118 protein-coding genes (2 of these 118 running past the window's edge) are annotated in these 109,146 nt (G+C 66.2%); 53 read left to right on the top strand and 65 right to left on the bottom strand.

Going from position 1 to position 109,146, the window contains the following annotated elements; genetic code table 11:
* From AC07M1_RS11590 to AC07M1_RS11555, 8 genes are all read left to right on the top strand, one after another.
* Positions 1-1,070: the 3' portion of a saccharopine dehydrogenase family protein gene (locus tag AC07M1_RS11590; protein WP_495162690.1), read on the top strand. 136 nt of this gene lie to the left of the window's left edge; only the last 1,070 of its 1,206 coding nucleotides appear in the window; its start codon lies off the left edge, out of view; its stop codon occupies positions 1,068-1,070.
* A 37-nt stretch (positions 1,071-1,107) separates the two neighbouring features.
* Complete coding sequence (locus AC07M1_RS11585; protein WP_495162856.1) at positions 1,108-2,289, top strand: carboxynorspermidine decarboxylase; 1,182 nt, start codon at positions 1,108-1,110, stop codon at positions 2,287-2,289.
* Positions 2,290-2,317: 28 nt separating this feature from the next.
* Positions 2,318-4,189 carry an ABC-F family ATP-binding cassette domain-containing protein gene (locus AC07M1_RS11580; protein WP_495162689.1) on the top strand — a complete coding sequence of 624 codons (1,872 nt, stop codon included), beginning with the start codon at positions 2,318-2,320 and terminating at the stop codon, positions 4,187-4,189.
* Complete coding sequence (locus AC07M1_RS11575; RefSeq protein WP_495162688.1) at positions 4,186-5,082, top strand: histone deacetylase family protein; 897 nt, start codon at positions 4,186-4,188, stop codon at positions 5,080-5,082. Before AC07M1_RS11580 ends, AC07M1_RS11575 begins: the two co-directional genes overlap by 4 nt.
* A gap of 102 nt (positions 5,083-5,184) precedes the next feature.
* Positions 5,185-7,062, top strand: a complete 1,878-nt coding sequence (locus tag AC07M1_RS11570) for a 2-oxoacid:acceptor oxidoreductase subunit alpha (protein WP_495162687.1) — start codon at positions 5,185-5,187, stop codon at positions 7,060-7,062.
* A complete protein-coding gene (locus AC07M1_RS11565; RefSeq protein ID WP_495162686.1) occupies positions 7,059-8,090 on the top strand; it encodes a 2-oxoacid:ferredoxin oxidoreductase subunit beta in 1,032 nt (343 codons plus the stop codon). The genes AC07M1_RS11570 and AC07M1_RS11565 overlap by 4 nt, the downstream gene beginning before the upstream one ends.
* A gap of 72 nt (positions 8,091-8,162) precedes the next feature.
* Positions 8,163-9,416 (top strand): class I SAM-dependent methyltransferase, encoded by a 1,254-nt coding sequence (locus AC07M1_RS11560; RefSeq protein ID WP_495162685.1) that lies wholly within the window; start codon positions 8,163-8,165, stop codon positions 9,414-9,416.
* A gap of 12 nt (positions 9,417-9,428) precedes the next feature.
* A complete protein-coding gene (locus tag AC07M1_RS11555; protein WP_495162684.1) occupies positions 9,429-10,589 on the top strand; it encodes a serine hydrolase domain-containing protein in 1,161 nt (386 codons plus the stop codon).
* Positions 10,590-10,592: 3 nt separating this feature from the next.
* Here the strand turns inward: AC07M1_RS11555 and AC07M1_RS11550 are convergent, their stop codons facing one another.
* Positions 10,593-12,893 carry a coiled-coil domain-containing protein gene (locus tag AC07M1_RS11550; RefSeq protein WP_495162683.1) on the bottom strand — a complete coding sequence of 767 codons (2,301 nt, stop codon included), beginning with the start codon at positions 12,891-12,893 and terminating at the stop codon, positions 10,593-10,595.
* A gap of 81 nt (positions 12,894-12,974) precedes the next feature.
* Between AC07M1_RS11550 and AC07M1_RS11545 the strand changes: the two genes are divergently transcribed.
* Positions 12,975-13,268: an Hpt domain-containing protein gene (locus AC07M1_RS11545; RefSeq protein WP_495162682.1), complete on the top strand. Its 294-nt coding sequence runs from the start codon at positions 12,975-12,977 to the stop codon at positions 13,266-13,268.
* A gap of 133 nt (positions 13,269-13,401) precedes the next feature.
* Here the strand turns inward: AC07M1_RS11545 and AC07M1_RS11540 are convergent, their stop codons facing one another.
* The 5 genes from AC07M1_RS11540 to AC07M1_RS11520 all read right to left on the bottom strand — a co-directional run bounded on the left by AC07M1_RS11540 (position 13,402) and on the right by AC07M1_RS11520 (position 17,111).
* Entirely contained in the window at positions 13,402-13,914 is a 513-nt protein-coding gene (locus tag AC07M1_RS11540; RefSeq protein WP_495162681.1) for a hypothetical protein, read from the bottom strand.
* Between the two features lie 74 nt (positions 13,915-13,988).
* Positions 13,989-14,450: a nuclear transport factor 2 family protein gene (locus AC07M1_RS11535; protein ID WP_495162680.1), complete on the bottom strand. Its 462-nt coding sequence runs from the start codon at positions 14,448-14,450 to the stop codon at positions 13,989-13,991.
* 37 nt (positions 14,451-14,487) lie between these two features.
* Positions 14,488-15,150, bottom strand: a complete 663-nt coding sequence (locus tag AC07M1_RS11530) for an immunity protein Imm33 domain-containing protein (protein ID WP_495162679.1) — start codon at positions 15,148-15,150, stop codon at positions 14,488-14,490.
* A 31-nt stretch (positions 15,151-15,181) separates the two neighbouring features.
* Positions 15,182-16,360: a vWA domain-containing protein gene (locus tag AC07M1_RS11525; RefSeq protein WP_495162855.1), complete on the bottom strand. Its 1,179-nt coding sequence runs from the start codon at positions 16,358-16,360 to the stop codon at positions 15,182-15,184.
* Between the two features lie 172 nt (positions 16,361-16,532).
* A complete protein-coding gene (locus AC07M1_RS11520) occupies positions 16,533-17,111 on the bottom strand; it encodes a CHAP domain-containing protein (RefSeq protein ID WP_495162678.1) in 579 nt (192 codons plus the stop codon).
* A 121-nt stretch (positions 17,112-17,232) separates the two neighbouring features.
* On the opposite strand from AC07M1_RS11520, the gene guaA reads away from it, so the two are divergent.
* The 3 genes from guaA (at position 17,233) to AC07M1_RS11505 (ending at position 19,653) form a co-directional block, all read left to right on the top strand.
* Positions 17,233-18,789, top strand: coding sequence for a glutamine-hydrolyzing GMP synthase (gene guaA / locus AC07M1_RS11515; protein ID WP_495162677.1), 1,557 nt, complete (start codon positions 17,233-17,235; stop codon positions 18,787-18,789).
* 5 nt (positions 18,790-18,794) lie between these two features.
* Positions 18,795-19,142, top strand: coding sequence for an ArsC family reductase (locus AC07M1_RS11510; protein WP_495162676.1), 348 nt, complete (start codon positions 18,795-18,797; stop codon positions 19,140-19,142).
* A 73-nt stretch (positions 19,143-19,215) separates the two neighbouring features.
* Positions 19,216-19,653: a hypothetical protein gene (locus tag AC07M1_RS11505; protein ID WP_495162675.1), complete on the top strand. Its 438-nt coding sequence runs from the start codon at positions 19,216-19,218 to the stop codon at positions 19,651-19,653.
* Positions 19,654-19,710: 57 nt separating this feature from the next.
* Here the strand turns inward: AC07M1_RS11505 and AC07M1_RS11500 are convergent, their stop codons facing one another.
* Together AC07M1_RS11500 and AC07M1_RS11495 are read right to left on the bottom strand one after the other, a co-directional pair.
* Positions 19,711-19,926: a helix-turn-helix transcriptional regulator gene (locus AC07M1_RS11500; RefSeq protein WP_495162674.1), complete on the bottom strand. Its 216-nt coding sequence runs from the start codon at positions 19,924-19,926 to the stop codon at positions 19,711-19,713.
* 7 nt (positions 19,927-19,933) lie between these two features.
* Positions 19,934-20,362 (bottom strand): hypothetical protein, encoded by a 429-nt coding sequence (locus AC07M1_RS11495; protein ID WP_495162673.1) that lies wholly within the window; start codon positions 20,360-20,362, stop codon positions 19,934-19,936.
* Between the two features lie 163 nt (positions 20,363-20,525).
* On the opposite strand from AC07M1_RS11495, the gene panB reads away from it, so the two are divergent.
* The 6 genes from panB (at position 20,526) to AC07M1_RS11465 (ending at position 25,566) form a co-directional block, all read left to right on the top strand.
* On the top strand, positions 20,526-21,386 hold the full coding sequence (gene panB, locus AC07M1_RS11490; RefSeq protein WP_495162672.1) for a 3-methyl-2-oxobutanoate hydroxymethyltransferase: 861 nt from the start codon (positions 20,526-20,528) through the stop codon (positions 21,384-21,386).
* Between the two features lie 70 nt (positions 21,387-21,456).
* Positions 21,457-22,161 (top strand): tetratricopeptide repeat protein, encoded by a 705-nt coding sequence (locus AC07M1_RS11485; RefSeq protein WP_495162671.1) that lies wholly within the window; start codon positions 21,457-21,459, stop codon positions 22,159-22,161.
* Entirely contained in the window at positions 22,158-23,480 is a 1,323-nt protein-coding gene (locus AC07M1_RS11480; protein ID WP_495162670.1) for an outer membrane protein assembly factor BamB family protein, read from the top strand. The genes AC07M1_RS11485 and AC07M1_RS11480 overlap by 4 nt, the downstream gene beginning before the upstream one ends.
* 26 nt (positions 23,481-23,506) lie before the next feature.
* A complete protein-coding gene (der, locus tag AC07M1_RS11475) occupies positions 23,507-24,862 on the top strand; it encodes a ribosome biogenesis GTPase Der (RefSeq protein WP_495162669.1) in 1,356 nt (451 codons plus the stop codon).
* Positions 24,849-25,067, top strand: coding sequence for a sulfurtransferase TusA family protein (locus tag AC07M1_RS11470; protein WP_495162668.1), 219 nt, complete (start codon positions 24,849-24,851; stop codon positions 25,065-25,067). The genes der and AC07M1_RS11470 overlap by 14 nt, the downstream gene beginning before the upstream one ends.
* 79 nt (positions 25,068-25,146) lie before the next feature.
* Positions 25,147-25,566 carry an Hpt domain-containing protein gene (locus tag AC07M1_RS11465; protein WP_495162667.1) on the top strand — a complete coding sequence of 140 codons (420 nt, stop codon included), beginning with the start codon at positions 25,147-25,149 and terminating at the stop codon, positions 25,564-25,566.
* Between the two features lie 67 nt (positions 25,567-25,633).
* Here AC07M1_RS11465 and bfr read toward each other — a convergent pair whose 3' ends face one another.
* From bfr to AC07M1_RS11440, 5 genes are all read right to left on the bottom strand, one after another.
* Complete coding sequence (gene bfr / locus AC07M1_RS11460) at positions 25,634-26,116, bottom strand: bacterioferritin (protein ID WP_495162666.1); 483 nt, start codon at positions 26,114-26,116, stop codon at positions 25,634-25,636.
* A gap of 106 nt (positions 26,117-26,222) precedes the next feature.
* Entirely contained in the window at positions 26,223-26,393 is a 171-nt protein-coding gene (locus AC07M1_RS11455; RefSeq protein WP_075152142.1) for a (2Fe-2S)-binding protein, read from the bottom strand.
* Between the two features lie 55 nt (positions 26,394-26,448).
* Positions 26,449-27,726, bottom strand: coding sequence for a DUF418 domain-containing protein (locus AC07M1_RS11450; RefSeq protein ID WP_495162665.1), 1,278 nt, complete (start codon positions 27,724-27,726; stop codon positions 26,449-26,451).
* 48 nt (positions 27,727-27,774) lie between these two features.
* Complete coding sequence (locus tag AC07M1_RS11445; RefSeq protein ID WP_495162664.1) at positions 27,775-28,212, bottom strand: hypothetical protein; 438 nt, start codon at positions 28,210-28,212, stop codon at positions 27,775-27,777.
* 25 nt (positions 28,213-28,237) lie between these two features.
* Entirely contained in the window at positions 28,238-28,645 is a 408-nt protein-coding gene (locus AC07M1_RS11440) for a DUF3052 family protein (protein ID WP_495162663.1), read from the bottom strand.
* Between the two features lie 191 nt (positions 28,646-28,836).
* On the opposite strand from AC07M1_RS11440, the gene AC07M1_RS11435 reads away from it, so the two are divergent.
* Positions 28,837-30,369 carry a GGDEF domain-containing protein gene (locus AC07M1_RS11435; RefSeq protein ID WP_495162662.1) on the top strand — a complete coding sequence of 511 codons (1,533 nt, stop codon included), beginning with the start codon at positions 28,837-28,839 and terminating at the stop codon, positions 30,367-30,369.
* 4 nt (positions 30,370-30,373) lie between these two features.
* Here AC07M1_RS11435 and purL read toward each other — a convergent pair whose 3' ends face one another.
* The gene (purL, locus tag AC07M1_RS11430; RefSeq protein ID WP_495162661.1) at positions 30,374-32,587 is read right to left on the bottom strand and encodes a phosphoribosylformylglycinamidine synthase subunit PurL; all 2,214 of its coding nucleotides are present in this window, start codon (positions 32,585-32,587) and stop codon (positions 30,374-30,376) included.
* A gap of 82 nt (positions 32,588-32,669) precedes the next feature.
* Between purL and AC07M1_RS11425 the strand changes: the two genes are divergently transcribed.
* A complete protein-coding gene (locus tag AC07M1_RS11425) occupies positions 32,670-33,425 on the top strand; it encodes an energy transducer TonB (protein ID WP_495162660.1) in 756 nt (251 codons plus the stop codon).
* Between the two features lie 43 nt (positions 33,426-33,468).
* On the top strand, positions 33,469-33,843 hold the full coding sequence (locus tag AC07M1_RS11420) for a PAS domain-containing protein (protein ID WP_495162659.1): 375 nt from the start codon (positions 33,469-33,471) through the stop codon (positions 33,841-33,843).
* Here AC07M1_RS11420 and arsC read toward each other — a convergent pair.
* Positions 33,840-34,175, bottom strand: coding sequence for an arsenate reductase (glutaredoxin) (arsC, locus tag AC07M1_RS11415; RefSeq protein ID WP_495162658.1), 336 nt, complete (start codon positions 34,173-34,175; stop codon positions 33,840-33,842). The two genes, AC07M1_RS11420 and arsC, sit on opposite strands and share 4 nt — an antisense overlap.
* 73 nt (positions 34,176-34,248) lie before the next feature.
* Here arsC and AC07M1_RS11410 point away from each other — a divergent pair, with 73 nt between their 5' ends.
* The 3 genes from AC07M1_RS11410 to AC07M1_RS11400 all read left to right on the top strand — a co-directional run bounded on the left by AC07M1_RS11410 (position 34,249) and on the right by AC07M1_RS11400 (position 36,473).
* Complete coding sequence (locus AC07M1_RS11410; RefSeq protein WP_495162657.1) at positions 34,249-35,148, top strand: cyclase family protein; 900 nt, start codon at positions 34,249-34,251, stop codon at positions 35,146-35,148.
* 126 nt (positions 35,149-35,274) lie between these two features.
* Positions 35,275-36,132: a hypothetical protein gene (locus AC07M1_RS11405; protein ID WP_495162656.1), complete on the top strand. Its 858-nt coding sequence runs from the start codon at positions 35,275-35,277 to the stop codon at positions 36,130-36,132.
* Positions 36,132-36,473 carry a hypothetical protein gene (locus tag AC07M1_RS11400; protein ID WP_495162655.1) on the top strand — a complete coding sequence of 114 codons (342 nt, stop codon included), beginning with the start codon at positions 36,132-36,134 and terminating at the stop codon, positions 36,471-36,473. Before AC07M1_RS11405 ends, AC07M1_RS11400 begins: the two co-directional genes overlap by 1 nt.
* 3 nt (positions 36,474-36,476) lie before the next feature.
* Here the strand turns inward: AC07M1_RS11400 and accC are convergent, their stop codons facing one another.
* From accC to aroQ, 3 genes are all read right to left on the bottom strand, one after another.
* Entirely contained in the window at positions 36,477-37,841 is a 1,365-nt protein-coding gene (gene accC, locus AC07M1_RS11395) for an acetyl-CoA carboxylase biotin carboxylase subunit (RefSeq protein WP_495162654.1), read from the bottom strand.
* Positions 37,842-37,847: 6 nt separating this feature from the next.
* Positions 37,848-38,324, bottom strand: a complete 477-nt coding sequence (gene accB / locus AC07M1_RS11390; protein WP_495162653.1) for an acetyl-CoA carboxylase biotin carboxyl carrier protein — start codon at positions 38,322-38,324, stop codon at positions 37,848-37,850.
* A 101-nt stretch (positions 38,325-38,425) separates the two neighbouring features.
* On the bottom strand, positions 38,426-38,860 hold the full coding sequence (gene aroQ / locus AC07M1_RS11385) for a type II 3-dehydroquinate dehydratase (protein ID WP_495162652.1): 435 nt from the start codon (positions 38,858-38,860) through the stop codon (positions 38,426-38,428).
* Positions 38,861-38,930: 70 nt separating this feature from the next.
* Here aroQ and thiS point away from each other — a divergent pair, with 70 nt between their 5' ends.
* Entirely contained in the window at positions 38,931-39,941 is a 1,011-nt protein-coding gene (gene thiS / locus AC07M1_RS11380; RefSeq protein WP_495162651.1) for a sulfur carrier protein ThiS, read from the top strand.
* Here thiS and AC07M1_RS11375 read toward each other — a convergent pair.
* Positions 39,938-40,534, bottom strand: a complete 597-nt coding sequence (locus tag AC07M1_RS11375) for a class I SAM-dependent DNA methyltransferase (protein WP_495162650.1) — start codon at positions 40,532-40,534, stop codon at positions 39,938-39,940. The two genes, thiS and AC07M1_RS11375, sit on opposite strands and share 4 nt — an antisense overlap.
* A gap of 92 nt (positions 40,535-40,626) precedes the next feature.
* Between AC07M1_RS11375 and AC07M1_RS11370 the strand changes: the two genes are divergently transcribed.
* Complete coding sequence (locus AC07M1_RS11370) at positions 40,627-40,797, top strand: CsbD family protein (protein ID WP_495162649.1); 171 nt, start codon at positions 40,627-40,629, stop codon at positions 40,795-40,797.
* A 165-nt stretch (positions 40,798-40,962) separates the two neighbouring features.
* A complete protein-coding gene (locus tag AC07M1_RS11365) occupies positions 40,963-41,286 on the top strand; it encodes a helix-turn-helix domain-containing protein (RefSeq protein WP_495162648.1) in 324 nt (107 codons plus the stop codon).
* A gap of 6 nt (positions 41,287-41,292) precedes the next feature.
* Here the strand turns inward: AC07M1_RS11365 and AC07M1_RS11360 are convergent, their stop codons facing one another.
* A complete protein-coding gene (locus AC07M1_RS11360; protein ID WP_495162647.1) occupies positions 41,293-42,951 on the bottom strand; it encodes a thiamine pyrophosphate-binding protein in 1,659 nt (552 codons plus the stop codon).
* A gap of 99 nt (positions 42,952-43,050) precedes the next feature.
* Between AC07M1_RS11360 and AC07M1_RS11355 the strand changes: the two genes are divergently transcribed.
* A complete protein-coding gene (locus AC07M1_RS11355; protein WP_495162646.1) occupies positions 43,051-43,320 on the top strand; it encodes a GFA family protein in 270 nt (89 codons plus the stop codon).
* Complete coding sequence (locus AC07M1_RS11350; RefSeq protein ID WP_495162645.1) at positions 43,218-43,445, top strand: GFA family protein; 228 nt, start codon at positions 43,218-43,220, stop codon at positions 43,443-43,445. The genes AC07M1_RS11355 and AC07M1_RS11350 overlap by 103 nt, the downstream gene beginning before the upstream one ends.
* On the opposite strand, the gene AC07M1_RS11345 is transcribed toward AC07M1_RS11350, so the two are convergent.
* The 15 genes from AC07M1_RS11345 to serS form a co-directional block, all read right to left on the bottom strand.
* The gene (locus tag AC07M1_RS11345) at positions 43,442-44,830 is read right to left on the bottom strand and encodes a leucyl aminopeptidase family protein (protein ID WP_495162644.1); all 1,389 of its coding nucleotides are present in this window, start codon (positions 44,828-44,830) and stop codon (positions 43,442-43,444) included. The two genes, AC07M1_RS11350 and AC07M1_RS11345, sit on opposite strands and share 4 nt — an antisense overlap.
* A gap of 39 nt (positions 44,831-44,869) precedes the next feature.
* Entirely contained in the window at positions 44,870-45,769 is a 900-nt protein-coding gene (locus AC07M1_RS11340; protein WP_495162643.1) for a hypothetical protein, read from the bottom strand.
* Positions 45,769-47,097 carry a 30S ribosomal protein S12 methylthiotransferase RimO gene (rimO, locus tag AC07M1_RS11335; RefSeq protein WP_495162642.1) on the bottom strand — a complete coding sequence of 443 codons (1,329 nt, stop codon included), beginning with the start codon at positions 47,095-47,097 and terminating at the stop codon, positions 45,769-45,771. Before rimO ends, AC07M1_RS11340 begins: the two co-directional genes overlap by 1 nt.
* A gap of 90 nt (positions 47,098-47,187) precedes the next feature.
* Complete coding sequence (locus tag AC07M1_RS11330) at positions 47,188-47,409, bottom strand: hypothetical protein (protein WP_495162641.1); 222 nt, start codon at positions 47,407-47,409, stop codon at positions 47,188-47,190.
* On the bottom strand, positions 47,406-47,999 hold the full coding sequence (locus tag AC07M1_RS11325) for a cation efflux transmembrane domain-containing protein (RefSeq protein WP_495162640.1): 594 nt from the start codon (positions 47,997-47,999) through the stop codon (positions 47,406-47,408). The genes AC07M1_RS11330 and AC07M1_RS11325 overlap by 4 nt, the downstream gene beginning before the upstream one ends.
* A gap of 60 nt (positions 48,000-48,059) precedes the next feature.
* Entirely contained in the window at positions 48,060-51,287 is a 3,228-nt protein-coding gene (locus tag AC07M1_RS11320; RefSeq protein WP_495162639.1) for an efflux RND transporter permease subunit, read from the bottom strand.
* A 3-nt stretch (positions 51,288-51,290) separates the two neighbouring features.
* The gene (locus AC07M1_RS11315) at positions 51,291-52,463 is read right to left on the bottom strand and encodes an efflux RND transporter periplasmic adaptor subunit (RefSeq protein WP_495162638.1); all 1,173 of its coding nucleotides are present in this window, start codon (positions 52,461-52,463) and stop codon (positions 51,291-51,293) included.
* A complete protein-coding gene (locus tag AC07M1_RS11310) occupies positions 52,460-53,737 on the bottom strand; it encodes a TolC family protein (RefSeq protein ID WP_495162637.1) in 1,278 nt (425 codons plus the stop codon). Before AC07M1_RS11310 ends, AC07M1_RS11315 begins: the two co-directional genes overlap by 4 nt.
* Before the next feature lie 60 nt (positions 53,738-53,797).
* Positions 53,798-54,139, bottom strand: a complete 342-nt coding sequence (locus AC07M1_RS11305) for a hypothetical protein (RefSeq protein ID WP_495162636.1) — start codon at positions 54,137-54,139, stop codon at positions 53,798-53,800.
* A gap of 245 nt (positions 54,140-54,384) precedes the next feature.
* Positions 54,385-55,959 carry a putative bifunctional diguanylate cyclase/phosphodiesterase gene (locus AC07M1_RS11300; RefSeq protein WP_495162635.1) on the bottom strand — a complete coding sequence of 525 codons (1,575 nt, stop codon included), beginning with the start codon at positions 55,957-55,959 and terminating at the stop codon, positions 54,385-54,387.
* Positions 55,960-55,986: 27 nt separating this feature from the next.
* Positions 55,987-56,349 carry a hypothetical protein gene (locus tag AC07M1_RS11295; protein ID WP_495162634.1) on the bottom strand — a complete coding sequence of 121 codons (363 nt, stop codon included), beginning with the start codon at positions 56,347-56,349 and terminating at the stop codon, positions 55,987-55,989.
* A 53-nt stretch (positions 56,350-56,402) separates the two neighbouring features.
* On the bottom strand, positions 56,403-57,425 hold the full coding sequence (locus tag AC07M1_RS11290; protein ID WP_495162633.1) for a potassium channel family protein: 1,023 nt from the start codon (positions 57,423-57,425) through the stop codon (positions 56,403-56,405).
* Positions 57,426-57,468: 43 nt separating this feature from the next.
* On the bottom strand, positions 57,469-58,539 hold the full coding sequence (locus tag AC07M1_RS11285) for a peptidoglycan DD-metalloendopeptidase family protein (RefSeq protein WP_495162632.1): 1,071 nt from the start codon (positions 58,537-58,539) through the stop codon (positions 57,469-57,471).
* A 16-nt stretch (positions 58,540-58,555) separates the two neighbouring features.
* Positions 58,556-59,320 carry a 5'/3'-nucleotidase SurE gene (gene surE / locus AC07M1_RS11280; RefSeq protein ID WP_495162631.1) on the bottom strand — a complete coding sequence of 255 codons (765 nt, stop codon included), beginning with the start codon at positions 59,318-59,320 and terminating at the stop codon, positions 58,556-58,558.
* Positions 59,317-60,591 carry a serine--tRNA ligase gene (gene serS / locus AC07M1_RS11275; RefSeq protein WP_495162630.1) on the bottom strand — a complete coding sequence of 425 codons (1,275 nt, stop codon included), beginning with the start codon at positions 60,589-60,591 and terminating at the stop codon, positions 59,317-59,319. Before serS ends, surE begins: the two co-directional genes overlap by 4 nt.
* A gap of 88 nt (positions 60,592-60,679) precedes the next feature.
* On the opposite strand from serS, the gene AC07M1_RS11270 reads away from it, so the two are divergent.
* A complete protein-coding gene (locus AC07M1_RS11270) occupies positions 60,680-61,123 on the top strand; it encodes a host attachment family protein (protein WP_495162629.1) in 444 nt (147 codons plus the stop codon).
* Position 61,124: 1 nt separating this feature from the next.
* Here AC07M1_RS11270 and AC07M1_RS11265 read toward each other — a convergent pair whose 3' ends face one another.
* Both AC07M1_RS11265 and AC07M1_RS11260 read right to left on the bottom strand, forming a co-directional pair.
* Complete coding sequence (locus AC07M1_RS11265; RefSeq protein ID WP_495162628.1) at positions 61,125-61,727, bottom strand: hypothetical protein; 603 nt, start codon at positions 61,725-61,727, stop codon at positions 61,125-61,127.
* A 329-nt stretch (positions 61,728-62,056) separates the two neighbouring features.
* Positions 62,057-62,989 carry a PEP-CTERM sorting domain-containing protein gene (locus tag AC07M1_RS11260; protein WP_495162627.1) on the bottom strand — a complete coding sequence of 311 codons (933 nt, stop codon included), beginning with the start codon at positions 62,987-62,989 and terminating at the stop codon, positions 62,057-62,059.
* A 410-nt stretch (positions 62,990-63,399) separates the two neighbouring features.
* Between AC07M1_RS11260 and dksA the strand changes: the two genes are divergently transcribed.
* Positions 63,400-63,864, top strand: coding sequence for an RNA polymerase-binding protein DksA (gene dksA, locus AC07M1_RS11255; protein ID WP_495162626.1), 465 nt, complete (start codon positions 63,400-63,402; stop codon positions 63,862-63,864).
* 94 nt (positions 63,865-63,958) lie between these two features.
* Complete coding sequence (locus tag AC07M1_RS11250) at positions 63,959-64,360, top strand: PilZ domain-containing protein (protein ID WP_495162625.1); 402 nt, start codon at positions 63,959-63,961, stop codon at positions 64,358-64,360.
* 82 nt (positions 64,361-64,442) lie between these two features.
* Here the strand turns inward: AC07M1_RS11250 and AC07M1_RS11245 are convergent, their stop codons facing one another.
* Positions 64,443-64,598, bottom strand: coding sequence for a YdcH family protein (locus AC07M1_RS11245; RefSeq protein WP_495162624.1), 156 nt, complete (start codon positions 64,596-64,598; stop codon positions 64,443-64,445).
* Between the two features lie 152 nt (positions 64,599-64,750).
* Here AC07M1_RS11245 and AC07M1_RS11240 point away from each other — a divergent pair, with 152 nt between their 5' ends.
* On the top strand, positions 64,751-64,948 hold the full coding sequence (locus AC07M1_RS11240; protein WP_495162623.1) for a YdcH family protein: 198 nt from the start codon (positions 64,751-64,753) through the stop codon (positions 64,946-64,948).
* A 91-nt stretch (positions 64,949-65,039) separates the two neighbouring features.
* Positions 65,040-65,504: a DUF1465 family protein gene (locus AC07M1_RS11235; protein ID WP_495162622.1), complete on the top strand. Its 465-nt coding sequence runs from the start codon at positions 65,040-65,042 to the stop codon at positions 65,502-65,504.
* 3 nt (positions 65,505-65,507) lie between these two features.
* Here AC07M1_RS11235 and AC07M1_RS11230 read toward each other — a convergent pair whose 3' ends face one another.
* Positions 65,508-66,491 (bottom strand): NAD(P)H-dependent flavin oxidoreductase, encoded by a 984-nt coding sequence (locus AC07M1_RS11230; protein ID WP_495162621.1) that lies wholly within the window; start codon positions 66,489-66,491, stop codon positions 65,508-65,510.
* 83 nt (positions 66,492-66,574) lie between these two features.
* A complete protein-coding gene (locus tag AC07M1_RS11225) occupies positions 66,575-67,099 on the bottom strand; it encodes a gamma carbonic anhydrase family protein (protein WP_495162620.1) in 525 nt (174 codons plus the stop codon).
* A gap of 111 nt (positions 67,100-67,210) precedes the next feature.
* On the opposite strand from AC07M1_RS11225, the gene AC07M1_RS11220 reads away from it, so the two are divergent.
* Entirely contained in the window at positions 67,211-67,480 is a 270-nt protein-coding gene (locus AC07M1_RS11220) for a GlsB/YeaQ/YmgE family stress response membrane protein (RefSeq protein ID WP_495162854.1), read from the top strand.
* Positions 67,481-67,537: 57 nt separating this feature from the next.
* Here the strand turns inward: AC07M1_RS11220 and AC07M1_RS11215 are convergent, their stop codons facing one another.
* The gene (locus tag AC07M1_RS11215) at positions 67,538-67,762 is read right to left on the bottom strand and encodes a hypothetical protein (protein WP_495162619.1); all 225 of its coding nucleotides are present in this window, start codon (positions 67,760-67,762) and stop codon (positions 67,538-67,540) included.
* 204 nt (positions 67,763-67,966) lie between these two features.
* Here AC07M1_RS11215 and AC07M1_RS11210 point away from each other — a divergent pair, with 204 nt between their 5' ends.
* The 4 genes from AC07M1_RS11210 (at position 67,967) to AC07M1_RS11195 (ending at position 70,756) form a co-directional block, all read left to right on the top strand.
* On the top strand, positions 67,967-68,674 hold the full coding sequence (locus tag AC07M1_RS11210) for a CoA transferase subunit A (RefSeq protein ID WP_495162618.1): 708 nt from the start codon (positions 67,967-67,969) through the stop codon (positions 68,672-68,674).
* Positions 68,671-69,642 (top strand): HAD family acid phosphatase, encoded by a 972-nt coding sequence (locus AC07M1_RS11205; RefSeq protein WP_495162617.1) that lies wholly within the window; start codon positions 68,671-68,673, stop codon positions 69,640-69,642. The genes AC07M1_RS11210 and AC07M1_RS11205 overlap by 4 nt, the downstream gene beginning before the upstream one ends.
* A 71-nt stretch (positions 69,643-69,713) precedes the next feature.
* Complete coding sequence (locus tag AC07M1_RS11200; RefSeq protein WP_495162616.1) at positions 69,714-70,106, top strand: hypothetical protein; 393 nt, start codon at positions 69,714-69,716, stop codon at positions 70,104-70,106.
* Entirely contained in the window at positions 70,106-70,756 is a 651-nt protein-coding gene (locus AC07M1_RS11195) for a CoA transferase subunit B (RefSeq protein WP_495162615.1), read from the top strand. The genes AC07M1_RS11200 and AC07M1_RS11195 overlap by 1 nt, the downstream gene beginning before the upstream one ends.
* Before the next feature lie 12 nt (positions 70,757-70,768).
* Here the strand turns inward: AC07M1_RS11195 and AC07M1_RS11190 are convergent, their stop codons facing one another.
* Complete coding sequence (locus tag AC07M1_RS11190) at positions 70,769-71,656, bottom strand: LysR substrate-binding domain-containing protein (RefSeq protein WP_495162614.1); 888 nt, start codon at positions 71,654-71,656, stop codon at positions 70,769-70,771.
* 144 nt (positions 71,657-71,800) lie between these two features.
* Between AC07M1_RS11190 and AC07M1_RS11185 the strand changes: the two genes are divergently transcribed.
* Genes AC07M1_RS11185 through AC07M1_RS11175 form a run of 3 tightly spaced genes read left to right on the top strand, consistent with a single transcriptional unit; the run spans position 71,801 to position 73,979 of the window.
* Positions 71,801-72,871: a hypothetical protein gene (locus AC07M1_RS11185; RefSeq protein ID WP_495162613.1), complete on the top strand. Its 1,071-nt coding sequence runs from the start codon at positions 71,801-71,803 to the stop codon at positions 72,869-72,871.
* An 11-nt stretch (positions 72,872-72,882) separates the two neighbouring features.
* Positions 72,883-73,446 (top strand): DUF1579 domain-containing protein, encoded by a 564-nt coding sequence (locus AC07M1_RS11180; RefSeq protein WP_495162612.1) that lies wholly within the window; start codon positions 72,883-72,885, stop codon positions 73,444-73,446.
* Between the two features lie 11 nt (positions 73,447-73,457).
* Positions 73,458-73,979: a GFA family protein gene (locus tag AC07M1_RS11175; protein WP_495162611.1), complete on the top strand. Its 522-nt coding sequence runs from the start codon at positions 73,458-73,460 to the stop codon at positions 73,977-73,979.
* Positions 73,980-73,982: 3 nt separating this feature from the next.
* Here AC07M1_RS11175 and AC07M1_RS11170 read toward each other — a convergent pair whose 3' ends face one another.
* Positions 73,983-75,347: a class II 3-deoxy-7-phosphoheptulonate synthase gene (locus AC07M1_RS11170; protein WP_495162853.1), complete on the bottom strand. Its 1,365-nt coding sequence runs from the start codon at positions 75,345-75,347 to the stop codon at positions 73,983-73,985.
* Between the two features lie 396 nt (positions 75,348-75,743).
* Between AC07M1_RS11170 and AC07M1_RS11165 the strand changes: the two genes are divergently transcribed.
* Positions 75,744-76,145, top strand: a complete 402-nt coding sequence (locus AC07M1_RS11165; protein ID WP_495162852.1) for a hypothetical protein — start codon at positions 75,744-75,746, stop codon at positions 76,143-76,145.
* A gap of 3 nt (positions 76,146-76,148) precedes the next feature.
* Here AC07M1_RS11165 and trpE read toward each other — a convergent pair whose 3' ends face one another.
* Both trpE and AC07M1_RS11155 read right to left on the bottom strand, forming a co-directional pair.
* Positions 76,149-77,651, bottom strand: coding sequence for an anthranilate synthase component I (gene trpE / locus AC07M1_RS11160; protein WP_495162851.1), 1,503 nt, complete (start codon positions 77,649-77,651; stop codon positions 76,149-76,151).
* A 17-nt stretch (positions 77,652-77,668) separates the two neighbouring features.
* A complete protein-coding gene (locus tag AC07M1_RS11155) occupies positions 77,669-79,642 on the bottom strand; it encodes a peptidylprolyl isomerase (protein ID WP_495162610.1) in 1,974 nt (657 codons plus the stop codon).
* A gap of 135 nt (positions 79,643-79,777) precedes the next feature.
* Here AC07M1_RS11155 and tpiA point away from each other — a divergent pair, with 135 nt between their 5' ends.
* Complete coding sequence (tpiA, locus tag AC07M1_RS11150; RefSeq protein WP_495162609.1) at positions 79,778-80,524, top strand: triose-phosphate isomerase; 747 nt, start codon at positions 79,778-79,780, stop codon at positions 80,522-80,524.
* Positions 80,525-80,859: 335 nt separating this feature from the next.
* On the opposite strand, the gene AC07M1_RS11145 is transcribed toward tpiA, so the two are convergent.
* Complete coding sequence (locus tag AC07M1_RS11145; RefSeq protein ID WP_495162608.1) at positions 80,860-81,249, bottom strand: SpoIIAA family protein; 390 nt, start codon at positions 81,247-81,249, stop codon at positions 80,860-80,862.
* 115 nt (positions 81,250-81,364) lie between these two features.
* Here AC07M1_RS11145 and AC07M1_RS11140 point away from each other — a divergent pair, with 115 nt between their 5' ends.
* Complete coding sequence (locus AC07M1_RS11140) at positions 81,365-82,807, top strand: toll/interleukin-1 receptor domain-containing protein (protein WP_495162607.1); 1,443 nt, start codon at positions 81,365-81,367, stop codon at positions 82,805-82,807.
* A 2-nt stretch (positions 82,808-82,809) separates the two neighbouring features.
* Here the strand turns inward: AC07M1_RS11140 and AC07M1_RS11135 are convergent, their stop codons facing one another.
* Positions 82,810-85,146 (bottom strand): ATP-dependent helicase, encoded by a 2,337-nt coding sequence (locus AC07M1_RS11135; RefSeq protein WP_495162606.1) that lies wholly within the window; start codon positions 85,144-85,146, stop codon positions 82,810-82,812.
* Positions 85,147-85,247: 101 nt separating this feature from the next.
* Here AC07M1_RS11135 and AC07M1_RS11130 point away from each other — a divergent pair, with 101 nt between their 5' ends.
* From AC07M1_RS11130 to AC07M1_RS11120, 3 genes are read left to right on the top strand one after another with little or no spacing between them, the layout of a single operon-like run.
* On the top strand, positions 85,248-86,387 hold the full coding sequence (locus tag AC07M1_RS11130) for an aspartyl protease family protein (protein WP_495162605.1): 1,140 nt from the start codon (positions 85,248-85,250) through the stop codon (positions 86,385-86,387).
* 32 nt (positions 86,388-86,419) lie between these two features.
* A complete protein-coding gene (locus AC07M1_RS11125; protein WP_495162604.1) occupies positions 86,420-86,632 on the top strand; it encodes a hypothetical protein in 213 nt (70 codons plus the stop codon).
* 36 nt (positions 86,633-86,668) lie between these two features.
* Complete coding sequence (locus AC07M1_RS11120) at positions 86,669-87,931, top strand: MFS transporter (protein ID WP_495162603.1); 1,263 nt, start codon at positions 86,669-86,671, stop codon at positions 87,929-87,931.
* Here AC07M1_RS11120 and rsmD read toward each other — a convergent pair.
* Positions 87,928-88,464: a 16S rRNA (guanine(966)-N(2))-methyltransferase RsmD gene (gene rsmD / locus AC07M1_RS11115; protein ID WP_495162602.1), complete on the bottom strand. Its 537-nt coding sequence runs from the start codon at positions 88,462-88,464 to the stop codon at positions 87,928-87,930. The genes AC07M1_RS11120 and rsmD overlap by 4 nt on opposite strands.
* On the bottom strand, positions 88,461-89,843 hold the full coding sequence (locus AC07M1_RS11110; RefSeq protein WP_495162601.1) for a pseudouridine synthase: 1,383 nt from the start codon (positions 89,841-89,843) through the stop codon (positions 88,461-88,463). The genes rsmD and AC07M1_RS11110 overlap by 4 nt, the downstream gene beginning before the upstream one ends.
* A gap of 103 nt (positions 89,844-89,946) precedes the next feature.
* Here AC07M1_RS11110 and AC07M1_RS11105 point away from each other — a divergent pair, with 103 nt between their 5' ends.
* Positions 89,947-90,378 (top strand): response regulator, encoded by a 432-nt coding sequence (locus AC07M1_RS11105; protein WP_495162600.1) that lies wholly within the window; start codon positions 89,947-89,949, stop codon positions 90,376-90,378.
* Positions 90,379-90,853: 475 nt separating this feature from the next.
* Positions 90,854-92,236, top strand: coding sequence for an AmpG family muropeptide MFS transporter (locus AC07M1_RS11100; protein WP_495162850.1), 1,383 nt, complete (start codon positions 90,854-90,856; stop codon positions 92,234-92,236).
* A gap of 4 nt (positions 92,237-92,240) precedes the next feature.
* Here the strand turns inward: AC07M1_RS11100 and AC07M1_RS11095 are convergent, their stop codons facing one another.
* The 16 genes from AC07M1_RS11095 to purM form a co-directional block, all read right to left on the bottom strand.
* The gene (locus AC07M1_RS11095) at positions 92,241-92,669 is read right to left on the bottom strand and encodes a DUF6628 family protein (protein WP_495162599.1); all 429 of its coding nucleotides are present in this window, start codon (positions 92,667-92,669) and stop codon (positions 92,241-92,243) included.
* 71 nt (positions 92,670-92,740) lie between these two features.
* Positions 92,741-94,072, bottom strand: a complete 1,332-nt coding sequence (locus AC07M1_RS11090) for a bifunctional folylpolyglutamate synthase/dihydrofolate synthase (RefSeq protein ID WP_495162598.1) — start codon at positions 94,070-94,072, stop codon at positions 92,741-92,743.
* A 6-nt stretch (positions 94,073-94,078) separates the two neighbouring features.
* Positions 94,079-94,444: a DUF7079 family protein gene (locus AC07M1_RS11085; protein ID WP_495162597.1), complete on the bottom strand. Its 366-nt coding sequence runs from the start codon at positions 94,442-94,444 to the stop codon at positions 94,079-94,081.
* Entirely contained in the window at positions 94,444-95,304 is an 861-nt protein-coding gene (gene accD, locus AC07M1_RS11080; protein WP_495162596.1) for an acetyl-CoA carboxylase, carboxyltransferase subunit beta, read from the bottom strand. Before accD ends, AC07M1_RS11085 begins: the two co-directional genes overlap by 1 nt.
* Positions 95,301-96,101, bottom strand: a complete 801-nt coding sequence (gene trpA / locus AC07M1_RS11075) for a tryptophan synthase subunit alpha (protein WP_495162595.1) — start codon at positions 96,099-96,101, stop codon at positions 95,301-95,303. The genes accD and trpA overlap by 4 nt, the downstream gene beginning before the upstream one ends.
* 127 nt (positions 96,102-96,228) lie before the next feature.
* The gene (gene trpB / locus AC07M1_RS11070) at positions 96,229-97,473 is read right to left on the bottom strand and encodes a tryptophan synthase subunit beta (RefSeq protein WP_495162594.1); all 1,245 of its coding nucleotides are present in this window, start codon (positions 97,471-97,473) and stop codon (positions 96,229-96,231) included.
* Positions 97,474-97,529: 56 nt separating this feature from the next.
* On the bottom strand, positions 97,530-98,168 hold the full coding sequence (locus AC07M1_RS11065; protein WP_495162593.1) for a phosphoribosylanthranilate isomerase: 639 nt from the start codon (positions 98,166-98,168) through the stop codon (positions 97,530-97,532).
* An 82-nt stretch (positions 98,169-98,250) separates the two neighbouring features.
* On the bottom strand, positions 98,251-99,810 hold the full coding sequence (locus AC07M1_RS11060) for a leucyl aminopeptidase family protein (RefSeq protein ID WP_495162592.1): 1,560 nt from the start codon (positions 99,808-99,810) through the stop codon (positions 98,251-98,253).
* A gap of 67 nt (positions 99,811-99,877) precedes the next feature.
* On the bottom strand, positions 99,878-100,384 hold the full coding sequence (locus tag AC07M1_RS11055; protein ID WP_495162591.1) for a GNAT family N-acetyltransferase: 507 nt from the start codon (positions 100,382-100,384) through the stop codon (positions 99,878-99,880).
* 9 nt (positions 100,385-100,393) lie between these two features.
* Entirely contained in the window at positions 100,394-101,068 is a 675-nt protein-coding gene (pyrF, locus tag AC07M1_RS11050) for an orotidine-5'-phosphate decarboxylase (protein ID WP_495162590.1), read from the bottom strand.
* Positions 101,065-101,415: a lipopolysaccharide assembly protein LapA domain-containing protein gene (locus AC07M1_RS11045; RefSeq protein ID WP_495162589.1), complete on the bottom strand. Its 351-nt coding sequence runs from the start codon at positions 101,413-101,415 to the stop codon at positions 101,065-101,067. Before AC07M1_RS11045 ends, pyrF begins: the two co-directional genes overlap by 4 nt.
* 63 nt (positions 101,416-101,478) lie before the next feature.
* Positions 101,479-103,779 (bottom strand): patatin-like protein, encoded by a 2,301-nt coding sequence (locus tag AC07M1_RS11040; protein WP_495162588.1) that lies wholly within the window; start codon positions 103,777-103,779, stop codon positions 101,479-101,481.
* A gap of 16 nt (positions 103,780-103,795) precedes the next feature.
* Positions 103,796-104,491: an endonuclease/exonuclease/phosphatase family protein gene (locus AC07M1_RS11035; protein WP_495162587.1), complete on the bottom strand. Its 696-nt coding sequence runs from the start codon at positions 104,489-104,491 to the stop codon at positions 103,796-103,798.
* Positions 104,492-104,690: 199 nt separating this feature from the next.
* Positions 104,691-105,077, bottom strand: a complete 387-nt coding sequence (locus AC07M1_RS11030; RefSeq protein WP_495162586.1) for an MmcQ/YjbR family DNA-binding protein — start codon at positions 105,075-105,077, stop codon at positions 104,691-104,693.
* Complete coding sequence (gene purN / locus AC07M1_RS11025) at positions 105,062-105,583, bottom strand: phosphoribosylglycinamide formyltransferase (protein WP_495162849.1); 522 nt, start codon at positions 105,581-105,583, stop codon at positions 105,062-105,064. The genes AC07M1_RS11030 and purN overlap by 16 nt, the downstream gene beginning before the upstream one ends.
* A gap of 173 nt (positions 105,584-105,756) precedes the next feature.
* Positions 105,757-106,851 carry a phosphoribosylformylglycinamidine cyclo-ligase gene (gene purM, locus AC07M1_RS11020; RefSeq protein ID WP_495162585.1) on the bottom strand — a complete coding sequence of 365 codons (1,095 nt, stop codon included), beginning with the start codon at positions 106,849-106,851 and terminating at the stop codon, positions 105,757-105,759.
* A 74-nt stretch (positions 106,852-106,925) separates the two neighbouring features.
* Here purM and AC07M1_RS11015 point away from each other — a divergent pair, with 74 nt between their 5' ends.
* The 3 genes in view from AC07M1_RS11015 to AC07M1_RS11005 are tightly spaced (at most 10 nt apart) and all read left to right on the top strand, a layout consistent with a single transcriptional unit that may run on beyond the window.
* Entirely contained in the window at positions 106,926-108,167 is a 1,242-nt protein-coding gene (locus tag AC07M1_RS11015) for a heavy-metal-associated domain-containing protein (protein ID WP_495162584.1), read from the top strand.
* Complete coding sequence (locus AC07M1_RS11010) at positions 108,164-108,784, top strand: P-loop NTPase family protein (protein ID WP_495162583.1); 621 nt, start codon at positions 108,164-108,166, stop codon at positions 108,782-108,784. Before AC07M1_RS11015 ends, AC07M1_RS11010 begins: the two co-directional genes overlap by 4 nt.
* A 10-nt stretch (positions 108,785-108,794) precedes the next feature.
* Positions 108,795-109,146, top strand: partial view of an RNA degradosome polyphosphate kinase gene (locus AC07M1_RS11005; protein ID WP_495162582.1) — the start only. It continues 1,814 nt past the right edge of the window; 352 of the gene's 2,166 nt are visible here — the first part of the coding sequence; the start codon lies at positions 108,795-108,797; its stop codon lies off the right edge, out of view.

Below are 109,146 nucleotides of genomic sequence, written 5' to 3'. Positions count from 1 at the left end.
CGGTGAAGGCGCGCTTCGGCGTCACCATCGACACGGCCGAGGTCGACGCGGACGATGTCGCGGCCACGAGCAAGCTGATCGAGGCGGTGAAGCCCAATCTGCTGGTCAACCTGGCGCTGCCCTATCAGGACCTCAACCTGATGGACGCGTGCCTCAACACCGGCACTGACTATCTCGACACCGCCAATTACGAGCCGCGCGACGAGGCGCGGTTCCACTATGGCTGGCAGTGGGACTATCAGGACCGCTTCAAGGATGCGGGCCTGATGGCACTGCTCGGCTCGGGCTTTGATCCGGGCGTCACCAGCGTGTTCGCGATGTACATCAAGAAGCATTTGCTCGACACGATCCGCACGCTCGACATCCTCGACTGCAACGGCGGCGATCACGGCCAGCATTTCGCGACCAACTTCAACCCAGAGATCAACATCCGCGAGATCACCGCGCCCGCGCGGCACTGGGAGAATGGCGACTGGGTCGAAACCCCGGCGCTGTCGTCGCGTCAGGTGTTCGAATTCGATCAGGTCGGCGCCAAGAACATGTACCTCATGTACCATGAGGAGCTGGAGAGCCTGGTCAAGTTCCTGCCCGAGATCGAGCGCGCGCGTTTCTGGATGACCTTCGGCGAACAGTATCTGACGCATCTGCGCGTTCTCCAGAATGTCGGCCTGACCTCGATCGAGCCGATCATGTACGAAGGCCGCGAGATCGTTCCGCTTCAGTTCCTCAAGGCCGTGTTGCCCGAGCCGTCGACGCTCGGCACGACAACCAAGGGCAAGACCAACATCGGCGACATCGCGACCGGCACCAAGGACGGCGAAGAGAAGACCTTCTACGTCTACAATATCTGCGATCATGAGGACGCGTTCGAGGAGACCGGCAACCAGGCGGTGAGCTACACCACCGGCGTTCCGGCGATGATCGGCGCGGCGCTGATGCTCAACGGCACCTGGAAGGGCGAGGGCGTGTTCAACATCGAGCAGTTCGATCCCGACCCCTTCATGGACATGCTGAACAAGCATGGCTTGCCGTGGCAGGTCCACGAGCTGCCTGAGCCGCTGAAGTTCTGATCGAATGAGCACGGACACGCGCGCAGCCCCGCCGGTCATGTCGACCAAGGCCGGCGATCCGGGTGCTTTCGCCCGGTTCGACCTGTCGCGCGTGCCGTCGCCCTGCTTCGTCGTCGACGCAGCGGCGGTCGAGTGCAACCTCGCGACCATCGCCGACGTCCGCGACCGCGCGGGCGTGAAGATCCTGCTCGCGCTCAAGGCCTTCTCGATGTGGTCGCTCGGCGATCTCGTCGGCAAGTATCTCGATGGCGTCGCGACGTCGGGCCTTCACGAAGCCAGGCTCGCCGCCGACCATTATCATGGCGAGATCGCGACCTATTGCTCGGGCTACAAGGCCGCGGACATGGCGGATGTGTGCCGGATCTCCGACCACGTCATCTTCAACACCCCCAGCCAGCACGCAGCGATGAAGGACGAACTCGCTGCCGCGCGCGCCCGTGGCGAAACCTTCGACGTCGGCCTGCGCCTTAACCCGATGCATTCTGAGGGTGAGGTCCAGAAATACGACCCCGCCCAGCCGCACAGCCGCCTTGGCTTCCCCGCCGACCAGCTCCGCCCCGAGCATTTCGAGGGTATCGACGGCATCCACGTCCATTCGCTGTGCGAACAGGATTTCCCGCCGCTGCGCCGCACCTGGGAAGCGCTGCGCCCGCGTCTCGCGCCCTATCTCGGCCAGCTCAAATGGCTCAATTTCGGCGGCGGCCACCACATCACCCGCGCCGACTATCAGCGCGATGACCTCGTCGCCTTCCTCAAGGAAGTTCGCGCCGAAACCGGGCTCGAGGTGATCCTCGAGCCGGGTGAGGCGATTGCGCTCGATACCGGCATCCTTGTCGGCGAGTTCGTCGATATCTTCGACAACGGTATGCCGATCGGCGTCGTGGACATCTCCGCCACCTGCCACATGCCCGACGTGATCGAGGCGCCCTACCGTCCGGCGATGCTGGGCGAGGCCAAGGGCGACGATACCGACGTGCTGGTGCGCCTCGGCGGCCCGTCGTGCCTCGCCGGCGACATCCTCGGCGACTTCCGCTTCCCGCAGCGTCCGATCCCCGGCCAGCGCTTCGCCTTCCTCGATCAGGCGCATTACTCGATGGTCAAGACCACGACCTTCAACGGCGTGCCCTTGCCCACCATCGCGCTGTGGGACAGCCGCAGCGACAATCTGCGCATCGTGAAGAGCTTCGGCTACGAAGACTTCGAGAGCCGGTTGTCCTGAGACGGGCAGCGGTGCTAGGCGCGCCGCCATGCTGAACCTTTCCGCCATCACCGTCCGTCTCGGCGGCCGTGTTATCATCGACCGCGCCAGTGCCGCGCTGCCGCCCCGGGGGCGTATTGGCCTTGTTGGGCGCAACGGCGCAGGCAAGTCGACTTTGGTCAAGGTGATCGCCGGCCAGATCGATCCGGACGAGGGCAGCGCCGACATGCCGCGCGGCGCGCGCATCGGCTATGTCGCGCAGGAGGCCCCCGCCGGAAAGACCACGCCGTTCGAGGCCGTGCTCGCCGCCGATACCGAGCGCGCCGCGCTGATGGCCGAGGCGGAAGGTCTCGAAGACCCCGATCGACTCGGCGAGATCCACGAGCGGCTCGGCGCGATCGACGCCTATTCGGCGCCCTCGCGTGCATCGCGCATTCTGGTCGGCCTCGGTTTCGACGAAGACGCGCAGCATCGCCCGCTCGACAGCTTCTCGGGCGGCTGGCGCATGCGCGTCGCGCTCGCGGCACTGCTGTTCAGCCAGCCCGACCTGCTGCTGCTCGACGAGCCCTCGAACCACCTGGATCTCGAAGCCGTGCTGTGGCTGGAGGATTTCCTCCAGAGCTATCCCGCGACGATCGTCATCGTCAGCCACGAGCGCGATTTCCTCAACAACGTCGTGGACCACATCCTCCACCTCGAACGCGGCAAGCTCACCCTCTATCCCGGCGGCTATGACAGCTTCGAACGCCAGCGCGCCGAGCGTCAGGCGCAGCAGGCCGCCGCGCGCGAGAAGCAGCTCGCCGAGCGTGCCAAGCTGCAGGACTATGTCGCCCGCAACTCGGCCCGCGCTTCGACCGCCAAGCAGGCGCAGTCGCGCGCCAAGGCGCTCGCGCGGATGCAGCCGATCGCGGCGGTGATGGACGATCCCACGCTGGCGTTCGGCTTCCCCGATCCCGATCCGCTGCGTCCGCCGCTGATCACGCTCGATCACGCCAGCGTCGGCTATGACGGCAAGCCGATCCTGCAGCGGCTGAACCTGCGCATCGATCCGGACGACCGCATTGCGCTGCTCGGGCGCAACGGCAACGGCAAGACCACGCTCGCCCGCCTGCTCGCCGCGCAGCTCACCCCGATCGACGGCGACAAGGCTGCCTCGGCCAAGATGCGCGTCGGCTATTTCACCCAGTATCAGGTGGAGGAGCTGCACAGCGACGACACGCCGTTCGATCACATGCAGCGGCTGATGGAGGGCGAGAAGCCGTCCTTCGTCCGTGCCCAGCTCGGCCGGTTCGGCTTTGCCGGCGACAAGGCGATGACCAAGGTCGGCAAGCTTTCGGGCGGCGAGCGCGCGCGGCTGGCGCTAGCGCTGATCACCCGCGACGCGCCGCACATGCTCATCCTCGACGAGCCGACCAACCACCTCGACGTCGATTCGCGCGAAGCCCTGATCCAGGCGCTGACCGCCTATACCGGCGCGGTGGTGATCGTCAGCCACGACCGCCACATGATCGAGATGACCGCCGACCGCCTCGTGCTGGTCGATCAGGGCACCGCAAAGCCGTTCGACGGCAATCTCGACGACTATATTGCCTTCGTCCTCGCCAAGGAGCCCAAGGGCGCTTCGACTGCGGAGGCCAAGGCCAACCGCAAGGACGCCCGGCGCGAAGCCGCCGAGGCGCGCGAGAAGGGCAACGCCCTGCGCAAGTCGGCCAAGGCGGCCGAAGCCGAAATGGCGAGGCTCAACGAGAAGCTCAGCGCGATCGACCGCGCCATGTTCGATCCCGCCACGGCCGCGCCCGACCTCGCCAAGCTGACCATGACCGAGCTGATGAAACAGCGCGGCACCGTGGCCAAGGCGATCGAGGCGGCCGAAGCGGCCTGGGTGGAAGCGAGCGAAGCGCTGGAGGCATTGGCGGCGTGAGCGGGCGACCGATCCCGGTCGTCCACCACCCGCTCTACGTCGCTTCGGCGCCAGCGCGCAGCCAGTATCAATGGAACAAGAACGGATTGGTTCGTGACCTGCTGCACGACAGTGGCGCGGAGCTGGAATGGCACGAACCCGAGCCGATGCCGCGTGTGTGGATCGAGGCGGTGCACGACCCCGACTATGTCGCCGAGGTGATCGAAACGCGTGTGCCGCGCGAGAAGGAGCGGCGGATCGGCTTTCCGGTGACGAAGGCGGTGGCGTTGCGTTCGGTCGCGGTGCCGGGCGGTACTTATCTGGCGGCGAAGTTGGCGCAACGGCACGGTTTTGCGGCGAATACCGCGGGCGGGAGCCACCACGCGCTGCACGATACGGGCGCGGGTTATTGCGTGTTCAACGACCTTGCCATCGCCGCCAACCGACTGGCGGAAGAGGGCGAGCGTGTATTGATCGTCGATTGCGACGTGCACCAGGGTGACGGCACCGCGGCGCTGACGGCGGGGCGGAGCGATGTCGCAACCTATTCGATCCATGCTGAGAAGAACTTCCCGGTCCGGAAGGCGCGCTCGACGCTGGACGTCGGGCTGCCCGATGGGGTGGATGAGCTCGCTTACATGGACGCGCTGACGGCTAGCCTGCCGGTGCTGGTTCAGGAGTTCGCGCCGACGCTGATTCTCTACCAGGCGGGGGTCGATCCGTGGGAGGGGGACCGGCTCGGGCGGCTAAAACTCAGCCGTGAAGGTCTGGTGGTGCGTGATAAGTGGATCGCCTCGCTGGCGAGGGCGAGGGGTTTGCCACTCGCGAGTGCGTTGGGCGGTGGTTACGGCGTGGATGCGATGGAAGTCTCCGCACGGCACGTCGCGTCGATCCTTGCGCTGGGCGGGGCCTGAACGGACGAAAAGAAGCGGTTGCAACCGCCTCCCATCATTCTACCTTCTGTGACGACCACCCCGAAGCGTAGAGGGTGGATAGACATTGCAGGAAGAGACTGAATGGCCACAGCCGTCCATCAGGTCACGCCCGAAGAGGCTTCCGCCAATCCGCCCCCCGAAGCGGTCGTCGTCCGTTTCGCCGGAGACTCGGGCGACGGCATGCAGCTTACCGGTGGCCAGTTCACGCTTTCGACCGCGCTGGCGGGCAACGATCTCGCCACCTTCCCCGACTTCCCCGCCGAGATCCGCGCCCCCCAGGGCACGTTGTTCGGGGTCTCCGCGTTCCAGATCAACTTCGGCTCGGCCGCGATCGAGACCGCGGGCGATGCTCCTGACGTCCTCGTTGCGATGAACCCGGCGGCGCTCAAAACCAATGTAGGCGACCTGAAACCTGGCGGCCTGATCATCGCCGATGAGGGCGAGTTCAACAAACGTAACCTCGAAAAGGCGAAATACGCCGACAACCCGCTTGAGGATGGCAGCCTCGCCAAATGGCAGCTGCTCAAGCTCAACATCTCGCAGCTCACCCTCGAAGCCGTGAAGCCGTTCGGCCTCGGCAACAAGGAGGCGCTGCGCTGCAAGAATATGTGGACGCTGGGGCTCGCGCTCTGGATGTTCGACCGTGAGCGCGGCCCGCTGATCGACTGGCTCAAGACCAAATTCGCCAAGGCGCCCGAACTGGCCGAGGCGAACATCGCCGCGCTCAATGCCGGCCACGCCTATGGCGAGACCGCTGAGCTGGGTGCGCAGGGCATCGGGCAGCTGCACCTTCCCGCCGCGCCCGTCGAGCCGGGCCTGTACCGCACCGTCACCGGCGCGGATTCGATCAGCCTCGGTCTCGTCGCGGGTGCGCAGCTCGCCGGGCTCAAGCTGTTCTATGGCGGCTATCCGATCACCCCCGCCTCGGCGATCCTCCACCATCTCGCGCGGCTCAAGGAATTCGGCGTCACCACCTTCCAGGCGGAGGATGAGATCGCTGCCGTCGCTTCGGCGCTCGGTGCCGCCTATGCGGGAAGTCTTGGCGTCACCTGCTCCTCGGGACCCGGCATCGCGCTCAAGACCGAAGCCATCGGCCTCGCGATCATGACCGAGTTGCCGCTGGTGATTGTCAACGCCCAGCGCGGCGGCCCTTCGACCGGCCTGCCGACCAAGACCGAGCAGTCGGATCTTTATCAGGCCGTCTATGGCCGCAACGGCGACGCGCCGGTCCCGGTGATCGCGACCCGCTCGGCCGCTGATTGCTTCGACTGCGCGATCCAGGCGGTGCGCATCGCCACCCAATATATGACGCCCGTCATGCTGCTCACCGACGGCTACCTCCAGAACGCGGCCGAGCCGTGGAAGGTGCCGGACATGAGCGACTACAAGCCCTTCCCGGTCGAGTTCCACACCGAGCTTCCGGCGGAGGGCGAGAAGTTCCTGCCCTATGCCCGCGACGACAAGCTCAAGCGTCCCTGGGTCAAGCCGGGCACGCCGGGCCTGCTCCACCGCATCGGCGGAATCGAGAAGGCGCTTGGTACAGGCAATATCGATTATGCCCCCGATACCCATCAGGCGATGACCAACATCCGCAGGGACAAGGTCAACGGCATCGCGGTGCCCGATCAGGAGCTTGAGCAGGGCGAGGCGGGCGGCAAGCTCATCGTGGTCGGCTGGGGCTCGACCTATGGCCCGATCACCCAGGCGGTGCGCCGCGCTCGCCGCAAGGGGCTCGACGTCAGCCATATCCACATCCGCCACATCTGGCCGATGCCGAAGAATCTCGGTGATTTGCTAAAGGGGTACGAGCGTATTCTCGTGCCGGAAATGAATACCGGCCAGCTCAAGACGGTGCTGCGCGACCAGTTCCTGGTCGACGCCCGCCCGCTCAACAAGGTCAGCGGTCAACCCTTCCGCATCCATGAGATAGAAGCCGCGATCGAGGAGGCTCTGGCGTGAACGAGATCACCACCATCAAGCCCTCGACGCCCAAGGATTGGGAGACCGATCAGGAGGTCCGCTGGTGCCCGGGCTGCGGCGACTATGCGATCCTCAAGGCGGTGCAGCGCACGATGCCAGAGATCGGCGCGACGCCGGAGAACACCGTGTTCATCAGCGGCATCGGCTGCTCGTCGCGCTTCCCCTATTATATGGAGACCTATGGCTTCCATACCATCCATGGCCGCGCGCCGGCGGTGGCGACGGGGGTCAAGCTCGCCAATCCCGATCTCGACGTGTGGATCATCACCGGCGACGGCGACGGCCTGTCGATCGGCGGCAACCACACGATGCACCTGCTGCGCCGCAACCTGAACTGCCAGGTGTTGCTGTTCAACAACGAGATCTACGGCCTGACCAAGGGTCAGTACTCGCCCACTAGCCGCGAAGGGACGCGCTCGCCCTCCACCCCGTTCGGCTCGGTCGATCACCCCGCCAAGCCCTGTGCCTATGCCCTGGGCAGCGGCGCGCGCTTCATCGCCCGCGGCATCGACGTCCACAAGAAGTTGCCAGAGGTGCTCAAGGCCGCCCACGCCCATCAGGGCGCGGCGTTCGTCGAGATCTTCCAGAACTGCATCGTCTATAATGACGACGTCTTCGCGCCCTTCACCGAAAAGGCCAACGCCGGCCACCAGCTCTGGCTCGAGCATGGTCAGCCGATGGTCTTCTCCGGTGGATCGAAGGGAATTTCTCTTGATACAGAACGGCTTACACTGAAAACCGTGGATATTGTGGAAGGTGACTGGGAGGCCGCCGGGGTGATCGTCCACAACGTCACCAACCGCGCTATCGCCCACATGCTGGTCGAGATGCCGTTCGGACCGTTCCCGATGGCGCTTGGTGTCCTCTACGACGATCCCGCCCCGACTTTCGAAAGCGCGGTGGTCGCCCAGAACCAGGAGGCGAGCGAGGGCAAGGTGCCTGATCTCCAGAAGCTGGTCAGCAAGGGCCAGACCTGGATGGTCGATAAGGAACCGCATCCGATGTAACGAACGCGAATATCGTTTCGCTTACGTCACTTGCCCCTTGCCCGACTCAACCACGCGTGCATTGTGCCCGACATGCAAGCACCGGCTAAGAATCGAGGCCGCCGGGATGGCTGGGGGAGCGGCGCGCAGGCGGGCGGTGTACTCATCGCCCTTGCGACACCGCTGCTGCATAAGTTGCTCGACCGGATCGATGCCGGTCTCGCTTACGGCGCGATCGAATTGACCTTGCCTGGCGGCAAGTGGCGGCGGCTCGGCGGGCGTGCGCCGGGTCCGGAGGCGCTGGTCGATATCCGTAACTGGCGGGCCTTGTGGCGGCTGGCCACTGGCGGCTCGATCGGCTGGTATGAGGCGTGGCAGGCGCGCGAATGGACCAGCCCCGATCCGGTGCCGTTGTTCGACTTGTTCATGCGCAACCGTTCGACGCTGGGCGATGCGGGGCGGGCGCAGGGTGTTACGCGGCTGGCGAAACGCGCGTGGCACTGGATGCGGCGCAACGACCGCGACGGCGCGCGTCGCAACATCGCCTATCACTATGATCTGGGGAATGATTTCTACGCGCCCTGGCTCGATGCCGGCATGACCTATTCCAGCGCGCTGTTCGCTGAGCCTGGGATCCCGCTGGAGGTCGCGCAGGCAGCGAAGCTTGCGGGGGTCCTTGAGCGCACGGCGACGAAGCCGGGTGACGCAATCCTTGAGATCGGCTGTGGCTGGGGTTCATTCGCGGAGGCGGCGGCGCGGGGCGGACGCAAGGTCCATGGTCTTACCCTCTCGATCGAGCAGAAGGCCTATGTCGATACGCGCATGGACGCGGCCGGGCTGAGCGGCGTCGAAGTCTCGCTGACTGACTATCGCGATGTGGTCGGCCAGTATGATGCGGTGGCGAGCATCGAGATGGTGGAAGCGGTGGGTGAAGCCTATTGGCCCGCCTATCTCCAGGTCATCGCCAACGCGCTGAAACCCGGTGGCCGTGCCGCGATCCAGTATATCGCGATCGATGACGCGATCTTTGAAGCCTATGCCCGCAACGTCGACTTCATCCAGACCTATGTCTTCCCAGGTGGGCTGCTGCTGTCGGAGAGCCGTTTTCGCGCGATCGCGGCACAAAACGGGCTAAGCTGGCATGATCGGCACGAATTCGGACTCGATTATGCCGAAACACTCAAACGCTGGCGCGAGCGGTTCGATGATGCGGTGGCATCGGGGCGCATACCGGCCGAATTCGACCCGCGTTTCGTCGATTTGTGGCGCTACTATCTCATGTATTGTGAAGGCGGTTTTCGCGGTGGCGGCATCTGGGTCGCACAGGTGACGCTGATCAAGGACTGAGGGGAGAGGGATATGCGGACGGCCTGGATCGCGCTTTCGGCGGCGGCGCTGTGGGGCTGTGCGCCCTCGGCCCAGACTGCGGCTCCCGCGCCCGCCGCCAAGGACGAGGCCAGGCTGCGTCAGGTTGGTGCGGCGGTCTTGTTCTGGTCGCCCGAAGAGCGGCTCAAGAACTTCCCGGCGATGGAAAGGATCTTCCCCGGCCATGTCGTGAAAGCGGGTGGCAAGGTGAAGCCGTTGCCCGACGGCGCGCCGCTCCCGATCGCCGAAGCCGATGTCGATGCCTTCATGGCGGCACAGAATGTCGCTGGGCTGCTTGTCCTTCAGGACGGCAAGATCCGGCTCGAACGTTATGCGCTCGGCTATTCGCGCGAGGGGCGCTGGACGAGCTTCTCGGTTGCGAAGTCGGTTACGTCGACACTCGTCGGTGCAGCGATCAAGGACGGCTATATCAAGTCGCTCGATGAGCCCGTGACCAAGTATATCCCCGACCTTGCCGGGGGCGGCTATGACGGCGTGACGATCCGTCAGATCCTTACGATGACCTCGGGTGTTCGCTGGAACGAGGATTATACCGATCCCAACAGTGATGTGGCCCGGATGTTTGCAGAGGCGGTGCCACCGGGACAGGATCCGACCGTCGCCTATATGCGCAAGCTCCCGCGCGCGGATCCGCCCGGCAGCAAGTTCGTCTACAAGACGGGCGAGACCAATTTGATCGGTGTGCTGGTGCGGCGCGCGACCAAGAAGAAGCTCTCGGACTATCTCAGCGAGAAAATCTGGCGCCATTACGGCATGGAGCGCGACGCGTTCTGGATGATCGACCAGAGCGGCGCGGAGGTGAGTGGTTGCTGCCTTTCGGTCTCGCTGCGCGACTATGCGCGGATCGGACAGATGTCGCTGGAGGGCGGGAAGGGGATCGTGCCCGATGGCTGGTTCGCGGATGCAACCAAGAGCCATGCGACGCATCCCGGCGGCGGCTATGGCTATCAATGGTGGACGATCCCGGGCGGCTATTACGCTGCGCAGGGCATTTTCGGGCAGGTCATCCTGGTCGATCCGGCCAGCAAGCTGGTGATGGTCACCAGTGCCGCCTGGCCCAAGGCGAGCGACCGGGCGCTGTACATGCAGCGGCTGGCGTTCGGGATGAAGGTGCTGGAGGCCGCGAAGAAGTAGCGGTCAGGTCCGCAGCCGCTCGATCGCCTGCGCCAGCGCGACATAAAGCTTGCCCATGTCCGAGGAGAGCAGGGTGACGCCCAGCGGCGAACCGTCGCGCAGTGCGAGTACCTGACGCAGCATCGCTTCGAAATCGTGGATGTAGCGGTTCACCTGCTCACGGAAATGCGGGTCGCCGTCGTACAGGCCCGCAATCTCCCGCGCGTCGCCGCTGTCGAGCAGGCGGACAGCGCGGCGGGTGAAGACGCCGCGATCGCCCTTCAGATAGGCCGACCAGGCACTGTCCGAGACCTCATGTGCGAACGCCTTGGTGATATCGATCGCGGCGGAGTTGAGCGCTTCGACCAGCAGCGAGACGCGGCGGGCGAAATTGTCGCGATCGGCTTCCTCGCGTTCGGCGCGAGCTTCCTCGATCCGGCGTTCGACCGCGGCGGAGGTTTCGCCGATGCTCATCATCTGTTGCGTCAGGCGCTCCGACGCGCGGCTAGCGGTGGTGACGGCATGCTCGGACACCTGGCCAAGCTCGACCAGCTGCTGGCGAACACCGGCGTCGATCGCGCGACGCATCGCGGTGCTGCCGGCTTCCTCGAGCCGCCGTTCGGCCTCGGGCACCAGGCCGGAAAGCGTGGCCCGGGCCTGTTCCGCGGCGACGTTGGCGGTTTCGCGGATCCGCAGCAGTGCTTCCACCAGCTGCGGCGCGGCATCGTCGGCGAAGCGGCGCGCGTTGGCGATCGCGCGATCGACGATCTCTTCGAGCTGGTCGGTCTTCTCATGCCCCGAATCGAGTGTTTCGATGAGCGCCGCCTGGGTTTTGACGAGCGTTTCGCGCTGACGGGAGACGACATCGGCGATGGCCTCGATCGCGTCGTGAGTGCTCTCGGCGGCGGTGACGAGCGCAAGCAGTTCGGGCTTGGCGCCGGCGATGACGGTGCGGGTAGTGCCGATCCGGTCCTCGAGCCGGGCAAGCGCCTCGGGCATGGTCTCGTCGATCTCGCGCGCCGAGGAGTCGAGCGCGGTGAGCAGGTCCTCCGCGGTGGCGATGACGCGGCGGGCGGTCTCGTCGCCGACCTTGAGCGTCTCGGTCATCGCCGCGGTCGAGCTATCGAGCACACTGATCGAGGCCGAAAGTGCCTGGGTGCGGTCCATGCCCGCCGAATGGAGCGCGGCGATGGCGCCGTCGGCCTGGGCGATGCCGCCGGTGACCGAAGCAAGCAGGATGTCGATCCGGGTCTGCTCTTCGCCGAGTTTCTCGGCGATCCGGCCGATCGTTTCCTCGACCTCGCCGATGCGGGTGCCGACGGTTTCGATGCTCTCGCGGCCTGCGGCGTCGAGTGAGGCCTGGTTGGCTGCGAGCATCGCCAGCATCGCTTCGCCCTGCGCGGCGATGCCCTTGCGCGCTTCATCCACGGCGGCGGCGGTGCGGTCGAGCATCGCGTCGACGGTGCCCGACATCTGGTCGGCGACGCCCTCGAGCCGAGCGCCGGCGGTCTCGCTGGTGGCTTCCATCTTGGCGATATGCGCGGCGAGCCGTTGGGCGGCGCCACCGGCGACGGTGTCGGCCTCACGCCCGCGCTCGGCGAGCGCGGAGAGCTGGGCGTCGAGCGCGGAGGCGTGCTCGCTGGCCCTGAGCCCGGCGGTATCGAGCGTCGCGGCCATGTCGACCATCCCGCCATGCGCACGCGGGAGCGAGGCGAGGACGATGTTGACGCTCTTTTCGGCGTTGGCGGCGCTGTCGATCAGCGTGCGGGCGCTGGCGTCGATCTGTTTCGCTTCGGCCGCCATGCCGTTGGAGACGGCCTGAAGCCGTTCGGCGGCATCGTCGCCCATCGCCATCAATGCGGTGGTCTGCGCGGCGAGCGCGGCACGGTTCGCTTCGATCTTCCGCGCCAGCGTTGCGACGACACGTTCGAGGCTCGCGGCCTCTTCGCGCATCGCGCGGGCGGTGTTGCCGAAGCGGCGGGCCTCCGCGCGGCTCGACCGGCGGGCGAGCAGCCAGAAGATTCCGATCAGGATCGGCGGGACGCACAATGCGGCGATGAGCTGGACCAGCTGAACCGGAGGCATCGGCGCGGCAAAGGCGGGCTGAAGCAGCCAGCCCATCGCTCCAAACCAGGCAAGGGTCAGTCCAGCGGCGAGCAGAGGCACCAGCCATTCGCCGGGCGCCCGATAGACGTTCTCGGGCTCGTCATCCTCGGCCGGGTCGTAGGCGGGATGCGCCGCGCTTGCTGGCGTTGGCTCTTCGACGAGCGTGAGCGCGTCGTCCTCATGCGCCGCGAAGCCGGCCATCCTGGTTCCCCCGTTCATCGTCCCAATCTAGCACGGATCACCCAAATCGGAATAGCGCCGGGAAACCAGTCATTAAGCACGCCCTTCTAAACCAACGGCATGGCTTATGATCCCGGTGCAATCGATGCGACGCTGGCGGCGGCTGTGGGCGACGAACCCGGCCTGATCGCCGAGCTGCGTGAAGCGTTTCTCGACAGTGCGAAGCGGGCGCTCAAGTCGCTCGCGACGGCGAACGACCCCGAGGCGTGGCGCAGCGCCGCGTTGCGGCTCAAGGGACTGGCCGCGAGCTTCGGCGCGGTGCGGCTGATGGCGCTGGCACAGGAGGCAGCGGATTCGCAGGCGGGCGATTCCGGAATTCTCCGCAAGCTGCAGCGCGCCGTGGAGCGGCTGTAGCAGCGACGGAAAGTCTCAAAGGTCATGCTCCTACGCGCGCGCGAATCCGTAGAGGCTTCAGATAGAGTCAGTTGACGATCTCAAAGAGCGGTTCGCAGCCAAGCAGCCGAAATCCAACATTTCAAGCTTCGGGTCAGTTCTTGAACGGGTCGCTCGGGTTGGTCTTTGCCTTGGCTTCCGCGCATTTGCGCAGCGCCCACACATGTCCGCCGCTGCCGTAGGAAATATCGATGTCGGCGACATTCACGTCCGCCCGGTTGATCTTGAGGCGCGATGCGTTTTCGGCATGGGTCAGGAAGTCGCGGCCATTGAGTGCGTCGGTGAGAATGCTGGGCGATTTGTCGACCACGCCGGCGAACGGAACACCGGGATAGTCGACCGTCCTGCCATCCTTGAGCGTGAGAATGACGTTGAGCTTGTAGATCTCACCGTCCTTTAGGCTTCGAAAGCTTGGATCGCCGATCGCGAGGCGCAACTCGTTGCGTCGTTCGTCGAACCCCATGCCGATGACGACATCGCGTTCGAAGGCCTTCAGAATCATGCATCCATTGTCGGTCGGGACCAGCTTCCAGCCATTATAGTGCGTCGCAAAGCCGGGGACCTGCTGGGCTGCCAAGCCGAGCGCGAGTGCCGTCAACGGTGCCATATCTTCCCCCCGAAAGCTGGTGCGAGCGAGCTTGCCAGCGATCCGGGCGGGTGTCGAGCGGACCGCGCGGCCTGCTAGTCGGCGGTTCGCGTCACCTGAATGTGGACGGCGCGCCATTCGCCGCCGACGCGGCGGAAGGTGTCGGAGAAGCGGAAGCTGCTAGAGAAGCGCTTGCCGCCCGATCTGCCGCTGAGTGTCGTCGCGGCGCTGACCATGAACGCGTCAGGGCCGAGGCGGATGATAACGCGATCGACGAGCGTGACGGGATCGTAGCTGTCGCCGGAGGCCGTCCAACCGTCGATGAACACCTTCTTGTTCGCTCGTTCGCCGTTGGACTGGATGAAGACCAGCCCGTCATCGACCATGCGCTCGAGTGTGGCGCGATCCTGAGTCAGCTGCGCGCGATCGAACGCGTCCGCGATGGCGGTCAGGTCGGCGTTGCGTGGGCCGGTCACGATGGTTTCCGCAGCGGGAGCGGCGGATGCCGCCAGAGAAGCGGCAAGGGTGAACAGGATGGCGGAGCGGCAGGTGTTCATGGTCGCTCCTGCTGGTGTGTTCGATCCGGTTGGCAGATCAGAACTCCGGTTCCGGATCATGTGGCGCAAATTCACCGGTTTCAACGTCGCGGGCATACGCCGCACCAGTTGGCGCGTCGATCAGATGGAGCCATGAATCGTCGCGGTTCAGCACTGCGCCGAGCGCCACGAACTGCGGTGGTCGATCATGCCTCTCATCGTCGGCGATGGCTTCGGGGGTTCCACGGATACGCCAGCCACTGTCAGGATCCGTGTCGCCGTCACGCCTTGGCATGGGCGTTTCGCGATAGAGGTGGTCCACGTGACTGCGCTGCTCCAGAACGCAGCTGTCAACGAAGCACCAATCCCAATATTCGCGCTGGCGCGGCGGGGGCGGCCCCTGTTTGCCGGGCGCGAACTCGAAATCGATCGCGTGGGAAAGCGGCAAGCAGACTTCCGTTCCACGCTTGATGCGGGGCATATCGACCGGCTCGTTGTCGAGTATGCCCGAGATATGCCCATCGTCGATCCGCTGAATGAGCACCCACATTCGCTCCGCATTGTATTGGGTGGCGCCATCGGTCTGGAAGAAGATGAATCTCGCAATGTCGCCGGGTTCGAGCGCGGCTAACGAGACAGGGTGCGGCAGCCAGAAGGTATAGCGGTTCTGCGCGGCAAGGACGCGTGGGTCGTCGATTTCGACGCCAGGCGGCAGTGTCATTTTCGGCATTTCTCGTCCGTGGATGGGTGTCTCACGTCTTCCGGCTCAGTTCGCGCATCGCGTCATCCAGCCCGGCGAGGGTCAGCGGGTACATGCGATCGCTCATCAGCTCACGCAGGATGCGGACCGACTGGGAATAGCCCCATTGCTCTTCCGGGATCGGGTTGAGCCAGATTGTGGCGGGGTAGGTGTTGGTGACGCGCTGCATCCAGGTGGCGCCGGCTTCCTCGTTGAAATGCTCGACCGAACCACCGGGGTGGCTGATCTCGTATGGGCTCATCGAGGCGTCGCCGACGAAGATCACCTTATAATCGTGGCCATATTTGTGGAGCACCTCCCAAGTTGGCGTGCGTTCGGTGAAGCGGCGGCGATTATCCTTCCACACGCCTTCGTACAGGCAGTTATGGAAGTAGAAGAATTCGAGATTCTTGAACTCCGCCGTGGCGGCGCTGAACAGCTCCTCGCAAAGCTTGACCCACGGGTCCATCGATCCGCCCACGTCGAGAAACAGCAGCAGCTTCACCGCATTGTGCCGCTCGGGGCGCATATGGATGTCGAGCCAGCCCTGGCGGGCGGTGCCGTCGATCGTCGCGTCGATATCGAGCTCGTCCGCGGCCCCTTCGCGTGCGAACCGGCGCAGGCGGCGCATCGCGATCTTGATGTTGCGGGTACCGAGTTCGCGGGTGGAATCGAGGTTCTTGAACTCGCGCTGGTCCCAGACCTTGAGCGCGCGCTTGTGGACGCTCTCGCCGCCGATACGGACGCCTTCGGGATTATAGCCGGAATTGCCGTATGGAGAGGTGCCGCCGGTGCCGATCCACTTGTTGCCGCCTTGGTGCCGGCCCTGCTGCTCCTCAAGCCGCTTCTTGAGCGTCTCCATGATCTCGTCCCAATCGCCGAGCGACTTGATCGCGGCCATTTCCTCGGGCGTCAGATATTTTTCCGCGACGGCCTTGAGCCAGTCCTCGGGGATGTCGGCGGTGGTGTTGCCGAAGGTCGTGGAGATGCCGCGGAACACCTTGGCGAAGACCTGATCGAACCGGTCGAGCAGCCCCTCGTCCTTCACGAAGGTCGCGCGGGCGAGATAGTAGAAGGCCTCGGGCGTGCGGTCGATCACGTCGCGGTCGAGCGCTTCGAGAAGAATCAGATGCTCCTTCATGCTGGCGGGAATGCCCGCGGCGCGGAGCTGGTCGACGAAGGAGAAGAACATTGCACCACTCTGACGCGGGTCGCTGCCCGCGTCCAGCATCGCATCCCCGTCAACCGTCACCCCGGCCCTGTGCCGGGGTCCACCGGGCGTCAGGCGTTACCGCCAACCGTTCAAGGTCGTTGCTCGCGGCACCGTGGATCCCGGTACAAGGCCGGGATGACGAAAATGGGCACTAACGCGCGTAGGCGTCGATCAGGGAGCCGACATAGTCGGGGCGGTCGCCGGTAAGTTCAGGGGCGGGGCGGGCGTGGGCGACCTTCGCGCCGCTCGCCGGGCGACCATAGATGAAGCCGTGGACGGGGTAGATGGTGCTGCCGAGGCCGCGGGTGTCGCGGTACCAGACCTTGACCTCGCTCCAGTCGCCCGCCGGCGAGACGTCGAACAGGGTCACGTCCTGCTCGACCTGTCCGCGCTTGCCGTCGAAGCGCGACCAGTTGGCGTGGGTGACCATGATGACGCGCGGCTCGATGATGCGGCTGACCACCGAGACATGGCCGAGACGCAGGGCGTTCGACTTGGCGAAGGCGACGACGGAGCCGACCTCCGGCACGTCACCGCGCTGGTACTTGCCCTGCGCCTGGCCCCACCAGGTCCAGGCGTCGCCCCAGATCTGGATGCCAGAGGCCTGGCGCGCGAAGGGCACGCATTCGCCGACATAATCGAGGATCGATGCCGATGCTGGCGCCGCGAGGAGGGAAGCGGCGCCAAGCATCGACAAGACGATCCGGCGGGGGGTCCGGTTCGACTTCATCCGCCGGGAGATACGCTTGGCCGCGCTTCGGAAGGGTGTGCAATTATGGTTAACGCGCCGTCGGCCATAAGCTGAGCGCCGACGCCTTTACACTCCGGCCGCACCTGCCTATCGCCCCGCCATGACACAGCCGGGCGAATCCATCCTCATCGTCGATTTCGGCAGCCAGGTGACCCAGCTCATCGCGCGCCGCGTGCGCGAAGCGGGCGTCTACAGCGAAATCGCTCCTTTCAACGCCGCCGCCGAGGCCTTTGAGCGGATGAAGCCGGGCGGGGTAATCCTGTCGGGTTCGCCGGCATCGGTGCTCGACGAGGGATCGCCGCGGGTTCCCGACGCGATCTTCGAGAGCGGGCTGCCGGTGCTGGGCATCTGTTACGGCCAGCAGGTGATGATGCAGCAGCTGGGCGGTAACGTGCAGCTGGGCGACAGCGGCGAGTTCGGCCGCGCCTTCATCGATATCGCGGATAGCTGCGTGCTGTTCGACGGGTTGTGGGCCGAGGGCGAAACACATCAGGTCTGGATGAGCCATGGCGACAAGGTGACCAGCCTTGCCCCAGGCTTCCGCCCGGTCGCGGCGAGCTCGGGCGCACCGTTCGCGGTGATCGCCGACGACACCCGCCGCTATTATGCGATGCAGTTCCACCCCGAGGTGGTGCACACGCCGGATGGCGGCAAGCTGCTCGCCAATTTCGTGCGGCATGTCTGCGGGCTCAAGGGCGACTGGACGATGGCGGAGTTCCGCCAGGCCAAGATCGAGGAAATCCGCAAGCAGGTCGGCAAGGGCAAGGTGATCTGCGGGCTTTCGGGCGGCGTCGACAGCGCGGTCGCAGCCGTGCTGATCCATGAAGCGATCGGCGAGCAGTTGACCTGCGTGTTCGTCGACCATGGCCTGATGCGCAGCGGCGAGGCCGATCAGGTCGTGTCGCTGTTCCGCGGCCACTACAATATCCCGCTGGTCCATGTGAACGCGGAGACGCTGTTCCTCAACGGTCTGGCCGGGGTCACCGATCCCGAGGCCAAGCGCAAGTTCATCGGCAAGACCTTCATCGACGTGTTCGAGGAAGAGGCGAAGAAGATCGGCGGGGCGGAGTTCCTGGCGCAGGGCACGCTTTATCCCGACGTGATCGAGAGCGTCAGCTTCACCGGCGGGCCTTCGGTGACGATCAAGAGCCACCACAATGTCGGCGGCCTGCCCGAGCGCATGAACATGAAGCTGGTCGAACCGCTGCGTGAGCTGTTCAAGGATGAGGTCCGCGCGCTGGGCCGTGAGCTGGGGTTGCCCGACGTGTTCGTCGGCCGCCATCCGTTCCCGGGACCCGGCCTCGCGATCCGCATCCCGGGCGAGGTGACCAAGGAACGCTGCGACATCCTGCGCAAGGCGGACGCGGTGTATCTGGAAGAGATCCGCAACGCCGGCCTTTACGACGCGATCTGGCAGGCGTTCGCGGTGCTGCTGCCGGTCAAGACCGTGGGCGTGATGGGCGACGGACGGACCTATGAAAGCGTCTGCGGTTTGCGTGCCGTGACCAGCACCGACGGCATGACCGCCGACGTCTATCCGTTCGACGCGAGCTTCCTGACACGGGTTGCGACGCGCATCGTCAACGAGGTGAAGGGCGTCAACCGCGTGGTGTACGACTATACGTCGAAGCCGCCCGGCACCATCGAGTGGGAGTGAGTGCGATGACCATCGCTTTCTATGGCATTCCCAATTGCGATACGGTGAAGAAGGCGCGGGTATGGCTCGATGCAAACGGGATCGCCTACACCTTCCACGACTATAAGAAGGAAGGCGCCGATCCCGCGCGGTTGGCCAAATGGGCCGAGACGACGGGCTGGGAGAAGCTGCTCAACCGTGCCGGCACGACCTTCCGCAAGCTCGACGAGACGGACAAGGCCGATATCGACCAGGCCAAGGCGCTGCGGCTGATGGCGGCGAACCCGTCGATCATCAAGCGGCCGGTGGTCGAATATCGCGGCGGCGTACTAGTCGGGTTTAAGCCCGAGGAATGGGCTGCGGCGCTGCTTTGACGGCGGTGATTGGCAAAATCACCATTTAGGGTAGGCTGCGCACCATCGAACGACCCAAGGGGGAAGAGTTCCGATGGCAAGCCGGTTCGCACAAAAGCCACCCGCCTGGTTCTATATTGTCGGCGTCCTATTGCTTCTTTGGGGCATCGCCGGCTGCTGGGCCTGTTATCAGCACATCACCAAGGGCGCGGCGATGATTCCCGACGCGACCGATTGGGATCGCGCCTATTTCGCGGCATTGCCCGGCTGGTTCGCCATCGACTTCGCGGCGGCGGTCGGGGCGTGCCTGCTGGGATCCGTCGCGCTGCTGCTGCGCTCCAAATGGGCGTTGACGCTCTACTGGCTGTCGCTGATCGCGGTGGTCATCCAGTTCGGCTATGTCTTCACCGCGACCGACATGATCGCGGTGAAGGGGGTTTCCTCGACCTTCTTCCCCGCCTTCATTTTCGCATTGGGGGTGTTCCATATCTGGTTCGCGACCTTCGCGAGGAAGCGTGGCTGGTTGAGCTGAGCTGGATATCCGGGACGCGGATCGTGCCGTCGCCCCGGCTTTGGATGCGGGCCGAGGTTAATCCCCCTGCCACTGGAACACCTCCTCCAGCGGTTTCTTGAAGATGAGCGCGATGCGGAACGCGGTCTCGAGCGTGGGCGAGTATTTGCCTTGTTCGATCGCCGCGATCGTCTGGCGCGTTACTCCGACGCGATCGCCCAGTTCGGCTTGCGTCATCTCGCCCGTGAGGAAGCGGAGCGTGCGGATCTGATTGGTGATTGGGGGATTGGCCACGACGTGCTCACGCTTGACGGCGATAGAGGGCGAGCTGCCAGATCGAATGGACGATCGCCGCGATTACCAGTGCGGCAAGCAGCGCGTTGCCGACCAGCATCGCCGCGGCCATCCCGCCCGGTTGTCCTAGCGCCGCAGGGCCGGCAACGGTCAGGAACGGCGTGGCGAGCATGACGGTGCACACGGCGACGCAGAGCACGATGTAGCCGGCGATGGCGGCGCGCCCTTCGATTTCCCGCTCGCGCGGATCCGCGGGGAGCTCGGCTTCCGATGGCCGGTGGATCGCGATGGCGATGATCGCCGCGACTTGGAGCACAACGAGCACGATCACCGCGCCAATGAATCCGCTCAGCGCATCAGCCGGTGCGGAATGTCCTGCGGCGAGCGACATGGCGAAACGCGCGAAATAGACTCCCCACACAACCAGTCCAATCACGAGCGAAGTCCATTGCACTTTTTCCCGATACGACATGATGCCTCCGTTATGTCAGAAATATACGACTCAATGTAAGAAATATCGAACATCGAGTCAATCAGTTCTGACATGTGAACAACCCGTTTTGCTGGTGCGACCCCAAGTGATCGGCTATCGCCGCGCCATGTCCACGACCTTTACGCTCGACACCTCGACCAGCCGCGCCACGCCGACTCCGGCGCCGATGAAGCGGCTGACCGTTCCCGCGATTCAGGGGCGCAAGGGCAAGGAACCGGTGGTGATGCTCACCGCTTACACCGCGCGGATGGCGCAGTTGCTGGATCCGCATTGCGACGTGCTGCTGGTCGGCGACAGCCTGGGGCAGGTGATCTACGGGCTTCCGTCGACGCTTGCGGTGACGCTGGACATGATGTGCGCGCATGGCGCAGCGGTAGTGCGCGGCAGCTATCACGCGGTGGTCGTGATCGACATGCCCTTTGGCAGCTACGAGGCGAGCCCCGAACAGGCCTTTGCCTCAGCTTCGCGTGTCCTGGCCGAGACCGGCGCGGCCGCAGTGAAGCTGGAGGGCGGCGAGGCGATGGCGGAGACTGTCGCGTTCTTGACCGCGCGCGGCATCCCCGTGATGGGGCATATCGGCCTGACGCCACAGGCGGTGAATGCGCTGGGCGGCTATGGCGCACGCGGGCGCGGCAACGCCGAATATGCCAAGATCATCGGCGATGCGAAGGCGATTGCCGAGGCGGGCGCCTTCTCGATCGTTGCCGAAGGCGTGGTCGAGACGCTGGCGAACGAGATCGTCGCGGCGGTTTCCTGCCCGATCATCGGGATCGGGGCGTCGAATCAGTGCGACGGGCAGGTGCTGGTAACCGAGGACATGCTGGGCATGTTCGAGCGCACGCCACGCTTCGTGAAGAAGTTCGACGATCTGGCTGGCCGCATTTCCGCCGCGGTTGAAACCTATGCCGCAGCAGTGCGTGACCGGAGTTTCCCCGGCGACGAACAAGTGTACAAGCCCAAGGATTGAGCCGCTTTCGTTTCCCGGTGAGCGCGGCTAAGGTCCGCGCCCGAAATCCCTTACCCCGATGGAGTGACCCTTGGCGCTGAGCCCGCAAAGCAACGAAGCCTTTCTGCGCGAGGTCGATGAAGAGCTGCGCAAAGATCAGGCGTTGCACGTCTGGCAGAATTACGGCCGCTGGATCATCGGTCTAGTCGTGGCTGGACTGGTCGCGTTCGGCGGCTGGCTCTATTGGCAGAGCCATAGCGACGGACGCCGGGGCGAAGAGGGCGAGAAGCTCAAGGAAGCGGTCAAGGCGCTGAACGAGAACAAGGGTCAGCAAGCCGAAGCGCCGCTCAAGGAACTGGCCGCGTCGAGTTCGTCCGGGTTCAGTGCGGCTGCGCGTTTCGCTCAGGCCGATGCGCTGCTCGCCAAGAATGACTTGAAGGGCGGCGCCGCGCTGCTGGCGACGATCGCCGCGGACACCGCCGTGTCGCCGGAGTTCCGCGATCTGGCGTTGATCCGTCAGACCGCGGCAGAATATGATTCGCTGAAGCCCGACCAGGTGGTCGCGCGGCTCGGCGCCATCGCGGTGAAGGACAGCCCATGGTTCGGCAGCGCGGGCGAGATGGTCGCGATCGCGCAGCTGCGAATGGGTAAGCGCGCCGAAGCGGGCAAGCTCTTCGCCGATATTTCCAAGACGGATGGTGTGCCGGAGGCGATCCGCACGCGCGCGCTGCAGATGGCAGGTGTGCTCGGCATCGATGCCGTTCCGAACGATGGTGAGGACAAGAAGGCGAAATGATGAAGTCGGTTCGGGTTCCCGTCGCGATGGCGGCGCTGGTGGCGCTCAGCGCCTGCGGTATCTTCAAGGGTGGCGACAAGAAGACGCCGGTGTTGGGGCAGCGCGTGCCGATCCTGGCGGCGGAGACGAGCATCGTCGCCGATCCCACCATTGCCGAGGTTCAGGTGGTCGTCCCCGCGGCGGCGCCGAATGACGCCTGGTCACAGCCGGGCGGCAATGCGTCCAAGGTGATGGGGCATTTGGCACTCGGCGAAGCGCCTGCGCGCATCTGGTCGGCGAAGATTGCGGGCACGAGCGGCCGTACCCGGCTTGCCGCCGCACCGGTGGTGGCGAACGGCACGCTGTTCGTGATGGATACCGAGGGGACCGTTCACGCATTCGACGCGGCTACTGGTGCGCGGCGCTGGCAGGTCTCGACGATCAAGGGTGAGGAGAATCGCAGCGCGGCCTTTGGCGGCGGGGTGAGCTTCGACGGCGGGCGCGTCTATGCGGCCAACGGCCTGGGCGATGTGGTGGCACTCGACGCCGCTGCGGGAACCGAAGTGTGGCGCAAGAAGCCGGGCGGCCCGCTGCGTGGTGCACCGAGCGTCGCCGACGGCAACCTGTACGTTGTGACGCAGGACAATCAGCTTTTCGCGCTGTCCGCGACGGACGGAAACACCGCCTGGACCCAGTCGGGCACGCTCGAATCGCAGGGCGTGTTCGGCGCCGCGGCACCCGCCATCGCGCAGGGCACCGTGGTCGCGGGCTTCTCCTCGGGCGAGCTTAACGCCTATCGCTATGAAAATGGCCGCACCTTGTGGAGCGATACGCTGTCGCGCTCGACCATCTCGACATCGGTGTCGAGCCTTGCCGATATCGACGCGGAACCGGTGATCGACCAGGGCCGCGTCTATGCGGTCGGGCAGGGCGGGCGCATGGCAGCGGTTGAACTCGCCAGCGGCCAGCGCCTGTGGGAACAGAATATCGCCGGAATCTCGACCCCGTGGATCGCGGGCGAGTGGTTGTTTGTCGTCACCGACGACGCGCGCCTGGTCGCGATCGCGCGTGGCACCGGCAAGGTCCGCTGGATCTCGCAGCTTCCTGGCTTCCGCAACGTGGAAAAGAAGAAGAACGCGATCACCTGGGTTGGTCCCGTGCTGGCCGGCAACCGCTTGTGGCTGGCCAACTCGCGCGGTGAGCTGGTCTCGGTGTCACCCACCGATGGCAGCATCGGTGCGACGATCGAGGGCAAGGAGGCCGTGAGCCTGAGTCCGGTGGTTGCGGGTGGCGTGCTCTACACCCTGAGCGACAAGGGTGTGATCACCGCCTATCGCTGAGCGCCGCGTTGGGATAGGAGGCGGGGATGTCCCGTCCCACCGTTGCGATCATCGGCCGACCAAATGTCGGCAAATCCACTCTGTTCAACCGCCTCGTCGGGAAACGTCTTGCGCTGGTCGATGACCAGCCGGGCGTGACCCGCGACCGGCGTGAGGGCGACGCCGAACTGCTGGGCGTGCCGTTCCGGATCATGGACACCGCCGGGTTCGAGGATGAAGATCCCGCGAGCCTGCCCGGCCGTATGCGTGTGCAGACCGAGGCGGCGGTGCGGGAGGCCGATGTCGCGCTGTTCATGATCGATGCGCGCGCGGGCATCACGCCGCTGGACGAGGAAGTCGCTCGCTGGCTGCGCAGCTCTGGTACACCCATTGTCCTGCTCGCCAACAAGGCGGAGGGCCGCGCCGCGGAGCCCGGTATCCATGAGGCGATGGCGCTCGGCCTAGGCGACCCGGTGCCCTTTTCCGCCGAGCATGGCGAGGGCATCGCCGATCTGTTCGAGGCGTTGCTGCCGTTCATCGATCGCGAGGAAGAGGCTGAGGACGATTCGGAAGGGGAAGGCCCCCTCAAGCTTGCGGTCGTTGGCCGACCCAACGCCGGCAAGTCGACGCTGATCAATCGCATGATCGGGCAGGATCGCCTGATCACGGGGCCGGAAGCGGGCATCACCCGCGATTCGATCGCGATCGATTACGAATGGGAGGATTTCGAGGGCAATAAGCGCCCGATCCGCCTGATCGACACCGCGGGCATGCGCAAGCGGGCCAAGGTGCAGGAAAAGCTCGAGTCGATGTCGGTCGTCGACGCGCTGCGTGCGATCGACTTTGCGGAAGTGGTGGTGCTGCTGCTCGATGCGACCCGCGGGTTGGAGGTGCAGGACCTCAAGATCGCCGACAAGGTGCTGCAAGAGGGCCGTGCCCTCGTGATCGCGCTCAACAAATGGGACGTCGCCGAAAACGCCTCGAGTCTGTTCAACGGCGTCAAGGGCGCGCTGGACGAGGGGTTGGCACAGGTGAAGGGTGTGCCGCTGCTCACTGTTTCGGCGGCGACAGGCAAGGGGCTCGACACGCTGATCAAGGTCGCGTTCGAGACGCGCGAGGCGTGGTCGCGGCGGATCACCACCGGGCAGCTCAATCGCTGGTTCGAGCGTGCGATCGAAGCCAATCCGCCGCCCGCGCCGGGCGGTAAGCGGATCAAGCCGCGCTACGTCACCCAGGCGAAGACGCGTCCGCCCAGCTTTATCCTGTTCGGAACGCGGGTGGATCTGCTGCCCAAGAGCTATGAGCGCTATCTGGTGAACAGCATGCGCAAGGAATTTGATTTCGGCGCGGTGCCGGTGCGGCTGACGATGCGCCCGTCGAAGAATCCCTATGATCGTGAGTGACGTGAAGCGGATCGACGCGCGCGGGCTGCGCTGCCCATGGCCGGCGCTGCGCCTGGCGCGCGCGCTGAGGAGCGGCGGCGGCCCGGTCGAGATCCTCGCTGACGATCCGGCGGCCGAGCGGGAGATCCGCGCGCTAGCGGCAGCGCGTGGCGCCGGAATTCAGGTGTTCGAGATCGATGGAGCCGCTGCGTTTCGCGTGGGTTGAATGACGCCGCGTAACCGGTCGTTTACTGATTTGGCCTTATTCATCATACAGATGTAACCGCCTGTCGCGGGAGGATGAATTGGCGCCGCATGATCCTAATGGGCTGGTCGATTGGACTGCGTTCTCGCAGGCCCGCGCCGAGCTGGGCGCCAATTTCGTGCGTATCCTGGGATATTTTCACGAGGATGGCGTCAAATCGGTCGCGCGGATCGAGGAGGCGATGCGATCGAACAACGCTGCGGCGCTGGTACTTCCCGCTCACACGCTGAAGGGCGAATCGCAACAGTTCGGTGCCGAGCCGCTCGCCGATTGTGCGGCGGCGATCGAGACGATCGCACGGCATTGCGTGGAAAACCGCTACGAGCCGAGCGAAGCGTTGCAGCATGTGGTCGAATTGCGTCCCTTGTTCGAGGCGACGCTGTCGCTGCTGGAGCGTGAGGCGAACCCGTTGATGGAGCGGCGTCCCGCCGCCGCATTCGGGCGTCGTCCGGGGTTATAGACGGGTTGCAGGGTCCCCTGCACTGACGGGACGGCACAAAGGCCGTCCCGTACTTGTTTCCCGGACGTTACTCGGCCGATTCAGGCTTCGAGTTGAGCTGGATGTAGTTCTGGATGCCCATGCGTTCGATCATCTCGAACTGGGTTTCCAGCGTATCCACATGCTCTTCCTCGCTGTCGAGGATGCGCTGGAACAGGTCGCGGCTGACATAGTCCCGGACCTTCTCGCTGTGCTCGATGGCGTCCTTGAGCACGGCGACCGCCTCATATTCCAGGTCGAGATCGGCCTTGAGCGCCTCTTCGACCGTCTCGCCGATGCGCAGCCGGCCGAGCAGCTGGAAATTGGGCAGACCGTCAAGGAACAGGATGCGTTCCGCCACCATGTCGGCGTGCTTCATCTCGTCGATCGATTCGTGCCGTTCGAACTCGGCGAGCTTCTTGACGCCCCAGTGATCGAACATCCGGTAATGGAGCCAATACTGGTTGATCGCGGTGAGCTCGTTCTTGAGCACCTCGTTGAGATAGTCGATGACCTTGGGGTCGCCCTTCATGGCTTCGTGCCTTCCGTTCAAAATCCGGGCACGAATATAGCGCCGAAACGGCGTCTCAGACAGTCAAAAAATGGCGGATTTCTGCGGTTTTCTCGAGTTGCGAACGCTACGCAGCCGCACGCTCCGCGTCGATAATCGCTCGCGCAAACGGGACGCACTGGCCGCATTTCGCCTGACGGCCGAGCGCGCGATAGGCCTGGCAGGCGCTCATCGCGCCGTCACGGGCCGCTTCCCGTACATCCTTCTCGCGAATTGCATTGCAGACGCAGACGACCATCGAAACCCTCACTTGGTTCGCAACAGTTAGGGCGACTGCGAGTGATTCGCAATGGTTATTGCGTTGCGTTCGCAACTGCTCGTCTCAGCGCGCCGCCGGCCATGGGTTGCCAGCTCCCGCGCGCCAGGCTGCGCCAGAGCCATTCGAGCGGGCCATAGGCGAATCGCTCGAGCCACGGTTTCGACCAGAGCAGCATCAGCGCCCAGACGGTGAGGACGACAAGATAGACCTCGGCCCGCGACAGCGCGCCATACCAACCGAGGCCGTAGCCGTAGAAGACCAGGGTGCAGACCAGGCTGGTCGCGAGATAGTTGGTGAACGCCATACGTCCCGCCGCCGCGATCCGGGTCGTGAGTGCACCGCCGGGCCGCATGAGCAAGATGATCAGGCTCGCCCAGCCAAGGATCATCAGCGGGCGGACGGGGATGGTGAGGACGATGACGCCCAGCATCACCGAAGAGATGGAATAGTCGGCGTCGATCATGAGCAGTGCCAAAGCGGCATATGCCGGGATGCCGACACCGAACCCGATCATCACCCACCTCAGGTAGCGGCTACGTTCCCATGCGCCGGTGAGCATTCCCGATCGGAAAGCCGCCATGCCGAACAGCATATAGGCCAACGTCTCGAACCCGAAGATGAACAGGGTACCGAACGGGGTCCAGATATGGGTCTTGAGCCGTTCGGTCGCGATGTCCAGCCAGCCGCCCTGATGGATGCCGATCTCCAGTGCCAGGGCGGCCTCGGGCGGAACACCGAAGTTGAGCGTGAAGTTGGCAAGCATCTCCCGCGCGTCACGTGCCGTCTGCGCATCCGGGCTCGAGATGTTGGCGCGCGCGGCTTCAATCCCCATCAGCATCATCAGCGCGATGAGCAACTGCACGACGAGCAGGCAAACCCCGATGCCGATCAGCCGCTTCACCGACACATTGCGGAAGAAGAAGGCGACCATGCCGATCAGGGCGTAGTGGCTAAGGATATCGCCCCACCAGATCAGCCAGCAATGGAGTAGTCCAAAGACAAGCAGCCACACCATGCGGGCATAATGGGTTCTGGCGCCGCTTTCCCCCTTTGCGACCGCGCCGTCGATCACCAGCAGCGTCGATGCGCCGAACAGGAAGGAGAAGAGCCCGCGCATCTTGCCGTCGAACAGGATGAAATTGCCCAGCCAGACGACCAGGTCGAGTCCCTCCGACCCGCCATAGGCGCGCGGGTTCATATAGGCGGCTGGGGGCATGGAGAAGGCGATGATGTTGAGGAGCAAGATGCCCATCACCGCGACGCCGCGCACCGTGTCGAGCGTAAGGATGCGGTTGCCAGCCGTGGTCGCCATGTTGCCCCCTGGATCTAATTGCTTGCTACGGTGCGGGCTGGCGCAATGCTAACGCCGGGCAACCAGCGCAATGGGGATTCCGACGAGCAGAATGTGAAACAGCAGCTGGCTGGCGATCGCGACGGCGCTTGGCGTGGTGCCGAACCGCAGCGGTACGACGATCAGATTCATCGCGACATAGGTGATCAGGCCATAGGCGACGCCCCAGTAGATGGGCTGCGCCTTGAGCTTTGGGAAGCGATCGGCGGCCAGGACGAAGATCGTGGCCATGATCGCCATGAGCGTGAAATGCACGGCGAGGCCGAGGGCTGCGCCCGAAGCCCCCCATTGCTTCGCGTCGGGGAAGGGGCCGGAAGCGACGTAGCGCAGCATCGCGTCCACCTGTCGCCCAAACGCCAGCGTCATGCCGATCGCCGCGAGAATGTCGAGCGTGCCGGCCACGAGCGTGGCGGCGCCAATCCGCTTTGCAATACTCCAGTTCTGCATCATCCCCCCTTGACCCGCCCGCCGCTCAGCGCAGCTCCTTGCGGATCATCAGTTTCAATCCCGACCAGGTTTCGTCGACCGCGCAGACCTTCACATCGACCAGACCGAGCGGCAGGGCGATCTCACGGATCACATCCTCGGTAACGTCGGTCTCTACCTTCGCGGCCTTTTTGGGCCAGGAGACCCAGACGAAGCCACTGGGAGCGATCAACTGGCGCAACGCGACCAACTCGCAGTCGAGCCGGGCGCGCTCGGTGACGAAGACGTGCGCGACATCGATGCCGGCGCCGGGCGCCGCGAGCAGTTCCAGCCCAAGCGAGTCGAGCGCGATTTCCGCGCGGACGCTGGCCGGCATGTCGGCAATGAAGGCGCGCATGCCGGGCTTGAACCCCAGCTTATCGGCGAGCGGTGTCGAGGAATAGCCGGCGGTCACTTGCTGTCGTTCCTCCCGTGATCCGTTCAGAAAGTCACAAACGTCTCGCCCCTAACGCGCGCGAGGCCGGAATTGTGCCCATCCGGCCGGCTTCAAGCGGAAGGTGGCACAAATCGACGCGGTAGGAAAACACCAACCTGCCGCCAGCGCCGCTATGCAACTATTAACCGTGCGCACATAGTGTGGGCAGGATGAGTGCGAGTGCGCCAGATTCGGTCGCCGAGCACGGCACGATGGTTGCCGCACGCACCGGCGCGGTCGCGGCCCGGCTGGCGGTGGCCCTGCCATTTGTCTTCATTCCCGCGCATATCTTCGTGGCGTTGATGACGACGGACCCGCTCGCGCTCGGCACGCTTGGGTGCGAGACGCTGGCGGCGCTGATCGCGGCGCTGGCATGCGGATGGCGCGCGCAACGCAGCAACGGCCGCGAGCGGCTGGCCTGGACACAGTTGGCCGCCGCGATGCTCTTCTGGAGCCTGGGGGTCGGATGGCAGCTGCTGGGCGCGCTGACGGGCTCGGATGCCGTGGGCACGGGTGCGATCTCGATGCTGTTGTTCGTTCTCTATGGTGTGCCTTTGGTCTTCATGCTGGCGAGTCCCGATGGGGATCCATGGCCGGCGCGGCTGGTGGACGGGGCACTGGCGCTGCTGTTGGGCGCGCTGTTCGGGGCCTATATCTTCAGCTTCGTCCATATTTCGGGCGTCAGCGACGAGGCGGGCGCACGCGCGCTGGCGATAATGTTCGACATCCAGAACGTCTTCATCGCGGTGTTCGCGCTCTTCCGGTACCGCGCGAGCGCGGTTGAGGTGGAGCGCAGGCTGTTCGGGGTGCTTGCGGCCTTCTCCGGGGTCTATCTGCTTGCCGCCGCGAGCTATAATCACCTTGTCGACGAAAGCTCGAGCACGCTTGTCAGCGTTGGGGTGGGGTTGCCGTTCATCCTGCTGAGCGTTCTTGCATTGAGCAGGCTGGACGTGGCGCCAGCTCAAACCGGCAACCCGATGCTTGTCCGGGTGGCGAGGACAGGAAGCCCGCTGATCCTGCCGTTGAGCCTGCTGATCGTGTCGGCGGCCCTGGTGCCTGAAGCGCCCGCATTGGCGATCGCAGGCTGCGTCGCGGCGACGCTGGGCTACGGTCTGCGGGCGGTGCTGACCCAGTTGCGCGGGATGAGCGAACGCGACCAACTGGCGCAGTTGTCACAGATCGACGCGCTGACCGGGCTGCCCAATCGTCGTCAGTTCGACGAAGCGCTGCGCCGCGAACTGGTGCGCGCGGGGCGAGGGGGGCAGGGCCTGGCCCTGCTGATGATCGACATCGATCACTTCAAGCTGCTCAACGATACGCTGGGCCATCAGACCGGGGACGAGCGGTTGCGCGACGTCGCGGAGGCGCTTCAGTCGTGCGCGACGCGGGCGACCGATGTGGTGGCGCGATATGGCGGCGAGGAGTTCGCGGCGATCCTGCCGGGCGCCAGTCCGGCCGAGGCGCTCGACGTGGCGGAAGCGATGCGTGCCAGCGTCGAGGCGCTGGCGCTGACCTCCCCGGCGCCGGACGGCCGCGTGACGGTGAGCATCGGCGCGGCGCGCATGACCGAGATCGACAGCGAGTCCGGCCAGCGTCTGATAGAACGCGCCGACGCCGCGCTCTATGACTCGAAGCGCGCGGGCCGGAACCGCGTGACGGCGGCCTGGCCGATCGACGAAGCCGCGCGTCAGGTCATTCGCTAGACGTTCAGGTCGCCGCCGGACCCATCAGGTTCGGGAAGAAGGCCTCATGGGCGGTGCGCAGATCGTCGAGCGACACGCACCAGTCGCCCTCGTCCAGCTCGAAGATCAGCCGGTCCTTGATCGTGCGGCCGAGCGGGTCGGCGGGGACATCGGCTTCGGCGGCCGCGCTCAGGAACTCGGTCAGAGCTTCGTCCGGAACCGTGACGAGATAGAGGCCCTGATCTTCGCCGAAGAAGCTGCCGGCGACGCCGAACGGCTGCGCCTGATCGATCATCGCGCCGATGCCCGACGCCAGCGCCATTTCGGCGAGCGTCACGGCGAGGCCGCCGTCGGAGACGTCATGGACGGCGTTGACGACGCCGCGGCCGATCATCGCGCGGACGAAGTCACCGGTGCGCTTCTCGGCCTTCAGGTCGACGGGCGGGGGCGGGCCTTCCTCGCGGCCATGGATTTCGCGCAGCCAGATCGACTGGCCGAGGTGGCCGCCGCGCTCGCCGACCGCGATGATCGCGTCGCCGGTCGCCTTGAAGCCGATGGTCATCGACTTCGACCAGTCGGCGAGGATGCCGACACCGCCGATCGCGGGGGTGGGCAGGATCGCCGAGCCGCCCCCGGTGGCCTTGGACTCGTTGTAGAGGCTGACGTTGCCCGACACGATCGGGAAGTCGAGCGCACGGCAGGCATCGCCCATGCCCTCAAGACAGCCGACGATCTGGCCCATGATCTCAGGGCGCTGCGGATTGGCGAAGTTGAGGCAGTTGGTGATCGCGAGCGGGGTCGCGCCAACCGAGGTCAGGTTGCGCCAAGCCTCGGCCACCGCCTGCTTGCCGCCCTCGACCGGGTCGGCGAAGCAGTAACGCGGGGTGCAATCGGTGGTGATCGCGAGGCCCTTTTGGGTATCGTGGACGCGGACGACCGCGGCATCGCCGCCGGGGCGCTGGACGGTGTCGGCGCCGACCATGTGGTCATACTGCTCCCAGATCCAGCGGCGCGACGCGATGTCGGGCGACCCCATCAGCTTGACCAGATCGGCGACGATGTCGGTGCTTTCCGGTTCGTCCGAAAGCTCGGCGGGCTTGGGCGTGGGTACGTGCGGACGGTCGTAGAGCGGCGCTTCGTCCGCGAGCGGGGCGAGCGGGATGTCGGCGACGGTATCGCCCTTCCACTTGAGCACCATGCGGCCGGTGTCGGTGACATGGCCAATGACCGCGAAGTCCAGCTCCCATTTGCGGAAGATCGCTTCGGCGAAGGCTTCACGGCCGGGCTTGAGCACCATGAGCATGCGCTCCTGGCTCTCCGACAGCATCATTTCGTACGGCGTCATGCCGGTTTCGCGCTGCGGCACGTCGTCCATGATCAACTCGATGCCGACGCCGCCCTTGGACGCCATCTCGACCGAAGAGGAGGTGAGGCCGGCCGCGCCCATATCCTGGATCGCGACGATCGCATCGGAGGCCATCAGTTCGAGGCACGCCTCGATCAGCAGCTTTTCGGTGAAGGGGTCGCCGACCTGGACGGTCGGGCGCTTGGCATCGGCATCCTCGCCGAAGTCCGCGCTGGCCATGGTCGCGCCATGGATGCCGTCGCGACCGGTCTTCGAACCGACATAGACGATCGGATTGCCGACGCCCGATGCGGCCGAGTAGAAGATCTTGTCGGTCTGGGCGACGCCCACGGTCATCGCGTTGACCAGGATGTTGCCGTCATAGGCCTTGTGGAAATTGACCTCGCCGCCGACGGTCGGGACGCCGACGCAATTGCCATAGCCGCCGATGCCATGGACCACGCCGGAGATGAGATGCTTCATCTTGGGGTGATCGGGTCGGCCGAAGCGCAGCGCGTTCATGTTCGCGACCGGACGCGCGCCCATGGTGAACACATCGCGCAGGATGCCGCCGACGCCGGTCGCCGCGCCCTGATAGGGTTCGATGTAAGACGGGTGATTGTGGCTCTCCATCTTGAAGATGGCGGCCTGGCCGTCGCCGATGTCGATGACGCCCGCATTCTCGCCGGGGCCGCAGATCACCCAGGGCGCCTCGGTCGGGAGCTTCTTCAAGTGGATGCGGCTCGACTTGTAGCTGCAATGCTCGGACCACATCACCGAGAAGATGCCCAGCTCGGTGAGGTTGGGCTCGCGGCCCATCGCGTGCAGGACGCGCTCATATTCCTCGGGGGACAGGCCGTGTTCGGCGACGATCTCGGGCGTGATCTGAGTCATGGCCGCGCGCATAGCGGGGGCGAAGCGGTTCGTCACCCCCACGGAAAGCGACGGTTCAGGCGATTTGTGCGTTTAGGCGTGCATGACGGCGATCATGCTCTCGAGTCCGCGCGAACGGGCGGGCGGCGCGGTGGCTGCGTTGGCGGTGACATGTGCGCTGGGCGCGATCCTCGCGCTGGGGCTGGCCGTGCGCGAACGCCTGAGCGGAGACGAAACCGGAGTCGCTTTGTTCGACATCCTGCCCGAGCCGGAACCCAAGGCGAAGGTGGAACGGATGCCCGAGCGCAATACGCGGCCCTCGGGAGAGGCTGCCCCGCCCAATCTGCGCTCGCGCGCGACCGAGGTGGTGGCGCCCAAGCCGGTGGTTCCCATCGTCGTGCAGCCGCTCGTGATCGCCGCGGAAAAGCCAGCCGACGCGGCGGAGGCGACGAGCGGCGCCGCGGAGGTAGCCGGACCCGGAACGGGAGCAGGCGGGCAGGGCAATGGCTTTGGCGGGGGCGGCAGCGGGGATGGCGACGGAGCGGGCGATCCCGACGCGACGCCGCCGCGGCAGATTCGCGGCCGCATTCGCGACTCGGACTATCCCGAGGATCTGGCGGATGCCGGGATCGGGGGCCGGGTGACCGTGCTGTTCCTGGTCCAGACCGACGGGCGGGTGCCGGAATGCGATGTGGTGGGATCGAGCGGTATCCCAAGGCTGGATGCGCTGACCTGTCGGCTGATCCGCGAGCGGTTCCGCTTCAAGCCGTCGCGCGACGGGAGAGGGCGCCCGGTTCCGGCACTGGTGCGCGAGAGCCACGAATGGGTGTTCGAGCGGTTGCCGCCCGAACCTGAATGAGCCGCTAACTGGACTTTAGTCCCTTGGGTGCTAACGCGGCCCTATGCACGGGGTACGCGATACACAGGCGCAGGTGATGCCGATTCAGGCCGCCTGGCAGTGCGACCTGCGCGATGATTCGCTGACCTGGAGCGACGGGGTGTACGACCTGTTCGGGCTACCGCGTGCCGGTGCGCTCGATCGGGATGCGATCGTCGCGATGTACCTTCCCGAATCGCAGGCGGAACTGGCGCGGCTGCGCAACTCGGCGATCGCGGCGTGCGGAAGCTTCACCTTCGAAGCGCGAATCCGGCGGGCGGATGGCGAACTGCGCTGGATGCGTGTGACCGCCGATGTCGTCGCCGAGAATGGCGTCGCCCGCTATCTTTATGGCACCAAGATCGACGTGACCGACGAAATGACCGGCGAGCCGGGCTAGAGGATCTCGCGGATCGCTTCGGGCGGACGGCCGAGGCGAACGCCCTTTTCGGTTTCCACCAGCGGACGTTCGATCAGGATCGGGTCGGCGGCCATCGCGTCGAGGATCGCATCGTCCGACGCATCCTTGAGCGGCTTCGCGCCGTCCTCCGCCTTGCGCAGCCCGTCGCGGGGCGAAATACCCGCCTTCGCATAGAGCCGTGCGAGTTCGTCGCGCGACGGCGGGGTCTTGAGATACTCCACCACCGTCACCTCGGCACCCGCATCGTTGAGCAGCGCGAGCGCTTCCCGCGACTTGGAGCAGCGCGGATTGTGATAGATGGTCGCCTTCATCATGCATTCCCCAACTGGATCGCGTGCCTACATAGGGCGGAATGGCACGGGTGCCAGCGGTGAAGGAATGGCGATGACGGAAAAGCGGGTGTGCTTCGATTTCGAGGTGAGCTTCACCAATGGCGGCGGGGTGCAGGGGCAGGATTTTCGCCTGGATATCGAGGGCGACGAGATCGATGACGCCGAGCTTGCCCGCTATGTGATCGCCGACCTGCGGCTGCTGATGGTGGGCGAGGTGCGCATCCTCAACAAGCGGATCATCGAGGAACGGCATAAGCGCGGGGAAATCGCGGAAGCGCCGGTTGCGCCGGGTGCACGGCTGATCGACCTTAGCCATGTGATCGAGGCGGGGATGATCACCTATAAGGGGCTGCCCGCGCCACTGATCTGCGACCATCTGTCGCGAGAAGCTTCGCGCGGGTTCTATGCCGAGGGGACCGAGTTCCAGATCGACCGGATCGAGCTGGTGGGCAACACCGGCACCTATCTCGACACGCCCTATCACCGCTATGCCGACGGCCATGACCTCGCCGATCTGCCGCTGGCGCGCGTGGCGGATTGCGAGGGTGTTGTGGTCCGCGTCGAGGGCGCGGCGGATCGTGCGATCGATTGGGCCGTGTTCGCCGCGACCGACGTGCGCGACAAGGCCGTGCTGGTGCATACCGGCTGGGACCGACACTGGCGTACCGACCAGTATTTCGAGGGGCATCCGCATCTGACCGAGGCGGCAGCGGTGTATCTGCGCGACCAGGGTGCGCGGCTGGTCGGGGTCGATTCGTTCAATATCGACAATGTGTCCGAGAATACCCGGCCGGTGCATAGCGTCTTGCTGGGTGCTGGCATCCCGATCGTCGAGCATATGACGCGGCTGGGTGAACTGCCTGCGAGCGGTTTCCGTTTCTCGGCTGTGCCGCCGAAGGTGCGGCATATGGGGACGTTCCCGGTGCGTCCCTGGGCGATCCTGCCGGATTGATACGGCGGCGCGGCTTGTCACTATTTCAAGTGACGCCGATCGTTACGCAGCCGTATATGAGGGCGCGCGTGTTGCGAGTTTCCGCTTCTGGTTCGAAGGGCCCGCCGTCGGCGGGAGGGGGAAGGCATGAGCACGCGTTCGGCGATATTGGCGTCGGCCATCGGTCTGTTTTTGGCGGGGTGCGTACCCTCAGCCCCGGTACTGAGCGGCAATATCGGCGCGATCCGTACGGGGGCGGCTCAGACCCGAACCGAATCGGCCAGCGCCTTTGCAACGATCAACACCACCGGGCGAGACAGCGCGATCGAGGGGCTGCTCGATGAAAGCGCGGCGCCGAGCGACGATGCGCTGGCGCCGCTGATCACGCGCGACACGGCGACGCGGTGGAATACGGCATTCGATCAGATCGACGCCTATCTGGCGGCGCTTCAGGACCTGAGCGACACCAAGCGTTCGGATGAAGCCTATACGCGGCTCGCTGGAGTCGGCGGCGCGCTGCAGAATGGCGCGCTGCACGTGCGGCTCCCCCGGGATTCGGCGAGCGCGTTCACGGCCTTTGGCGCGGCGGTTCAGGCCGGAGCGGAGCGCAAGACCCAGTCGATCATGCGTGATGTTGATCCGGCCTTTCAGGCACTGGTGCGGGGAATGGGCGACCTGGTCGCTGGACCGGGCAAGGGAACGCTGTCGGGCATCGTCGAGACGCAGTGGCGGGAGCGGTTGGATGGAATAGCGGCGGACGAGTATGGCAGTGTGAAGCAAGGGACGCGCGACCAGCGGCGCGCGGTGATCCAGGATTACAGCAAGGCGCTGGATGCGCGCGACGCGCAACTCTATGCGCTGGCCAGCCTGCGCGACAGCCTGTTCGCGCTGGCCGAAGCGCACAGCGCGGCGGCGAAGAGCAAGGACGGCGCGGCGCTCTACTGGATCGAGCAGATTGACCAGCGGCTCGCGAAGGCGCGCGCCAGCGTGCAGGAGGCACGATAATGCCAGACAGCAGCATCGACCAGATCGTCGCGGAGCTGGAGGGCATTCGCGACGCGCTTCAGGCGCGACGGCTCGACGCGAACAGCGCGGATGAGCGCCAGCGGCTCGCCGCCGAATACCGCAAGATCAACAGCCGTATCATCAAGCTTCAGGCTGCCGCGTTCGCCACCGCGACCGATGCGCTGGGCAGCCAGCTCGCATCGATCCGCAACGCGGGAATCGAGATCAAGAAGGCAGCCAAGCGGATCGATGCGATGAACGACGTGCTGCACGGCGTTGCCGGGGTGCTGGGCGTAGTCGATTCGATCCTGAGGATCGCGGGGCGAGCAACGCTCGCCTGATCCTCAGCCCTTCTCTTCCTCGCGCGCCAGCCACTCTTCCAGCCACTTGATCGTATAGTCGCCCTGCTGGAATTGCGGGTTGTCGAGCAACGCCTGGTGCAGCGGGATCGTGGTCTTCATCCCGTCGCCCTCGATCACGAACTCTTCGAGCGCGCGGCGCAGGCGGCGCAAGGCGCCCTGGCGAGTGGTGCCATAGACGATCAGCTTGGCGATCATGCTGTCGTAATAGGGTGGCACCTTGTAGCCGGTGTAGAGGCCGCTATCGACGCGAACGTTCATGCCGCCTGGCGCGTGATAGGCCTTCACCAGTCCCGGCGAAGGCGCGAAGGTGCGCGGGTCTTCCGCGTTGATGCGGCATTCGATCGCGTGGCCGCGGAACTGGACGTCCTGCTGGCGCAGGGTCAGCGGATGCCCCTCGGCGACGCGGATCTGTTCGCGGACGAGGTCCAGGCCGGTGATCGCCTCGGTCACCGGATGTTCGACCTGAAGCCGCGTGTTCATCTCGATGAAGTAGAACTCGCCATTTTCCCACAGGAACTCGATCGTGCCCGCGCCGCGATAGCCCATGTCGGCCATCGCCTTGGCGCAGATGCCGCCGATGCGGTCGCGTTCCTCAGCCGAGAGGACCGGGGAGGGGGCTTCCTCAAGCACCTTCTGGTGACGGCGCTGGAGCGAGCAATCGCGCTCGCCCAGATGGATGGCATTGCCATTGCCGTCGCCGAACACCTGGATCTCGATGTGGCGCGGATTGCCGAGATACTTCTCGAGATAGACGGTGGCGTCGCCGAATGCGGCCTTCGCCTCGCTGCCCGCCTGCTGCATCAGCGTTTCGAACTGGTCGGGGTCGTTGCAGACCTTCATGCCGCGACCGCCGCCGCCCGATGCGGCCTTGATGATCACCGGATAGCCGATCTCGGCCGCCAGCTTCTTGGCTTCCTCGACGTCGCTGATCGCGCCGTCCGAACCGGGGACGAGCGGCAGGCCGAGCGCGCCGGCGGTACGCTTGGCTTCGACCTTGTCGCCCATCGTGCGGATGTGTTCGGGCTTCGGCCCAACGAAGATCAGGTTATGCAGTTCGACGATCTCGGCGAACTTGGCGTTTTCCGAGAGGAAGCCATAGCCCGGATGGATCGCGTCGGCGCCCGAGATTTCGGCGGCCGAGATGATGTTGGGGATGTTGAGATACGAATCCGCCGCGGCCGGAGGGCCGATGCAGACGGCCTGATCGGCGAGGCGGACATGCATCGCGTCGGCATCCGCGGTCGAATGGACCGCGACCGTCTTGATCCCCATTTCATGGCATGCGCGATGGATGCGCAACGCTATTTCGCCGCGATTGGCGATCAGGAGCTTTTTGATTTCTGGCAAGGCGCGTTACTCGACCACGACGAGCGGCTGATCGAATTCGACCGGCTGGCCGTTCTCGATCAGGATCGCCTTGACGGTGCCGCCATGCGGCGCGGCGATCGGGTTCATCACCTTCATCGCCTCGACGATCACCAGCGTGTCGCCGGCCTTGACCTGGCTGCCCACCGCGACGAACGGCTTGGCGCCGGGTTCGCCGGAGAGGTAAACGGTGCCGACCATCGGCGACTTGACCGCATTCTCATGCGCCGGGGTTATCGACGCGGGATCCGACGGCATCGATGCGGGCGCGGCGGCAACCGGCGCGGCGATCGGGGCGGGCGCGGCATAGGCGACCGGCGCGGCGCTGACCTTACGCGCGACGCGAACCTTGCGGTCGCCGTCCTCGACCTCGATCTCGGTCAGGTTGGTTTCGTCGAGCACGGCGGCGAGCTGGCGCACCAGTTCGATATCCACGTGCATGTTCTTTTTGTTCTCTTCGCTCATGCGACCTCGAAATTCAGAGCGCGCCCGCTAGTTGATGCAGGCCCCGCTTGCAAACGCGCCTCTTAGTCAAGATGGACCCGCTTGCAAACGGGTCCTGGCTGTCAAAGACGCGCGGCGGCTTCCAGCGCCAGCACGTAGGACAGCGCACCGAAGCCGGCGATGGTCCCTTTTGCCGCCATTCCGACATAGCTGTGGCGGCGATATTCCTCACGCGCGTGCGGGTTGGAGATATGGACTTCGATCACCGGCGTGCGGATCGATCGGATGCAGTCGTACAGCGCCAGCGAGGTGTGGGTATAGGCGCCGGAGTTGAGCAGGATCGCCTTCGCGTCGCGCGCCTGCGCCTCGTGCATCCAGTCGATCAGATGGCCTTCGTGATTCGACTGGCGCATATCGATCGACAGGCCGAGTTCGCGACCGCGATCCTCGAGCATCCCGGCGATGTCGTCGAGCGTGTCCGAACCGTAGATTTCCGGCTCGCGCATGCCGAGCAGGTTCAGGTTCGGCCCGTTGAGTACGTAGATCGTATCCGTCATGCCGACTCCCGCATTTGAGCTTTTGCGCCAGTCGCTATATCGCGCCCCAGCGAAAGGACCAGTATCCAGTATGCAGACTCACAGCGACGGCACGATCACCATCACGGTCAACGGCGAGCATCGCCGCGTTGCGGGCGGCATCACGCTCGCGCAGCTTGCATCGGAGCTGGGCCTCGCGCCAGAAAAGGTGGCGGTCGAGCGCAACCTGGAGGTGGTGCCGCGATCGACGCTGGCGCAGGTCCTGGTCGAGGATGGCGACGAGCTGGAGATCGTCCATTTCGTTGGTGGTGGCGATCATGCCGCAGCCGTGAGTGACGACACCTGGACCGTCGCCGGCAAGACCTTCCACTCACGGCTGATCGTCGGGACCGGCAAGTACAAGGATTATGAGCAGAACGCGGCGGCGGTCGAGGCGTCGGGCGCGGAGATCGTGACCGTTGCGGTGCGCCGGGTGAATGTCAGCGATCCCAATGCGCCGATGCTGATGGACTATATCGATCCCAAGAAGATCACCTACCTTCCCAATACCGCCGGCTGCTTCGACGCCGACAGCGCGATCCGCACGCTGCGGCTGGCGCGCGAGGCGGGTGGCTGGGAGCTGGTCAAGCTCGAGGTGCTGGGCGAGGCCAAGACGCTCTATCCCGACATGCTCGAGACACTACGCGCGACCGAGATTCTCGCCAATGAAGGCTTCAAGCCGATGGTCTATTGCGCCGATGATCCCATCGCGGCGAAGCGGCTGGAGGATGCCGGCGCGGTGGCGATCATGCCGCTGGGCGCGCCGATCGGATCGGGGTTGGGCATCCAGAACCAGGTGATGATCCGCCTGATCGTCGAAGGCGCCAAGGTGCCGGTGCTGGTCGATGCGGGCGTGGGCACGGCGAGCGACGCGGCGGTGGCGATGGAGCTGGGTTGCGACGGCGTATTGATGAACACCGCGATCGCCGAGGCCAAGGAGCCGATCATGATGGCGCGCGCGATGCGGCTTGCGGTCGAGGGCGGGCGGCTGGCCTATCTTTCGGGGCGTATGGCCAAGCGCCGCTATGCCGATCCGTCGAGCCCGCTGGCGGGCCTGATCTAGACTCGTCCCACCAGCCACACGGTCATGCCGCCGCAATCGGGATCCTCGATGCGGTGGGCGATCACGGCAAGGCCGCAGCTGGCGAACAGGGCGCGATATTCGGCGGGGGCGAGGCTGGCGTGGAACAGCTCCTCGCCCTCCAGCTCACCGATCGCGATGCCGCGCGCGGGGCCGGTGTTGAGCAGCGCGACCCCACCGCGCTTGAGCCAGACGGCGATGCGCGGGATGAGCTTCTCCTGCCATTCGACGTCGAGGTGGAACAGGCTGCTCCAGGCGATGATGCCGTCATAGATGCTCGATTCGGCGCCGAACTTGCGCATGTCCGCTTCGATCCAGCGATGGCGCGGGAAGCGGGTGTGGGCGAGGTGGACCATCGTCGGCGCGATATCGACCCCGGTCAGGTGAAAGCCGCGGTCGATGAGGTAGCGCGCGAGCGGCTCGCCGCCGCCGCAACCCAGATCGAGCAGGTCGCCGTCCTTGGGCAGGTGCCGGATCAGGCGGTCGAGCCAGATGCGTTCGGGAAAGCTTCTGCGGCGCGCGGCATCGAACGCGTGGGCGTGGCGCTGGTACAGCTCCGCGATACGGTCAGGCACGCCGCAGATCCGCCACGCTCTGGCGCCTTTCAGGAACCGTTCCATCCCCCATCGATTGGATAGTCCGAACCCACCAATCACAGGAGGCCATCATGGGCGAACTCGTCGACAAGATCAAAGGCAACGTCAACGAAGCGATCGGCAAGGCCAAGCAGCACAGCAAGGACCCCGAAACGCGCGCGGACGGTGAGAAGCAGGAGCTGAAAGGCAAGGCTCAGCAGTTCGCCGGCAAGGTCAAGGGCGCGCTCGGCGACGATATCTGAACTTGCAACAAATCCGCATAAAAGACGGATTAGGGGCCGTTTCCTGCGGGAAGCGGCCCTTTTTCATGGATGGGCCGATTCGACTCGTTAACTTTCGTTGTGCATTATCCTGCTTTCGGGCCGGGCTTTTCCCGGCGCAAGTCAGCCATCCGGGGGGCTCGACTCGTGATCAACGCCGTTGCCGAACATCCAGTACTTCCTTTCGCTCATGGCGAGTGGCGCGTCGAACCGCGCGGCAGCCTGGGCTATGTGCTCGCACAGGCGCGCCGTGAGCGCGAGATGACGATCGAGCAGGTCGCCGCGCAGACGCGCGTGCCGATCCGCTATCTCCACGCGATCGAGGACGAGCAGTTCGAGATGATCCCCGGACGCATCTACGCCAAGGGGTTCGTCAAGGCGTTCGCGCGCTCGGTCGGGCTGTGCGAGCGTTGGGCGGGCGAGGCGGTCACCGCCGCGATGGCCGAAAAGCGGGCGCTGGTCGCGGCCTGACCTCCCTTACCCCCGGATCGCGGTGATCGTGGTGCCGGGGGTGATGAACTCCACATCGGTCTTGAGGTGCAGCAGGCGGACGCCGCTCTGCGCCAGTGCGCGATCCAGCGCCGGCGCGAACTCGTCGGTCTTGACCACGGTTTCGGCCCAGCAGCCATAGGCGCGGGCGAGCGCGGCGAAATCGGGATTGTGCAGCGTGGTGCCGGACAGGCGCGCGGGGAACTCGCGCTCCTGATGCATGCGGATCGTGCCATAGGCGCCGTTGTCGATGATCAGCACCAGCATGTTCGCGTCGTGCTGGATCGCGGTGGCGAGTTCCTGGCCGTTCATCATGAAGTCGCCGTCGCCGGCGAGCGCGACGGCGAGCCGGTCGGGGTGGCGGAGCGCGGCGGCGACCGCGGCGGGGGTACCATAACCCATCGCGCCGGAGGTGGGAGCGAGCTGGGTCGGCTGGGCGCCGTAATGCCAATAGCGGTGCCACCAGCCCGAGAAATTGCCCGCGCCGTTGCAGATGATCGCGTCGTCCGGTCCCAGCCGCTCGCGCATCGCGGCGACGCATTGGCCGAGGTCGAGGGTGACGCCCTCGCGTGGCTTGGGCGTGGACCAGTCGAGCCAGTCGGCATGGGCTTCGGCACCATCCGGAAAGGGCGTGTCCAATGGCTTCAGGCTGGAGAGCATGTCGGCGAAGATTCCGACGTCGCAGCATACCGCCATGTCGGCGTGATAGACGCGGTTGAGCTCTTCCGGGTCCGGGTGGACATGGATCAGCGTTTGGCCGGGGTGGTCGGGCGTGACGAGCGTATAGCCGTCGGTGGTCGCTTCACCGAGCCGCGCGCCGACGACCAGAAGCACATCGGCATCGCGGATGCGCTGGGTTAGCTTGGGGTTGGGGCCATAGCCGAGATTGCCGGCCCAGGCTGGGGAGGTGTTCGCGATCGCGTCCTGACGGCGGAAGGCGCCCGCGACCGGGATGCCCCAGCGCTCGGCGAAGGCCGCGAAGTGGAGGCCGGTCGAAACGTCCCAGCCCGCGCCGCCGACGATTGCCATCGGGCGTTTCGCGGTGCGGATACGCTCGACGATCTGGTGCGCCGCTTCCTCATTGACGTCGGGCATCAGCGGGTAGGGGGTTGAGACCGGCCGATCCAGCGCCTCGACCTCATCGAGCAGCATGTCCTCGGGCAGCGCGATCACCACCGGACCGGGGCGTCCGCTGATCGCGACGTTCCAGGCGCGGGCCACATACTCGGGGATGCGGCGGGCATCCTCGATCCGGGTCGCCCATTTGGCGAGCGGGGCGAACATCGCGGGGAAATCGACTTCCTGAAAGCCCTCGCGGTCGCGCATCGAGCGATCGACGTCGCCGATGAACAACAGCATCGGCTGCGAATCCTGCATCGCGACATGGACGCCGATGCTGGCGTTGGTCGCGCCCGGGCCGCGCGTGACGAAGCAGACGCCGGGCTTGCCGGTCATCGTGCCGTCGGCGCAGGCCATGAACGCGGCGCCCCCCTCTTGCCGGCAGGTGACGAGATCGATTTCGGGCACGTCGTGCAGCGCGTCGAGCACTGCAAGGAAGCTTTCGCCGGGAACGTGGAAAATACGATCGCAGCCCTGGGCCACGAGATTGTCGACCAGGATGCGGCCACCGTTGCGAAGCGTCGTCATGCCGCCTTTCTGGCGCCCCGTGGCGGGGAAGTCGAGCCGGGTAATGGCGTAGAATCGCGATATTGCTTAGGGTTGGGCAGGACGACGGGAGAGTAGGCGATGCGGGTGGCGAGTTGCGGGTGCGGTGCGGTGACGGCGGCCTGTTCGGGCGAACCGGTGCGGATTTCGGTCTGTCACTGCCTGGCGTGCCAACGGCGCAGCGGCAGCACGTTCGCCGCGCAGGCCCGTTTCGCCGCCGAGAATGTCGTCACCTCGGGCGAGACCGCATGTGGCAGCGGACGGGCGATGAGGGTGGGGTCGGCAGCTTCCACTTCTGCACCCACTGCGGATCGACGGTCTGGTACACATTCGATGGCCAGCCGGATGTGATCGCGGTCGCGCTCGGCGCGTTCGCCGATCCGCACGCCTTCGCTCCGCCCGTCCACTCGGTCTATGAAGAGCGCAAATTCGCCTGGGTGGCAGTCGATGCTCCGGGGATGGAGCATATCGACTAGGACGGATAGCGTGCCTTGAGCATCGACCAGACCGCGCGAAGGCTCATCGCATCGCCGCCCTTGGGGCGGCCTGGCTTGGGCGTGGGGCGCCAGGCGAACAGGTCGAAATGCGCCCAAGCGATCTGCTTGGGCACGAACCGGCGAAGGAACAGCGCGGCGGTGATCGGTCCGGCAAAGGGGCCGTCGGCGGAATTGACCATGTCGGCGATGTCCGACTTCAGCATCTCGTCGTAGCCGTCCCAGAGCGGAAGGCGCCACAGCGGGTCCTTCTGCGCAATGCCGTGATCGAGCAGATCGTTTGCCAGCGCATCGGTGTTGGCAAACAGCGCCGGAAGCTCCGGGCCGAGCGCAACCCGCGCCGCACCGGTCAGTGTGGCGAAGTCGAGGATCAGGTCGGGCTTGGCTTCGACCGCCTTGGCGAGCGTGTCGCCCAGGATCAGCCGCCCCTCGGCGTCGGTATTGGTGTTCTCGACCGTAAGGCCCTTGCGCGTTTTGAGCACGTCTCCGGGACGGAAGGCGTTGCCCGCGACCGCATTCTCGACTGCCGGGATGAGGAGGTGGAGGCGGACGGGAAGGCGCTGCGCCATCACCACGCCGGCGAGCGCCAGCGCGTGGGCGGCACCCCCCATATCCTTCTTCATCAGGCGCATGCCCGCGCTCGGCTTAATGTCGAGACCGCCGGTGTCGAAGCACACACCCTTGCCGACCAGCGCGAGGCGCGGATGCTTGGGGTCGCCCCATTCCAGCTCGATCAGGCGCGGCTCGCGCCCACGCGCGGCGGCCATGCCGACCGCGTGGATCATCGGATATCCCTGCTCCAGCGCGTCGCCTCGCGTGATACTAAGCGTCGCGCCATTCGCCTTGGCGAGCGCGGCGGCTTCGGCCTCCAGTTCGGCGGGGCCAAGGTCGGCGGCGGCGGTATTGACCAGATCGCGCACCTTGAAGGTCGCGGCGGCGAGGCGCAGCGTCTCTTCGATCCGGCCCGGCTCACCCGTCAACAGCGTGCGGGGACCGACCGGGTTCTCGTCCTTGCGATAACGGTCGAAGCGATACTGGGCGAGTACCCAGCCGAGCATCGCCGCGCCGGGTTCGCCGGAAGCGAGACGATAGGTCCCCTCCGGCAATTGCTCGCCGAGCGAGGCTATGCGGTAGGGCGAGGTTTCCGCCTCGTCGCAAACCAGCAGCATCGACCAGTCATCGTCCTTGTCGCCAGGCAGCACCGCACGGTTGCCGGCCTTGCCCACCACCTTGTTGGCGGTGATCGCGGTGCGGACGCGTACCGGCTGGCCCTTGAGCCATTCGGTCCATTTGTCGGGATGGACGACGTGGATGATGCGCGCGGGCTGGCCGCGATCGGGCTGAAGCAGCGGGGAGAGGTCGGTCATTGCGGTGATGTAAACATCCTGTGGGCTGGCCGCCAAGCGCTATCGGCGAAGGCAGAGGGTGAGCGCGCGATCGATCATCGCGGAAAGGCGGCTGCGGCTCTCCGCCAGCACCATCGGATCGAGGCCGCGCTCCCGCGTTTCGAAGTTCACATAGTCCAGCCCGTGCAGCAGTGCGTAGTTGGACAGCGAGCCGTCGGTGACGCCGACCCGCTCGAACACGACATTGAAATCGGCCTTGTCGAGTGCTCGACCGCACCATGCCGTCGCCGGCGATGTGCCGCTGCGCCAGGGCACATAGGCCAGTGTATCGTCGTCATCGAACGGCCAGGTGCGGCTCCGCGATGGGGAGGGCTGCATCACATCGTCGCAGAAACGGATCGAGACTTCGCCCCGGCCGGGCGGGTCGGACTGGTTACAGCTCGACGAGGAGATGTCGAAGCCGGGCGAATTGGTGTGCAGCGCGATGATCGGACGGGCGCCGCTGCGATAGTCGGCAAGGACGGTGTTGGCGTAGCGGGGATAGCCGTCGCGGAAATTGCGGTTGGGATCGATCGGGCGGCCGCGGTCGACCGCGCCGTTGCGGCGGCGGCCGTCCTCGACGATCCCCGAGTCGACCGCGATCACCACGCCGCCATGTTTGCGGACGCCGGCAAGGGCGGCTTCGAACCCGGCATTCTCGTTATCGTGGGGCACGAACCACAGCGGGCCACGCGGTTTCTTGGTGTTGGCGATACGGAACAGGCGCCAGGCGCCGCGTTCCTCGCGGAATTCGATCTGGCTGACCGCCAAGCCACGCCATTCCGCCGGATCGCGGTGGCGGGCGAAATCATCGTCGGCGATGGTCAGCGGATCGACCGGGGTGCGGCGCACCCCGTCATCCTGTCGCGTGCCGCTCAGCGCCAGCCACAGGGCGGCGGCGAGAGCGGCGCGGGCAAGCATCAGGCCAGCGGCACGCCGTACAGATCGTGCTCGTCGGCGTCCTCGATCTCGACCTTGACGATATCGCCCTGTTTCAGATGGCCGGCATCGCGAAGGAAGACGGTGCCGTCGATTTCGGGCGCATCGGCCTGTGATCGAGCGTTGGCGCCATCGTCCTCGACCTCGTCGATGATCACCTCAAGCGTGCGGCCGATCTTGGCCTGCAGCTTGGCGGCGCTGATCGCGGCGGTCTTTTCCATGATCCGAGCGTAGCGCTCTTCCTTGACCTCTTCCGGCACCGCGCCGGGCAGGTTGTTGGCGGCGGCGCCCTCGACCGGCTCGAAGCGGAACGCGCCGACGCGGTCGAGCTGAGCCTCGTCCAGCCAGTCGAGCAGATACTGGAAATCATCCTCGGTCTCGCCGGGGAAGCCGACGACGAAGGTCGAGCGGATCGTGATGTCCGGCGCGATGCTGCGCCAGTTCTTAAGCCGCTCCAGTACCTTCGCTTCGTTCGCCGGGCGCTTCATCGTGCGCAGCACCGTGGGGCTGGCATGTTGGAACGGGATGTCGAGATAGGGGAGGATCAGCCCCTCGGCCATCAGCGGGATGACCTGATCGACATGGGGATAGGGATAGACGTAATGCAGCCGCACCCAGGGTGCGATCTTGCCCAACTCGCGGGCGAGATCGGTCATGTGAGGGACGATTTGCTCGCCCTTCCACATCCGTGGTTCCTTGCGGATGTCGACGCCATAGGCCGACGTGTCCTGGCTGATGACCAACAGTTCCTTGGTGCCCGCTTCGACGAGCTTTTCCGCCTCGCGCAAAATCGCGTCGGGGCGGCGGCTGACGAGGTCGCCGCGCAGCGCCGGGATGATGCAGAAGGCGCAGCGGTGGTTGCAGCCCTCCGAGATCTTCAGATAGCTGTAATGGCGCGGGGTCAGCTTGAGGCCGCTGTCGGGCACCAGGTTGAGGAAGGCGTTGGGCGGCATCGGCGCCGCGTCGTGCACCGCGCCGACCACTTCCTCATATTGATGCGCACCGGTGACCGCGAGGACGTTGGGGAAGCGGGCGCGGATGACCTCCGCCTCCTTGCCCATGCAGCCCGTGACGATGACGCGGCCATTCTCGGCAATCGCCTCGCCGATCGCCTCGAGCGACTCTTCCTTGGCGCTGTCCAGGAAGCCGCACGTATTGACCAGCACCACGTCGGCGCCGGCATAGTCGGCCGACATGGCATAGCCGTCGGAACGGAGCTTGGTCAGGATACGCTCGGAGTCGACCAGATTCTTGGGACAGCCGAGCGACACCATGCCCACCTTGGGGGCTTCGGGAAGTCGCGTTGCCATGATTGGGCGCGCACATAAGGAATTTTGCGAAAAAAGATAGAGGGCGGGCGAGGGGACAACCTCGCCCGGCTTGTCATCGTCTCATCCGCACTACGGTGAACGGCGCACGGTTGTACGCCAGGGCCGAAGCGAAGAGGCCAATACGATATCGAGATGAACCGCCCGACCGCGCACCGCGTCGATCGTTCGCCCAAGCTGGCGGGCGATCTCACCGGGTGGTTGCCGTTCGGCGGCCAGCCGGCGGAACTCGGCGTCGTCTTCCGCAGTCCACGGGCGCCGCAGCCTGCGCGGAGGGGTTTCGGCGTCCGTCATGGCCGGCTCCCTTCGGCGCGGGCGTCGCGCAGGATTTCGATGCTGCCCCCGATCGCGACCAATGCGGTGGCGACGCCGACGACAAGGTCAGGCCAATTCTGCCCGAGCCACAGCACCAGCACCCCGGCGACCAGGATACCGCCGTTGGAAATGAAGTCGTTGAAGCTGAAGGTGGTTGCGGCGCGCAGATTGACGTCGGGCTCTTCGATCCCCTGCAATTTGCGCAGGCACACCCAGTTCACCACCGCCGCGACCGTGGCCATCGCCATCATCATCGGCCCCATCGGCTCGCTCCCTTCGACGAAGCGGCGGCCGACATCGATCAGCACCCCGATCGCGAACAGCAGCAGCATCACGCCGGACGCCATCGCGGCGCGCGTCTTCCACACCCGGCTGCGGCGAAGCGCGACAAGGCTGAGTGTATAGACCGCCGCGTCGGAAAGGTTGTCCAACCCGTTGGCGATCAGCGCGCTCGAATCCGCAAGCGCACCCGCCGCCAGCAATCCGCCGGCGAGACCGGCATTGAGCACGAGGACGAGCCACAAGGTTCGCCGCTCATGCTCCTGTCCTCCGGTTCGTTGTTCCGCCATCCCATGGCCCTTTCGAACAAGCGCCCACCGCCGCGCCGGGCGACGGTGGGCGATAGGTTGCTAGTGCGCCGGTTGCGGCGTGCCGCGCGGCTCTTCGTGCTCGACCTCGGCCACGTCGGTCTCGCGCCGGCCGTAGCGGGCGTAGAGCGTGGGCAGGACGAACAGGGTGAGCAGCGTCGCCGAGATCAGGCCGCCGATGACGACCGTGGCGAGCGGTTTCTGCACCTCCGCCCCCGATCCGGTCGCGATCGCCATCGGCACGAAGCCGAGCGAGGCGACCAGCGCGGTCATCACCACCGGTCTCAGACGTGCGAGCGCGCCTTGCCATGCCGCCTCGGCCCTGCTGACGCCGCGCGCCATCAGGTCCTGGATCGACGTGACCATGACCAGCCCGTTGAGCACCGCGATACCGGACAGCGCGATGAATCCGACCGCCGCGGTGATCGAGAAGGGCATCCCGCGCAGGAACAGCGCGAGCACCCCGCCCACCAGCGCAAGCGGCACGCCGGTGAACACGATCGCCGCATCGCGCACGCTTCCCAAGGCTCCGTAGAGCAGCAGGATGATCAGCGCGAAACAGGCCGGGACCACCAGCATTAGGCGCTGGCTCGCCGACTGGAGATTCTCGAACTGGCCACCCCATTCGAGATATTCGCCCGCCGGCAACCGGACCTGCGTGGCGATCTGTGCCCGGGCGTCCTCGACCACGCCGGCGACGTCGCGGCCGCGGACATTGGCCTGAACCACCACGCGGCGCTTGCCGTTCTCGCGGCTGATCTGGTTCGGGCCTGTCGTCACCGCGATATCGGCGATGCTCTCCAGCGGGACGAACGCGCCGTCCGGCGTCGGCACGGGGACTTGCCCCAGCGTCTGCAGATCGGCACGCGCCGCATCGGTCAGCCGGATGGTGACCGCAAAGCGCCGGTCGCCCTCGAAGATCATGCCGGCGTCGCGTCCGCCGATCGCGGCGGCAAGCGTGTCCTGCATAACCTGCGCGGTGATGCCCAGCCGCGCCATCGCGTCGCGATTGGGCCGGATGTCGAGCATCGGCAGGCCTTCGGTCTGCTCGACGCGAACATCGGTCGCCCCCGGCACCTTGCGCAGGATGCCGGCGATCTGGTTGGCGGTCGCGTTCATCGCATCGGTGTCGTCGCCGAACACCTTGACCGCGATGTCGCCGCGCACGCCCGCGATCAGCTCGTTGAAGCGCATCTGGATCGGCTGGCTGATCTCGAACGCGTTGCCGGGAAGCCCTTCCAGCGCCTTCTCGATCTTGGCCACCAGCTCGGCCTTGGGCAGCTTCGGGTTCGCCCAGTCCTTGCGGTCCTTCATGATGATGAAGGTGTCGGAGATGTTGGGCGGCATCGGGTCCGACGCGAGCTCGGCGGTACCGGTCTTGGAGAAGACGAACTTCACCTCCGGGATCGCCGCGATCGCCTTTTCGACGCGCAATTGCATCGCTTGGCTCTGCTCGACCGAGGTGCCCGGCACGCGCAGCACTTGCGCGGTCGCGTCGCCTTCGTCGAGCTGTGGCAGGAACTCCTGCCCCAGCGTCGCGAACGCGCCGATCGCGATCAGGAACGCGCCCACGGCGGCCACGATCGTGATGAGCGGCCGCTTCATCGCGCGGGTCAGGCCCGGCTCATAGCGGCGCTTGAGCCACGACATGATCCGGCCCTCTTTCTCCTCGACCGGCTTGGACAGCCAGATGGCGAGCATCGCCGGCACGAAGGTTAGCGAGAGGACGAAGGCGCAGACCAGCGCGAGGATGACGGTCAGCGCCATCGGCGTGAACGTCTTGCCCTCCACCCCGGTCAGGGTGAGCAGCGGTACGTAGACGAGGATGATGATCGCCTGGCCATAGACCGATGGGCGGATCATCTCGCGCGTCGCGCTCGCCACCACCTGAAGCCGTTCGCCCTTGTCGAGCGTGCGGCCGATATGGTGCTGGCGCTCGGCGATGCGTCTCAGCGCATTCTCGACGATGATGACGGCGCCGTCGACGATCAGGCCGAAGTCCAATGCGCCGAGGCTCATCAGGTTCGCCGAGACCCCGCCGCGCAGCATCCCGAAGCTGGTCATCAACATCGTGACCGGGATCACCAGCGCCGCGATCAGCGCCGCGCGGAAATTGCCGAGCAGCAGGAACAGCACGACGACGACCAGCAGCGCGCCTTCGGACAGGTTCTTCGCCACCGTCTTGATCGTCGAGTTGACCAGGCCGGTGCGGTCGAGCACCGGCTGGATGATGATGTCGGTCGGCAGCGATGCGTTGATGCTGTCCAGCCGTGTCGCGACCGAAGAGGCGACGTTGCGGCTGTTCTCGCCGATCCGCATGATCGCGGTGCCGACGACGACCTCGCCGCCATTCTCCGACGCCGAACCCATGCGGATCGCCTGACCGAGCTTCACCGTGGCGACCTGGTTGAGCAGGATCGGCACGCCGTTGCGCGTCGCGATGACGGTGCGGGCGAGCTGGTCGGCATTGGCGATGCGCGCGTCGGAGCGCACGGCAAGACCCTCGCCATTGCGGTCGACCACGCCCGCGCCGACGGCCTTGTTGTTCGCCTCCAATGCGGCGGCGAGATCGCCGAGGCTGAGCTTGAGCGCGGTCAGGCGCTGCACGTCCGGCACCACCTGGTACTGCTTCACATAGCCGCCGATCGAATCGACACCGGCCAGGCCGGGGACGGACTTGAGCAACGGCGCGACGATCCAGTCCTGCGCGGTGCGCAGATAGGTCGCCTTGTCCGCTTCGCTGACCAGCCGGTCGCCCTCGGGGGTGATGTAGCTGCCGTCGGGCTGCAGGCCGGGGTCGCCAGGCTTGTGTTTGTCCTCCGGCCGATGGGCCATGTGGACGGTCCACATATAGACTTCACCCAGACCCGTGGCGATCGGCCCCATCTCGGGCGCGACCCCCTCGGGCAGGTTTTCTTCGGCGGTCCTCAGCCGTTCCGCGACCTGCTGGCGGGCGAAATAGATGTTGGTCGCGTCGGTGAACACGGCCGTTACCTGCGCAAAGCCGTTGCGGCTCAGCGAACGGGTATATTCAAGGCCGGGGATGCCGGCGAGCGCGGTCTCGATCGGGAAGGCGACCTGTTTCTCGACCAGTTCGGGCGAGAGGGCAGAGGCGCGGACGTTGATCTGGACCTGGTTGTTGGTGATGTCGGGAACGGCGTCGATCGGCAATCTCGACAGGGAGAAGGCGCCGACGACGACGGCGATGAGGGTGATGAGCAGCACGAACCAGCGCCGCTCGACCGCAAAGGTGACGATGCGTTCGATCATGACTTAATGCCCATGCTCGGCTTCGCCCTTGCCGAGTTCGGCCTTGAGGGTGAAGCTGCCATTGCCTGCGATCTCCTCGCGCCCGGTCAGGCCAGAATTGATCGTGACGGTGCCGGCGCCGCGTGCGCCGAGCGTGACCGGCTGCGCGCGGAAGCCGGTGGGTGTGCGCACGAACACCATGTTCCGGTTCTCGACGGTCTGGACCGCTGCCGCGGGCACGCTGACGGTGCCGCTACCTTCGCCGGGCAGACCGATCGACGCGGTAACTGGCTCACCGACGCGCCACTGGCCGCCGCGATTGTCGATCAGTGCGATCGCGGTGACGAGCCGCGTGGCCTCGTCCAGCACTGGCGAGACGAAACTGATCCGAGCGAGTGAACGCCGCCCGCCTGCGCTCACCTCGACCGGGGTGCCGACCGCGACTCGCGCGGCGTCCGCCGGCGACAGCGAAACGCTGACCGCGACGCGAGAGAGGTTGGACACGCGGAATAGCTCGGCATCCGCCGCAACCGTTTGCCCAAGCACCACCGGCCGCGCGGTGATGCGCCCGCCGATCGGCGCGGTCACGCCGATGCGGTTGAGCGCTCCACCGCCGACGCCCGCAGCCGAGACCTGTTGCTGGGCAAGCCGCATCGCGATCCCGGCCTCGGTCGCGGCGGTGCGCGCCGCGATCAGATCACGCTCGGGCGAGACGCGCAGCTTGAACAATCGCTCTTCGCGCTGAAGGTTCGAGCGGGCCAGCGCGGCGCGTGCGCCCGCCGCCTCGACTTCGGCGCGGAGCGTGGCCGCCTCGCGGCTCTCGATCACAGCGACCACCTGGCCGCGCGCGACCGGCTCGCCCAGGTTGCGGTTGAGCGCGACGACGCGACCGCCGATCGCTGCGGAGACGACCTGGGTTCCTTGCGGGTCTCCCTCGATCGTCGCGGGGAGGATGAGGGCGCCACCGCCGCTGGCGGTGGCGCGGATGACTTCGATCCCCGCCGCCTTGATCTGTTGCGGCGTCAGCGCGATCGCGCCTTCCTCGTCCTCTTCGGCCTTGGCGGGTGCGGCTTCGTTGCCGCCGGTTTCCGCCTTGGCCTCGGCACTATTGTTGGCCGCCGGCTCACCGCCCGAACAGCCGGCGAGCAGAATCGCCAGGGCGAGCGGCGCCGTGGCTCCGATCATGAGCTTCTTCATTGCGTGTTCCCCGTTGGCGCCGATGCCGGCGTGGTGAGCCGGGCAAGCCGTGCCTCGGCGTCGTGATACTGGGCGCGGGCGTCGATGGCGGCGGTGCGGGCATCGAGCAGCGCCTGTTCGGCCTCGAGCAGGACGAGCTGATCGAACTTGCCCTCGCCGTAACCGATCCGTGCGATCCGCGCGGCTTCCTGGGCTGCGGCCAGAACCGGGCCGGAAGCGCGGACGCTTGCCGCGGCGCGATCATGTTCGCCGCGGACGGCGGTAATCGCCCGTTCGGCATCGAACCGCGCGAGACGCCGCCGGGCTTCGCTCTGGTTGCGCAGCGCGGTCGCCTGATCCACGGCGGCGCGGCCGTTGTTGAATACTGGCAGTGGTACCGACACGCTGAACAGCATCGCGACATCGCCCGTCGCTTGCTGGCGGCGCGTTCCGGCACTCAGCGTCAGATCGGGGATACGTTGGCTGCGCGCGAGCCGTAGCTGTGCTTCGGCGGTAGTGACATCGGCACCGGCTGCGGCGAGCGCCAAGGTGCCGTCGGCGTTCGGCGGCGTGGCCGGACCGGCGCGAACGATTTCGACCGTTTCAAACCACCCTTGATCGAGCGCGCCGGACAGGTCGGTACCGATGAATTGCGCGAGCGCCGCCCGGCTCGCCGCGACGCTGCTGCGCGCACGTTCGAGTTCGGCTTCGGCATTGACGGCAAGCAGCGCGGCTCGCTGTTCGTCGATCGGGGAGTTGGCGCCGACGACGACACGGTCGCGGGCAATGCGCAGATTCTCCGCGGTGACGCCGACCTGGGCCTGGGCAACGGCCAACCGGCGCTCGGCCGCGACCGCCTCGATATAGGATTGGGTGACCTGCAGCTTGAGGTCGGCGTTGGCCGCCACCGCATCGACGCGCGCGCGCGCCGTCTTCGCTTCGGCCACCGCGATTCGCGCCGGTCGCTTGCCACCGAGTTCGAGCGGCAGGGCGAAACCGATCGTGGTCTCCGCGCCGCTCAGGCCGCGAGCCGGGCCAGTACCGATCACATTCTCGACATCGACGTTGATCGACGGGTTGGGCCGAAGCGCCGCGACCCTGCGGCCGGCTTCGGATGCTTCGATTTCCAGAGCCGCAACTTCACCGGCGGGCGAGATCGCGCCGGCGCGGGTCAAGACCTGATCGAGCGTCAGCGTCTCTCCGGCCGCGACGGGCGCGGTTGGAGGCGCGGTTTGCGCCTGCGCAATGCCTGCGCAGGACGCCGCGGCGAGCATCGCCGCGTAGAGGGACTTCATGATGGAATTCTCCTGACAACCTGAAATGGCCGCCGGGCACGTGCCGGCGGCGATGGGTCGTCAGGCTTGTGGAGGCCTCAAGGCTGGATCGAGCGCAGCGGGAGCCAACGCCGAGGCGGGGCCGCGCATACGCATGTCTTCACGAGAGGTCAGTTCGGTCGCGACCGCCATGTCGGCGGGCGACGCGTAATGGTGGCCGTGACAGCCACCATGCTGATGCGCGACATTCTTGTCGCCCATGTCGGTATCCGGTGCGCCTGGCTTGGCGTGATCGGTATCGGCACCGGTCATTGTCCGCGAAACCTCGACGCAGACCGTCCGCTCCACCGCATGCGCGATCGGCGCGGTGCCGATCGACAGCAGTGCGAACGCGCACAGCATCAAGGTGAGTAGGCGGACCATTGAAACCGCCCCTTACCGGGTTGCGGACTCAATGTCACCATAGAAACCAAATGGTTCGGAAGTTGATATGGCGTATCATATCCCAGGCTGCCGGAATTTTCTCCAAAGCCGATCGATGTATCGCTATCTGAAAGATTAATGACCGAGAGGTGTGTTGGATTTTGGAGGATGCGTACGGAATTATGCTATAGATAAACAGAAATCGATTGGTTCTATACTATCCGGATGAGGCGATATTTGCTGGACTATCGCGATGCGTTCTGTGACGCATCGAACAAGGCGGCGGCGGCTTCGGCGTTGAGCTGCCCGCCGAGCAGGTCGCCCTGGCCCTGTTCGCAACCCGTGCCGATCAGCGCGCCTTCCTGATCGCTCGCGTCGATCCCTTCGGCGGCGATCGTCATGCCCAGGCCTTGGCCGAGGCCGACCAGCGCCTGGACGATTCCGGCGCTCTCACGCTGGCTGGTCATCGCGCGGACGAAGCTGCGGTCGATCTTGACCTTGTCCAGGCGGAAGCTGCGCAGGTGATAGAGGCTCGAATAGCCGGTCCCGAAATTGTCGAGCGCGATGCGGATTCCGGCCGCCCGCAACGCGCCGAGCACATTACGGGCGTTGTCGAGATCGGCGACGAACGCGCTTTCGGTCACGTCGACCTCCAGCCGTGCGGGCGCGATGTCGGCTTCCGTCAGAATCTGGATGATCCGCGCGGCGAGCTGCGCGTCGCGGAGCTGGCTGGCATGGATATCGATCGACAGGGTCACATGTGCGGGCCAGGTCTTGGCCGCGACACAGGCGCGTCGCAGCACGCGCTCGCCGATCTCATGGATCAGGCCGACCTCCTCGGCGATCGCGATGAACCGCTCGAGCGGGATCTCGCCGCGTTCTGCGTCCAGCCAGCGCGGCGCGGCGTCGAATCCAAGCACGGCATGGGTGCGCAGGTCGAAGGTCGGGCGATAGACGATGTCGATGCGGTCATGGTCGAGCGCGTCGCGAAGCGCATCCTCGATCACGGCGCGTTCCCGGATCTGGGCGTCCATGCCGGGTTCGAAGAAGCGCAGGGCGCCGCGGCGTTCGCCCTTGGCGCGGTAGAGCGCGACATCGGCCTTGCGCATCGCCTCCTCGATCGTCGTGGCGTCCGACGGAACCAGCGCGATGCCGACTCCCGCGCCGACGCGGTGGCTGGCGCCGGCGGCGGGGATGGGGAGTTCCAGCGCCTCGATCACGCGGAGCGCGATGTTGGTCGCGGCTTCCGGATCGGCCAGGTGGGTGGCGAGGATCGCGAACTCGTCGCCTCCGAATCTTGCGACAAGATCGCCGTCCCGCATCGCGGTCATCAACCGCTGCGCCACGCCAATAAGTACCTCGTCCCCTGCACCATGGCCATGAACATCATTGATCCGCTTGAACCCGTTGAGGTCGAGCAGGAGCACGGCATGTGCCGCATCGGCTCGTGGCGGCGAATTGAGCGCGGCGCGCAGTGCGTCATCGAAGCGACGGCGATTGGGCAGGCCGGTCAGTACGTCCTGATAGGCGAGCTTGCGTATTTCACGTTCAGCGGTGAGGCGTCGAGCAAATTCGCGCTTCTGACGGAGGTAATGTCTGGCGGCGTAAGCGAGTAGTGCACAGGCAAGCAAAGCCCCCAGCAGAAGGGCTTCGTCGAGTTCGACGATCGCGGTGCGCGCGTCGATTCCGGCCTGATTCTCGAACAGATCGATCGCGAACGCGATATAGGCGACCACGCCCAGCGCCGCGAGCAGCAGGCTGATGTCACGAATGGCGAATCTGTGGCGAATGACGAAACTCCGGACACCGACCCAGGTCATAGCCCTATTTCCCGTTCAGGCGGGCGCCTAGTTCCCATTTCCCACGATCTTCGCGTCGCGCTCGATCTTGTCCCGCGCATCGACGGATTGTTCCTGACCCTGGGCCCGGATCGCAGCCGCCGCGTCGAGATCGTCGCGGCTTTCGTTGCGCAGCGCCTGACCGGCGGACCCGCCCTTGGCCCGAGCCTCATCGGCCAGTTCGGCGCTGGCTTCGTCGAGATGATCCGCGCGCTCGTCGGCATCGTCCGCGATCCGCTCTTCGGCCTTGATCGCATTCCCCTCGACCAATTGCGCGTTTCCGGGGCTTTCGGAGCAGGCCGAACAGAGCAGAAGCAGCAGGCCGGCGCCAAGCCGGGCGGGTGTGAGGCTGGAAGCGATGTGTCCGGTCATGACGATCCCCTGACTATCGAAATGGGTATAACGCCCGCCGTCTTACCAATCGGTTAGGCGGCCTTCTGGCCCGTCCGCACCACTTCGACGATCATATCCCCGGCCATCAGCATTTTCGCCTCGTCAGTGAAGAAGCCATAGGCCGTGCCGCCGCGATAGAGCCGCAGGCCGATGCCGGTGGCGATGGCGGCGAGCGGCTGGCCGACCTCCTCGGGGCGGACCGGGCGTTCGCTGAGCGCGACCGGCCCCTCGATCGAGGCGAGATCCATCATGTAATCGGCGACGTGCCGGCTCTTGCACGAACTGGCGAGCAGCAGCCCGGCGAAGCTCACGGGGTTGATCACCGTGGTGGCGCCGGCGGCGCGGGCCGGAAGCTCGTTATCCTCCGCCTTCACCACCGTGCTGATCCGCAGATCGGGCGCGAGGTGGCGCGCGGTGAGCGTGATGAGGACCGAGGTGTCGTCGCGCCCCGCGCTGACGATCATCGACTGGGCACGGGTGATCTTGACGTCCTCAAGCGTCGCGTCGCGCGTGGCGTCGCCCTGGATGACCGCGCAGCCGCATTCACGGGCGCGCTCCAGCGCCTGCTGATTGCCGTCGATCACCACGATATTGCCGGGATCGGTGCCGCGCGCGATCAGTTCGTCCACCGCTTCGGAGCCGGTGGTGCCGAAGCCGGCGACGATAATGTGGTCGTGGAGGTTTCGCTGGATCAAGGCCATGCGCCATCTATCCCATGTACGCTTGAGGACGAAATTATAGGCGGTGCCGAGAAACAGCAGCACCGCGAAGACGCGGATCGGCGTGACCACCAGCGCATCGAACAGCCGGGCGCGTTCGGTGACCGGCGCGATATCGCCATAGCCGGTCGTGGTGATCGAGATCATCGTGAAATAGACGATGTCCGCGAAGCTGATATGCCCGTCATAATTGTCGCGCAGCCCTTCCCGGTCGAACCAGTGGACGCCGATCGCCAGCGCGAGCAGGCCGACGATCGCCAGCACGCGCCAGGAGATCGAAACCCAGACGGGCAGGGTCGATTTGCGCTTGAGCGTGGCGTGAGGAGAGAAACGCATGGAGACGAAAGTCTAGCCGGTATCGCCGGGCAATCAATGCACGCTAGGGCCGTGCGGGCAGCCGCGGGACGGGATCGACGGGAGTGCGGCCCTGGCGCATCTCGAAATGGAGCTGCGCGCGGTTAGCACCGCTGTCGCCCGAAAGCGCGATCATCTGGCCGCGCTTCACCGACTGGCCGCGCTGAACGAGCAACTGGCCGGCATGGCCATAGACGGTGGTCCAGCCACCGCCATGCTGAAGGATGACCAGGCCGCCGAGCGAGGGAATGTCGCTGCCGACATAGGCGACGGTGCCGTCGGCCGAGGCGAGGATCGGGGTGTCGAGCGGGACGGCGATCTTGAGCCCGTTGCTGCGTTCGCCCGAGGCCACCGGACCGAAGCGGCGGACGATATTGCCGCGCACCGGCCATTGGAACTGACCCTTGAGCGCCGCCGGCGGAGCGACCGCGGCGGTTGACGGAAGCACGCGGGCGGACGAAGCGGTGGGCCGGGTGGGCCGTGCGCGTTCGGGGATCGCGGGCTGGCTGCCCGTAACGATGTCGTCGATGTCGAGGCGGAAGGCGGCGGCGCGCTCCTCGCGCGTGCGAGGCCGCTCGGCACCCGGGATCAGCACGCGCTGGCCGGTCCGCAGGATATAGGGTTCGGCAAGGTCGTTGGCCGTGACGATCTCGTTCCAGGCGACGCCATAGGCGCGCGCGATGGCGATGCCGGTCTCACCGTCGCGGACGAGGTGATAGCGGCCACCCGGGATCGACAGGCGCTGGCCCGCGCGGATGACGAAGGGGCGTTCGAGCTGATTGGCGCGCGCGATCGCTTCGGAACCGGCGCCGGTGGTGGCGGCGATGCCGCGCAGCGTGTCGCCGGGCTGGACGATATAGGTCGACGCGGTGACGGTGCGCGCATCGGCGGTGACGCGGCGTGCCTCCCATGCCGGTGGCGGCGCGGGGAGGGCGGTGACGTCTTCACGCCGCGGCGCGCGCGTCGGATCCTCTTGCGGCTCGTCGGCATAGCTGCGCGCGGGCGGCGGACCACTGCCCGAAGGAATGCACGCGGATGCGAGCGGCACCAGCGCCGCCACGATCACAATCCGAAAACAGGCCCCCCGGCCAACCATGACTCGCCCCCTGGCATTAACCAAATGCCCGGGTGACCATATCAAGGGATTCGCGGTGCGTCATGTCCAGATGTAGCGGAGTTACAGTGATATAACCCATTTCGATCGCTTCGAGATCGGTATCGGCAACCGGGGTGTGATCGACGCGGCCAAGGCCGAACCAATAATAGTCGAAACCGCGCGGATCGGTGCGCTTGTCGAGCTTCATCCGGCCATAGTCGCGCAGACCCTGGCTGACGGCCTTGATCCCCCTGACATCGGCGGCAGGGACGGGCGGGAAATTGATGTTCATGAGCGTGCGCGGAGCCCAGTCGGCATCGAGTAGGGGACGCAGCACGCGTTCGCCCCATTGTTCCGCCGCCTCGAAGCTGACGCGCTCGCCCGGCGAGGGGGCGGCATAGCGCTGGCTGAGCGCGATCGAACGGATGCCGGCGAGTGCACCCTCCATCGCGGCGGAGACGGTGCCCGAATAACTGACATCCTCACCCAGATTGGCGCCGCGATTGACGCCGGAGAGAATGAGGTCGGGCGGCGAATCTTTCATCAGCTCGGCCAGCGCCATCATCACCGCGTCGGTAGGGGTACCGGTGACGGCGAAACGCCGCTCGCCGAATTTGCGCAGGCGCACCGGCTCGGTCAGTGAGAGCGAGCGGCCCTTGCCCGATTGTTCCTCAAGCGGGGCGACGATGGTGATATCGTCCGAGAGCGTCCGCGCGATGCGTTCGAGAACTTCAAGGCCGCGCGCGTGGACGCCGTCGTCGTTGGTGAGGAGGATTCTCACGCGGGCTCGAGGCGGTTGAGGCCGCGCAGATAGGGCTTGAGCGCCTCAGGCACCGCGACAGAACCGTCCTCCTGCTGATAGTTCTCGAGCACAGCGACGAGCGTGCGACCCACCGCCAGGCCCGAGCCGTTGAGCGTATGGACGAAGGCCGGCTTGCCATCGGCGTTGCGGTAGCGCGCATTCATGCGACGCGCCTGGAAATCGCCGCAGGTCGAGCAGGACGAGATCTCGCGATAGCGGGCCTGACCGGGCAGCCACACTTCGAGATCATAGGTGCGGGTGGCGGAGAAACCCATGTCGCCCGCGCACAGCTTCATGCGGCGGAACGGCAGGCCGAGCGCGGTGAGGATGCCCTCGGCACACGCGGTCATGCGCTCATGCTCGGCCTCGGACGCGTCCGGGGTGACGATCGAGACCATCTCGACCTTGTCGAACTGATGCTGGCGGATATAGCCGCGCGTGTCGCGGCCCGCCGCGCCCGCTTCCGACCGGAAACAGGGGGTGAGCGCGGTGAAGCGCAGCGGCAGCGTTTCGGCCGACAATATCTGTTCGCGCACGATATTGGTCAGGCTGACTTCGGCGGTGGGGATCAGCCAGCGGCCATCGGTGGTCTGGAAGCTGTCCTCGGCGAATTTGGGCAGCTGGCCGGTGCCGAACATCGCGTCCGGGCGGACCAGGATCGGCGGGTTCACCTCTTCATAGCCGTGATCGCCGGTCAGCGTATCGAGCATGAACTGGCCAAGCGCGCGGGCGAGCTTGGCGGCGTGGCCACGCACCAGCGTGAAACGCGCGCCGGCGAGCGACGCGCCGGTCTCGAAATCGAGGCCGAGCGCGGGGCCGAACGCGTCATGCTCGCGCGGTTCGAACGTGAAGACGGGCTGGGTGCCGATCGAGTGGACCAGCTGGTTTTCGTCCTCATCCGCACCGTCCGGGACATCGGCGGCCGGGAGGTTGGGAATGGCGGCGAGCGCGGTCTTGAGCGCTTCCTCGGCCTTCGCCTGCTCGCCATTCAGCCGCTCCAGCTCTTCCTTGAGCGCCGCGACTTCGTTCATCAGCGCCTGAGCCACGACCTCATCGCGCGCCGCCTTGGCCTGGCCGACCCGCTTCGACAGGTCGTTGCGGTTGGCCTGCAGGTCCTGCTGAATGGTGGTGAGCATGCGGCGCTGCTCGTCGAGCGTGACGAGGTTGGCGGCCAGCGGCTCAGCACCCCGGCGTATGAGCGCGGCGTCGAAGGCTTCGGGATTGTCGCGGATCAGGCGGATATCATGCATGGGGCAGGGCTATGGCGGCGTGCGATCACACGCGCAACCCGGCGCGCGCGGCATGCGTTCATCTTCCGACACAAGAAGGAGATCAACCATGCAGCTTCCACATAAGGCCTTTGTCGTGGTGGCCGATGGCCGCAAGATGCTGTTCCTGCGCAACGAGGGCGATGCGGTGCATCCGAACCTGCAGCTTGAACGCAAGCGCGTGCAGGACAATCCGTCGAACGGCGAGCACAAGACGGACGCGCCGGGACGCAGTTTTTCAAGCGTGGGGCCGGGGCGGAGCGCCTATGAGGAAGCCGACTTCCACCAGATCGAGGAAGACCGGTTCGCCGCCGAGACGGCGGAGCTGCTGCGCAGGCGCGCGCTGGAGAATGACTTCGAGTCGCTGATCGTGGTCGCGCCGCCGCGCACGCTGGGCGAGCTGCGCAAGAATTATCACAAGGAAGTCGAGACTCGATTGGCGGGCGAGATCGACAAGGATCTCACCCGCCATACGATTGCGGAAATCGAGCGGGCGCTGATCGCGGCGGAATAGCCTAATTGACGGCGTCGCCCGACTTGGTGCGCTGGAAACGCCTGCGCGTGACCAGTGCCGCCGCCGCTGCGCCGAACAACAGCATCATCGGCGGTGCCGGGACGGGGTGAAGTCCGCCCGGGCCACCGGGTTCGCCGGGGCCACCCGGCCCACCCGGTCCTCCTGGACCTCCCGGTCCCCCTGGACCACCCGGCCCGCCCGGTCCTCCTGGACCACCCGGTCCCCCCGGACCACCAGGACCACCAGGGCCGCCGGGGCCACCCGGAGAACCTGGCCCACCCGGGCCTCCAGGCCAGCTCGGGCCACCGGGCATCGAGATTCCATCGCCAATGAAGAAGCCGCTGGACGAGCCGCCGCCGTACTTGGACGACAAGGCCCCCTCGCTGTCCACATAGACCGGAGGCGGGAGGGCGAGCGCGGCGGCGTCGGTCGTGATGCTGAGCGCTTGCGGCTGGCATCGCGTGGAGACGACGGTGCGGCGCACGATCCGTTTGCGCACCGGTCGTTTGACGACGCGCTTCTGGATGGTGCGCTTCGTGATGACGCGCTTCCGTTCGATCCCGTCGCCACGCGATTCCGCGACATGAACCGCGCCCCCGCCCATCAGGGCGCCCGCGCATAGACATGCGCACAGTTTCACAACTGCCATCCGAACAGACATGGTTGACCTCCCCCGCGCGCGGCGATCGCGCGCAGTATTCGAAATCGACTCTCCGATTTCCTGGAGTAATTTTATAGAATGGCCGGGGAAGGGTAACCGATTTCTCGGATGGTTAATGACCTATTTAGGATCATTTACCTTCTTTTTCGAACCTGGCGAGGTGATGGGGTTACCCATCTTGGTTGTTTGCTGTTCGAGGATTGCGTTGAATCAGTAACGGGCGGGATCTGGGATCCCGCCCGTTACAAGAAGATTGAACTGCCGCGTGGGGCCTAGTCGGCGGTCGCTTCCTTGGCCTTGCGGTTCTGGAAGCGCTTGCGCACGACCAGGGCCGCTGCGGCGGCGCCGAACAGCAAGACCATCGGCGGAGCGGGAACCGGATCGGGGCCGCCCGACGAACCCGTGCTGCCGCTCGACGTGCTGGTCGAGGTCGAGGTGCTGGTCGACGAGGTGCTGCTCCAACCGCTCGACGTGCTCCAGCCGCTCGAGGTCGAGGACGAGACGTCGCCCGACGAGCTGGCCGAGGTGGAGGTGGAGGTCGAGACGTTGCCGCTCGACGAGGACGAGACATCGCCCGAGGAGGAGGCCGAGGTCGACGAGCCGCCCGATGCCGAGCTGGTCGACGAACCACCGGTCGAGGAGGTGCTGGTGCTCGACACGCCACCGGTCGAGGTGGACGTCGAGGAACCGCCCGAGCCGCCGGAGCCGCCCGAAGCGGACGAGGTCGAGCCGCCCGAGGTGCTGGTCGACCCGCCCGAGGAGGTTGACGAGATCACGATCCCGCCGCTGCCGCCCGAACCGCCCGAACCGCCGAAGAAACCGCCCGCGAAGAAGCCGCCGCCAAAGCCGCCGCCGAAACCACCGCCACCGACTGCGGCTCCGCCACCGCCGCCACCGCCGCCGCCACCGACCGCTGGCATTTCCGCATAGACGGGCGGGGGCAGGGGAACGGGCGCGCCCTGGGTGGTGACCGTGAGCACCTGGGGCTGGCACTGTGCCGTGGTGACCGTGCGCCGGACGATCCGCTTGCGGACGGCCGGGCGCTTGACGACGCGCTTGGTGATCACGCGCTTCGCCGCCACCGGCTGCTTCGTCATGTAAGACCGCTCTGCGCGGGATTCGGCGACATGCACCGCGCCGCCGCCGATCACGGCGCCGCCGCACGCGCAGGCGCACAATTTAGCCAAGGCCATCCGAACCGACATGATCGTTCTCTCTAATTTCCCCGGAGGCTGCTCGAGTGCTGCGGGCGCAGCGCCTTTGCAGGCTCATGCACCGAAAGTGCAGAACAAACCATTAAGTGCAACGGCGTTAACCATAATTCGAGCTCAAACCGGGTAATTTTGTCTGAGGCGGTGCCGTGTGTTGTGGTTAATGTGCCACAGCGACACAGCCGAGTGTGCCCGAGGGCGGGTTATCGCTACCCGATATGGTTAACCGGCGGGCAAACGCGATCCGGTTCAGCCCCGTGCAATTTTCCGCACCGCAAGAACGGTTTGGCGTACGAATCTGTGGATTCGGACGCTTGTGGAGCCGGGCGCACCTGCCTATAGCGCCGACGGGCAAAAGTCGGATCGTATCGGCATCGCCGTGCAGGTCCGGGGTGGAGAGTGGCATGGCGACCGTTTACGAGCACCGCGACGACCCTGAAAAAGCGCCGCCGGCTGCCAATGATCTGCCGGATGGGTATCGGCCAAGCTCCGAAGAACCCTTCATGAATCCGCGGCAGCTGCAGTATTTCCGCGAGAAGCTGCTGGCGTGGAAGGACGCGATCCATCGTGAGGCCGCGGGCACGTTGTCGCAGCTTCAGGTCGATTCGCTGCGTGAGGCGGACCTGACCGACCGCGCGTCGAGCGAGACCGACTGGTCGATCGAGCTGCGCACCCGCGACCGCCAGCGCAAGCTGATCGCCAAGATCGATGCGGCGCTGCGTCGAATCGACGACGGCGAATATGGCTATTGCGAAGTGTCGGGCGAACCGATCAGCCTGGGCCGGCTCGAGGCGCGGCCGATCGCGACGATGACCGTCGAAGCGCAGGAGCGCCATGAGCGGAACGAGAAGGTTTCACGTGAGGAATAGTCCCGAAATGGGCAGGCCTACTCATTCCGATTAACGCTTTGGATAGCGAATCCTGCTTTAATTCGCGGATGAAAGCGAATTTGCAGAGCGGCATATGGACCAGTTTCCGACCGATCCTCTGAACGCAAATTTGAGCGACGATCCCGCGAGCCAGCGCTCGGCTTCGCGCGACAGCCTGATGCTGTCCGCGCAGCTGCGAGTCGAGGGCGAGGCCGAGGTCGCCGTGCGGGTGCGCAACCTGTCGGCGGGCGGACTGATGGCGGAATATCCCAATCCGGTCGTGACGGGGACGCGCGTCGAGGTCGATGTGCGCGGCGTCGGTTGGGTCGGCGGTCGCATCGCCTGGATGGCGGAAGGTCGGGTTGGGATCGCGTTCGATCGGGAGATCGATCCCATGGCGGCGCGCAAGCCCGTCGGTAACGGCACGCATACTCCGCGCTATGCGAAGGCGACCGAGGCTGCGCCGCGGCCCGCGCGTCCACTTTTCCGATCCTGATGTGAGGGGTTGCCCGCACCGTGCGGGCGATACGCTAGGGCGTCACCCCGGCGATCAAGCCAGGGCGACACCACGGCACGCTTCAACTGAGCGTGATTTCTTCCTTTACCCTAAGTTTCTGGCGCTTCAGTTCGGCGATGATCATCTGATCGGGCCTGGGTCGCTGCGACTCGGCGCTGATCTTTCGATCGAGGGTCGCGTGCTTGGCCGTCAGTGCCGAGAGATGCGCGTTCTGCATGGAAGCTATCCTCCTTCTCGTGGGTTGCGAGGATCACGGAGTAAATCACGATTCGCAGCGCTTGTCGCCCCTTGCGAATCGCTGCATCGACAGGGCAACGGAGTTATGCGGCGGACCGATCGGGCGTCCGCGTGCCGGGGGTGCGTAAAAGGATGGAAGACGCCGAAATTCTGCGCCGCCTGGAGCTGCTTCGGGTGGAGCATCGTGACCTGGATGCGGCGATCGAGGCGCTGTCTGGCAGCGGTGCGCCGGACCAGCTGCAGATCGCGCGCCTGAAGAAGCGTAAGCTGCGGCTGCGCGACGAGATCGCGATGCTCGAGGACCGGTTGATCCCAGACATCATCGCGTGACCCTCCTTATCAACACCGCATCGCTTTGGGACATGGAGTTGCGAAGATTGGCTATTTCGCTGCCGAACCCTTTGTGTCAGCGTGACGCCCGATGAGCAAAGGCGACGCAACATCGCGAATCCATCGGCGGCTGATCGACTCGCTCTATACCGAGTCGATGGTGCTGGCGGATGAGGCGCGCGCCTATTTCGATGAGATGGGGCGCGATGAGCGCGACACGCTGGACGCGATGACGCGGGTGATCTTCTCGTGCGAGTCGCTCAAGGTCACGACCCGACTGATGCACGTCATCGCGTGGCTGCTGACACAGCGTGCGGTGGATTCCGGCGAGATTCTCGTCCGCGATGCGCGGGATCCCTCGCGGCGACTGGGCACCGCTCCCGAGACCGACTCGGCGTCGTTCGACGCGATGCCGCTGGCGGCGCAGAAGTTGATCGCGGCGAGCCAGGATCTCTATCGCCGGGTTGCGCGCATCGACGTGACGCAGGGTGATGAGGTCATCATGCCGGTGAGCCCCGCGCGGCGGATGCTCGACCGGCTCGCGCACGCCTTCTAGAGTTCAGGCGCTCCAGCCGCCTTCGGACAGTCCGGCAATGCGTGCCCGTGCGGCACGATATTCACCATCGAGCCGGTCGACGAACTCCGCGACGGGCGTGACCGCATGGACCGCGCCGATGCCCTGGCCCGAACCCCAGATATCGCGCCACGCCTTTGCCTTGGAATTGCCGCCCGAACCGAAGTTCATCTTGCTCGGGTCGCTTTCCGGCAGATTGTCCGGATCGAGCCCGGCCCCTTCGATCGAGGCGCGCAGGTAATTGCCGTGAACCCCGGTGAAGAGGCTGGTGTAGACGATGTCGGAGGCCGTGCCTTCGACGATGCCGTTCTTGTAGTCGGCTTCAGCATTGGCCTCAGCCGTCGCGATGAAGGGCGAGCCGATATAGGCGAGATCGGCGCCCATCGCCTGCGCGGCGAGGATCGCGCCGCCATTTGCGATCGAGCCGGACAGGATGATCGGCCCGTCGAACCAGGCGCGGGTTTCCTGCACGAAGGCGAAGGGGCTGAGCTGGCCGGCATGGCCGCCGGCGCCGGTGCAGACCAGGATCAGTCCGTCGGCGCCCTTCTCAATCGCCTTGTGCGCGAACCGGTCGTTGATGACGTCGTGCAGGGTGATGCCGCCCCAGCTGTGAACGGCCTGATTCAACGCTTCCTGCGCACCCAGCGAGGTGATCACGATCGGCACCTGCCACTTGCCGCAGGTAGCGAGGTCGGCCTCGAGCCGGTCGTTCGAGCGGTGGACGATCTGGTTGACCGCGAAGGGCGCGGCGGGCCGACCGGGATTGTCGCGGTTCCAGGCCGCGAGTTCCTCGGTGATCTGGTGCAGCCATTCGTCGAGCTGGCTCTGCGGCCGGGCATTCAGCGCGGGGAAGGAGCCGACGATCCCCGCCTTGCACTGGGCAATGACCAATTCCGGGCCGGAGACGATGAAGAGCGGCGACCCGATGACGGGTAGTCGCAGGCGATCGAACAGAGCGGGTAGAGCCATATGCGTTTCATACCCGAACTGAATTTCCTGTCCAGCGGGCGCAGTATGGCTCGTCAGAGTTCCATACCCGATATTTGAAAATGCTAATCGATGCGCGTCAGGCCCGTGCGGAAGCGGCGCTGACGGTCGGCGTAGCTATGCGCGGAAATGAGCAAAGCGGTGCGTGTCCTAGCGTCAAGTTCACGTACGGCACGCGCAGGGCTGCCGACGATCAGGCTGCCAGGCGGGAATTCCTTACCTTCGGTCACAAGCGCACCGGCGCCGATCAGGCAGTCGTCGCCAATCACAGCGCGGTTGAGGATGATCGCGCCCATGCCGATAAGGACGCGATTCCCGATCGTGCAGCCATGCAGGATCGCGTGATGGCCGATGGTGCAGTCCGCGCCGATGGTGAGTGGAATGCCGGGGTCCGAATGAAGCATGGCCCCTTCCTGCACATTGCTGCGTTCGCCGACGATGATCGGGGTGTTGTCCGCGCGGATCACCGCGCCGAACCACAGGCTTGCGCCCTCCGCGAGCCGCGCGTCGCCGATGATGTCGGCACTGGGCGCGACCCAGGCATCGGGGTGAATCGACGGCGCCACTCCTTCAAACGCATAGACCGCCACGTTTCCCGCTCCCTTGGTGTAAATTGTTCGCCGGACGGAACGTCCCGCCGTTTCAACCGTATATCCCCATGACTCGGCGATGCCGAGGCGGATTGCAGGAGACGGTCTATGATGAACCTTATCGTGCTTCTAATCGTGGGTGGCGTTCTGGGCTGGCTGGCCAGCATCGTGATGCGCACCGACGCCCAGCAGGGCATCCTTCTGAATGTCGTTGTGGGTATCGTCGGCGCAGTGCTCGCCGGACTGCTCATCACCCCGCTAATTGGTGGCGGGACGATCACGCAAGGGTCGTTCAGCCTGACTTCGCTTCTGGTCTCGTTCCTGGGCGCGGTCGTTCTGCTCGGTATTGTGAACCTGGTGCGGCGCGGTTCCGTGCGCTGACCCGGGCATATCCTTCCCAAGCACCTGGGCGGCTTCGGCCGCCCTTTCTTTTGTGCATCAGCGAAGGGCGATATGCGCGAGTTCGGGAACGTCCATGCCGAGGGCGAGGGCGAGGCCGACACCGCCCATCAGCACCGCGAGCGTCGAGGACATCGAGAACAGTCCCCAGCCCACCGCGGTGACCATCACGGGATTGGGCCGTGCGAGGCGGCGGTTCTGCTCCGCCGACATCAACACGAATGCCGTCAGCAGCCCGTAGAGAAAGACAGTAAACTCGATCATGCAGCTGGGTCCCGCCCCGAAACTTGGCTGAAGACTACCCGTATTGGGTTAACGCTTCAATTTCGGCCCGGCGCATCTTTGCTGCATCGCAGCGCGAAATTCTTGCTGGTTGCGCGAGTTGAAACCGGGTTCAGGTTCGCTTGACCGGTCGGGGATCGCCCGCCTATTCGCGCAGGCAAACGCACGCAGGAGAGAATCGCCGCGATGAAGAAGCTCTATCCCAGCGCCGAGGCCGCACTCGAAGGCCTGCTTCACGATGGCATGACGATTTGCGCGGGCGGGTTCGGCCTGTGCGGCATTCCCGAGCGACTGATCGACGCGATCCAGGCGTCGGGCGTCAAGGACCTGACGATCGCCTCCAACAATGCCGGGATCGACAATGAAGGGCTGGGCAAGCTGCTGCGCAGCCGCCAGGTCCGCAAGATGATCTCGTCGTACGTCGGCGAGAACAAGGAGTTCGAACGGCAGTATCTGGCAGGCGAGCTGGAGGTGGAATTCTGCCCCCAGGGCACATTGGCCGAGCGCTGCCGCGCGGGTGGGGCGGGGATCCCGGGCTTCTACACCAAGACGGGCGTCGGCACGAAGGTGGCCGATGGCAAGGAAACCAAGGTCTTCGACGGGCAGGAGTATATCCTGGAGCGCGGCATCCGCGCCGACGTGGCGATCATCAAGGGTTGGAAGGCGGATGAGGCGGGCAACCTCATCTTCCGCAAGACCGCGCGCAACTTCAACCAGCCGATGGCGACCGCAGCCAATATCTGCGTCGCCGAGGTCGAGGAAGTGGTGCCGGTCGGCAGCCTGGACCCCGATGCGATCCATCTGCCGGGCATCTATGTGAAGCGGATGATTATCGGCGCGCCTTACGACAAGAAGATCGAATTCCGGACGACGCGGGCACGGGAAACGGCGTGAACCGACTGCGCGCCGCGGTCGCGCTGACGCTTTTGCCGATCATGGCGGGCGGCTGCGTTGCAGCGGCGATCCCGGTTGTCGCTGGCGGCCTGATCGCGCGTGACCAGCTTCCTGGCCGCGACAAGGGGCGCGACGCGAGGCGGAAGGTCGAGACGCCGGCCCCCGTGCCGCCGCCCATGCTGCCGAAGGCCGAAACCGGGACGGTGGCAATGACCGCGGTCGATGGACGCACGGTGACTCAGACCGGGCTGAAGGCATTGCCGGCGCCCGATGGGACGATGCCTGGCCGCCCGGGAACCGGTGGGGGGGAGGCGGCCGCCTATAGTCTGCAGGCCTATCAGGCGCTGTGGAACCACATCAGTCTACAAGCAGAACGCCGCCGCCGGGGCGAGGCGCTGCAATCCGTGATCCTGACGCCGGGTGCGACACTTGATGCGCCCGGCTATGCCGCCTGCGGCAACAAGCCACTCGCGGTCGTCTTTGACCTGGACGAGAGTGCCGATAAGGCGGCCGATCCGGACGCGCCATGGCGCCGCTGGAAGGGCGATGGCAGTGATGCGGTCATCGCGACGCCGGGCGCGGTTGAGGGGATCGACGCGGCGCGTCGCGAGGGGATCGCGGTGATCTTCACCACGCGCCGTTCACCGGAAAGTGCGCCCGGCGTGACGGGCTTGCTCGATCAGCTGGGCTTTGGCCGGTTCGAGCCGGGGCGCACGTTGATCCTGGCCGGGGGCACCGAAGCGACGAAGAGCGACGAGCAGGTCCGCCAGGTGATTGCCGCGGGCTATTGCGTGGTCGCGCTGGTCGGCGACTCGCTCAATGATTTCAGCAAGCTGTTCGAGGCGGCGGGCGATGCCAACAAGCGCCAGACGGCCGCGACCGAGACGATGGTGGCGCCGCTCTGGGGCGCGGGCTGGTTCATCCTGCCCAACCCGGTGCGCAGCGTCGCGACGACAGGCGCGCAATGACGGCGTTCGTCCGCAGGAACCCCGGTAGCCGATGGCTGACCGTTGGCGGGTGGCTCAGTATCGCGGCGGCGGTGGCTCACCTTGCCGCGATTGGCGGGGGCGGGGACTGGTATCGTTTCTTCGGTGCGGGCGAAGCCATCGCCAGCGCGGCGGAGCGCGGTAGCCCGATGCCGGCGCTCCTGACGCTCGGGATCGCTACGATGCTCGGTATCTGGGCCGCCTATGCCTTTTCGGGAGCCGGCCGCATCCGCAGGCTGCCCCTGCTGCGAACCGGTCTGGTCGTGATCGGCGCCGTGTATCTGCTGCGCGGATCGGCGCTGTTCATGCCGGCGGCGCTGGGACGGCAGGACCTGTCGTCCGCTTTCATCTTCTGGTCGTCCGCGATCGTGCTCGTCTATGGCCTGGCCTATGCGATCGGAACGTGGCGCGCCTGGCCCAATCTGTCGAAGAAGGAATTTGCCTGATGCCCTGGACTCGTGACGAAATGGCCGCCCGCGCCGCCAAGGAACTGCGCGACGGCTTTTACGTGAACCTGGGCATCGGCATCCCGACGCTGGTTGCCAATCATATCCCCGCGGGGGTCGAGGTGACGCTGCAGTCGGAGAATGGGATGCTCGGCATCGGTCCGTTCCCCTATGAGGGCGAAGAGGATCCCGACCTGATCAACGCGGGCAAGCAGACGATCAGCGAACTGCCCCAGTCCGTCTATTTCAGCAGCGCGGACAGCTTCGCGATGATCCGCGGCGGGCATATCGATCTCACCGTGCTGGGCGCGATGGAAGTCGCGCAGAATGGCGACATCGCGAACTGGATGATCCCCGGCAAGATGATCAAGGGCATGGGCGGCGCGATGGATCTGGTCGCGGGGGTCAAGAAGATCATCGTCGTGATGGAGCATAACGCCAAGGACGGCGGCGCCAAGTTCATCCCCGAATGCACGCTGCCGCTGACCGGCAAGAATGTGGTCGACATGATCATCACCGACCTGGCGGTGTTCCAGCGTGCCGATCACGACTCGCCCTTCCGCCTGACCGAGCTCGCGCCGGGCGTGACCGAGGAAGAGGTCGCGGCGAAGACCACCGCCACGTATGAGGTGGCACTCGCGCCTGCCTGAGCCGGTCCGGTTCTAGCCGGCGGGCGTTGCAATCTCGGCCGTGATCCAGTCGCGAAACGCGATCACTTTCGCGCTGAGCTGTCGCGCCGCCGGATAGACCAGCCAGAAGGCGCGGCCGTCGGTGGCCGCGTGCGGATGGATACGGGCTAGCCGGCCGGCGGCGATGTCCGCGGCGAAGAGGATCGGCGAGCCGATCGCGACGCCATGGCCCGCGATTGCCGCCGCGATGTCGAGATACTCGGCCGAAAAGGTCGTGCCGAAGCGATCCGGCGCGGGGCCGTGGTTGTGGCCGGTGTCGCGGTACCAGATCTCCCACCAGTCGGGCCGGCCGAGCAGCGGCGCCCGCAACGGACTGTCGGGGTCGCCGAGACCGCGAACGGCTTCAAGCAGCCCCGGTGCGCATAATGGTGTGAAGACGCTGGGAAAGAGCGGGATGGCGCGCAACCCCGGCCAGCTGCCATGACCGTTGCGGATCGCGATATCATAGCCGCCGCCCGCAAGGTCGCGCGCATCCGGGGACAGGTCCAGCTCGACCCGCAATTCGGGATGGAGCGCGCGGAACCGTCCCAGACGCGGTGCGAGCCAGGCGGTGCCGAGCGTGGGCAGGGCGGTGATGTGGAGCCGGCTTTGGTCGGCTTCGATCGCTCGCGCGAAGCCGGCGCGCAATGTGGTGAAGGCGGCGAGGGCGTCGACCGCGAGCATTTCGCCGGCGGCGGTCAACTCGACCCGTTGCGCCCGGCGATGGAACAGGTCGACCCCCATCTGGGTCTCAAGCTGGCGGACATGGTAGCTGACCGCGGCGGCGGTCGTCTGGAGCTCCCGCGCCGCCGGGGCGAAGCCGCCGAGCCGGGCCGCCGCCTCGAAGGCACGGATCGCAATCAGCGAGGGAAGGCCAGTCATCACCGCAAATCCAGCTGAATGTCCGAAGGGGTGCGGGAACGGATTACCCCAAGTTTGGCTGAGGGTAACCCGATATCTTTCGAGTCCCGCGCGCACCGGGAACGACGCACAGAGTGAGCGGTCATCATCGCGAAGGACAGGCATATGCGGCTGTTGGGCAGCCTCCATCGACGGGAAGTGTTGGCGGGGCTGGGCGGCTCGGGCCTGATCCTGGTCGGAGGGCGCGCATTCGCACGTGCGGAGGACCGACGGCGCGACTGGGCGTGGCTGGAGGGGAGCTGGAAGGTCGATCATCGCCGGCTGCGGCGGCGCCTAGCCCGGGACACGACCTGGGACCGCTTCACCGGCACTAGTGCTGTCTGGATGACGCTGGGCGGGTTGGGTACGGTCGACGACAATCTGCTGCACCTGCCCGGCGGTGATTATCGCGCGATGGGCATCCGGGCCTATGATCCCGCGGCGGAACGCTGGTCGATCTGGTGGCTCGACGGACGCAACCCGACGCGGATCGACCCGCCGGTGACCGGACGGTTCGATGGCGACATGGGCTTGTTCATGGGAGCCGACACGTTCGACGGACGACCGATCGACGTGCGCTTCCAGTGGCAGGGCATCCATGGCGCGCGGCCGCACTGGCGGCAGAGCTTCTCGCCTGATGGCGGCGCAAGCTGGGAGATGAACTGGGAGAATTTCTTCACTCGCACGACGGCAACGCCCACGCCGCTGCCATTGCGCGACGACGTGGAACGTGCGCCCGACGACTGGGCCTTCCTCGTCGGCCGTTGGATGGTGCGCCACCGCAAGCTGCGCAAGCGACTGTCGGGAAGCCAGGACTGGGACCTGTTCGGCGGCACCTTCGTCAACTGGCCGACGCTAGGCGGCAATGGCAATGCCGGAGACAATCTGATGGAAGCGCCGTCCGGCACCTTTCGTGGCCTGGGGTTCCGCGCATGGGATCCGGCGACGCGCGAGTGGCTGAGTTGGTGGCTCGACGGGCGTAACCCCGGTCGGATCGGCGCTCCGCTGCGGGGACGATTCGTCGATGGGATCGGCACCTATCTGTCCGACGACGAGCATGAGGGGAAGCCGGTCAAGGCCCGCGTCACCTGGTCGCGGATCACCGGCAAGACGGCGCGGTGGGAGCAGGCCTTCTCGGCGGACGGCGGCGCGACCTGGGAGGTCAACTGGACTTCCGACTTCTCGCGGGTGGCGTGATGGACCGGCGGATGGCGATGCGGAGCGCCGCACTGACGCTGGTTGGGCTGAGCACCCGTGGTGCGTCTGCCCAGGACGTGCCGTTGCCGGAGGGCACGGCATCCCGCCGGGACTTCGACTATTTCATCGGCAGCTGGCGCGTCGAGCACCGCCGGCTGCGCAAGCGGCTGGCCGGGAGCAACGACTGGGAGACGTTTGGCGGACGTACCCGATGCCAGCAGATGTTCGGTGGGCTGGTGAACCTCAACGAGAGCGTGTCCTACCGCGACGGGCGTATCAGCTACGGCATGGGACTGCGCGCCTTTGACGAGCCGGGCAAACGCTGGGCAGACTGGTATCTGTCGGCCGGCGATCTCAGCAAGATCGATCCGCCGCTATATGGCCGTTTCGTCGATGGCGTGGGCATTTTCCTGTCGCGCGAGAGCTTCGAGGGCAGGCCAGTGCTGGTGCGCGGGCAGTTCTCGCCGATCAATGCGGGCGAGGCCCGGTGGGAGCAGGCCTTCTCGGCCGATGAAGGCAAGGCCTGGGAGACCAACTGGGTGATGCGATATCTGCGCGTGGAGGATGCGAAGTGAACGAGAGCGTGATGATCGGGTGCACGTGCGGCGAGGTACGGATGGAGGTGACGGGGGCGCCGATCCTGGTTTCCGAATGCCTGTGTAACAGCTGTCGAGCGGCGGCCGCGCGGCTTGCGGCGCTTCCGGTCGCGCGCAGTATCCTGACCAGCTATGGCGCGACACCCACTGCCGAGTATCGCAAGGATCGGGTCGGCTTCACTTCGGGGACGGGGCATCTGCGCGAGTTTCGGCTGAAATCCGGAGCCGGTTCGCGGCGCGTGATCGCGGTGTGTTGCAATACTCCGCTGTTCCTCGAGATGAAGGGCGGGCACTGGATCAGCGTCTATCTGCACCTCTGGCCGGGAGCGCTGCGCCCCAAGCCTGAGCTGCGAACCATGACCGGCGATCTGGCGGACGCGACGGTGCTGCCGGACGACATCCCCAATCTGAAAAGCCACACGATCGGCTTCTATATGAAGTTGCTCGGCGCGTGGATCGCGATGGGATTCCGCAACCCCCGGATCGAGGTTGCGGGTCCCATCGACGCCTGATCGTCAGGCGGCCTTGCGCCGCTCCGCCATCTCCTCGTTGAGCATTTCGGCCAGCAGGAATGCCAGTTCGAGGCTCTGGCCCGCGTTGAGGCGCGGGTCGCAATGGGTGTGATAGCGATCGGCGAGATCGTGCTCACTGACGTCGATCATGCCGCCGGTGCATTCGGTGACGTTCTGGCCGGTCATTTCGGCATGGATGCCACCGGCAAACGTTCCCTCGGCGCGATGCACCGCGAAGAAGCCGCGCACCTCCGCCAGAATGCGTTCGAACGGGCGCGTCTTGTAGCCGTTGGCGGCCTTGACGACGTTGCCGTGCATCGGGTCGCAGCTCCACACTACCGGATGCCCTTCGCGCTTCACCGCGCGGACGAGCTTGGGCAGGCCGCTCTCGATCTTGTCATGCCCATAGCGCGTGATGAGGGTGAGGCGGCCCGGCGTGCGCGCGGGGTTCAGCGTATCGAGCAGGCGCAACAGCGCGTCCGGCTCGAGGCTGGGGCCGCACTTCATGCCGATCGGGTTGCCGATGCCACGCAGGAACTCGACATGCGCGGAGCCGTCAAAGCGCGTGCGGTCGCCGATCCACAGCATATGGGCGCTGGTGTCGTACCAGTCACCGGTGAGCGAATCCTGCCGGGTCAGCGCCTGCTCGTAAGGGAGCAGCAGCGCTTCGTGGCTGGTGTAGAAATCGGTGCCCTTGAGCTGGGGAACGCTGTCGGCATCGATGCCGCAGGCCTGCATGAAGTCCAGCGCCTCGCCGATGCGGTCGGCGACGTCGGCAAACTTCGCGCTCCATGGGCTCTTGCCCATGAAATCGAGCGTCCATTTGTGGACCTGATGCAGGTTGGCATAGCCGCCGCTGGCGAAGGCGCGTAGCAGGTTGAGCGTCGCCGCGGATTGGCTGTAGCCCTGGATCATCCGCTGCGGGTCGGGGATGCGGCTTTCCGGTGTGAAGGCGATGTCGTTGACATTGTCGCCGCGGTAGCTGGGCAGTTCCACGCCATCGATCGTCTCGGTATCGGCCGAGCGCGGCTTGGCGAACTGGCCCGCCATGCGGCCGACCTTCACCGTCGGCAGCTTCGACGCGAACGTCAGCACCACGGCCATCTGGAGGATGACGCGGAAGGTGTCGCGAATGTTGTTGGGATGGAACTCCGCGAAGCTCTCCGCGCAGTCGCCGCCCTGCAGGAGAAAAGCCTCCCCGCGGGCGACTTTAGCGAGCTCCTGGGTAAGCGCGCGTGCCTCACCGGCGAAGACGAGCGGCGGGAAGCTCGAAAGCTGCGTGGTCGCGGCATCAAGGGCGGTGGCATCGGGGTAAATCGGAAGCTGGCGTGCTTCGGCCGACTTCCAGCTGTCAGGGGTCCATCCCATGGCCTGCTCCAGGTTGCGGACATGGACGTACCAGTCCTGATGATGCGCGATGCCGTTTGCGGCGATCTGATTGAGCACGGCCGGGGAGGCCCGCTTACCATCCTCTTCCCAGCCCTGAACGGTCGATCCGGGCGTGTCGAACCACGCGCCGAATGCGGCGCGTGAAAGGGAGCGTTCCTCACGGAAGCGGCGGATCTTTGAACCAGCTAGAGTCGTCATGATGCGAGCGCCTTACCCTTGGCGGGTAAATGGTGGCAAGGGTAAAATTCACCCGCGCTGGGTAAATCGTCGTTGCACCATCCCAACGGTTCAGGCCGCCTTAATACGGCCTCGCGCGATACCTATATGGGACGAGGCCGGAAGCCGGCGGGTGAAGGAAGGTGCGTAGTGATCCGAATGCTGATGCTGGCGGCGATTGCCGCGACCCCGGTGCTCGCGCAGGAGGCCGAGGATGACAATGCACCTCCGCAGCGCGTGCGCAGCGTGCTGCTCTACGGCGAGGATCAGTGTCCCAAGGCCGAGAGCGAGGACGAGGTCGTCATCTGCTCCAAAGTCGGTGAATCGCCTTATCGCATTCCCAAGTCGCTGCGGAAGACCGAGCCGGGGCCGGGCGGAACGAGCTGGACGCGCCGGGCCGAACTGGTCGACGAGGTCAACCGCGTGACCCTGCCCGGAAGCTGCTCCCCGATCGGAAGCTTTGGCCATAGCGGCTGCACGATGCAGATGCTGCAGCAATGGCGCGCCGAACGGACCGCGAAAAAGGCCGAGGAAGCGGCGATCCCCGGCGGGGAAGAATAGACGCTACTGGCCGAAGCCGGGTTCGGCCGCGCGTGCGATCGCCTCGCGCGCGGCGGCGAACAGGGCGCCGGCCTTGGCCTCGCATTCGCGCTGCTCATAGGCGGCGTCGCTGTCCGCGACGATGCCTGCGCCGGCGGTGACGTGCATCGTCCCATCCTTCACGATCGCGGTGCGCAGCACGATGCAGCTGTCCATCGACCCGTCGGGCGAGAAATAGCCGACGCCGCCCGCATAGGGGCCGCGCTGCTCGCCTTCGAGCTCGGCGATGATCTCGCACGCGCGGACCTTGGGGGCGCCGCTGACGGTGCCTGCCGGGAAGCCCGCGAACAGCGCGTCGAGCGCGTCGGCATCCGGGCGCAGCTTGCCCACCACGTTCGACACGATGTGCATCACATGGCTGTAGAATTCGACGGTGTAGCTGTCGGTGACCTTGACCGTCCCGGCTTCCGCGACGCGGCCGGTGTCGTTGCGGCCGAGGTCGAGCAGCATCAGATGCTCGGCGCGCTCCTTGGGATCGGCGAGCAGGCTGGTGCGGTTGGCTTCGTCCTCCGCCGCGGTCTTGCCGCGGGGACGCGTGCCGGCGATCGGGCGGATCGTCACCTCTTCGTCGCGGACGCGGACCAGGATTTCGGGGCTGGAGCCGGTAAGGGCGAAGCCGGGAAGGTCGAGGAAGTAGAGGAAGGGTGAAGGATTCACCCGGCGCAGCGCACGATAGAGCTCGATCGGTGGCAGCGCGAAAGGCGCAGTGAAGCGCTGCGCCAGCACGACCTGGAAGATGTCGCCGGCGGTAATGTAGTCCTTCGCGCGCTTCACCATCGCGGCATAGTCGCCCTCGGCAAGCGTCGGCTGCGCGACGACGTCGGCGGCGTCCGCCGCGACCTTGGGCGGGAGCGGGGCCGAGGCGAGGCGCGCGGCGGTGGCGTCGATCCGGTCGGCGGCGGCGGAGAGCTGCGCTTCGGGATCGCGGCCTTCCCCGGGCCAGACGGGAGCCACCAGGAACAGCGAATCCGCGAGCCGATCGAAGATCAGGATCACCGTCGGCCGCACGAAGACCATGTCGGGCAGGTCCAGCGGATCGGTGGCGGCGCGGGGGAGCTTTTCCACCAGCCCGATCGTCTCATAGCCGAAATAGCCGACCAGGCAGGCGAGTGCGCGGGGCAGCTCGGCCGGCACGTCCATCCGACAGCTCTGGACGAGCGCGCGGAACGCCTCGAGCGTCGGCTGGGTGGCGGGCGTGAACGCCGCGCGATCGGTGAGCCAGTGCGGGTTGACCTCCGCCAGCTGGCTATGGGCGCGGAAGACGAGATCCGGCGCGAGACCGATCAGGCTGTGGCGGCCGCGGACTTCGCCGCCCTCGACCGATTCCAGCAGAAAGTCGCCGCGCCCCGGCTCGATCAGCTTGAGCGCGGCGGCCACCGGCGTGTCGGTGTCCGCCAGCTGCCGCCGCCACACCAGCGCGGGCCGGCCTTCGTCCAGCGCCGTGCGTGCGGCCTCAAGGCCCTCGATCCCCGTCGTCACGGCGATCAGTTGCCGCCGGTCGACTGGCCGCCGAGCTGCGCCTTGAGGCGAGCGATCGCCGCGTCGTTGCGCTTGACGCCGACCGACTTGCGCGCGGCGGCGACGAACTGCTCGAGATACTCGGCACCGATGACCTGGGTCAGGCCGTTGCGGGTCTGCGCGACGAGTTCCTTGTTGCTGTTCGCGTCGCCGGGCTGGATTTCATCGAGCCAGACCACCCAATAGCCGCCACCATTGGGCGCTTCGGTCATCTTGGCCTTCTTGGCCGCGATGGTGAACATCAGGCGCACCGGCGGCGGGATCTGCATCCCGGCCTGGGCGAGCTGGCCGCGCACCGCGTCGAGCGGCTGAGGCGCGGGGACGACGAGCCCGGTCTTCTTGAGCGCGTCGGCGATCGGCGTGCCCTTGTTGACGTCGGCGAGGACCGCGATCGCGGCCTTGCGCGCGGCCTGAAGCTGACGGTCGCGAATGAAGCCGGCCACGACGGCCTCACGAATCTCGGCCAGCGGGCGCGGCGCGGCGGCGATCACGCGATCGGGCTTGATCAGCGCGAAGCTGCCGTCCTGGCCGAGCGGAACGAGCTGCGGATCGTCATTCGCTTCCATCGCGAAAGCGGCCTGGGCGATCGGCGCCATCACCGGATCGGGCTGGGCCGGGGTCGCGGCCTGAGCGGCTTCCTGCGTGCGGCCGTCGCCGAACACCGGCGGGCTGACCTCGGCCTTGAGCTTGGCGTCGGCCACCGCTTCGTCGAAGGTCGCGTTGCCGACGATCGCGGTATCGATCTGGTTGCGCAGATTAGCCATCGCTTCGGCTTCCTTGCGCTGCGTCACCGCGGTCGCGATTTCGGCGCGAACCTGGTCGAGGGTCTTGCCCGCGACCTGCTCGATCTTCTCGACGCGGACGATGTGCCAGCCGAGCGGCGAGCGCATCGGGCCGACCACGCCGCCCTGTGCCGCGGTGAAGGCGGCTTCGGCGATCTGCGGGCTGCTGGCGCGGGCGAAGCTGTCCTTCTGGGCATCGGCGACGGTCGAGGGCTGGAGACCCGCGCCCTTCGCGGCGTCGGCGATCGACGCGCCGCCCTTGATCTTCGCGGCCAGCGCGTTGGCGGCGTTCTGATCCGCGACGATCACCTGCGCCAGCGTGCGCTTGGTGGTGGCGGCGTATTTCGCGGCATCCTGCTTATAGGCGGCGGCGATCTCCGCCTCGGTCGCCTTGGCGCTTTCCGCGAATTGGTCCGGGCGCACCACGGCGTAGCGGATCGTCCGGCGCTCGGGCAGCGTATAGCGCGCGCGGTTGCGGTTGTAGAATGCGGTCACTTCCGCATCGGTCGGCGCGGGGCCGGCGGCGATCGCGGTGACCGGAATATAGCCGACCGAACCCTTGCGGCGCTCAAGCAGCTGCGAGGCATAGGGCAGCGCGAGCTGGTTGGGGACATAGGTCGCGCCGCGCACGACGCCGACGGCGGGGCTGGCGACCCAGCGGGCGAGCGTGCCCTGGCGGATGTCGCCGCGAACCTGATCGGCGGTCAGACGCTGCTGCGCGAGGAACTGGTCGAAGGCGCGCTGGCTGAACTTGCCGGTGATCGGATCGGCGAAGCCGGGCGCGCCGGCGATTTCGCCGTCGATCGCTGCCTGCGACACCGCCATGTGCTGATCTTTGGCGTACTCCTCCAGCACCATGCGGTTGACGATATCGTCGAGCACCTGGTCGAAGCCGCCCCTGGCCACGAATTGGGTCATGTCGAGCGCCGGCTGCTGCTGGCGGGCGCGGTCGAGCCCGTCCTTGAGTCGGTCCTGCAATTCCTGCTCGGTCACCTTGCGGCCGCCGACCTCGACCAGCGCGCCACCGCTGGTGGTGCGGCCGCCGCCGAGGTTCGTGATATCGCCCAGCGCGAAGGCGACGGCGATCACGATGAGCAAGAGCAGAGCGATGATCTTGCCGACGGTCGAGAAGAGGGCGCGACGGAGAAAGGTGAGCATGGATACCCGTTCGATGGGAGAGGTTTAAGGGTGCTTTAGGGGGGTGATGCGCCGCCATCAAGCTTGAGTGCACACGGGAGTGCGCGTACGGGCCTGTCCGAAATCGGACAATAACGGAAAATCGAGGAGCACGGGATGCGGCGCAAGCTGGTGGCGGGGAACTGGAAGATGCACGGCCTGATCGCGGCGTTGCCCGAGATCGAGGCGATCGCACAGGCGGCGGCGGTGACGCCGGGCGTCGACGTGGCGCTGTGCGTCCCCGCGACGTTGATCGCCCCGGCGGTGACCGTGGCGGCGCGGATGCCGATCGGCGGCCAGGATTGCCATGCCGCCGACCAGGGTGCGCACACCGGCTGCATCTCCGCCCCGATGCTGCTGGGCGCGGGCGCGGCGCTGACCATCGTCGGCCATAGCGAGCGGCGCGCCGACCAGGGCGAGACCGATGCCGACGTCAAGGGCAAGGCCGAGGCGGCGCGCCGCCATGGCCTGAAGGCGATCCTGTGCGTCGGCGAGACGCTGGACCAGCGCGACGCGGGACAGGCCGAGGCGGTGGTCACCGCGCAGCTTACCGGATCGATGCCCGATGGCGCGGCGGCGGACTGGCTGTCGATCGCGTACGAGCCGGTCTGGGCGATCGGCACGGGGCGGACCCCGACCGAGGCCGACGTGGCGGCGATGCACGGGGCGGTGCGCGCGAAGCTGACCGATCTGCTCGGGGCCGAGGCCGCAAGCGCGATGCGGGTGCTGTACGGCGGGTCGGTCAACGGGGCGAACGCGGCGTCGCTGCTGGGCTGCCCGGACGTGGACGGCGCGCTGGTGGGCGGGGCGAGCCTGACCGCCGAGAAGTTCGTGCCGATCATCGAGGCGGCGGCGGGGCTGTAAACCGGTCGCCGCCGGATGACACGCGGTTGACGAAGTTGACACGAAAGGCCGTGTTTTTTCGGCGCGCCTCTGGCGGGGCCGTGGATTTGCGCCGGTAACGCGCCGCCTGCGCGCCGCATAGGCGACAGCGACGCGACGGGTACGCGACACCGACGCGACATGTAGGCGACAGCTGTGCGCCGGTTGTGGACGGTGACGCGCCGTTCATGCGCCATGACGTTGACAGGTGGTGGGGCACAGGGGGCTGCGATGTGGCGCATGTCGGGTCCCGTCGATCTGGGGACCTTTTCGATATGCCCGGACGGCGCCTGTAGGAAAGTTGTTTCTGCCGCCGGTCAGGCCGGGCGTGGCTGATCGGTCTCACGCAGCAGCCAGGCGCGGGCATGGGCCTCGTCCTTGCGTTCATAGACTTCGTAATGGAGGCCGGGGATCAGCGCGCTTTCGATCCGGCTGGCGGTGCGCACCCATTCCGCATCGGCCACAATGGCGACGCGATCGATCGCGCGGATCAGGCGGATGATGAGGGGGAGGTGCTTCAGCTCCTCGACGACCGCAGACAGCGCGACCGAGGGCGAACCGCGGACATCGGCGAGGATATCGAGCTGCGGCGTGGTGTCGAGGAGGGCTTCGATCCGGGCGAGCGCGGGCGCGACGTCGGCGGCGGTGAAATGGCCTTCCGCGACGATGGCGATGGCGCGGGGGGAGAGGGGGGTGAAGGTTAGCATGGGGTCCCTTGCTCCTTGAGTTCGATTGCTAGGTGTCGAGCTGGGTACTGTGTCCCCTAAGGGGTTGTCACAAACTTGAGCTGTTCATATCGATGAAGAAATGACCGGGGGTCCTATGTCCGAAGCCAACGCGCCTAGAGTGTTCATTTCGTACGCTTGGTCGTCTCCGACGCATGAAGCGTGGGTGATAACCTTAGCAAAACGACTTGTGGAAGATGGAGTAGACGTAGCACTCGACAAGTGGGACTTGAAGCCAGGCCACGATGCTCATGCATTTATGGAGCAGATGGTTGTCGATCAGACGATCACTAAAGTGCTAATGGTTTGCGATAAATCATATGTTGCGAAGGCCAACGATAGGGCGGGTGGGGTAGGCGTTGAAACGCAAATTCTGACGGCTGACCTTTATGGAAAGCGTAGGCAAGATAAGTATGCGGCCCTGATCACTGAACTGGATGGAGATGGCAGTCCGTTCGTTCCAGCCTATTATGGAGGCAGAATATATTTCGATTTCTCATCCGCAGATCGCGAAGAGGAGAGATACGAAGAGCTTCTAAGATGGATTTTGGACAAGCCGCTACATGTGAAGCCGAATTTGGGCAGTCCACCTCAATTCATTACGAACCCCTCGGCATCGGCTAGTGGTACGAATTCGAAGCTTCGGCGCGCTGAAGATGCAATCAAGAGAGGTGCGCCGGGTTCCTCGGCTTTGGCGAGGGAATTCGGTGAGGCCTTGATAGCGGAAATCTCCGCGCTGGAGCCCAAGTTTCCAGCGGGAGTTGAGCCGGATGAAGTGGTCCTTGACGCTTCCCAGCAAATTCGGCCCTATGTCCGTCAACTTACGGAGCTCGTCCTGACCAATGCACGGTACAAGGGTGATGTATTTACCGTAATCTTGCGTGTATTTGAATCGCTGGGGTCATTGATGTTTCGGACTCCGGAATCGGGATCGTGGCATACTTGGAAACACGACCCCTACAAGATTGCGGCTTATGAGGCGTATCTGTGTCTCATTGCGGTTCTAATCAGCGAGGAGCGATTTGATCTCCTCTCGGAAGCGCTGTCATATCCGTACTTAGTACGTAGCAATGGCGGCGGCAGAGGGCCAGCAACATCCAATTTCGGTATTTTCGCGCAGTACGCGGAGAGCCTACATCGCAGGAATGACCGTTTAAATCTTCGTCGCATGGATTTGCACGCGGACCTCATTAGCGAAAATCATGCGTCAACCGTTCCTCATTTTGAAGGGCTAATGGAAGCTGACTTCATCCTCTTTTTATCGGCGCAATCGAATAGCACGGACACGGTCGAATATCGATGGTATCCGCGCACGTTGGTGTATGCGGAGCGGCGGTTCCGTCCATTTGATTTATTTGCCCGTTCAGAATCTCGAAAATTCTTGGCTAGTTGGTCAAGCGCTGTTTTTGGGGGTAAGTCGTTGAATGAAATTAAGCAGTTTCTCATCGAGCTTCAGGGGAATTCGAGTCGGTACTATGACTATAATGGTATTGCGGTCAGGTATTTAGCGAACGAAGAAAATTTAGGTATTAGGGATTAGGTCTATCCCACGTTCACAAAACTATCCATCACCCGCTTTCGCCCGGCCTGTTCGAACTCGATCTCTAGCTTGTTGCCTTCGATCTCGACGATTTCGCCGTAGCCGAACTTCTGGTGGAAGACGCGCATGCCAAGCGACAGGTCGTCGCGGCCCTTGTTCCCTAAGCTCACCGCGCTGGCGCGGCTTTCGACGACGCGCTTGGGGGCGGTGGTGAAGGTCGAGCTGGGGGCGGCGGCGCGTTGCCAGCCGGGGCCTCGGCCGGTGCCGCGGCCGACATGGGCGAAGGGGTCGGTGTGCTCGCTCCAGTTGGCGCGCCACAGCGATGCGCCGCCGGACATGGTCGATTCCTCCTCGATATGCTCCTTGGGCAGCTCGCCGACGAAGCGGCTGGGGATCGAGCTGGTCCACTGGCCGTAGATGCGGCGGTTGGCGGCGTGGAGGATGGTGGCGAGGCGGCGGGCGCGGGTGATCGCGACGTACGCCAGGCGGCGTTCCTCCTCCAATGAGGCAAGGCCGCCTTCGTCGAGCGCGCGCTGGCTGGGGAAGATGCCTTCTTCCCATCCGACGAGGAACACGGTGTCGTATTCGAGGCCCTTGGCGGCGTGGATGGTCATGATCGTGACCTTGGGCTCGTCGGCGTTCGCGTCATTGTCCATGACGAGCGAGACGTGTTCGAGGAAGGCGCCGAGGGTTTCGTATTCCTCCATCGCGCGGACGAGTTCGCTCAAGTTCTCGAGCCGGCCGGCGGCTTCGGCGGTGCGGTCCGCCTGCCACATCGCGGTGTAGCCGCTTTCGTCGAGGATGATCTGGGCGAGCTCGGTATGGGGGAGGCCGCCGATGCGGGTGTCCGCCGCGTCGACGACGGGGCCCTCTTCGGGGGCGGAGCTGGCGTACATGTCGCGCCAGCGAGCGACGTCGCCGACGAAGTTGCCGAGCGCGCGGCGGGCCTGGGGCGTCAGCTCGTCGGTGTCGAGGATGCGCGCGGCGGCGAGGAGCAGGGGAATGCCCTCGGCGCGGGCGAGCTGGTGGATCTTGGCGATCGCCTTGTCACCGAGGCCGCGCTTGGGAACGTTGACGATACGCTCGAAGGCGAGGTCGTCAGCGCCCTGATGAACGATGCGGAGATAGGCGAGCGCGTCGCGGATCTCGGCACGCTCGTAGAAGCGGAAGCCGCCGACGATGCGATAGGGCAGCCCGGTGGCGATGAAGCGATCCTCGAACTCGCGCGTCTGGTGCTGGGCGCGGACGAGGATGGCGAATTCGTCGAGCGATTTCCCGTCGCGGCGCTGGGCGCCCTCGATCTCCTCGCCGACGCGGCGGGCCTCTTCGGGGCCGTCCCACACGCCGACGACCTTGACCTTCTCGCCCGCGTCCTTCTCGGTCCACAGCTCCTTGCCGAGGCGACCGCCGTTGTTGGCGATGACGCCGGAAGCGGCGGCGAGGATGTGGGGGGTGGAGCGGTAATTCTGTTCGAGGCGGATGACCTTGGCGCCGGGGAAATCCTTCTCGAACTTCAGGATATTCTCGACCTGAGCGCCGCGCCACGAATAGATCGATTGATCGTCGTCGCCGACGCAGCAGATGTTCTTGCGCTCCTGCGCGAGCAGGCGGAGCCAGAGATACTGGACGCTGTTGGTGTCCTGATACTCGTCGACCATGATGTAGCGGAAGCGCTGCTGGTACTGCTGCAGCACGTCGCGGTTGGTCTTGAGGATCGTCAGCATGTGCAGCAGCAGGTCGCCGAAGTCGCAGGCGTTGAGCGTGCGCAGCCGGTCCTGATACTGGGCGTAGAGCGACTGGCCGCGGCCGTTGGCGAACTGCTCTGACTCGCCGGCGTCGAGGTCCTTGGGCGTCAGGCCCTTGTTCTTCCACCCGTCGATCAGGCCGGCGAGCTGGCGCGCGGGCCAGCGCTTCTCGTCAAGGTCGTTGGCGACGATGAGCTGCTTGATCAGGCGCAGCTGATCGTCGGTGTCGAGGATGGTGAAGTTGTTCTGCAGCCCGACCAGCTCGGCGTGGCGGCGCAGCATCTTGGCGCCGATCGCGTGGAAGGTGCCGAGCCACGGCATCCCCTCGACCGCGTCGCCGACCAGCCCCCGGACGCGCTCACGCATCTCGCGCGCGGCCTTGTTGGTGAAGGTGACGCTGAGGATCTCCGACGGATAGGCGCGGCGGGTCCACAGGAGATGCGCGAGGCGCGCGGTGAGCGCGGCGGTCTTGCCCGTGCCGGCGCCGGCAAGGACGAGGACGGGGCCGTCGAGCGTGAGCACGGCTTCGCGCTGCGGCGGGTTGAGGCCGCGCAGATAGGGGGGATCGTCAGGTGAAGCTACGGGTACGGACATGGGCGAACAGTTAGAGAACGCGGGCGCTGCGGGCAAGCTGGCAATGGCGCGCGACTTGGGTCATCATCGTGACCGGGCGACCATATTCTGCAGGAGGGCCAATGCGGATCGGACGGCGAGAAGCGATGATCGGGGCGGCCGCGGTCGCGCTGGCGGGCAGGCCGGGACGGGCGATGGCGGTGGAACCGGTCAATGTGCCGATCACCCTGACCGAGAATCGGGTGATCGTGAGCGGATCGATCGGCGGAAAGGGACCGATACCGCTGGTGATCGACACCGGCGGCGAGATGGGCCTGATCAAGAACGCGGTGGCCGAGCAATTGAAGCTCAAGCGCATCGCCAAGCGATGGCTGAGGCTCGCGACGGGGCGGGAGGAGTTTGCGATCTTCGAGGCGCCGGACGTGGTGCTGGGCGGGCGAGTTCGTCTTCCGGTCCTTGCGCTGGCCGGAGTGGACCGGAATCTCGGCGCACGGGAGGCGGCGTCACTGCCCGCGCGCGTTCTGACGGTGGTCGATGGCGAGCTCGATTTCGACGCGGGGCTGTGGCGGGTCCATGATGGCGGCCTGACCGACCGCGCCGGCTGGACGCGGTACGAGAAGGGCATCGACCAGCGCGGGGTGAGCGAGGATACCCGCTTCCTGTTCGCCGAGGCCGCGCTCAACGGCCGGCGCTTTCGCTTCGGGCTCGATACGGGGATGCCGAGCATGATGCGCATCTACCGCAAGACGGCGGAAGCGGCCGGGCTGTGGGATGCGCCGCGCTGGAGTCCGGGCGGAGCGGGCGGCAGGACGCGGCTGATCCGCCCCGAGACCCTGGAGATCGCGGGCACCACGATCCAGCGCCCGCTGGTGCAGATGCGCGACGATCCCGATTGGAAGGAGTTCGACACGGGCCTGATCGGACTGCCGTTGATCCGCCTGTTCAACCTGGCGACCAGCAACGCGGATCATGCGCTGTTCCTGAAGCGCAATGCCCAGGAGCCGCAGCCGGTGCGCTACAATCGGGCGGGCATGTGGCTGGATCGGGCGAAGGACGCGAAGGATGTGTCCGTCGTCGGCGTCGTGGGGCCGGGCAGCCCGGCGGAGACGGCGGGCATCAAGGTCGGTGACCGCTTGTCGGGCATTCCGTTCGGCACGCTCATCGATCGCACCAGCGAGCCGAGCGGCACGAAACTGGCGCTGAACGTCGAGCGCGACGGCGCCACGCGACCGGTCGAGCTGGTGCTCGCGGATTTCCTGTAGCGCGCGGCAGGCGCTTGAGGCAGGAGAGCGGCATGTGGGAAAAGATCAAGGGCCGCTTCAACTCGCGGCGTCTGGTGCTGATCGTCGCGCTGGCGGGCGTGGCACTCTATGTGGGCTGGCGCAGCGGCGGGTTCGACGGCCAGCCGGAAGAGAAGCCATGCGTGGCGGGGCGCAATGAGATCAAGGACGACAAGGGCCAGGTCGTCCAGGTGACGCGCACCACCTGTATCGAAGAGAAGAAGTGACGGCGCACAGACGCCGCATGAACTGGGGAGTGATGGATGGACGCTGACCGGGCACGGCAACGCCGCGCGCTATGGGCGAGCTTCGTAGGCACGGGAATCGAATTCTACGATTTCTATATCTACGCGACCGCCGCCAGCCTGGTCTTCGGACAGATTTTCTTCCCCAAGGGCGACCCCGGCGTCCAGCAAATGGCGGCGTTCGCGACGCTGGCGGTGGCGTTCTTCGCGCGGCCGGTGGGCGCCGCGGTGTTCGGCCATTATGGCGACCGCATCGGGCGCAAGACGACGTTGGTCGCGTCGCTGCTGACGATGGGCGTTTCGACGACATTGGTGGCGTTCCTGCCGACCTATGAAATGGCCGGGTGGATCGCGCCCTTTGCGCTCTGCGTGCTGCGCTTCGGCCAGGGCTTTGGCCTGGGCGGCGAATGGGGCGGCGCGGCGCTGCTGGCGGTGGAGAATGCCCCGCCGGGCTGGCGCGCGCGGTTCGGCAGCGCGCCGCAGATGGGCGCGCCGGCGGGGTTTATCGCCGCCAACGGCCTGTTCCTGATTCTGTGCATGGTGATGACGCCGGAACAGTTCGCCGACTGGGGATGGCGTATCCCGTTCCTGCTGTCGGCGGCTTTGGTCGCAGTCGGGCTGTGGGTGCGGCTGAAGCTGGGCGAGACGCCCGAGTTCAAGGCGAGCCTAGCCGAGGCGCCGCCGCCCAAGGTGCCGCTGGGCGAGGTCGTCACGCGGCATGGCGGCGTACTGCTGGGCGGGACGATGGGCGCGGTGGCGTGCTTCGCGACCTATTATATCGCGACCGCGTTCCTGCTTGGCTGGGGGACCAAGTCGCTGGGCTATGCGCTGGAGGATTTCCTGGGCGTGCAGCTGGTCGCGATCCTGTTCATGGCGGCGGGCATCTACCTGGCCGCGTGGCTGGCCGACGCGAAATACGATCCGCGCCGCGTGCTGGCGGGCGGGTGCGTCATGGTCGCGGCGAGCGGGTTCGTGATCGCGCCGCTGATGGGCGGCGGCCTGATGGGCGTGTTCGTGTTCCTGTCGCTGCTGCTGTTCGCGATGGGCTTCGTCTATGGCCCGCTGAGCGCGTGGCTGACCGACCTGTTCCCGCCGCGCGTGCGCTACACCGGCGCGTCGATGACCTTCAACATCGCGGGCGTGATCGGCGGCGGGCTGACCCCGGTGATCGCGCAGGCGCTGGCAATGAAGGACGGGTTGGCGCCGGTCGGCTGGTATCTGAGCGCGGCAGCGGCGTTCAGCCTGGTGGCGCTGCTCGCCCTGCGACCCAAGGCGGCCTAGACCGCGCGCAGGATCGTCAGCTTCGCCTTGCCGTGGACGCGTTCGGCATCGACTTCGAAACCGGCGACCTCGATCGCCTCCGCCTTGGCGGTTTCGATGCTGACCCAGGTGGCGGGGCCGATCCAGCCGAGACGCCCGAGCTTGTCGAGCGCGACCGATCCGGCGCCGGTGCCATAGGGCGGATCCATCAGGATCACGTCCATCGGTTTTGGCGCGGGGCCGAGCGCGAGGACCGAAGTGGCGCGGATGTCGGCGCGAACGCCGAGCTTCTCCGCATTGGCGCGCAGGGCATCGAGCGCCGCGCGATCCTGTTCGACGAACAGGCACGACGCGGCACCGCGCGACAGCGCCTCGAACCCCAGTGCGCCCGAACCGGCGAAGAGATCGGCGACCGCCAGATCCTCGAAGCTGCCGACACGGCTGGCGAGCATCGAGAACAGCGCCTCGCGCGTGCGATCGGCGGTAGGGCGGGTGGCGTCGCCCTTGGGCGCGGCGAGCGGGCGGCCACGCCATTGACCGGCGATGATCCTCATTTACGCGGCCCCTTCTTGCCCGGTCCCTGCTTGCCTGGTCCCGACTTGGCGGGCGGGCGCGGGCGGCGATCGCCCGAACGATAGTTGCGCTTGGGACGGTCGAGCAGCGGGCCGGCATCGTCGTCGATCCGAGGACGGGCGGGCTTGCCCGGCTTGGCTGCGGTCGTGGCGCGCGGATCGGCGTCGCGACGCGACGCGTTGTCGGAAGCCACGCGCTGCCGCCGGCGTTGGCCGACGCCGAATTTTTCCGGTCCGGCGGGTTTCCGGGCCGCCGGTCTTGCGCGCTCATCCGAAGACCGGTCGTCCCGGTTTGTCGGTGCCTGCCGTCCTGCCGCCTTGCGGGGGGCGTCGGAACCTGGGCGCGCGTGCCGGGCAGCGCCACGGCTGCCGGGCTTTGCTGCGCCGGCGCCTGGACGCGCATCCGAACGCGGCACAGCAGGCGATCCGGCGCCGGGCCTTGCCGCCGGCCGATCCGGGGCCACGGCCTTGCGGCGATCGGCGCGATTGGCCGGTTGCGCGGTATCGGGCTGGTCGGTCTCGGCAGGCTCGGCGTCGATCTGCACCGCTTTCGGCTTGTTCGACAGCTGCAGGTTCGATGCGGCTTTCCCGCCGCCCGGACCCGCGAGTGCCTTGCGGAACAGGATCAGGTCATGCTGGCGAATTTCGTCCACCGCGCCCGGCGGCATGTCTTCCAGATGGAACGGGCCGTAGCGAGTGCGGATCAGGCGGCTGACCTTGAGGCCGAGATGCTCGAGCACGCGGCGGACTTCGCGGTTCTTGCCCTCGGTCAGGGTCAGCTCGATCCAGACATTGGCGCCGGTGCGGCGTTCGAGATTGGCGTTGATCGACCCGTAGCGCACGCCCTCGATCTCGACGCCGAGCATCAGGTCCTCGAGCTGTTCCTGACTGACATTGCCATAGGCGCGAGCGCGGTAGCTGCGCTCGACGCCGGTGGCGGGCAGCTCGAGCAGGCGCTTGAGCTCGCCGTCGGTGGTCATCAGCAACAAGCCCTCGGTCGCGAGATCGAGGCGGCCGACGGGCATCAGGCGCGGCAGGCCCTTGGGCAGTCGATCGTAGATCGTCGGGCGGCCCGCCGGGTCGCGTTCGGTGGTGAGCAGGCCCGCGGGCTTGTGGAAGCGGAACAGGCGCGCGGGCGCGGCCGCGGCAACCTGTTCGCCATCGACGGTGACGCCGTGCAGCGAGGCGAGGACGGTGGCGGGGGTCGTGAGGACTTCGCCGTCGATCGCCACGCGACCGTCGGCGATCATCCGCTCGACTTCGCGGCGTGACGCGATTCCGGCACGGGCGAGCAGCTTTGCGATACGTTCGCCGGCTTTGGCGCCTTGCGTGGACGAGTCTTTGGGGGATGAGGGGGACATTCGCCGCGCGATACAGCGGGTTGGCCTCCGGCGCAAAATTCTTGTGCGACGGGAGCCGCGAACGGGCTAGTGCGTTCTGGCCGCGTAACAGTGTGGGTGGGTTATGTTGTTCGGAAAGAAGGCACGGCGGATCACACGGCTCCTGATCGTCGAGGACGAGCCGCTAGTCGCGTTCGATACCGAACACTTCCTGATCGAAGAGGGCTTCACCGTCGTGGCCACCACCGATTCGGTTGCCGAGGCGATCGGGCATCTTGGCGGGCGCAGGCCGATCGACCTGGTGCTCGCCGATCTGGGTCTGCGCGATGGCGATGGCGCCGATGTCGCCCGCGCCGCGCAGGCGAAGGGCGTGCCGGTGCTGATCGTTACCGGACGTCGGCTGGACGAGGTGGCGCCTGTGGGCCTTGGCTGCCTGTCCAAGCCCTATCCCCAGCGCGATCTGTTGCGCGCGATCGCGATCGTCGAGACATTGCTGGACGGCAAGACGCCGCGCCGGGTGCCGGCCAGCCTGAAGCTGTTCCAGTCCGTCGCCTGAAGGGCTTTGCTTCCCAGCATTTCCCGCTAGGGTCGCCCGATTGCCGGACAAAGGGGCGGGGATGCAGCGTACGGAAGACAAGAGCGGCTTCGGCTATGTGATCGCGCAGTTGGGGCTGGTGGGTGCGCTGGCGTCGCTGATGCTGCCTTGGATGACCGCGACGCTTCCGGGCGGGCAGGCCGTGGTCGGGCGCGGGATCGATATCGCGTGGGGTGTCACCGGTGAGGGCATCAAGCTCGCGCCGTCGATGACTTTCAACATTGCGCTGCTGGTCGCGCTGATCACGCTGGGTGCGAGCCTGATCTGGCGCCGTCGCGGTGGCGCGTCGATGCTGGTCGCCGGGAGCGTGGTGACGCTGGCGCTGATCCTGATCGCCGCGCTCTACACTATCTATGCGCCGCCAAAGGCATTGCGCGAGGCGGGGGCGGTGTTTGCCCCGTCCTTCGGCCTGTTCGTGGGCGCGGGTGCGCTGCTGGTGGCGTTCTTCGCCGCGCGCGCCGCCGCACCGGCAAGCTGGCGCGAGGAACTGCCCGAGGCGGTTCGGCCGTATTTCGAGACCGCGCCGCTTGCCGCGCTGGCGCTCGGCATCTCATCGGGCTTTCCCTATGCGATGATCGGCGCGACGCTGACATCGCGGCTGGCGCAGCAGGGGATCGACAAGTCGACGATCACCGCCTTCACCCTGGCGATCCTGGTCTATAATCTCAAATGGCTATGGGCGTGGATCGTCGATGGCGTGCGCATTCCAGTGCTGGGACGGCTGGGGCAGCGCGTTTCGTGGCTGATCGTCTCGGCGATCCTCGTTGCCGCGGCGGTGGTCAACCTCGCGCTCACCCCGCCCGATCCGAACAATATCGCGCCGATCATCACCGCCGCGATCCTGGTCGGTGTGGCGGGTGCAACCTATGACATCGTGATCGACGGGTTCCGCATCGAAATCCTGGAGCCGCGCCAGCTGGGCGTCGGATCGGGCATGTCGCAATATGGCTGGCGTATCGGCTCGGCGAGCGCGGGTGCGCTGGCGCTGGTGATCGCGGCACGGATGGGTTGGGAAGCGGCCTATATCGCTTGCGCGCTGTTTGTTCTCCCCGCGGTAATCGCCGGAATCATCGTCGGCGAGCCGCCGCGGCATCGCGAAGCGGCGCAGCGCAAGGGCATCGGACAGGTCGCGCGATCGATCTGGGGCCCGTTCGAGCAGTTCTTCACGCGCGAGGGCGCGCTGATCGTCTTGCTGTTCATCCTCGTCCACAAGCTGGGCGACACGTTGAGCCAGCTAACCGTGCGGCTGCTGTTCGACGATCTCGGCTTCAGTAATGACGAGATCGCTTTTTACGACGTCGGCCTGGGCTTCTTCGCGCTGATGATCGGCATCTTTGTCGGCGGCATCCTCTATGTCCGCATGGGGATGAAGCGCTCGGTGCTGTTGAGCCTGGTGCTGATGGCGGTGTCGAATCTGAGCTTCGCGGGTCTCGCGGCGGTCGGCCATTCAAACGTGGTGATGGCGGCGGCGATGTGCTTCGAGAATTTTGCGAGCGGTATCGGCGGGGTTGTGCTCGTCGCCTATTTCTCGGCGCTCACCGACCTTCGCTATACGGCGGCGCAATATGCGCTGATCTCGGCGGCGGCGAGCATCGTCGGGCGCTTCATCACTGGCACCAGCGCGGGATCGCTGATCGAGACGATGGGCTATGTGAACTTCTACCTGTTGACCGGCGCAGTCGCCGTGCCGGGCATCGTGCTCTTCTGGTGGATGATGCGTACCGGGCTGGTCGACCGCTCGATCGGCAACGCCGGGACCGAGGGCAGTCCGGCAGCGGAAAACGCACCCGAGCCACCGGTGATCCGCAGCGGGTCCTGACCGGTCAGGTCTCCAGCGGAAGCCCTAGATCGGCGAAAGCGTTGGCGAGCGCATGGGCGGTGGCGAGGACGCCATCGACCTGACGCACTCCCAGCAGATCCGACAGCAGGACATGCGCGCGGGCGGGATCGTACGGCGCGCGGGCGATAATCTCGATCGTCGCGCTTTCGGCGGCGGTCATCCGCGCGCAGCACCAGGGCGCGATCTGGATCGGGCCGGCCGAGGCGGTCGACATTTCCGCCATCAACGACCGCAGCAGGATCAGCGGGCGACGGAAATCGCGGCCAAAGGCGGTAACGAACGCGTGCGCGGCGGCGGCATCATTGAGGCCGCCCGCGCCCATCTGACGGATGCCGAACAGCAGCAGTCGCGCACCGGGATCATCGGGCTGAAGGCGGGGAAGGGCGAGGCCGAGGGTGGCGATTGCGGTCATGCCGAGGACTCCGGATTCGATTCGTCCGGCTATCCTGACATTCTGTTATTGATAGTCAATCGCAATAACTGTCAGTCCGGGAGCTCGTCGTTCGCGCGGAGCACTTCACCGGCGAGATAGAGCGAGCCGAGGACGAGGATGACAGGCGGCGCATCCTCGCTTCCGAGGCGCGCGGCGATGCGATGAAGGGCGGCTTCGGGATCTTCGGCTGTGTCGGTCGCCAGAATGCCGAGTGCGCGTGCGGTCGCGGCGAGATCGACGGGTGCATGATGTGCGTGTCCCGGGACGGGGATCGCGGTGAGCGAACGGGCGAGCGGTGCGAAGGGCGCCAACAGCCCCGTCGCGTCCTTGTTGGCCAGCATGCCAAGGACCAGGTGGACCTCGCGCGCCTGGGCAATCTGCGCCAGCGCGGCGCTGACCGAAAGCGCTGCGGCTTCATTGTGCCCGCCATCTAGCCAGAGCTGGGTGCCGGGCGGGAGTATATCGAGCAATGGTCCGGGCGAAAGACGCTGCATCCGCGCGGGCCAGCGGGCGGTGATCGCGGCTTGCTGGAGCGCGGCTGTCGGGACGTCGATCGCGCGCTGATGGCGGAGGATCGCGATGGCGAGCGCAAGGTTGGCGGGCTGGTGCGGGCCGGCGAGCGCGGGGAGCGGGGTTTCGACCTCTCCCTTGGCATCACGGTAGCGGAGGCGGTCGTCGTCGACCTGAAAATCCCATGCCACGCCGCGGACGAACAGCGGCGTGCCGGCGACGGCGGCGATCTGGGCGATGCGGTCACTGACAGACTTGGCATAGGACATGGTGACGAGCGGGACGCCCGGCTTGGCGATCCCGGCCTTTTCGCCCGCGATCACCTCTGCCGTATCGCCGAGAAACGCCTGATGATCGATGCCGAGCTGGGCGATGGCGCAGGCGGCGGGGGCGGCGATGACGTTGGTGGCGTCGAGCCGTCCGCCGAGGCCGACCTCGACGATGCAGGCATCCGCCGGGGTGCGGGAGAAGGCCAAGAAGGCAGCGGCTGTCGTCACCTCGAAGAAGCTGGCGCCGATATCACCGCCGGTATCGAGCACTTCCTCGAGCAACGCGGCGAGGGCGTCATCGTCGATCAGCTTGCCGGCAAGGCGGATACGCTCGTTGAAACGGACAAGGTGGGGGCTGGAATAGACGTGCGCAGTGAGTCCGGCGGCCTCGATTGCGGCGCGCACGAAGGCGCAGGTCGAACCCTTGCCGTTGGTGCCCGCGACATGGAGCACCGGCGGGAGCGCCAGATGCGGATCGCCGATCCGTGCGAGCAAGCGGGAGATCCGGTCGAGCCCGAGAATGTCGGCGCCGGGGCCGAGTGCCCAGAGGCGGTCGAGCTGGCGCTGGACGGCGGGGTGAGAGGAATTGGCGTGGTCGGGCATCGAGGGTTATCGCCGATTTGCAGCGATCAAGGGCAGAAGGCGCTCCCACTCTGTGGAGATCACCCTCTCGAGAAGATGCCGATTGACAGGGATGGCAGGACCCTGCGCCGCATATTGCAGAATGATCCGGCGCACGTCGTCCTCATTCCAGCCAGCCCAAACTCCCGCGGGATCGATCATGTTGAAGGCGAAGGCTGGCCCTACCTCTTCATCAAGGATCCGCTTCAGTTCGAGACTATCGAATCCGCTTTCGTTCAGTTTCTGCGCGATGAAGCTATAGTCGGGATCTTGAAGTTCGGTGTCGAGGAAGAGATCCGACAACGCGCACCATACCGGTAGCCGCCGCTCCATTTCTGCTGTGTCGGCTGGCATCACGCCGCCGCCTTCTCCCCACCCACCAGCAGATCGAGCAGCTGGCTGAGCTTCTCGCGCAGATCCTTGCGGTGGACGACCATGTCGATCAGGCCGTGGTCGAGATAATATTCCGAGGTCTGGAAATCGTCGGGCAGCTTTTCACGGATCGTGTTTTCGATCACGCGGCGGCCGGTGAAGGCGAGGGTCGCCTTGGGCTCGGCGATCTGGACGTCACCGAGCATGGCATAGGCCGCCATCACGCCGCCCGAGGTCGGGTCGGTCAGCACGACGATATAGGGCAGGCCAGCGTCGTGGAGCATCGAGATCGCGACGGTGCTGCGCGGCATCTGCATGAGGCTGAGGATACCCTCCTGCATCCGCGCGCCGCCCGATGCGGTGAAGACGATATAGGGCGCCTTGGCGGCGATCGCGGCCTCGACCCCGGCGATGAAGGCTTCGCCCACGGCCTGGCCCATCGATCCGCCCATGAAGGCGAAGTCCTGCACGCCGATCACCGCCTTGTGTCCGTCGATCGTGCCGCTGGCGTTGAGGAAGGCGTCCTGCTCGCCCGTCGACGCGCGCGCCGCCTTGATGCGGGCGGGGTAGGGCTTCTGGTCGCGGAACTTGAGCGGGTCTTCGGTCACGCGCGGACTCGGCAGGACGGTGTAGCCGGTGTCGAACAGCTGTTCGAACCGCGCCTTGCCGCCAATCCGCTCATGATGGTCGCACAGCGGGCAGACCGACAGGTTTTCCTGAAGCTCACGGGTGAAGACCATCTGCCCGCAGCCCTTGCACTTGTGCCAGAGATTGTCGGGAGTCTCCGCCTTGTTCGGGACGACGAACGACAGGGCGTTGCGGACGCGGCTGAGCCAGCTCATGCGAGTTCCTTTCGAGCGGCCTTCATGGCTTCGCTGAGAGATTGAATATAGGTGCGGACCGCGGCGGGCGCATCGGCGCCGTGGGCCGCGATCAGATCGATGATCGCCGAGCCGACCACGACGCCGTCGGCGACGCGGCCGATCGCGGCGGCCTGTTCGGGGCTGCGGACGCCGAAGCCGACCGCGACGGGCAGGTCGGTCGCGGCCTTGAGCTTCGCGACCGCGGCCTCGATGCTGTCCTGCGCGGCCTGCTGGAGGCCGGTGATACCGGCGACCGAGACATAGTAGAGGAAGCCGCTCGCGCCGCTGAGCACCGCAGGCAAGCGCGCGGCGTCGGTGGTCGGGGTGGCGAGGCGGATCGTGGCGATGCCATGATCGGCGAAGGGCGCGATTTCGTCAGCCTCCTCGGGCGGGATATCGACGATGATCGTGCCGTCGACACCCGCGTCCGCTGCCTGTTGCGCGAAGGCTTCGGGCGTCGGGCGGGTCATGGTGTTGGCATAGCCCATCAGCACCAGCGGGGTTTCCGGGTGGCGCTGGCGGAAAGCCGCGGCGATGGCGAGCACGTCGGCGGTGCGTGTGCCCTTAGCGAGGCTGCGCAGGTTCGCGGCCTGGATCGCCGGGCCGTCGGCCATCGGATCGGTGAAGGGCATGCCGAGCTCAATCACATCGGCGCCGCCCGCGACGAGCGCGTCAAGGATCGCGGCGGTATCGCCGTCCCCTGCGGTGACGAAGGTGACGAGCGCGGCGCGGCGCTGGGACGCGGCGGCGGCGAAGGCGGAGGTCAATCTGCTCATTGTTCGTCACCCCGGACTTGTTCCGGGGTCCACTTCGCCGCGCGCGATGGACAAGCGGTTCGCGCGGCAGCACCTGACGCGCGGTGGATCCCGGCACGGGGCCGGGATGACGGGGGGGATGTGAAGTTCATATCTCCGCCCCCATCGCCTGGGCGACGGTGTAGATATCCTTGTCGCCGCGGCCGGAGACGTTGACGAGGATGATCTTATCCTCGGGCAATTCCCGTGCCTTGGCCTCCAGAGCTGCCAGTGCGTGTGAGCTTTCGAGGGCGGGTATGATGCCTTCGAGCTTGCAGCAGAGCTGGAACGCGTCGAGCGCCTGGCGGTCGGTGATCGGGAGATACTCGACGCGGCCGCTCTCGTGCAGCCAGCTATGCTCGGGGCCGATGCCGGGATAGTCGAGGCCGGCGGAGATCGAGTGCGCCTCGGTGATCTGGCCGTCCTCGTCCTGCAGCAGATAGGTCTTGTTGCCATGGAGGATGCCGGGTGCGCCGCCGGTGAGACTCGCGGCGTGTTCCTTGGTGTCGATGCCCTTGCCCGCGGCCTCGACGCCGACCATCGCCACGTCGGAATCGTCGAGGAAGGGGTGGAACAGGCCGATGGCGTTGCTGCCCCCGCCGACCGCTGCGATCAGCAGATCGGGCAGGCGGCCCTCGGCCTCGAGCATCTGCGCGCGGCTTTCGGTGCCGATGACCGATTGGAAGTCGCGCACCAGCTCAGGGTACGGGTGTGGGCCAGCAGCGGTGCCGATGATGTAGAAGGTGTCGTGGACGGTCGCGACCCAGTCGCGCAGTGCCTCGTTCATCGCGTCCTTCAAGGACTGCGAACCGCTGGTGACGGGGCGGACTTCGGCGCCCAATAGCTTCATGCGGAAGACGTTGGGCTGCTGGCGCTCGATATCCTTGGCACCCATGAAGATGGTGCAGGGCAGGCCAAAGCGCGCGCAGACGGTGGCGGTGGCGACGCCATGCTGGCCCGCGCCGGTCTCGGCGATGATCCGCTTCTTGCCCATGCGGATGGCGAGCAGGATCTGGCCGATGCAGTTGTTGATCTTGTGCGCGCCGGTGTGGTTCAGTTCCTCGCGCTTGAAGTAGATCTTCGCGCCGCCCCCAGGCTGCCCTTGGGCAGCCGCCAACTGGCGATAATGCTGGGTGAGGCGTTCGGCGAAATAGAGCGGCGAGGGGCGGCCGACATAGTGCTTCATCAGCCCGTCGAACTCGGCCTTGAACGCCGGATCGGCCTTGGCGGCGCGATATTCGCGCTCAAGATCGAGGATCAGCGGCATCAGCGTCTCGGCGACGTAGCGTCCGCCGAACTGGCCGAAATGCCCGCGTTCGTCGGGCAGGTTGCGAAGGGAGTTGGGCGCGTTCATCACGGGGCGTTTAGGCGCGTCGGGCGCGCTCGCCAAGCATTGTTACAGCTGCGCGATTACAGCGCCGCGACCGTCTTGAGGAAGGCGGCGATCTTTGCGTCGTCCTTGACGCCGGGCGCGGATTCGACGCCGGAGGAGACGTCGACCAGCCGCGCGCCGGTCACGCCGACCGCTTCGGCGACATTGGCGGGGTCGAGGCCACCCGACAGCGCCCAGGGGAGCGGATGGGCAAAGCCCTGAAGCAGGGTCCAGTCGAAGCGCAGGCCCATGCCGCCAGGAAGCTTCGCGTCCTCGGGCACCTTGGCGTCATAGAGGATGCGTTGGACGGCGCCGCGAAAGCCATTGGCGGCGTCGAGATCGGCACGGGTCTTGACCGCGACTGCGGCCCAGACGGGCAGGCGGGTCAGCGCGCCGATCGCGGCCGCGCGTTCGGGCGTGACGCGATGGAGTTGGATCGCGTCGAGTCTTGCCGCGCGGATCGCCTGATCGAGCAAGGCGTCCTCGGGATCGACGAACACGCCGACCTTGCCCACCTGCGCCGGCACCCGCGCGGCGAGCGCTCCGGCCCGGTCGAAGGTCACATGGCGCGGGGAGGGCGGGAAGAAGACGAAGCCGACATGGCTGGCACCACCGGCCACGGCCGTATCGAGCGTTGCGGCGGTGGAAAGGCCGCAGATCTTGGCAGTGACGGGCATCGAGGGAGGCCATCGGGCGGCGGGCGCCCTTTGGCAAGCGGAAGTTGCGGCGCGCCGTCCGTGAACGGCACGCCGCGAGGACTTACTTCTCGTATTCGCGAACCAGTGCGTCGAACAGGCGGACGCCGAAGCCGCGCGCGCCCTTGGGCATGGTCGGCAGCGATTCGTCGGTCCCGTCTACGCCGGCCATGTCGATATGCGCCCAGGGGGTGGGCGCGGGGGTCAGGAAACCGATGAAGTGCGCGCCCCGACCAGCGCCCGGTCCCGACTTGGTGGTGCCGTTGGCGATGTCCGCGACCGGCGATTCCATGTCCTTGGCGTAGCTGGGATGGAGCGGCAGGCGCCACACCGCCTCACCCGAGCGGGTCGCGGCGGTCTGGACGCGGCTGGCCAGGGCCTCGTCGCGCGCGAACAGCCCGGCATAATCGTCGCCGAGCGCGGTGCTGACCGCGCCGGTGAGCGTCGCGATGTTGACCAGAGCGGCGGGCTTGTAGCGGTCGATGGCGTATTGGTTGGCATCGGCCAGAACCATGCGACCCTCGGCATCGGTGCTGATGATTTCAATCGTCTGGCCGTTCATCGTGCGGACGACGTCGCCGGGGCGCGAGGCGTTGCCGCCCGGCATGTTCTCGGCCAGCGCGGCGATCGCGACGATGTTGGCCTTCGCTCCGCGCTTGGCGGCCGCGAGCGCTCCGCCCATCACCGCCGCAGCGCCGGCCATGTCGCCCTTCATGTCGCCCATGCCCGCGCCGGGCTTGAGCGAGATACCGCCGCTGTCGAAGGTGATACCCTTGCCCACCAGCGCGAGCGGCGCCGCGCTTCCGGCGCCGGTATACTCGACGATCATCATTCGCGCGGGGTGACGCGACCCGGCCGAGACGGAGAGGATCGAGCCCATGTTGAGTGCGCGCATCTGCGCCTCGTCCAGCACGGTGATGCGGACATTGGGCACGCCCGCGAACTGGGCGCGGACGCTGGCGACGAAGCTGTCGGGCGTCTTGGCGTTGGAGGGCAGGGTGATGAGGTCGCGTGCCATGCGAGCACCCTGGGCGACGCCGGCGAGCTCCTGGGTATAGGCGGCTTCGCCGGAGCGGGCGACGATGGTGATCGGCTGCGTCGCGGGGGCGGTGACGCCGCTCTTGAGCTGGTCGAAGCGATACTGGCCGAGCGTCGCGCCCATCGCGACATGCGCGGCGGGGTCGGCGACGGTGGCGGACAGGCTGCCCGCGACGATCGCGACCGGGAGCGCGTTGGCCTTGGTCTCCTGCGCGGCGCGGCCGCCGAAATCTGCGAGCGCGGCGGAATCGAGCTGGCCCTGCGGCACACCGATCAGGACGATCCGGTCATATCCGCCGGTACCGTAGAGCGAGAGCGTCTTGTCCGCCGCGGCCTTGAAGTCGGCGGTGGCGACGGCGCGGGTGACGCTGTCGCGCAGCGCGGCGGGGACGTGCGACAGGTCGCTCGCGCCAGCCATCGGGATCACCAGTACCCCGCCAGAAGGTGCCGCGGCGGCGAAGCGGATCGGGCGCTCTGCGGTGTTGGCGCGATCGCTGGCGCTGACGCCGGTGCCGATCGCGACGCGCTCATTGGCGAGGGCGGGCCCGGTGGCAAACATGGTGGCGGCAAGCAACAAAACGCGCATCGACAACAACTCCCAAAGACGATTGTGATATGGTTACCTGCGTAACCAGCACTTGCGCCGAGGGCAATTACCGTTGGTCGAACAAGTTCTTGACCAGCACCACCATCGACAGCGGCGGATCGAGCGGTACCGGGAAGGGGCGGGTTTCGCCTGATGCGATATAGCCGTGACGGACATACCAGGCGATCAGCTCAGCGCGGCGGTCGATCACGGTCATTTCGATATGGGTGGCGGCGAAGGTGTCGCGCGCCGTGGCTTCGGCGGCGGCGACCAGCTTGCGGCCGATGCCGCCGGCTTGAAGCTGGGGATCGACGCAAAGCAGGCCGAGATAGGCGAGGCCGTCGCCGCGGCTGGCGATGTTGACGCAACCGAGGACCGTCTCGCCGTCGAACGCGATCAGCAGACGGCTGTCGCCATCCAGCAACGAGCGGAGGGTTTCGAGATCGGTGCGCTCGCCGGTGACGAGGTCCGCCTCATGCGTCCAGCCCGCACGCGCGCTATCGCCGCGATAGGCGCGCTCGACGACGGGGTGCAGGTTGGGAAGATCGGCTTCGGCGGCCGGTCGGATCGTCACCATTGGGCGCTACAGCGTCGCCTCAATCTCGCGCGCGGCGAGGTCGGGGTCGGCGGCCTGGGTGATCGGACGGCCGATGACAAGGATCGATGCACCGGCGTCGAGCGCGGCTCGCGGGGTGACGATACGCTTCTGGTCGCCGACCTGGCCATTGGCGGGGCGCACGCCGGGGATGACGAAGAAGCCGTCCTTCCACGCGTTGTGCGCGGCTTTCACTTCCTCGCCCGAGCAGACGATGCCGTCGACGCCCGCGGACTTCGCCAGTTCGGCAAGGCGGACGACTTGCTCATGCGGATCGGGGGACAGGCCGATCGACGTCAGGTCGTTCGCGTCGAGGCTGGTGAGCATCGTCACGGCGACGACCTTGGTCCCGGTCGGCGCGGCGGCCTTGGCATCCTCAAGCATCGCGCGACCGCCGGAGGCGTGGACGGTGATGATCGCGGGTTCGAGCGGGCGCAGCGCCTGCACCGCCTTGCCGACGGTGTTGGGAATGTCGTGGAACTTCAAGTCCAGGAAGATCGGCAGGCCGATATCGGCCATCTCGTGAACGCCCTGACGCCCGTTCGCCATGAAGAATTCAAGACCCAGCTTGATCCCGCCGACATGGTGGCGGACGCGCTTGGCGATGGCCTTGGCACGCTCCAGATCGGGGGTGTCGAGCGCGACGTAGATCGGGCTGCTCATGGCGTCACCAGCGGCGGCGCGGAGGGGGCTTCACCCGAAGTCGGAACGGGATCGGGCTGGATCGGCATGGCGGGCGGGGCCTGCGTCGCGGCGTGGAGCGCACGCATTTCCTCGACCGTGCGCTCAAGCATCGCGATCCGCTGACGGTTGCGCCAACGGACGGTGTGGTAGAGCACCAGCATCGGTACGAAGCCGGCCAGGAAGACGATCAGCAGCAGGAAGGGCAGGTTCACGTCGGCGACGAGATTGCTCCACAGCTGGATCTCGACCGGGTGCCAGTTGGTAACCGCAAAGGCCGTGACGAGGCCGAGGAGCAGGAACCAGAACAATGCCTTCAGAAATTGCATCCGCGCGAATGATCCTCTGTGGTTTCGAACAGCTTTAGGACGGGTGGGCCGGATTGGCCAGCCTCAGCCGATCTCCGCCCGGAGTTGGGCGAAAAGGGTTGGAATCGCCTTCAAGCGCCCCTCTTCCTCGTCCAGGATGGCGTGGAAGATGCTGCGCTTGATCTCCGCGACACGGCCCGGTCCCAGTGTCGCGTTGGCCGGTAGGGTTGAGAGAAGAATGTCCACCAGCCGCTCGGCGCCGTGGAGACGCCCCCAGAGATAGTCGTTCTCGCGATAGGCGCGGCTGAAGAACGCACCGAAATTGTTGAACTGCGTGCCCTTGAGCGTCGCCCGCGCGCCGCCCGAGCGGATCGAGGTCGCGTCGTCGGGCGAGATGCGGTCGACGCGGATCGGATCGAATTCGTTGAGCCCTTCCCCCTGCAACAGCGGCAGCGTCGCGATGTCGAAGAAGGGGAAGCCCAGATAGGCGAGGAGCATCGGCCGCCGCATCTCCTTGGACAGGGCGCTGAGTCCTTCCGAGAGCCGGGCGTCGGTCTCATGATCGAGCGTGCGCAGGTCCATGCGGGCGGCAAGGCTGTCGAGCAGCGCGCCCGCGTCGAGATCGGCGGCGCGAACCGCCTCACGCAAGCCGAGGAACGGATCGCTGCGCTGGCATTCGAGATAGCCGGCGAGCGATTCGTAGATCGCGTCGCGCATCGGTGTCAGTTCCTGATTCTCATGCTCCTGATCCAACTCGGTCAGGCGACGGGCGAGCAGGCGCAGGCGGCGGATGCGGAAACCCAGATCATGCCCGCGCAGCAGGTCGAGCGTGGCCGCGCTTGCCGAGCCTGGATGGCTGGTGCCGAAATCGTCGGCGCCGCGCCGCAGAACCTCCGCCGCGATCGCGTCACGGATCCGGTGTCGGCGGTCGGGGCCGGGCTGATCGCCGATTTGGTGGAGATGCGTGGCGATGCGGTCGACCACCCCCTCGACCTTGAGCATGCCATAGGCGGCATGACCATAGCCCGCCTTGGCAGCGGCGGAGACTTGGGCGCGGCCGCGCCAGGCGGACAGGCGCTTGGGCGTGGGATAGTCGAGGAAGAGGGTGTAGCCGAACAGCGATTCGACCTGGGTCTCGACCTCGCCCCGGATACGCTCGACGATCGCGAGCATCCGTTCGATGCGGGTCGAGCGGAGCCCGATCGCTTCCAGATTGTCGCGGATCGGCTGCTGGCGCGGAAGTTCGGAGAGCGCGCCGATGATCGTCTGGAAGAAGCCGGGATTGTCCGGCGCCTCGCTGTAGAAACCGAGACGATGCCCCGGAGTGGGATCGATGAACACGAAGCGCCGGTCGATCTGGCGGCGCGCGGGACGTTCCTTGAGCGCATCGATCGCGGGGCGGAAGGGCGCATTGGCCAGGACGGAGCCGTCGATCAGCGCGGCCTTGTCCGCGACGCCGGCGGCATGCTGGCGCGGCAGGGCATGTTCCAGAAATGCTTCGCGCCCCGGCCATTCCATGCCGCGTTGCGCCAGGACGGCGTCCAATTCGGCGACCGTTGCGGGCGGGAAGGCGCCCGGGAAACTGGAGGTGGCGCGCGCGGCGAAGGCGAGTTCGGCGACATCGGCAAAGGGCGCGTGAGCGTCGCCATGGTCGCTGAACGAGAAGACCAGGCGATGCTCGGTCTCGACCACTTCGGGTGGGGAATTGAGTTTCAATCGTTCGGGATGGCCGCGAAAGTCGGTGACGGTGACGAACAGATCGAGCGGTTGGCCGGCGGGGAGGAGGCGCGGACCCGCCGGCGCCTTGGCCATCGCGTCGAACGCGTCGAGCATCATGTGGAGCAGTTCCTTGCCGCCAAAGGGCGGTTCGAACCAGCGCGAGCGCACGAACTTCTCGAGCTTCGCGCGAACCTCTTCGCGCGCGCCGGGTTCGACGGTCTGGTCGACCGTCGTGTCGTCGCGCGTCAGCATCCAGGCGATCGGGAGCGCCCAGATCTTGGCGAGGCGATGCGAGGGTGCCTGTTCGGGATTCAGCAGCGCCTCGACATCGGCGACCTTGAGCCAGAGATCCGTCAGCGGATCGAGCGACTGGCCGGTCACCGCGGCCTGGGCCAGGAACACGCCGTTGATCCCGCCCGCGCTGGCGCCGGCGACGATATCGACCAGCGCGCGCACGCGAACACCGGTGGTATCGGCGATCTCGTCGAGCAGGGCGTGATAGATCGCCTCGCTACCCGCGCCGGGCGTATCGCCGTCGCGATGGGCGCGGCTGGCGCGGGCGAGGTGCCACACCTCCTTGGTGATGCCGTGCATGTAAACCGCGAGGCTGATGCCGCCATAGCAGACCAGGGCCAGCCGCAATTCGCGTTCACGCACGCCGTTCATTCATCCCCCTCCCGGTTCACCGACGCTCGAGCGACGCCCAGACGGGCAGGTGATCCGATGCGGTCCGTGATGCCGCGCTTTCGTGGACGCCGCTAGCGGCAACCGTCAGGCCTGGCGAAACCATGATCCGGTCGAGCCGGGCGACCGGGCGCCGGGCGTGGAAGGAGCGGCCGGTTTCGGCGAAGGCGAAGTGCCGACCGAAATCCTTGAGGCAGCCCGAACGGGCGGTCCAGTCGTTGAGGTCGCCCATCATCACCGTCGGCATGTCGCGTTCGCTGCTGTCGAGATGGGTGAGGATGGCATGGGCCTGGCGTCGCCGCCAAAGTCCCAAAAGGTCGAGGTGCATGCCGACGACGCGGAGCGGCTCGCCATCGATGCGAAGATCGGCCATCACCGCGCCGCGCGGCTCGAGCGCGGGGAGGTGGATCACCTCGCAATCGAGGACCTGGGCCTCCTTGCGCACCAGGATGGCGTTGCCGTGCCAGCCCATGCTGCCAGTGCGCACGCCGAACTGCACCGCCTTCCACGGACTATGCTCTTCGAGCAGGTGGGGGGTGATGACACCCTGTTTCGCGCCGAAGCGGCGGTCGGCCTCCTGCAGCGCGATGACGTCGGCGTCGATCTCGCGCAGCACTTCCAGCGTGCGTTCGGGACTGCGCCGCCGGTCGGTGCCGATCGATTTACGCATATTGTAGCTGGCGACCTTCAGCATCGGATCCTGTTTGGGCGGTGGGGACGGGAAGGGCAAGGGGATCGGGCTGGTCGTTGAAGGACTTTCACCTCGTCACCCGGCCTTGTGCCGGGGACCACAGCGCCCCATCGGCGAACCTCGAACCGCTTGTCCGAGGCTGGTTTCACGGTGGCCCCGGCACAAGGCCGGGTGACGGCTCGAATGAGGAGAGGCTAGACCGCTAGCGCCCGCCAGCTTCCAGGAGGCGTCGTGGGGCGACGAGTTCCCAACTGATCGCGACGCGGTCGGCGACGCGATCCCAGTCGGTATCAGTGTCGAGATGGATGCCCACCCAGCCCGAAGGGCCGAAATAGGGTGGGCGGTAGTAGAGATCCGGCTCCATCTCGATCAGCATGGCCTGTTCCTCAGGCCCGCTGGTCTTGACGATCGCCGCAGTGACGTCGTCACCGTGATGATGGTGCCAGAAATAGGCAAACATCTTCCCCTTCTTGATGAAGAAGGCAGGCATGCCGTGCGACAGCTTCTCGTCCGCCTCGGGCAGCGCGAGCGCGGCGGCGCGGAGCTGTTCGAGCGCCGCAGCCGCCTCCGGTGTCATCTGCTGAGCCATTCCGCAACAATGCGGGGATAGAGGCGATGTTCCTCAGCCAGGACGCGCTCCGAGAGCATTTCGGCGGTGTCGCCGGGCAGGATCGGCACTTCCGCTTGTCCCAGCACTTCGCCGCCGTCGAGTTCCTCGGTCACGATATGGACCGAGCAACCACCCGCCGCGTCGCCTGCTTCGATGGCGCGGGCATGGGTGTCGAGGCCCTTGTACTTGGGCAGCAGCGAGGGGTGGATGTTGACGATGCGCCCGCGCCAGCGCGCGACGAAATCATCGGTGAGCAGGCGCATATAGCCGGCCAGCGCAATCGCCTCGACGCCCGCATCGCGCAACGCGGTGTCGATCGCGGTTTCATAGTCGGCCTTGGGCATTCCCCTGGGCGACAGCGCGAAGGTGGCGATGCCCTGTTCCGCCGCCCAGGCGAGGCCGGGCGCGGTGGGTTTGTCGGAGGCGATCAGTGCAACCTGATACGGGCTATCCGGAAGGTGCGCCGCGTCGGCCAGCGCCATCATGTTGGAGCCGCGACCGGAAATGAGGATGCCGAGTTTGCGTTTCACGTTTCCAAGCCGTTCGTCATTCCCGAGAAGGCGGGAATCCATTGCCCCTGCCGGTGCGGTTCCATCGATCCGTCAGCCTGAATGGATCCCCGCCCGCGCGGGAATGACGGATGACGGCGATCGCGCGGTCAGGCGTTATGCGTCGCGCTCCACTCGGCACGCGCCGCCCAAGTCTCGGTGCTGCCGGCGACGGTGCAGCCGCGCTGCCCCGCCTCGATCGCGCCGATGCGGTGGACGGTCTCGCCCGCGGCTTCGAGTGCCTGGGCGACGGCATCCGCCTTGTCGGCCGAGACCACCGCGACCATGCCGATGCCGCAGTTGAAGGTGCGGGCCATCTCTTCCGGCTCGATATTGCCCTGTGCCTGTAGGAACGCCATCAGCCGCGGCTGCGCCCAGCTGTCGGCGTCGACGCGGGCGTGGCACCCCTCGGGCAGGACGCGCGGAATATTCTCGAGCAGGCCGCCGCCGGTGATATGGGCGAGGCCGTTGATCGCGCCGTCGCGCAGCAACGGGAGCAGGCTCTTCACATAGATGCGAGTCGGCGCCATCAGCGCGTCGAGCAGGATCGTCTCCTGGTCGAACAGCGCGGGGCGGTCGAGCTTCCAGCCCTTGTCCGCGGCGAGGCGGCGGACGAGCGAATAGCCGTTCGAATGGACGCCGGTCGAGCCGAGGCCGAGGATGACGTCGCCCGGGGCGATCTTCTTGCCGTCGAGCAGCTGATCGCGCTCGACCGCGCCGACGCAGAAACCGGCTAGGTCATAGTCGCCATCGGCGTACATGCCGGGCATTTCGGCGGTCTCGCCGCCGATCAGCGCGCAACCGGCCTGGATGCAACCGTCGGCGATGCTGGCGACCACGCGCTCGGCGACGCCGCCCACCAGCTTGCCGGTGGCGAAATAGTCGAGGAAGAACAAAGGCTCGGCGCCCTGCACGACCAGATCGTTGGCGCACATCGCGACCAGGTCGATGCCGACGCCGTCATGATGGTCATGCTCGATCGCGAGCTTGAGCTTGGTGCCGACCCCGTCGTTCGCCGCGACCAGCAGTGGATCGGTGAAGCCCGCGGCCTTCAAGTCGAACAGGCCGCCGAACCCGCCGAGATCGGCGTCGGCGCCCGGACGGCGCGTGGAACGGGCAAGCGGGGCGATCGCCTTGACCAGCGCGTTGCCGGCATCGATCGAGACGCCCGCCTGGGCATAGGTATAGGGCTTGGGATCGGTCATGGAGTGCCGCCTAGCCATATCTTGCTTGGATTTCCACGCCTGCTTCGCCAAAAGGGCGGCGAATGTTGCGTCGCATGTCCCCTGTCTTTGCCACGACCGCCGCTGTCGCGTTGCTCGCCACTGCGGGGTTCGCGCTCGCCCAGTCCGATAAAGCCGCGCCGAAAGCGTCGGATGCGGGCGACAGTTCGGGCAGTTTCGAGGTGAGCGGAGTCGAGATCGACGTGCGCGCCAAGGATGCGGAGTCGGCGCGGTTGGGTGGCTGGCGGCTGGCGCAGCGCAAGGCGTGGGCGATGCTGGCGCAGCGGCTGACGGGGCAGGGATCGACCCTGAACGATTCGGCTCTGGACGGCCTGGTCACCGGAATCGTCGTCGAGCGCGAGCAGATCGGACCGAACCGCTATGTCGCCAAGCTTGGCGTGCTGTTCGATCGTAACCGCGCTGCATCGATCCTGGGCGTGGGCGGGCAGATGATGCGATCCCCGCCGATGCTGCTGGTGCCGGTGCAGGTATCGGGCGGGACGCATCGCGTGTTCGAAGGAACCAGTGCCTTCGTCGAAGGGTGGAAGCGATTCCGCACGGGTAACAGCGCGATCGACTATGTGCGCCCGGGCGGCAGCGGGCCGGACCGGCTGTTGATGAATGCGGGGCAGGTCGGGCGCAACGGCCGCGGCTGGTGGCGCGCGATCCTCGACCAATATGGCGCGGACGACGTGCTGATCCCGACGGTCGAGTTGCGGCGCAGCTATCCCGGCGGGCCGATCGTCGGCGTGTTCACCGCCGGGCATGGGCCAGACAATGTGCGAATCGCGCAGTTCGTGCTGCGGGTGAATGACGGCAACGCCCTGCCTGCGCTGATCGATGCCGGGATCCGGCGGATCGACCAGGCCTATCAGGACGCGCTGCGTTCGGGCCGGCTGCGCACCGACCATCTGCTCGGGACCGAACCGCCCAAGCCCGAGGTTCCGGTGGAAGAGACGGGCGAAGAGGCACCGCTCGAGCCGACCGATGTACCGGTGGCGGCGACCGGAACGGCGCTCACCGTCCAGTTCGATACACCGAGCGCTGCGGCACTTAACAGCGGCGAATCCGCAGTGCGCGGCGTGCCCGGGATCACATCGGCCGCTACGACCAGCATGGCGCTGGGTGGCATCTCCGTCATGCGCGTGACGTTCGAGGGCAATCAGGGTGCCTTGACCGCCGCCCTGCGCGCGCGCGGATGGCAGGTTGAGGAAGGGCCGGGCGTCCTTCGCATCCGTCGCGGCGCACCGGCACCCGCGACCCCGCCAGCCGCTGTTGGAAACAGCACGGACGGATGAGTCAGCTTTCCCTGCCGCTCGACCGGCCCGCCGGCGCGCGCGAGGACAGCTTCCTTGTCGGCGAAGGCAATTCCAAGGCTGTCCACATTCTTGAGCACTGGGCGACCTGGCCGGTGATGGCGGCGATCATCACGGGACCGCGCAAGTCGGGCCGCAGCCTGTTGGCGCGGACGATGGCCGTGCGCAGCGGCGGCACGATGATCGACGAAGCCGACCGCCAACCCGAAACCGCGCTGTTCCACGCCTGGAACGAGGCGCAGGCGGCGCACCGCCCGCTGTTCCTCGTCGCGGACGACGCGCCGCCGATATGGCAGGTGCGGCTTCCAGATCTGCGATCGCGCCTGAACGCCAGTGCGGTGGCGCGGATCGAGCAGCCGGACGACGCGCTGGCCGGCGATATCCTGCAACAGTTGCTCGATCGTCACGAGATTGTCGCAAATCCCGATGTAGTGGCCTGGGTATTGCGGCGGATCGAGCGGGATTACCTGACGATCCTGCGCACCGCGGAGGCGCTGGAAGAGGATGCCAGCCGTCGACGCAACCGGCGCTTGTCGATCCCGGCGGCGAAGTCCACATTGACCGCGTCCGGACTTCTCAGGGAGCCGGGCCAACTCTGAACGAGGAAGCATGTCCAGCCGCGCGCAATTGAAGCCCGATGACGATGCCCCGGCGGAACGGGGCGCACGCTACTTCAACCGCGAACTGAGCTGGCTGGCGTTCAACCGGCGGGTGATGGAAGAAGCGACCAACACCGCGCATCCGCTGTTGGAACGGCTGCGCTTCCTGTCGATCTCCGGCTCCAACCTCGACGAATTCTTCATGGTCCGCGTCGCCGGCCTCAAGGGTCAGCAGATGCAGGAAGTGGAGGCGCATTCGCAGGACGGCCTCACCCCTGCGCAGCAGCTCACGGCCATCGTCGAACAGGCGGGCGGCCTCGTCCACAGCCAGCAGACGGTGTGGAACGGCATCCGCCGCGGCC

It is taken from the genome of Sphingomonas sp. GW821-FHT10C01 (genome assembly GCF_059415525.1).
The sequence above is the reverse complement of the archived record's forward strand: the minus strand, read 5'-3'. Positions and strand labels throughout refer to the sequence as shown.

Bases quoted from the DNA above. Each gene is read 5' to 3' on its own strand.
- AC07M1_RS11420 (WP_495162659.1), top strand. From the start codon at position 33,469: ATGCACGGGGTACGCGATACACAGGCGCAGGTGATGCCGATTCAGGCC.
- AC07M1_RS11170 (WP_495162853.1), bottom strand. From the start codon at position 75,347: ATGGGATGGACCCCTGACAGCTGGAAGTCGGCCGAAGCACGCCAGCTT.
- AC07M1_RS11350 (WP_495162645.1), top strand. From the start codon at position 43,218: ATGTGGCAGCGGACGGGCGATGAGGGTGGGGTCGGCAGCTTCCACTTC.
- AC07M1_RS11135 (WP_495162606.1), bottom strand. From the start codon at position 85,146: ATGTCCGTACCCGTAGCTTCACCTGACGATCCCCCCTATCTGCGCGGC.
- AC07M1_RS11180 (WP_495162612.1), top strand. From the start codon at position 72,883: ATGGCGATGCGGAGCGCCGCACTGACGCTGGTTGGGCTGAGCACCCGT.
- accB (WP_495162653.1), bottom strand. From the start codon at position 38,324: ATGAGCGAAGAGAACAAAAAGAACATGCACGTGGATATCGAACTGGTG.
- AC07M1_RS11030 (WP_495162586.1), bottom strand. From the start codon at position 105,077: ATGGCTCAGCAGATGACACCGGAGGCGGCTGCGGCGCTCGAACAGCTC.
- AC07M1_RS11310 (WP_495162637.1), bottom strand. From the start codon at position 53,737: ATGAAGTCCCTCTACGCGGCGATGCTCGCCGCGGCGTCCTGCGCAGGC.
- AC07M1_RS11330 (WP_495162641.1), bottom strand. From the start codon at position 47,409: ATGACGGACGCCGAAACCCCTCCGCGCAGGCTGCGGCGCCCGTGGACT.
- AC07M1_RS11220 (WP_495162854.1), top strand. From the start codon at position 67,211: ATGAACCTTATCGTGCTTCTAATCGTGGGTGGCGTTCTGGGCTGGCTG.
- AC07M1_RS11320 (WP_495162639.1), bottom strand. From the start codon at position 51,287: ATGATCGAACGCATCGTCACCTTTGCGGTCGAGCGGCGCTGGTTCGTG.
- AC07M1_RS11085 (WP_495162597.1), bottom strand. From the start codon at position 94,444: ATGCCAGCCGACACAGCAGAAATGGAGCGGCGGCTACCGGTATGGTGC.
- AC07M1_RS11235 (WP_495162622.1), top strand. From the start codon at position 65,040: ATGAGCAAAGGCGACGCAACATCGCGAATCCATCGGCGGCTGATCGAC.
- AC07M1_RS11340 (WP_495162643.1), bottom strand. From the start codon at position 45,769: ATGCTTGCCCGCGCCGCTCTCGCCGCCGCCCTGTGGCTGGCGCTGAGC.
- trpB (WP_495162594.1), bottom strand. From the start codon at position 97,473: ATGAACGCGCCCAACTCCCTTCGCAACCTGCCCGACGAACGCGGGCAT.
- AC07M1_RS11285 (WP_495162632.1), bottom strand. From the start codon at position 58,539: ATGGTTGGCCGGGGGGCCTGTTTTCGGATTGTGATCGTGGCGGCGCTG.
- AC07M1_RS11270 (WP_495162629.1), top strand. From the start codon at position 60,680: ATGCAGCTTCCACATAAGGCCTTTGTCGTGGTGGCCGATGGCCGCAAG.
- trpA (WP_495162595.1), bottom strand. From the start codon at position 96,101: ATGAGCAGATTGACCTCCGCCTTCGCCGCCGCCGCGTCCCAGCGCCGC.
- tpiA (WP_495162609.1), top strand. From the start codon at position 79,778: ATGCGGCGCAAGCTGGTGGCGGGGAACTGGAAGATGCACGGCCTGATC.
- AC07M1_RS11355 (WP_495162646.1), top strand. From the start codon at position 43,051: ATGCGGGTGGCGAGTTGCGGGTGCGGTGCGGTGACGGCGGCCTGTTCG.
- AC07M1_RS11295 (WP_495162634.1), bottom strand. From the start codon at position 56,349: ATGACCGGACACATCGCTTCCAGCCTCACACCCGCCCGGCTTGGCGCC.
- AC07M1_RS11540 (WP_495162681.1), bottom strand. From the start codon at position 13,914: ATGGCACCGTTGACGGCACTCGCGCTCGGCTTGGCAGCCCAGCAGGTC.
- AC07M1_RS11065 (WP_495162593.1), bottom strand. From the start codon at position 98,168: ATGCCCGTCACTGCCAAGATCTGCGGCCTTTCCACCGCCGCAACGCTC.
- AC07M1_RS11105 (WP_495162600.1), top strand. From the start codon at position 89,947: ATGTTGTTCGGAAAGAAGGCACGGCGGATCACACGGCTCCTGATCGTC.
- AC07M1_RS11185 (WP_495162613.1), top strand. From the start codon at position 71,801: ATGCGGCTGTTGGGCAGCCTCCATCGACGGGAAGTGTTGGCGGGGCTG.
- AC07M1_RS11165 (WP_495162852.1), top strand. From the start codon at position 75,744: ATGCTGATGCTGGCGGCGATTGCCGCGACCCCGGTGCTCGCGCAGGAG.
- der (WP_495162669.1), top strand. From the start codon at position 23,507: ATGTCCCGTCCCACCGTTGCGATCATCGGCCGACCAAATGTCGGCAAA.
- AC07M1_RS11520 (WP_495162678.1), bottom strand. From the start codon at position 17,111: ATGAAGTCGAACCGGACCCCCCGCCGGATCGTCTTGTCGATGCTTGGC.
- AC07M1_RS11550 (WP_495162683.1), bottom strand. From the start codon at position 12,893: ATGAACGGGGGAACCAGGATGGCCGGCTTCGCGGCGCATGAGGACGAC.
- AC07M1_RS11015 (WP_495162584.1), top strand. From the start codon at position 106,926: ATGTCCCCTGTCTTTGCCACGACCGCCGCTGTCGCGTTGCTCGCCACT.
- AC07M1_RS11190 (WP_495162614.1), bottom strand. From the start codon at position 71,656: ATGACTGGCCTTCCCTCGCTGATTGCGATCCGTGCCTTCGAGGCGGCG.
- AC07M1_RS11525 (WP_495162855.1), bottom strand. From the start codon at position 16,360: ATGTTCTTCTCCTTCGTCGACCAGCTCCGCGCCGCGGGCATTCCCGCC.
- AC07M1_RS11445 (WP_495162664.1), bottom strand. From the start codon at position 28,212: ATGCAGAACTGGAGTATTGCAAAGCGGATTGGCGCCGCCACGCTCGTG.
- dksA (WP_495162626.1), top strand. From the start codon at position 63,400: ATGGCGACCGTTTACGAGCACCGCGACGACCCTGAAAAAGCGCCGCCG.
- AC07M1_RS11470 (WP_495162668.1), top strand. From the start codon at position 24,849: ATGATCGTGAGTGACGTGAAGCGGATCGACGCGCGCGGGCTGCGCTGC.
- AC07M1_RS11555 (WP_495162684.1), top strand. From the start codon at position 9,429: ATGCGGACGGCCTGGATCGCGCTTTCGGCGGCGGCGCTGTGGGGCTGT.
- purM (WP_495162585.1), bottom strand. From the start codon at position 106,851: ATGACCGATCCCAAGCCCTATACCTATGCCCAGGCGGGCGTCTCGATC.
- AC07M1_RS11410 (WP_495162657.1), top strand. From the start codon at position 34,249: ATGACGGAAAAGCGGGTGTGCTTCGATTTCGAGGTGAGCTTCACCAAT.
- AC07M1_RS11325 (WP_495162640.1), bottom strand. From the start codon at position 47,999: ATGGCGGAACAACGAACCGGAGGACAGGAGCATGAGCGGCGAACCTTG.
- AC07M1_RS11560 (WP_495162685.1), top strand. From the start codon at position 8,163: ATGCAAGCACCGGCTAAGAATCGAGGCCGCCGGGATGGCTGGGGGAGC.
- AC07M1_RS11045 (WP_495162589.1), bottom strand. From the start codon at position 101,415: ATGCAATTTCTGAAGGCATTGTTCTGGTTCCTGCTCCTCGGCCTCGTC.
- AC07M1_RS11290 (WP_495162633.1), bottom strand. From the start codon at position 57,425: ATGCGTTTCTCTCCTCACGCCACGCTCAAGCGCAAATCGACCCTGCCC.
- AC07M1_RS11060 (WP_495162592.1), bottom strand. From the start codon at position 99,810: ATGCGCGTTTTGTTGCTTGCCGCCACCATGTTTGCCACCGGGCCCGCC.
- AC07M1_RS11455 (WP_075152142.1), bottom strand. From the start codon at position 26,393: ATGGTCGTCTGCGTCTGCAATGCAATTCGCGAGAAGGATGTACGGGAA.
- purN (WP_495162849.1), bottom strand. From the start codon at position 105,583: ATGATGGCGCTGGCCGACGCGGCGCACCTTCCGGATAGCCCGTATCAG.
- AC07M1_RS11425 (WP_495162660.1), top strand. From the start codon at position 32,670: ATGACGGCGATCATGCTCTCGAGTCCGCGCGAACGGGCGGGCGGCGCG.
- AC07M1_RS11370 (WP_495162649.1), top strand. From the start codon at position 40,627: ATGGGCGAACTCGTCGACAAGATCAAAGGCAACGTCAACGAAGCGATC.
- thiS (WP_495162651.1), top strand. From the start codon at position 38,931: ATGCAGACTCACAGCGACGGCACGATCACCATCACGGTCAACGGCGAG.
- AC07M1_RS11210 (WP_495162618.1), top strand. From the start codon at position 67,967: ATGAAGAAGCTCTATCCCAGCGCCGAGGCCGCACTCGAAGGCCTGCTT.
- AC07M1_RS11580 (WP_495162689.1), top strand. From the start codon at position 2,318: ATGCTGAACCTTTCCGCCATCACCGTCCGTCTCGGCGGCCGTGTTATC.
- AC07M1_RS11400 (WP_495162655.1), top strand. From the start codon at position 36,132: ATGCCAGACAGCAGCATCGACCAGATCGTCGCGGAGCTGGAGGGCATT.
- AC07M1_RS11175 (WP_495162611.1), top strand. From the start codon at position 73,458: ATGATCGGGTGCACGTGCGGCGAGGTACGGATGGAGGTGACGGGGGCG.
- AC07M1_RS11120 (WP_495162603.1), top strand. From the start codon at position 86,669: ATGGACGCTGACCGGGCACGGCAACGCCGCGCGCTATGGGCGAGCTTC.
- AC07M1_RS11230 (WP_495162621.1), bottom strand. From the start codon at position 66,491: ATGGCTCTACCCGCTCTGTTCGATCGCCTGCGACTACCCGTCATCGGG.
- AC07M1_RS11145 (WP_495162608.1), bottom strand. From the start codon at position 81,249: ATGCTAACCTTCACCCCCCTCTCCCCCCGCGCCATCGCCATCGTCGCG.
- AC07M1_RS11345 (WP_495162644.1), bottom strand. From the start codon at position 44,830: ATGACCGACCTCTCCCCGCTGCTTCAGCCCGATCGCGGCCAGCCCGCG.
- AC07M1_RS11130 (WP_495162605.1), top strand. From the start codon at position 85,248: ATGCGGATCGGACGGCGAGAAGCGATGATCGGGGCGGCCGCGGTCGCG.
- AC07M1_RS11300 (WP_495162635.1), bottom strand. From the start codon at position 55,959: ATGACCTGGGTCGGTGTCCGGAGTTTCGTCATTCGCCACAGATTCGCC.
- pyrF (WP_495162590.1), bottom strand. From the start codon at position 101,068: ATGAGCAGCCCGATCTACGTCGCGCTCGACACCCCCGATCTGGAGCGT.
- AC07M1_RS11315 (WP_495162638.1), bottom strand. From the start codon at position 52,463: ATGAAGAAGCTCATGATCGGAGCCACGGCGCCGCTCGCCCTGGCGATT.
- AC07M1_RS11240 (WP_495162623.1), top strand. From the start codon at position 64,751: ATGGAAGACGCCGAAATTCTGCGCCGCCTGGAGCTGCTTCGGGTGGAG.
- serS (WP_495162630.1), bottom strand. From the start codon at position 60,591: ATGCATGATATCCGCCTGATCCGCGACAATCCCGAAGCCTTCGACGCC.
- AC07M1_RS11480 (WP_495162670.1), top strand. From the start codon at position 22,158: ATGATGAAGTCGGTTCGGGTTCCCGTCGCGATGGCGGCGCTGGTGGCG.
- guaA (WP_495162677.1), top strand. From the start codon at position 17,233: ATGACACAGCCGGGCGAATCCATCCTCATCGTCGATTTCGGCAGCCAG.
- AC07M1_RS11195 (WP_495162615.1), top strand. From the start codon at position 70,106: ATGCCCTGGACTCGTGACGAAATGGCCGCCCGCGCCGCCAAGGAACTG.
- aroQ (WP_495162652.1), bottom strand. From the start codon at position 38,860: ATGACGGATACGATCTACGTACTCAACGGGCCGAACCTGAACCTGCTC.
- AC07M1_RS11435 (WP_495162662.1), top strand. From the start codon at position 28,837: ATGAGTGCGAGTGCGCCAGATTCGGTCGCCGAGCACGGCACGATGGTT.
- bfr (WP_495162666.1), bottom strand. From the start codon at position 26,116: ATGAAGGGCGACCCCAAGGTCATCGACTATCTCAACGAGGTGCTCAAG.
- accD (WP_495162596.1), bottom strand. From the start codon at position 95,304: ATGAGCTGGCTCAGCCGCGTCCGCAACGCCCTGTCGTTCGTCGTCCCG.
- AC07M1_RS11265 (WP_495162628.1), bottom strand. From the start codon at position 61,727: ATGGGCGGGGGCGCGGTTCATGTCGCGGAATCGCGTGGCGACGGGATC.
- AC07M1_RS11585 (WP_495162856.1), top strand. From the start codon at position 1,108: ATGTCGACCAAGGCCGGCGATCCGGGTGCTTTCGCCCGGTTCGACCTG.
- AC07M1_RS11505 (WP_495162675.1), top strand. From the start codon at position 19,216: ATGGCAAGCCGGTTCGCACAAAAGCCACCCGCCTGGTTCTATATTGTC.
- rsmD (WP_495162602.1), bottom strand. From the start codon at position 88,464: ATGAGGATCATCGCCGGTCAATGGCGTGGCCGCCCGCTCGCCGCGCCC.
- AC07M1_RS11125 (WP_495162604.1), top strand. From the start codon at position 86,420: ATGTGGGAAAAGATCAAGGGCCGCTTCAACTCGCGGCGTCTGGTGCTG.
- panB (WP_495162672.1), top strand. From the start codon at position 20,526: ATGTCCACGACCTTTACGCTCGACACCTCGACCAGCCGCGCCACGCCG.
- purL (WP_495162661.1), bottom strand. From the start codon at position 32,587: ATGACTCAGATCACGCCCGAGATCGTCGCCGAACACGGCCTGTCCCCC.
- AC07M1_RS11405 (WP_495162656.1), top strand. From the start codon at position 35,275: ATGAGCACGCGTTCGGCGATATTGGCGTCGGCCATCGGTCTGTTTTTG.
- AC07M1_RS11250 (WP_495162625.1), top strand. From the start codon at position 63,959: ATGGACCAGTTTCCGACCGATCCTCTGAACGCAAATTTGAGCGACGAT.
- AC07M1_RS11040 (WP_495162588.1), bottom strand. From the start codon at position 103,779: ATGAACGGCGTGCGTGAACGCGAATTGCGGCTGGCCCTGGTCTGCTAT.
- rimO (WP_495162642.1), bottom strand. From the start codon at position 47,097: ATGGCAACGCGACTTCCCGAAGCCCCCAAGGTGGGCATGGTGTCGCTC.
- AC07M1_RS11260 (WP_495162627.1), bottom strand. From the start codon at position 62,989: ATGTCGGTTCGGATGGCCTTGGCTAAATTGTGCGCCTGCGCGTGCGGC.
- AC07M1_RS11155 (WP_495162610.1), bottom strand. From the start codon at position 79,642: ATGCTCACCTTTCTCCGTCGCGCCCTCTTCTCGACCGTCGGCAAGATC.
- AC07M1_RS11090 (WP_495162598.1), bottom strand. From the start codon at position 94,072: ATGCCCGACCACGCCAATTCCTCTCACCCCGCCGTCCAGCGCCAGCTC.
- AC07M1_RS11545 (WP_495162682.1), top strand. From the start codon at position 12,975: ATGGCTTATGATCCCGGTGCAATCGATGCGACGCTGGCGGCGGCTGTG.
- AC07M1_RS11535 (WP_495162680.1), bottom strand. From the start codon at position 14,450: ATGAACACCTGCCGCTCCGCCATCCTGTTCACCCTTGCCGCTTCTCTG.
- arsC (WP_495162658.1), bottom strand. From the start codon at position 34,175: ATGAAGGCGACCATCTATCACAATCCGCGCTGCTCCAAGTCGCGGGAA.
- AC07M1_RS11510 (WP_495162676.1), top strand. From the start codon at position 18,795: ATGACCATCGCTTTCTATGGCATTCCCAATTGCGATACGGTGAAGAAG.
- AC07M1_RS11570 (WP_495162687.1), top strand. From the start codon at position 5,185: ATGGCCACAGCCGTCCATCAGGTCACGCCCGAAGAGGCTTCCGCCAAT.
- AC07M1_RS11245 (WP_495162624.1), bottom strand. From the start codon at position 64,598: ATGCAGAACGCGCATCTCTCGGCACTGACGGCCAAGCACGCGACCCTC.
- AC07M1_RS11035 (WP_495162587.1), bottom strand. From the start codon at position 104,491: ATGCTGAAGGTCGCCAGCTACAATATGCGTAAATCGATCGGCACCGAC.
- AC07M1_RS11215 (WP_495162619.1), bottom strand. From the start codon at position 67,762: ATGATCGAGTTTACTGTCTTTCTCTACGGGCTGCTGACGGCATTCGTG.
- AC07M1_RS11010 (WP_495162583.1), top strand. From the start codon at position 108,164: ATGAGTCAGCTTTCCCTGCCGCTCGACCGGCCCGCCGGCGCGCGCGAG.
- AC07M1_RS11305 (WP_495162636.1), bottom strand. From the start codon at position 54,139: ATGGTCCGCCTACTCACCTTGATGCTGTGCGCGTTCGCACTGCTGTCG.
- AC07M1_RS11450 (WP_495162665.1), bottom strand. From the start codon at position 27,726: ATGGCGACCACGGCTGGCAACCGCATCCTTACGCTCGACACGGTGCGC.
- AC07M1_RS11140 (WP_495162607.1), top strand. From the start codon at position 81,365: ATGTCCGAAGCCAACGCGCCTAGAGTGTTCATTTCGTACGCTTGGTCG.
- AC07M1_RS11095 (WP_495162599.1), bottom strand. From the start codon at position 92,669: ATGACCGCAATCGCCACCCTCGGCCTCGCCCTTCCCCGCCTTCAGCCC.
- AC07M1_RS11360 (WP_495162647.1), bottom strand. From the start codon at position 42,951: ATGACGACGCTTCGCAACGGTGGCCGCATCCTGGTCGACAATCTCGTG.
- AC07M1_RS11530 (WP_495162679.1), bottom strand. From the start codon at position 15,150: ATGACACTGCCGCCTGGCGTCGAAATCGACGACCCACGCGTCCTTGCC.
- AC07M1_RS11110 (WP_495162601.1), bottom strand. From the start codon at position 89,843: ATGTCCCCCTCATCCCCCAAAGACTCGTCCACGCAAGGCGCCAAAGCC.